This window comes from Polaromonas sp. P1_F1 (assembly GCF_056405795.1).
In genome coordinates this window covers 1-112,578 of sequence record NZ_JBFUBJ010000009.1, presented here as the reverse complement: position 1 = coordinate 112,578, position 112,578 = coordinate 1, and the positions used below count along the sequence as shown (strand labels likewise).

The following is a 112,578-nucleotide window of genomic DNA, read 5'->3' as shown; positions in this document are numbered from 1 at the left end:
ATGCAAACCACCCAGCCCAGCCAGGTGCTGATCAGTGAAGTCGGCCCGCGCGACGGCCTTCAAAGTGTTTCCCGCACCATGGCAACCGCCGACAAGCTGCGCTGGATCACCGCCCTGCATGCGGCCGGCCTTCGCGAGATTGAAGTGGGTTCGTTTGTTCCCGCCAGACTGCTGCCGCAAATGGCCGACGTGGCCGAGGTCGTGCGGCATGCGCTCACCCTGCCCGGCCTCACCGTGATGGCCCTGGTACCCAACCGCCGCGGCGCTGAAGCAGCACTGCAGGCCGGCGTGCACAAGCTGACCATGCCGGTGTCGGCCAGCGCGGCGCATTCGCTGGCCAATGTGCGCAAGACGCGCGAAGAGATGGTCGAAGAAGTGCGGGCCATTGCCGGCCTGCGCCGTGAGCTTGCACCGCAGGTCAAGCTGGAGGCCGCCATCTCGACAGCGTTCGGCTGCACGCTGCAGGGCGTAGTGCCTGAAGACGATGTGATCCGGCTGGCCGCCCAATGCGTCGCTGCCGGTGCTGATGAGTCGGGTTTGTCGGACACGGTCGGTTATGCCAACCCCGCGCAGGTGCGCCGCCTCTTCAGGCGCCTGCGCGCCGAGCTTGGCAACAAGGCAGGCGCTGCGCATATGCACAACACGCGTGGCCTGGGCCTGGCCAACTGCCTGGCTGCGTATGAAGAGGGCGTGCGCACCTTCGATGCTTCGCTGGGCGGCCTGGGCGGCTGCCCCTATGCACCGGGCGCGTCGGGCAATGTGGTCACTGAAGACCTGGTTTTCATGTTTGAAGCCATGGGCATTTCCACGGGTGTGGACCTTGCAAAACTGATGGCTGCGCGCGAGCCGCTCAAGGCCGGATTGCCGGGCGAACCGCTTTATGGCATGACGCCCGAAGCGGGCCTCCCCAAAGACTTTGTACAAGGACGTTTGCATGGCTGAAGCCAGCGTATCCGGCGAACAAGGCCTGCCCTATGCAGGCCTGCGAGTCGTCGAATTCACCCATATGGTCATGGGCCCGACCTGCGGCATGCTGCTGGCCGACCTGGGAGCCGAAGTCATCAAGGTCGAGCCGATCATGGGAGACAACACCCGCAAGCTGCTCGGCTCCGGTGCGGGATTTTTCCCCCTGTTCAACCGCAACAAAAAAAGCATCGCCGTCGACCTGCAGACACCCGAGGGCCGCGAGCTGGTGCTCAAGCTGGTTGCCACGGCCGACATCGTCAGCGAGAACTTCAAGCCCGGCACCATGAAGAAGCTTGGCCTGGATTACGCCAGTCTTTCGCAGCTCAACGAGCGCTTGATCTATGTCAGCCATAAAGGCTTTCTGCCGGGGCCCTACGACCACCGCACCGCCCTCGACGAAGTGGTGCAGATGATGGGTGGCCTGGCCTACATGACGGGCCGCGCTGGCGACCCGCTGCGTGCCGGCAGCAGCGTCAACGACATCATGGGTGGCATGTTCGGCGCCATAGGTGCCATGGCCGCACTGGCCGCACGCGAGAAGACGGGCAAGGGCCAAGAGGTGCAGGCCGCGCTGTTTGAAAACAATGTCTTTCTGGTGGCCCAGCACATGATGCAGTTTGCCGTGACCGGCCAGCCTGCCGCACCCATGCCCAGTCGCATTTCGGCCTGGGCGATCTACGACGTGTTCACGGTCAGGGACGGCGAGCAGATTTTCCTGGCCGTGGTCAGCGACACGCAGTGGGCCGTTTTCTGTGAGGCCTTTGGGCTGCAAGAGCTGCGGGCCGACCCGCGGCTGCTGACCAACAACGAGCGCGTACTTGCGCGCGAGTGGCTGATGCCCCTGCTGCGCTCGCACCTGGCCGGGCACAGCGCCTCCGAACTGGGCGCTGTGTTTGAAAAGCATGCGTTGCCCTTTGCGCCCATCACCCGGCCGCAGGATTTGTTTGACGATCCGCACCTCAAGGCCACGGGCGGGCTGGCGCCCATCACCTTGACTGACGGCGCCCGCGCGGGACAGGAAAGCGCCACCGTGCTGCTGCCGCTGACCCTGGGCGGCAAACGTCCCGGGGTGCGCCTGAACCCGCCCAGGCTGGGCGAGCACACGCGCGAACTGCTGCAGGAGCTCGGTTATGACGAGGACGCCATCCAGGCTCTGCAAGCCAACCGGGTGACGCGCTGAGTTTTGTTGCTATAAAAAATGTAGCTACTCGCGCACAGCTATAAAGGGCTGGTGGCACTTTTCATAAACAACTCGGCACACACGCTGCGCAGCCAGCGGGAGGCCGGGTCGTGGTGGTAGCGGGCATGCCAGTGTTGCTTCACGGTAAATCCGGGAATCGCCAGCGGGCAGGGCAGCACCTGGAGGCCGGCGGCGCGGGCCAGGGTTTCGCCGATGTGGCGCGGCAGCGTGGCGATCAGGTCGGTGGTGGACAAAATGGCCGAGAGGCCCAGAAAGCCCGGCAGCTCCAGCAGCACCCGGCGTGAGATGTTTTGTGACGCCAGGGCACTGTCCAGCAGCTGGTAGCCCGTGCCTGAGCTGATGCCGATATGTGCCTCAGCCTGGTAGACCGACAGGCTCCAGTCGGCGCCCAATTCGCTGCCCACCCGCGGATGCCGGGCATTGGCCAGGCAAATCCAGTCCTGACCGTACAGCGTCTGCTGGTAGAAGCCGGTGTCGAGCCAGGGCAGAAAGCCGACAGCCAGATCGGCCTCGCCTGCTTGCAGGGCATGCGCCAGGCCGGCATCGATACGCGCGGCTTCCAGCGCCACGCCCGGCGCCACCGCCCGCACGTGGGACAGCAGCCGGGGCAACAGCGTGACGTGGCTGGCGTCGGTCATGCAGATGCGAAAGCGCCGCTGCGCCGTAGACGGTTCAAAGGCAGCCTCTGACTGGGCCAGCCGCTGCAACCCGCCCAGCACTTCGCGCACCGTGGCAATCAGCATATCGGTGCGCGGCGTGGGCAGCATCCCCTCGGCCGTGCGCACAAACAGCGGGTCGCCAAGCTGCTTGCGCAGGCGCGCCAGCCAGATGCTGACCGTGGGCTGGCTTTGCCCCAGGGCCTCGGCCGACCGGGTGACGCTGCGGGTGGTGTAGAGCTGGTCCAGCAGCCGCAGCAGCTTGATGTCCAGCAGATCCAGGTCTTTTTCCATACTTCTATTGTTATACGCAATGATTAGTATTGCCTTCATTGCATGGACGACATGGGTGGGTCCACCCAGAATTCGCTCCTGAATCACGAAGGAGTTGTGCAGTGAAGATTTGTGTTCTGGGGGCCGGCGCGCTGGGCAGTGCACTGGGCGGCGTGCTGACGGAGGCGGGCCACGAGGTCTGGCTCATCAACCGCAATGCTGCGCAGGTCGAGGCCCTGAACAGCCGCGGGCTGATCCTGCGCGATGGCGGCATAGACCGTTGCGTGCAGGTGCATGCCGCGATCTCCGCCACGGGCGTGGCCATGGACACCGGTGCGGTGGACCTGGTGATCGTGCTGGTCAAGTCCTTCGACACCCGCCCGGCCATGGAGGCAGCCTTGTCGCTGCTTGGGCCGGACACGGTCGTTCTGTCGCTGCAAAACGGGCTGGGACACGAAGACATCCTGGGCAGCATCGTGGGCCGCGAGCGTGTGCTGGCCGGCAAAACTTATGCGGGCGGCACGCAGCTCGGCGCCGGGCATGTGCTGATTGGAACGCGCGGCAAGGACACCCACCTGGGCGAACTGGACGGCCGCATCACGGAGCGCGTGCAGCGCATTGCCGCCGCCTTCAACGCCGCCGGGCTCGACACCACCGTCAGCCGCAACATCATCGGCACCATCTGGGACAAGCTGCTGGTCAATGTGGCCACCGGCGCTGTCAGCGCCGCCACGCGCCTGCCCTATGGCGAGATGTACCAGGTGCCCGAGCTTGAGGCCTGCGGCATTGCGGCCGTGGCCGAAGCAATGGCGGTGGCGAAAGCCAGCGGCATCACGCTGGCCACCACCGACCCGCGCCAGCCGTGGGTCAAGGCGGGCGAGGGCCTGCCCTACGCCTTCAAGACCTCGATGCTGCAAAGCCTGGAGAAGGGCTCAATCACCGAGATCGACTTTGTGAACGGTGCGGTGGTGCACCAGGGCGCGAAATGCGGCGTACCCACGCCCGTCAACCAGGCCCTGGTGGCCTGCATCAAGGGTATTGAGCGCGCACAGCCTCGTCAACGCGATTCAAAAGAGCACACCATGGCCCCTCACAAACAAAAATCCTATGTAGAACACGTTGCGGTACGCGTCAAAGACATCCGGTGGCACATCAACTTCTTCCTGGAGGTGCTGGGCATGGATGCGCGCGAGGTCGACGGACCCGCCGACGCACCGCACCAATACTGGACGATCGGTGGCCTGCAGCTCATGAGTACGCCCGGCTTTGCCGCGCCGCCGTCCAACGACGCTGGCTGGCTGGCGCATCTGGGCATCATGGTTGACGACCTGGAGGCCGCCTTGACCGAGGCGAAGGCATGGGGCGTCAAGCAACTGCCCCAGGACCGCAACTGGCTGCAGCTGCCCGATGGCCTGGCCGTCGAGCTGATCCAGGCCAGCACCGGCAGCGTGTCTGCTGTATTGGCCGTCAATCCCAGAGCCACCACAGTCTGAAAGGCACCTCATGCCCAACCCCAACATCCAGTTCGCCACGCCGGAAAAATACTGGGACGACGCCAAGGTCGGCGACGAGTGCACCAGCCCGTCCTACACCTTCACCGCCGCGCGCATTGATGCCTACGCCGAACTCACGGGCGACTTCACGCCGGTGCATGTGGATGAGGACTACGCCAATGCCTCGCACTTCGGTTGCCGCGTTGCGCACGGCCTGATGGGGCTGTCGGTTGCCGACGGTCTGAAAACCCAGAGCGAATACCGCTTCCTGCCCGGCATGTCGCTGGGTTGGACCTGGGACTTCCTGCTACCCATCAAAGTCAATGACACGCTGCACGTGAAGTTTCGTGTGGCCAGCATGCGGCCTTCCAAAAGCAAGCCGGGCTGGGGCATCGTGGTGCTGCCGGCCGAGCTGATCAACCAGGCCGGGCAGGTGGTGCAAAAGGGCGAGCACCGCCTGATGGTGCCGCGCCGGTCATCGTCTGAAGAATGACTTGCTATTAAAAACATAGCTGCTTGCGCCCGATATACAAGGACGAACTCAGGTTTTTATGGATAAAACTACACAGGCGCTGCCGCTGGCGGGCATCCGCGTCGTCGATTACAGCCATTTCCTGGCCGGGCCCTATTTGTCGCGCTGCCTGGCAGCCATGGGCGCAGACGTCATCAAGGTCGAGCGGCCCAAGGAGGGGGATGCGGGACGCGCCCACGCTTACTTCATCAAGGGACAAAGCGGCTACTTTTTGCAGCAGAACATGGGCAAGAAGGGTTTGTGCATCAACCTCAAGGACCCGCGCGGCCTGGAAATGATGCACAAGCTCACCGACGCAGCTGATGTGTTCGTCGAGAACTACCGCCCAGGCGCATTGAAAAAACTCGGCCTGGGCTACGAAGAGCTGTCCGGGCGCAACCCTGGCCTGGTGTACTGCTCGATTTCCGCCTATGGCCATACCGGCCCCGACGCGCACCGTGCTGGCTTCGGCCTGATTGCCGAGGCCAAGAGCGGCATCATGGCGATGGTCGGCGAGCCCGGCGGCGTGCCGCCGCTGCTGCGCGTTTCACTGGGTGACATGTACACCGGCATCCACGGCGTGGCGGCGGTATGTGCCGCACTGCTGGGCCGCATCAAGTCGGGCAGGGGCCAGCATATTGACTTGTCCCTGTACGACTGCCTGGTGTCCATGCACGACTATGCGGTGCAGTGCTACACCCTCTCGGGCGGCAAGGAAATTCCGCAGCAAACCGGCCACGACATGCCGCAAAGCACGCTGTACGGCGTGTTTGCCGCCAGCGACGGCTACCTCGTGATTGCCGCGCAGGTCGACGACGCCTGGAAGCGTTTTGCCCTGCTGATCGGCGGTGAAGCACTGGCGCTTGATGCGCGCTTTCACAGCGCTGCGGGGCGCAATGAGAACCGTGCAGAAATACTCGCCCTGGCGAAAGGCTGGGTAGCGGGCCGCACTGTGGCCGAATGCCTGGCCGCGCTGGACGCGATTGATGTACCCAGCGCCAAAGTGCAGAACATCGAGGAAGTGCTGAACGACCCGCAAATTCAGGCACGCAACATGGTGATTGAGCAAGACCACCCGGTGCTGGGAAAAATACGCCTGCCCAACCTGCCTTTCAGGTTTTCGGAGTGCGACACCTCGCCTGCCTGCGTTGCACCCGGCATGGGCCAACATAACCGCGAGATCGCCGCGAGCGTCGGTTATAGCGCTGCCGACATTGACGCGATGGAGCGCGACGGCGTGCTGTATGCAGAGGTGCAGCCATGACCGACCGCTATGCCGTCATCGGTAACCCGATAGGGTTCAGCAAATCGCCGCTGATCCACGGCATGTTCGCGCAGGCTAGCAGGCAGGACATGGAATACACGGCTATCGAAGGGCCGCCAGGCGGGTTCAACGGCGCCGTGGATGCCTTCCGCGCTCTGGGCGGCAAAGGCATGAACATTACCGCGCCCTTCAAGCTCGACGCCTTTGCCTATGCCACCGAACGCTCGGAGCGGGCGCAGCTCGCGGGGGCAGCCAATGCCATGAAGTTTGAAGGCACACGCGTGATTGCCGAAAACTTCGACGGCGTTGGCCTGGTGCGCGACGTCACGCACAACCTGGGCTGCCAGCTGCAAGGCAAACGCGTGCTGCTGCTGGGCGCCGGCGGAGCGGCCCGGGGCGCGTTGCTGCCGTTTCTCGCGCAGGCCCCGGTCGAACTGGTGATTGCCAACCGCACGGTTGCCAGGGCACATGAACTACAGGCCATGGGCGCGGCCCAGGCAAACGTCCGCGGCTGCGGCTATCCGGATCTGGCGGGGCAGACCTTTGACGTGGTGTTCAATGCCACCTCAGCAAGCCTGCGCGCCGAACTGCCGCCGGTGCCGGCGAGCGTGTTCGCTCCCGATTGCCTGGCCTACGAACTGGCGTACGGCAAAGGGCTCACGCCGTTTTTGCGCCTGGCGCAAAACGCGGGAACCCGGCGGCTGGCCGATGGCGTGGGCATGCTGGTGGAGCAGGCAGCCGAAGCCTTTGCATGGTGGCGCGGCGTGCGGCCCGACACACGCGCCGCGATTGAACGCATCACCATTGCGCTGGTATGACATGAGCTCAGCCTGCCCCCTATACTGCGCGAATGGACGAAACAGTACATTCGCAGGCAGCTTCGGCCAAGGTGCGTGCGCGCAAAAGGAAGGCCCCGGTTGTGCAGACGGCCACGCGCACCAACGACCCGGCACGCACGATGGCCGGGATCCTCGAAGTGGCTACAGCCGAATTCGCCGAGAAGGGCCTGAGCGGCGCACGCATCGACGAGATCGCGGCGGCCACCCGGACCAGCAAGCGCATGATCTATTACTACTTCGGCAGCAAGGAGGGGCTGTACCTCGCCGTGCTGGAGGAGTCGTACCGGCGCATGCGCAGCATCGAGGCGGAACTGCACCTGGAAGACCTGCTGCCGGAAGATGCGCTGCGCCGCCTGGTGGGATTTACCTTCGACCATCACCACAGCAACCCGGGCTATATCCGGCTGGTGATGTCCGAGAACATGGAGCGCGGCAGCTACCTGGCGCAAAGCAAAATCATCCAGCAACTCAATGTGCCGGCCATCGATGCCATCCGCAAGCTTTACGAGCGCGGCGTGGCGGCGGGCATATTTCGCACCGGCCTGGACCCGATCGACATCCATGCGTCGATTTCTGCGCTGACATTTTTCAATGTGTCCAACCAGCACACCTTCGGGCTGATCTTCAAGAGCGACACGCAGTCGGGACGCGCCATGACGGCGCGGCGCGACAGCATCATCGAAATGATCGTGCGCTTCGTGCGCAAATAAGTTCCGGATCGCCGCCGGCCAGGGGCGGGGCATGTCGGGTTTCTACCGATTCGTTTAAAACTAACTAGTTCGTACATTATGGGTTAAGGCAATCCTCAACAGGCTTGGCGCTGGACGGCCGCGCGCGCGGCCACGCATAAAAAGGAGACAACATGGACAAATGGATAAACCGGTTTTGCCGGGTACTGGATGGCGTGATTGCGCTGTTCCTGGCACTGATGGTGGTGCTGGTGTTCGGCAACGTGGTGTTGCGCTATGGCTTCAACTCGGGCATCAATCTGTCAGAGGAGCTGTCTCGCTGGCTGTTCGTCTGGCTGACCTTTCTCGGTGCCGTGGTGGCAATCAACGAGCGCGGGCATCTGGGCACCGACATGCTGGTGGGGCGGCTGGGGCCCAGGGGCAAAAAAATATGCCTCGGCATCAGCTATCTGCTCATGCTTTTTGCCTGCTGGTTGATGTTCCGCGGTGCGTGGGAGCAGGTCAAGATCAACTGGACCACCACCAGTGCCGTGATGGAGGTTTCCATGAGCTGGTTCTATGGCTCGGGCATGGTGTTCGCCGTGCTCGGCGGCCTGTTGCTGCTGCGCGACCTGGTCCGGCTGCTCAGCGGCAAGACCGGGGACGGCGAGCTGATGATGATCAGGGAATCCGAAGACCAACCGCACGAAGGAGGTCCGGCATGACCATCGCTATATTCCTCGGATCGCTGCTTGCCGCCATGGCGCTGGGCATCCCGATCGCGTTCTCCCTGCTGCTGTGTGGTGCTGCATTGATGTGGCATCTCGACATGTTCGACGCGCAGATCCTGGCACAGAACGTCGTGAACGGCGCCGACAGCTTTCCGCTGCTGGCCGTGCCCTTTTTCATGCTCGCCGGAGAAGTCATGAACGCGGGCGGCCTGTCGCGCCGCATCGTCAACCTCGCCATGGCCCTGGTCGGCCACATCAAGGGCGGTCTGGGCTATGTCACGATCGTGGCGGCAGTCATCATGGCGGCGCTGTCGGGCTCTGCAGTGGCCGATGCGGCTGCGCTGGCGTCGCTTTTACTGCCCATGATGGTGGCCGCCGGCCATGACAAGGCGCGCTCTGCAGGGCTGATTGCATCGGCGGGCATCATCGCGCCGGTCATCCCGCCTTCGATTGCCTTTGTCATCTTCGGTGTGGCAGCCAATGTGTCAATTTCCAAATTGTTCCTGGCCGGCATCTTTCCAGGTCTCTTGCTGGGGTTGTCGCTGTGGCTCACCTGGTGGTGGCTGGTGCGCAAGGAAGTGGTGAAGGCCCCGCCGCGCAAGAGCCGTGCAGAAGTCCTGGTGGCGTTGAAGGAGTCGACCTGGGCGCTGGTGCTGCCGCTGATTGTGGTGTTCGGCCTGAAGTTCGGCATCTTCACGCCGACCGAGGCCGCCGTGGTTGCCGCGGTGTACGCAACGCTGGTTTCCGTACTCGTCTACAAGGAACTCACGCTCAGGAAGCTCTACCCGCTGTTCGTGGGCGCCGCCAAGACCAGCGCGATCGTGATGTTCCTGGTGGCTGCGGCCATGGTGTCGGCCTGGCTGATCACGGTGGCGCAGATACCGGGCCAGGTGGTTGCCCTGTTGCAGCCGCTTCTGGACAGCCCGAAGTTGCTGATGCTGGCCATCATGGTGCTGGTGATGGTGGTGGGAACCGCGCTGGACATGACACCCACCATCTTGCTGCTGACGCCGGTGCTCATGCCGGTCGTCAAGGCCGCCGGCATCGACCCGGTGTACTTTGGCGTGCTGTTCATCATCAACAACGCCATCGGGCTGATCACCCCGCCGGTGGGCACGGTGCTGAACACGGTGGCCGGGGTGGGCAAGGTGAGCATGGACGAAGTCACCAAGGGCGTGTTGCCCTTCATGTGGGCCCAGTTCGCCATCATGTTCCTGATGGTGGCTTTTCCGCAAATCGTCATCATCCCGGCGCGCTGGTTCTACGGCGGCTGACAACTTTCCGTGCTGCCGGGCGTGCTGGGTACGCCACGGCCGGCAGCCACGTCAAAGCGTACCGTGACACCTCATCCCCTCAAAAAACCGGAGACAACCATGAAACGCCTCTTTATCAAATCCGTCCTCGCCACCGTCGCCCTGGCGGCCTTCGGCATGGCCTCGGCCCAGGACATCAAGGAACGCACCGTCAAGTTTGCTACGCAAAACCCGGACGGCCACCCGATTGTGATGGGCATGAAAAAATTCGCTGAAACCGTGGCAGCGAAATCGGGCGGCAAGATCAAGGTCAACCTCTTCCCCGGCGGTGTGCTGGGCGGTGACGCGCCGAACATCTCCGCGCTGCAAGGCGGCACGCTGGAAATGGTGGTGATGAATTCCGGCATCCTGGCCAGCCAGGCCAAGGAATTTGCCGTTTTTGATTTTCCGTTCATGTTTGCCAGCTCGCAGGAAGCCGATGCCGTGGTGGACGGGCCCTTCGGGAAAATGATGCTCTCCAGGCTCGATGCCAAAAACATCCATGGGCTGGCCTACTGGGAACTCGGTTTTCGCAACATCACCAACAGCAAGCGCCCCATCACCAAGGTGGACGACATTGCCGGCCTGAAACTGCGCGTGATTCCCAATGCCATCAACATCGATTGGGTGACCGCCCTGGGCGCCAACCCGACGCCCATGGCTTTTCCCGAGGTCTATGCCGCGATGGAACAGAAAGCCATTGACGGCCATGAAAACCCGTTCACGGTCATCAACGCGAACAAGTTCTACGAAGTGCAAAAGTACCTGGCGGTGACCAACCACCAGTACAACCCGCAAACCGTGATCGTCAGCAAAAAGCTGTGGGACATCCTGAGCAATGATGAGAAAAAAATCTTCTCGGATGCGGCCGCCGAAGCTGCTGTGTACCAGCGCAAGGCCTCGCGTGAACAGTCCGGCACTGCGCTCGAAAACCTGAAGAAGAACGGCATGCAGGTCAGCGAGTTCAGCCCCGCAGAAATGGCCAAATTCCGCGAGAAGATGAAGCCCGTGATCGAGAAGCACTCGGCCATCGTGGGTGCCGATGTGGTCGGCGCACTGCAGGCAGAGCTTGCCAAACTGCGCAAATAGGATTTCACGCCCGGCCGGCCTGGCGCGCCGGCCGGCCTGTTCTTTCATTCCGGTTCCGGGTATCTTTCCTTCATGAGCAAAATCCGCATTGCTGTCGCAGGGGCCGGTTACATCGGCCTGGCCCACATGGGTGTGGCTCAAGAGAGCCCTACCTGCATTCTTTCGGCCATTGTCGATCCCGCGCCGGCAGCAAAGGCCATCGCCGCCAAGGCGGGTGTGCCCCTCTACCAATCGCTGGACGAGCTGTTCACCAGAGACCGGCCCGACGGCGTGATCCTTGCGACGCCGAACCAGCTGCACGTGCCGCAGGCCCTGCAGTGCATCAAGGCGGGCGTTCCCATCCTGCTGGAAAAACCCATCGCACCCACGCTGGCCGAAGGCGAACAGCTGGTCAAGGCGGTCGCTGAAACGGGCGCCAAGGTACTGATCGGCCACCATCGCGCGCACAGCCCCATCATGGCCAAGGCGAAAGAAATCGTGGACTCGGGCCAGCTCGGCAAGCTGGTCGCGGTGATGGGCAGTGCCACATTCTTCAAGCCTGACCGCTACTACGACGATGCACCCTGGCGCCGCGAAGTCGGCGGCGGCCCCATTTTGCTGAACATGATCCATGAGGTGCATAACCTGCGCATGCTGTGCGGTGACATTGTGGCGGTGCAGGCTTTCTCCTCGAACGCGACGCGCGGCTTTCCAGTGGAAGATACGGTGGCCATCAATCTGCGTTTTGCCAGCGGCGCGCTGGGCAGCTTCATGTTGTCGGACACCGCCGCCTGCGCGCGCAGCTGGGAGCAAACCTCCCAGGAAAACAAGGCCTACCCAAGCTATGGCGACGAAGACTGTTACGTCATTTCCGGCACCAACGGAAGCCTGTCGGTTCCGACCATGCGCCTGAAAACCTACCCCAGGCCGGAAGATCGTTCCTGGTGGAAGCCATTTGACGAGAGCGTGGCCGACATGGTGCGCGACGATCCACTCAAGCACCAGCTGGAGCACTTCGGCGCCGTCATTCGTGGTGCAGCACCGCCGCTGGTCAGTGCCCGCGACGGCCTGCTGAACCTGCGCGTCACCGAGGCCATCGCCCAGGCCGCCCAAACCGGCCAGGTGATCGAGTTGCCCGTTGTTTAAGCAGCTCGACCCTCCCACATACAAATCAAATCACCACAAACAACGTCAACCACCAGGAAAGAAATCACCATGAAAGTGCTCATGCTTCACGGCATCAACCACAACATGTTCGGCAAACGCGACCCGGCGCAGTACGGCACCATCACGCTGGACGAAATCAACACCAGCCTGCAGGCTTTGGGCCGGGAGCTCGGCGCCGAGGTGGAACATTTCCAGACCAACAGCGAATGCGACATGTGCGAACGGATTCACCAGGCATTCACCGACAAGGTCGACGCCGTGCTGATCAACGCCGGCGCCTGGACGCATTACAGCTACGGCATCCGCGACGCGCTGGCCATCCTCACCGTGCCGGTTGTCGAGCTTCACATGTCGAACATCCACGCCCGTGAGCCTTTCCGCCATGTGTCGGTGTTCGCCGAAATCGTCAAGGGGCAGATCTGCGGCTTTGGCGCTGACAGCTACCTGCTGGCTTTGCGCGCCGCTGTTTCGGCGATCAATGCCGCAAGGGTTTCGTAAATCATCAGAAAGAGAGCGGCCATGTCACAGGAGTTCGCTGGAAAAGTCATCGTCATAAGTGGCGCCAGCCGGGGCATTGGCCATGGCATCGCCGCTGCGTTTGCTGCACGCGGTGCGCAGACCGTTTTGGCCGCATCGTCCATTGAGAACCTGAAGACTGCCGCGGATGCGATTGCCAGTACCGGAGCAATCCGCCCTGAGATATGCGCTGCGGATCTTCGAGGCGAAGAAGGTTGCAAAGCGGTATTCACCCTGGTGTCCGAAAGATTTGGGCGCTGTGACGTGTTGGTCAATTCCGCGGGTGCCACGCGCGCCGGTGCGTTTCTGGACCTTCCGGAGGACGCATGGCATGACGGCTTTGCATTGAAGTTCTTCGGCTGTGTGAACCTGTGCCGCCTGTTCTGGCCGATGCTGAAAACTGCGGGTGGGCACGTTGTCAACATCATTGGCGGCGCTGCCCGTACGCCCGACCCGGGCTTCCTGATCGGTGGGTCGGTCAACGCTGCGATGCACAACTTCACCAAGGGCCTGTCCGGTCTTGGAAAGCGGGACGGCGTCAATGTCAACGCCATTCTTCCGGGCTTGACTGAAACAGGCCGTGTAGCGCAGCTGTTTCAGCAGCGTGCAGCCGCAAGTGGAAAACCCGTCGAAGAAGAACGACAAGCGCAAATCGCACGCGAGGGACTCAGCCGGTTGGGTACGCCCGAGGATGTCGCCGCACTTGCGATATTCCTGTGTTCGGAGAGTGCCCGCCACATTCAAGGCACGGCCATCGCTGTGGACGGCGGTGGCACCCCTGGCCTGTATTGATCGTCAAAAGCGTCTTTGTTGCCGGCGAATGACCGTCAGCACTGATTATTCGGCGTTATTTTCAACAGCGGTTTTAACTGCAAATTTCTGGAATCTCCATGATCAACGGCCATACCGAACTCATCGCCCACATCGGCTACCCGACGCATTCCTTCAAGGCGCCGATGATCTACAACCCCTACTTTGAACAGGCGGGAGTGAACGCGGTGGTCGTGCCCATGGGTTGCAAGGCCGAAGACTACCCGGCCTTTCTGCGGTCGGTATCTTGCCTGGAGAATTTCCGCGGCGCGCTGATCACCATGCCGCACAAGGTCACGACAGTCGATTTGCTGGACGAAGCCACACCCACGGTACGCATCGCCGGCGCCTGCAATGCCGTCAAGCGCGACGCGAACGGCAAGCTCGTGGGCGACATGTTCGATGGGGAGGGCTTTGTGCGCGGTGTGCAGCGCAAGGGCTTTGATCCGCGCGGCAAACGTGCCCTGGTCGTCGGCAGCGGCGGCGTGGGCTCGGCAATCGCGGCTTCCCTGGCCAAGGCCGGCGCGCGCGCGCTGGGGCTGTGCGACGTCAATGCGGACTCTGCGCAGGCCCTGGCAGGGCGGCTACGCCAGCACTACACGGCACTGGAACTTTCCACTGGCTCCAGCGACCCGGCGGGTTACGACCTGGTGGTCAATGCCACGCCCATGGGCATGAATGAAGGCGATCCCTTGCCCATGGACGTTTCACGTATCGCAGCCAGCAGTTTTGTGGGCGAAGTGGTCATGAAGTCGGAAATGACCGCGTTTCTGGCGGCGGCCAAGGCGCGAGGTTGCACCGTGCAGGTGGGTTCGGACATGCTGTTCGAGCAGATCCCGGCCTACCTGGAATTTTTTGGCCTGCCGACCACCACACCGGACGTCTTGCGGTCGGTGGCACGGCTGAGTTATTAAAAAAGTGTAAGAGGACGCACGCACCGTGCTTCCTGGGTGGGAAGTGCTGGAATCAATGCTAAAAACGTCTGATTTCAGACGTTCATAGACATAATCCAGCATGGACAAACTCAAGCAGCTTGAATCGTTCGTGTCGGTTGCGACGCGCGGCAGCCTGACTGCCGCCGCGAACGCCGAAGGCGTGGCGCCGGCCATCATGGGTCGGCGGCTTGATGCACTGGAAGGCCGCCTGGGCGTCAAGTTGCTGGTGCGTACCACCCGGCGCATCACGCTCACACACGAAGGCAGCGCCTTTCTTGAAGACTGCCAGCGTCTGCTGATTGATTTTGCCAACGCCGAAGCCAGCGTATCGGCCGGCGGCGTCAAGGCCAGCGGGCATCTGCGCATCACCGCGCCGGCCGGCTTTGGCCGCCGCCATGTGGCGCCCCTGGTGACGCGCTTTCGCGAAGTGCATGCCGATGTCACGATCTCGCTGAACCTGAGCGACCGGGTGGTTGACCTGGCCGGCGAGGGTTTTGACTGCGCAGTGCGCGTCGGCGACATGCCGGACTCTTCGCTGGTGAGTGTGCGCATGGCTGACAACCGCCGGCTGTGCGTGGCCACGCCGGTCTACCTGGCCCGCCACGGCACGCCCCAGCACCCCAGCGAGCTGGCGAAATTTGACTGCCTGACGCTGTCCAGCGACGCCTCGCAAACGCGGGGCTGGGCGTTCCGGGTCCAGGACGAATTGATCCATCTCAAGCCGGGCGGGCCGCTCGACTGCTCGGACGGCCAGGTCCTGCATGACTGGTGCCTGGGAGGGTACGGCATTGCCTGGCGCAGCACCTGGGAGGTCGAGGCGGAAATTGCCGCCGGCCAGCTGGTGGCGGTGCTGGAGGATTTTGCCGCGCCGCCCAACGGTATTTACGCCGTATTTCCGCAACGCAAACACTTGCCCCTGCGGGTTCGCCTTTGGCTGGATTTTCTGAAACACCATTACAGCCAACCGGAGTTCTGGTGCTCGTCGCCAGCCGCCACCACCACAAAACCCTGACTGGAAAGGATCCCGACGATGGTTCTCGAATCTCTTTTGGCCTATGCCCACCTGCTGGCGATTCTCACCATGGTGGTTTTTCTGGCGAGCGAGGCGGCGCTGTGCCGCACCGAGTGGCTGAACGCCGCCGTGATCGAGAGGCTCGGCAAGATCGACATGGTCTACGGCATCTCGGCCGGCGCGGTGTTCCTGACCGGCCTGGCGCGCGTGTTTCTGGGCAGCAAGGGCGCGGCCTGGTACGCCCATAACCCCTTGCTGTACGTCAAGCTCGTCATGTTCCTGGTGATCGGGCTGATTTCCATCAAACCCACCATGATGTTTTCGCGCTGGCGCCGGGAGTTGCGCGCCAACGGTGCCCTGCCCGATTCGCTGGAAGTCAAACAAGCGCGGCGGCTGGTGATGGTGCAGGCGCACATCCTGCCGTTCATTCCGCTGGCTGCCGTCTTTCTGGCCCGTGGCTTTGGTTAGGCGCACGCCAGTGCTGCAGCCGGCGTCAGGCTGAAAACAGGCCGTGCACCAGCCAGAAGGCGGTGCCCCACATCATCAGCGCCACCAGCAGGTCCATGGCGCGCCATATGGCCGGCGTGTTGAGCCTGCGCCCCACGCACCACAGCGCCACCCCCAGGCCGGTAAACCACAGCAATGAACCCGTGATGGCGCCCAGGCCGAACACGGCGTTGTCCGGCCGGGCGTAAGCCAGTGATGCGGTGCCGATGACCACGGCTGTGTCCAGCCAGGCATGGGGGTTGAGCCATGACAGCGCCAGTGCCAGCCCGATGGCCTTGCGGCGCGGCATGGCCTCTGCGCCGGCCATATCGGGGTTCCGGGCAGACGCGTGCGCAGGCTGCAGAAAGCGCCGCATGGCCTGGGCGCCATACACCAGCAGCACCAGCGCGCCCGCGCCGGTCATGGCGCCCAGCAGCTTGTCGGAAAGACCGCCCAGTTGCGCGAGACCGGCAACGCCTGCGGCGATCAGGGCCACATCGGTCAGCACACAGACGGCGACGGTGAGCCAGAGATGCTGGCGCAGCAGGCCCATGCGGATCACGTGGGCGTTCTGCGGGCCTATGGCCATGATGAGCGAGAGGCTGAGGACCATGCCGGTCAGGAAGGCGGGGGCGGTGAGCGGGTTCATGGCCGCAAGTGTGTGCCAGGGCTCATAATAGTTAAATAGAATTAACTAAAACTAGCTTTAGTCAATTATTAATTAATTTAGTAGGTGCCTAACAACATGCTCGATGCCCGACAACTTGAAGCATTGGCCGCCGTGATTGAGCACGGCAGTTTCGGCGAAGCCGCCAAGGCCCTGAGCCTGACGCTGGCTGCCGTGTCCCTGCGCATCAAGTCACTAGAAAACGCACTGGGGCAGCGGCTGCTGGTGCGCGGCAAACAGGTACGCGCCACGTCGGCCGGTCAGGCTTTGCTCGGGCACACCCGGCAGGTTCGCCTCATGGAAGGCGACCTGCTGGCCGGGCTGCAGGGCGGGGGAAAGCCCGCGCGCCTGCAAAGCCTGAGTGTGGCGGTGAACGCCGACTCCCTGAGCACGTGGTTCTTGCCGGGCGTGGCCACAGCCCTGCACACTCACGGCCTGCTGCTCGATGTCGTGGTGGACGATCAGGATCACACCCACGAAGCCCTGAAAAGCGGAGATGTCACGGGCTGCGTTACTGCATTGGCGCAGGCTATGCGGGGCTGCGTGGCTGAACCGCTGGGCGTGATGCGTTACCGCTGCATGGCCTCGCCCGCACTGGTGGCACAGTGGAACGAGCCCGCGGCGGGCGGCAAGGCCGCACCGAACCGGCTGGCCCATCGCCTGCTGGCCAGCCCTGCCGTGATCTTCAACCGCAAGGACGCGCTGCAGGATACTTTTCTTGAACAGCATTTCGGGCTGCGCGACGCGCTGTACCCGCGCCACTTTGTGCCGGCGGTGGATGCGTTCGAGCTTGCGCTGGAGCTTGGCATGGGCTGGGGCATGGTGCCCGACCTGTTGCTGGCCGCGCGCACCCGCAAGCCGCCGCTGCAGGAAGTGCTGCCGGACAGCACGGTCGACGTGCGGCTGTACTGGCAGCACTGGGCACGTGAATCCGTTGCGGCGCAACGATTGACACAGGCGGTCAAGCAGGCGGCGCAAGGGGAGTTGCTACAGATGTGACGGTGTATTTGTAAGCAAAAAGTGCCGCTTGCGCTTTGCAGATGGGCGCAAGCAGCTATCAAATTAATAGCACTCATCAAGAAATCACTGACACAAAAAAAGCCCGCCATAACATCCATGGCGGGCTGGTTCTGTTTGATGCGGCCGGCTTACTTGCTGAGGCACTCTTTCATGAAGGCTTTGCGTTCGTCGCCTTTTTTGCCCTTGGCGTCGACGTTGCAGGTTTTCATTTTGGTTTGCTGCGTTGGTGCTTCTTTCTTGGCGCTCAGGCACTCTTTCATGAATGCCTTGCGTTCGTCGCCCTTCTTGCCTTCAGCGTCCTTGTTGCAGGTACCCATTTTGGTTTGCTGTGCGGTTTTGGCTGGAGCGTCCGCGGCGTGCGCCACCGGAGACAAGGCCATCGAGACGGCAAAAACGGCGGCGATCAGGGATAACGGCTTTTTCATGGTGGCTCCATTGGGTTGGGGAATCAGGTTTGAGTTCCGGCTGGAATTCCAACACATAACGCCGCGCCGGGCAAATTCGATGACCGGGCATTTACCGGCCCCGGACGGCGCATGGCTTAACCGTAAAATCAGACCATGCTCTCGATTAAAAAAGACCTGCTCGCGGCCCTGGCTGCGGGGCTGGAAGAACTTTCCCCCGGCGCAGGCGACAAAGCTGCCTTTGAATCCCCCAAGGTGGCGACCCATGGCGATTTCGCCTGCACGGCCGCCATGCAGCTGGCCAAGCCGCTCAAGCTCAACCCGCGCCAGGTGGCGGAAAACTTGCGTGCCATTTTGCTGAAGGCTCCGGCCTTCGAGCGCTGGGTAGACGCTATCGAAATCGCCGGCCCCGGTTTCATCAACATCCGCCTCAAGCCCGCCGCCAAGCAGGAGACCGTGCGCGAAGTGCTGGCCGCCGGCGCGCAGTTCGGCGTGCAGCCGGCCGACCCGGCACGCAAAATGATCGTCGAGTTCGTCTCGGCCAACCCGACTGGCCCTCTGCATGTGGGCCACGGCCGGCAGGCCGCGCTGGGCGATGCCATCTGCAACCTTTTTGCCACGCAAGGCGCCAAGGTCTGGCGCGAGTTCTATTACAACGACGCGGGCGTGCAGATCCAGACCCTGGCCACCAGCACGCAGGCGCGCGCCAAAGGCATCAAGCCCGGCGACGCCGGATGGCCCGAATCGGCCTACAACGGCGATTACATCGCCGACATCGCGGCCGACTTTCTGGCCAAAAAGACCGTCAAGTCGGACGACCGCGAATACACCGCCTCGGGCGATGTCGACGACATCGATTCGATCCGCCAGTTCGCCGTGGCCTACCTGCGCCACGAGCAGGACCTGGATCTCAAGGCTTTCTCGGTCAGGTTCGACAACTACTACCTTGAGTCCAGCCTGTACAGCTCGGGCCGTGTCGATAGCGCCGTGGCCAGACTGAAAGACGCCGGCAAGACCTACGAGCAGGACGGCGCGCTGTGGCTGAAGTCGACCGACTACGGCGACGACAAAGACCGCGTGATGAAAAAGAGCGACGGCAGCTACACCTACTTTGTGCCGGACGTGGCCTACCACCTGGCCAAGTGGGAGCGCGGCTTTAGCAAGGCCATCAACATCCAGGGCATGGACCACCACGGCACCATTGCCCGCGTGCGCGCCGGGCTGCAGGCCGCCGGCGAAGGCATTCCCCAGGGCTACCCCGATTACGTCCTGCACACCATGGTGCGCGTGGTGCGCAACGGCGAAGAGGTCAAAATTTCCAAGCGCGCCGGCAGCTACGTCACCCTGCGCGACCTGATCGAATGGACCAGCGCGGACGCCGTGCGCTTCTTTTTGCTCAGTCGCAAGCCGGACACGGAGTTCCTGTTCGATATTGACCTGGCGCTGGCACAGAGCAATGACAATCCGGTGTATTACGTGCAGATGGCGCACGCGCGCATCTGCTCCATCCTCACCATCTGGGCCGGCCAGGGCGGCGACGAAGCGAAGCTGAAATCCGTGGACCTGTCGGCACTCGACAGCCCGCAGGCCCAGGCACTCATGCTGCTGCTCGCCAAGTACCCTGACATGCTTGCCAATGCGGCCGCCGGCCTGGCACCGCACGATGTAGCTTTTTACCTGCGCGAGCTGGCGGCGAGCTATCACAGCTATTACGATGCCGAGCGCATCCTGGTAGACGACGAGGCCGTCAAGCAGGCACGCCTGGCGCTGGTCGCCGCGACTGCGCAGGTGTTGCACAATGGCCTCGCAGTGCTGGGCGTGAGCGCCCCGCGCAAGATGTAACCAGTAGCGAAAACCATGCGAATTTCAGGACAAGGCAATGAACGTGGGCAAGGTATGAATACACAACGAGGCGGAACCCTGCTGGGGTTGATCATTGGCGCGCTGATCGGCCTGGGCGCGGCGCTGGCGGTGGCGGTTTACATCACCAAGGTGCCGGTTCCTTTCATGAACAAGAGCCAGGCACGCAACCCCGACAGCGACGCTGTTGAAGCCAAGAAAAACAAGGACTGGAACCCGAACGCCCCGCTGGCCGGCAAGAACCAACCCAAGCCGCCGCCTCCGGCAGCGGTTGAAGTGCCTGGTGTTCCGGTACCCGACCCCTCCGCCGGGCCCGCCCCCAGGGCCGCCGCTTCGGCGCCGGCCAAGGTGGCCAAGCCGGCACCTGCCGATCCGCTGGGCGATCTGGCAAAAGCAAAGGTCGAAGGCCTGTCGTCCGGTCCGGGAGCGGATCCCTTCAGCTATTTCATTCAGGCCGGTGCCTTTCGCACGCCGGAAGATGCGGAACAGCAACGCGCCAAGCTGTTGCTGCTGGGCATGCAGGCCAAAGTGTCGGAACGCGAGCAGGCGGGCCGCACCGTGTACCGCGTGCGCCTTGGCCCTTTCGACAAGAAGGAAGATGCCGACAAGGCCAAGGAGCGCCTGGACAACAATTCCATTGAAACCGCGCTGGTCCGGGTCCAGCGCTGAAGCCCTCGTCCAACGATAGGCTGAACTTTTCACGAGGCTGGTGTACAAACCCCTATACCCCGCGCCACGAGGCATCCGCCAGAGGGGCGGTTTCCGGGCTATTTCTGTCATTCCAGGAGAAAAATCTGATGCAACGCCGTGAGTTTTCGTTTTCAGCCGCCTCGGCAGCAGCCGCCCTGGGCGGCGTCGCCGCCCTGCCCACCCTGGCGCAAGCCCAGGCCAAGGCCTTCAAGGACGGCGAGGATTACCTGACGCTGGACAAGCCAGCGCCGACCGAGACCGCCGCCGGCCGGGTCGAGGTGGTGGAATTCTTCTGGTACAACTGCCCCCATTGCAACGCCTTCGAGCCGCAATTCGAAGCCTGGATGAAGCAGATCCCCAAGGACGTGTCCGTGCGGCGTGTTCCAGTGTCCTTCCGCCCCGATTTCGAACCTCAGCAGCGCCTGTATTACGTGCTTGAGGCCATGGGCAAAATTGAGGAACTTCACAAGAAGGTGTTTGCTACGATCCACGTGGAAAAACAACCGCTCAACACGCCCGAATTGATAGCTGCATGGGCTGAAAAGCAGGGCCTCAACAAGGCCAAATTCGTTGAGTTCTACAACTCCTTTTCGGTCGCCTCCAAGGCGCGCAAGGCCACACAGCTGCAGGATAGCTACAAAGTGGCCGGCGTGCCGTCGCTGGGTATCGCGGGGCGTTATTACACCTCGTCGGACCAGACCCAAACCATGACCCGCGCGCTGCAGGTCACAGATCACCTGATCGCCCAATCCCGCAAGGCCAAATAAAGAAAGCGCCTGCGGCCGTGCGCCGCGCCAAACACTGGCTCACAAAACCCGCCCGATTTCCGGCGGGTTTTTTTATGCCCCTAATATTCCCCGTGCAAGCCATTCCCGGAGCTGGCATGGCTACAATGGCCCAACACCAAGCAGCAAGATTCGTGCCTTATGAAACACCCCATTTTTTCTTTCATCCTGCCGGTCATTCTGGTGCTGGGGGTGGCTTTCCCGGCCAGCGCCGAAAAAGCCGACCGGGACAAGCCCATGAACGCGGAGGCAGATGCCCTGCGTTATGACGACCTGAAGCAAACCAGTGTTTTTACCGGCAATGTGGTGATCACCAAGGGCACGACCATCGTGCGCGGCGAGCGCGTTGACGTCATGCAGGATCCCGAAGGCTACCAGCAGGCGGTGTCCATCGCGGCGCCCGGCAAGCTGGCGTTTTACCGGAAAAAGCGTGACGGCGTAGACGAATACATCGAAGGCGAAGGCGAACGCATTGAATATGACAGCCGTGCAGACCTGGTGAAGTTCATCAAGCGGGCGGTGGTGCGCCGCTACAACGGCGCCACCCTGGTGGACGAAACCACCGGCAGCCTGATTGTTTACGACAACAACACCGACGTCTTCACCGTGGATGGGGGCGCGCAAAATCGTACGGCCAGCAACCCCACAGGACGGGTTCGCGCCATGCTGTCACCCCGCGCGACAGCCTCGGCCCCCGTCGCGGCGCCGCCCGCAGGCCCCGCCCCGGTTCTGCGCCCCAGCACGACGCTGGGCAATGAAAAGAACTAGAAAGACCTGCACAGATGGATGTGGTGACTGACACTTCAGCGGCCCCGGCCGCTCCTGCCCTGACCCCCAGCCGCCTTGTTGCGCAAGGTCTGCAAAAATCGTACGGCAGCCGCAAGGTGGTGCAGGACGTTTCGCTGTCCGTGCAAAAAGGCGAAGTCGTGGGCCYGCTGGGCCCCAACGGCGCGGGCAAAACGACCTCGTTCTACATGATCGTGGGCCTGGTGCGCGCCGATGCAGGCGAAATTTCCATCGACGGCGAGTCGGTCGAGCACATGCCGATTCACCTGCGTGCCCGCCTGGGCCTGAGCTACCTGCCGCAGGAAGCGTCGATTTTCCGCAAGCTCACGGTCGAAGAAAACGTGCGTGCCGTGCTGGAGCTGCAGCTCGACAAAACCGGAAAGCCGCTGGGGCGCGCAGACATCGAGTCGCGGCTCGACGCGCTGCTGCAGGATTTGCGGGTAGATCATTTGCGCAACTCACCGGCACCGGCGCTCTCGGGCGGCGAGCGCCGCCGGGTCGAAATCGCGCGGGCGCTGGCAACCCAGCCGCGCTTCATCCTGCTGGATGAGCCCTTTGCCGGTATCGACCCCATTGCCGTGATCGAAATCCAGCGCATCATCGGTTTCCTCAAATCGCGCGGCATCGGCGTGCTGATCACCGACCACAACGTGCGTGAAACACTGGGCATTTGCGACCACGCCTACATCATCAGCGACGGCCATGTGCTGGCGCAAGGCACACCGTCCGAGATCGTGAACAACGCCGATGTACGAAGAGTCTATCTCGGCGAACACTTCAAGATGTGAAGATGGTTCCCCCCTGTTGTCGCTCACTTCGTGTAGCTCCCTCTCCCCCTCTGGGGACGGCGCCTGCGGCCTGGCGAAGCCAGTTCCGCGGCCCCTGCTGGCCGAAGACATGTCGTTTTATCTTTCCGCACATTTGAAAATCCAGTGAAACAAGGCCTGTCACTCCGCGTCTCGCAGCATCTTGCGCTGACGCCCCAGCTGCAGCAGTCGATCCGGCTGTTGCAGCTGTCGACGCTTGAGTTGAGCCAGGAGGTCGAGCAGATGCTCGACGAAAACCCGTTTCTGGAAGTGTCGGAAGAGACGGCGGTGCGCGAAGAGTTTGGGCTGGAGCACATCAACACGCCGGTAAGCCAGGACAGCCGCGAGTTTGAATCTGCTACGGATTCGATAGCTGGCGGCGCAGACGAGACTGGCGCTACAGCCCCGAATGACGCAGAAGTCAGTGCGGAGCCCAAGCTCGAGGAAAGCTGGGAAGGCGATGGCACGGTAGAAACCACGCCCGACGACAGCGAGTGGGGAAGCGACGCACCGGCGCGCAAGAACAACAATGAAGAGAGCGAAGCCGAGGCCTCCGACCTCACGGGCAGCCATGAGTCGCTGCAGGACCACCTGCACCGGCAATCGCTGAGCTTGCGCCTGTCGGAGGAAGATCGCGCCGCGCTGCACTTCCTCATTGAATCGCTCAACGACGACGGCTACCTTGAAGACAGCCTGGCGTCGCTCGCGGCCGGTCTTGCAAGAGATGACATGGCGCAGGCGGAAGAGCTGGAGCAGCGTTTTGCGATGGCGCTCAAGCTGCTGCACCACATGGAGCCTGCCGGTGTCGGTGCGCGCAACCTGGCGGAATGCCTGAGCCTGCAACTGCTGGACTGCAAGGACTGCGAAGAAACCCGCGCAGCCATTGCCATGTGCAAGCAGCCCATGGAGCTGCTGGCCAAGCGCGATGTCAAGCGCCTGTCGCACCTGTGTGGGTTCACCGAAGCCGCCATCAAGGGCGCCATCACGGTGATTGGCCGGCTCGACCCCAAGCCCGGGCGCCGCTTTGTGAACGTGGAGCGCAACCTGATCGTGCCCGACGTCATCGTCATCAAATCGGGCCGGGGCTTCAAGGTTTCGCTCAATGGCGACGTCATGCCGCGCCTTCGCGTGCACGACATTTATGCCAATGCCCTCAAGCAGCACAAAGGCCAGGGCGGCCAGGCGCTGCAGCAGCGCCTGCAGGAGGCCCGCTGGTTCATCAAGAACATCCAGCAGCGCTTTGACACCATCCTGCGCGTAAGCAGCGCGATTGTGGAACGGCAGAAAAACTTCTTCACGCACGGCGAACTCGCCATGCGGCCGCTGGTGCTGCGCGAAATCGCCGATGAACTGGGCCTGCATGAGTCCACCATCTCCCGCGTGACCACGGCCAAGTACATGGGCACCCCTTTCGGTACTTTCGAGCTCAAGTATTTCTTCGGTTCCGCACTCGGCACCGAAACCGGCGGCAATGCTTCCAGCACAGCGGTGCGCGCGCTCATCAAACAATTTGTCTCGTCAGAAAGCCTCAAGAAGCCGCTCAGCGACAACCAGATTTCCGAAATGCTCAAGGAGCAGGGCATTGAATGCGCCCGCCGCACCGTGGCCAAGTACCGCGAGGCGCTCCGCATCGCGCCCGCCAACCTGCGCAAATCACTCTAGCCGCCCAATCAGGCCGCGCTGCCCCGCCCCTCAAAGTCAGTCATGAATCAACTCCAACTCTTTTTACCGTGCGCCGCAGGCGTCGAAACCCTGCTGGCCACCGAGGTCAAGCGTGTCACCGGGATCGACGGCAAAGCCTGGCGCGCCGGCGTGCAGCTGCAGGCTTCGTGGCGCGACGCGTTGCAGCTCAACCTGCACAGCCGGCTGGCGCAGCGCGTGCTGATCGAGCTGCAGCACAACCAGTACCGCAGCGAACAAGACCTCTACAACGCAGCTGCCAACGTGGCCTGGGAAATCTGGTTCACGCCCAAGCAGACCTTCAAGGTCGAGATCACGGCCCAGCACAGCCCGCTGCAAAGCCTGAACTTCGCGGCGCTGAAGATCAAGGACGCGATCGCCGACCGCTTTCGCGCCAAGTTCGACGACGTGCGGCCCAGCGTCGACACGCGCTGGCCCGACGTGCGCGTCTACGTGCACCTGACGACGGACACCGTCACGGTCTACATCGACACCTCGGGCGAGCCGCTCTTCAAGCGCGGCTGGCGCGAAGACAAGGGTGATGCCCCGCTGAAGGAAACCCTGGCCGCCGCCATGATTGCCGCCAGCGGATGGGATCAGCTCTGTAAAGAAGGCGTGCCGCTCTATGACCCCTGCTGCGGCTCGGGCACCATCGCGATTGAAGCCGCGCAAATCGCCTGCAACATTGCGCCCGGCATCAACCGCCGTTTTGCCTTTCAGAAATACCTGCCCTTCCAGGGCCATGTCTGGGACGGCCTGCTCGACCAGGCCGAAGCCGCCATCACCGAACCTACAGCGCCGGTGTTCGGCAGCGACGTGTCTTTCCGCATGGTCGACTTTGCCGAACGCAATGCCGAGCGTGCCGGTGTGGCCAATGCGGTGGAATTCCGCGGCGGCGACGCCCTGCAGCGCATGCCGCCCGCGCCTTCGGGCGTGATGCTGGTGAATCCGCCTTACGGCGAGCGTATTGATGTGGCAGGTGTGGCCGGCATCACCGGCGTGCAGGGGCGCGACCAGCGCCGCCAGCAAGGACAGGCCGAAGGACGCGTGCAGCAGGACCACCGCAACCAGCCCATCGACGAATTTGGCCAGCCGCTGAACCGGGACAGCGGTGATCGGGGTGACACACGTGAAGAACCCGCCTTCGAGACATCGCGCGACCGCTCGGCGAACCCCGGCCGCGAGCAGGCACAAAACGCCTGGGGCGAAGAAGCGACGGAGTTTTTTCCACAACTGGCCGCGCACTGGAAGAAAAATTACGCCGGCTGGACCGCTCACGTGCTCACACCCGACCTCAAACTGCCCGGCAAGATGCGCCTGAAAGAATCGCGGCGCGTGCCGATGTGGAACGGTCCCATCGAATGCCGCCTGTTCCGCTTTGACATGGTGGCGGGCTCCGCACGCGGCAAGCCCGGCGCAGCCGCCCCCACCCCACCGAACGAGCCGGCGGCGTGACGGCCTCAGTGCGCCAGCCTGTCGTGCTGGACACCAACATCGTCCTCGACGTGTTTGTCTTCAATGACGCGGCAGCGCAGCCACTGAAAAAAGCGCTGGAGGCCGGCGAGCTCGACTGGCTGGCCACGCAGGCCATGCGCGACGAACTTGAGCGCGTGCTGGCCTATCCGCAAATCATTCCCCGCCTGGCGTTTTACGAATTAAGCGCCGGTGACGTGCTCGCCGCCTTTGACCGGCATGCTCGCCTGACGGAGGTGGCAGCCAAGGCCGGTGTCACTTGCAGCGACCCCGACGACCAGAAGTTCATCGACCTGGCGGTGACCGGCAAGGCCTTGCTGCTCAGCAAGGACCGGCATGTGCTTTCAATGAAGAAAAGGCTCCTGACCCAGGGTGTACGTGCGCAAGCAGCTATTTAATTAATAGCGACCCGTTCATGACCCGGAATGCCGTGAGAGGCGTTTAACCCGCAGCGCGCTCTGCGGAGGCGCCGGAGGGAACTGCCCCCGATACCGCCGCGGCATCACCCGTCACCGGCACACGGATGCCGTTGGCTTGCGCAGGCATGTGCCCACCCGGCCCCACGCCATTGGCGCGAAAACTGTGCGCGCTGGCCAGCGGCCAGTAGTAGCTGAACACCGTGTTCTGTTTTTCCAGCGAGCCCAGCAGCGCACCGGGCTCGACTTGCATGATGAGGTTGCTCAGCAGCCGCACCTCGGTATCGGTCAGGCGCCGCACGATGTGATGCGCGTTGACTTCGCGCGGGTGGCACAGGCCCGCGGCCTGCACCAGCTCCTGCAGCGCATGCAGCGTGCTGCGGTGGAAATTGCGCACGCGTTCGGCCTTGTCGGGCACCACCAGTGCCTGCTGGCGCACCGGGTCTTGCGTGGTGACGCCCGTCGGGCATTTGCCGGTGTGGCAGCTTTGCGCCTGGATACAGCCCAGCGCCATCATGAAACCGCGCCCGGCATTGCACCAGTCGGCGCCCAGCGCCATCAGCCGCACCATGTCAAACGCGCTCACCACCTTGCCGGCGGCACCGATGGAAACGCGGCTGCGCAGATTGACACCGATCAGCGTGTTGTGCACCAGCAGCAGGCCCTCCTGCAGCGGCGCGCCCACGTGGTCGGTGAACTCGACGGGCGCCGCGCCCGTGCCGCCCTCGGCGCCGTCCACCACGATGAAGTCCGGCGTGATGCCGGTCTCCAGCATGGCTTTCACAATCGCAAACCATTCCCACGGGTGTCCGATGCAGAACTTGAAGCCGGTCGGCTTGCCGCCCGACAGCTTTCGCAGTTTGGCGATGAAATGCATCATCTCGACCGGCGTGGAAAATGCACTGTGGCTGGAGGGCGAAATGCAATCCTTGCCCTGCGGTACACCGCGCGCCGCCGAGATTTCCTCGGTGACCTTCGGCCCCGGCAGGATGCCGCCGTGGCCGGGCTTGGCGCCCTGGCTCATCTTGAGCTCGATCAGCTTGACCTGTGGGTCGCGTGCGTTGGCGGCGAAACGCTCTTCGCTGAACGTGCCGTCCTCGTTGCGGCAACCAAAGTAACCCGAGCCGATTTCCCAGATCAGGTCACCGCCATGCAGCCGGTGGTGCTGCGAGATCGAGCCCTCGCCCGTATCGTGCGCGAAGCCGCCGAGTTTGGCGCCCTTGTTCAGCGCCATGATGGCATTGGCCGAGAGCGATCCGAAGCTCAGCGCCGAGATGTTGAACACGCTGGCGTGGTAAGGCTGTGTGCAGGGCTCCACCGAGGGCGAAGGATGATCGGGCGTGCCGCCTATCCAGACACGAAAGTCATGCGACGGCAGTTTGGTCGGCGACATCGAATGGTTGACCCATTCATAACCCTGCGCGCCAACGTCGAGCTGCGTACCGAACGGCCGGTTATCGGGTTCGCCCTTGGCGCGCTGGTACACCAGCGAGCGCTGGGCACGGGAAAACGGCGTGGCCTCGCTGTCGCTTTCGATGAAGTACTGGCGCATTTCGGGCCGGATGTACTCAAACAGGAAACGCATGTGGCCGATGACCGGGTAGTTGCGCAGCACGGCATGGCGCGTTTGCCGCAGATCGCGCACGCCCACGCACACCAGCACCACGCCGGCCACCAGCGATACCAGGGCCAGCTTCCCCACGCCAAAAACCATCAGGCCGAGCAGCCCCAGCAGCGCGGCAAGCCCGCACAGGGCCATAAAGGTGTAACGGACGGGGAACCAGGCATCCAGGCGCTGAAGAAACATGGTGGAGCTTCCGGGGGGAGGGGTCACAAAAGGGCACAAAACACAGGCATGCAGCCGCGATGCGCCAGATACACTTTGCATCATAAGAGCCTCATGTGACGCTCAGAACTGTTTTTTTCATGAAGCCCACCCCCAAATCCGTCATCCCTTCAAAGCCCTCGCCGGAGCCGGTTTTCCTGGAAGTCGAGGCGTTCGACGAACTCGATGCCATCCTCGACGACCTGCGCACCCGCTATGACGAAACGCCGCAGTGGGAATTCTGCGAAGGCTTCATGGCCGCCGTGATCTGCTCGCGCCGGCCCATCGAGGCAGCCGAATACCTGCCCGTGCTGCTCGCCGTCCCCGCTGAGGGCGAGGCACCGGATCCGGAAGGCGGCTCGTTCGCCAGCGACGCGCAACGTGAGCGCTTCCTCATGCTCTGGAACCAGCGCTGGCAGGAAGTCGAAACGGCGCTGGACGCCGAAGTGGACTCGCTCGAAGACGACAACTGCTACCACCCCGAGGTCATGGACATACGCGGCGCCGTGGCCGACATGCCGCCCGACGAACGTGCCGCTTTCAAGGGCGAAGACCTGCCCGCATTCGCGCAGGTCTGGGCGCTGGGCTTCATGTTTGCGGTGGAAAGCTGGCCCGACGAGTGGATGGCGCCGCGTGACAAAGACGCCGCCAAATGGCTCGACGGCGCCCTGCAGGCCGTGGTCGCCATGACCGAAGACGATAGCGCCCCGCCCGAGGTGTCACCCCTGAGCGAAGACGGCACGCCCAGCACCAGCATTGCCAGGCTCAACGCTTTTGGCGAGGCCATCTGGGCGGTGTATGACTTGCGTGAGTTGTGGAAGACCATGGGCCCCAAGGTCGAGACGGTGCGGGTGGAGGCCACGCCCGGGCGCAACGACCTGTGTTATTGCGGTAGCGGGAAGAAATACAAGAAGTGTCACGGGGCGGGGTAAAGGCCGGTGATCTGACGGCAGGTGTCCTTTGCCGGGTCCGGACGCACCGAGCGATCGCTATCAATTTCATAGCTTGTCGCGCCCTATTTAATTGACCTCGAGCCACTTTTGGACCTCAAGAACAAGGCTTGCGAGGCCTCCTGAACGCGCCAGAAGAAGGGATTTGCCCCGAAACTGAAACCAGACCCGGTTCAGGCTGTTTTCAGGGGAAGTTTTGGCCTTAAGTCCAATATGGATGGGCGCCAGCAGCTATGTTTTTAATAGCAACAACAAACACCGGTAAAACCCGCAGAGTTCAGCCGGTTGTCCACCAGGATATTCCGCCGAGCAGCAGGTCGTAACGCTTCACCCTGGAAGGCGGCGTCTGGACACTTTTTTGGGGCAACGGTGTTGGCTACGTGGGCGACGGCCAGGCGGTCCGCCGCCGGACCGCCGGTTTTCATGAAGTCAGCAATCGCGGAAAACCCGGGTCTTGACGCGCGCGGTCGGCGGCGCAGAATGCATCAGTCGCCCTGGACCGTTAACAGGTCCCTGACTTGTATGTACAAGTTACCGGCGGCAACCACCAGCGGCATGGGCATGATTCCTGCTCACCCCTGAGACCCCCGGGCGCGGCCGCCACAAGCGGTCAGGCGCAATGTTTGTTTGACTGTCCAACCGAAGGAAATCATCTTGAACCACATGCTTCCCCACCTCAGCCGCCGCGTTCTTTGCGCCACTGCCGCAGCCGCCATGCTGGCCTGCAGCGCCGGCGCAGTGCTGGCCGCCACGCCGAAGGACACACTGGTGCTGGCCTTCGGTTTCGATGACATCATCACCATGGATCCGGCCGAAGCCTTTGAGCTGTCCGCCGGCGAAATCATGGGCAACACCTATGACCGTCTGCTGCGCCTGGACGTCAACGACCCGTCCAAACTGGTGGGCGACGTGGCCAAATCCTGGACCGTCTCGGCCGACGGCAAAACCTATACCTTCGAGCTCAAGCCCGGGATCAAATTCGCCTCCGGCAACCCGCTCACGGCCGAAGAAGTGGCGTATTCGCTGCAGCGCGCCGTGATGCTGGACAAATCCCCCGCCTTCATCCTGACCCAGTTCGGTTTCTCCAAGACCAACGTCAAGGACAAGATCAAGGCCACCAGCCCGACCGTGGTGACCCTGGAAACCGACAAGGCCTATGCGCCCACCTTTGTCTTCAACTGCCTGACGGCCAACGTTGCCGGCATTGTCGACATGAAGCTGGTGCAGTCGAAAGAGGTCAACGGCGACTGGGGTTATGCCTGGCTCAAGACCAACTATGCCGGCTCCGGCCCGCTCAAGCTGCGCGAATGGCGAGCCAATGAAATCGTGGCGCTGGAACGCAACGACAACTACTACGGCGCCAAGCCCAAGCTGGCCCGCGTGATCTACCGCCACGTCAAGGAATCGGCCACGCAGCGCCTGCTGCTCGAAAAAGGCGACATCGACATCGCCCGCAACCTGAGCCCGCAGGACATCGCGGCGCTCTCGGCCAACAAGGACGTGAAGATGACTTCCACGCCCAAGGGCACGGTCTACTACATCAGCCTGAACCAGAAGAACCCCAATCTGGCCAAGCCCGAAGTGCGCGAAGCCCTGAAATACCTGGTCGACTACGATGCCATCGGCGACACACTGGTCAAGAACATCGGCGTGATCAACCAGAACTTTCTGCCGCAGGGCCTGCTGGGCGCCAGCACCGTCAAGCCCTACAAGCTCGACGTGGCCAAGGCCAAGGCGCTGCTGGCCAAAGCGGGCCTTGCCAACGGCTTCAAGGTCACCATCGACATGCGCACCATCCAGCCGGTGCAGGGCATCACCGAGGCCTTCCAGCAGACGGCCAAGCAGGCCGGCGTCGACATCGAGATCATTCCCGGCGACGGCAAGCAAACATTGACCAAGTACCGTGCCCGCACCCACGACATGTACATCGGCCAGTGGGGCGCCGACTACTGGGACCCGCATTCGAACGCCGATACCTTCACGCGCAATCCCGACAATGCCGATGACGCGAAGGCCAAACCGCTGGCCTGGCGCAATGCCTGGGCGATTCCCGAGCTGACGAAGCAGTCGGACGCGGCTGTGCTGGAGCGTGACGCCGGCAAGCGCAAGAAGATGTATGAGGACCTGCAGGCCGAGTTCCGCAAAACCAGCCCCTTCATCATGCTGTACCAGCAAACCGAGGTGGCGGCTTTCCGGAGCAACGTGGACGGCCTGAAGCTGGGCCCCACCTTCGACAGCAACTACATGTTCAACGCCTCCAAGCGCTGATAAGCCACCGACTTTGGCCATTCCCGACCCCACAGCCGCCGGCGTGGCGCCGCTCAGTGCGGTGACCACGCGCACGGCGGGCCAGCGCTTCACGCCGCACGCCAGGAGCTTCGGCAACTTCCTGGTGGTGATTCTGCTCACCTACCTGGGCCTGCTTGCGGTCACGTTCTTCATCGGCCGCGTGATTCCCATTGACCCGGTGCTGGCCATCGTGGGCGATCGCGCACCGCCGCATGTGATCGAGCGGGTGCGCCAGGAGCTGGGGCTGGACAAGCCGCTGTATGAGCAGTTCTACATCTACATCGGCAAGGTGCTCAAGGGCGACTTCGGCATCTCGGTGCTGACAGCCAACCCGGTGATGACGGACATCAAGCGCGCCTTTCCGGCCACGCTGGAGCTGGCGAGCCTGGGCATCCTGATAGGTGCGGGCCTGGGCGTGCCGCTGGGGGTATGGGCCGCGGTGCGGCGCGGCAAGCTGGTGGACCAGGTGGTGCGCGTGATCGGCCTGGTGGGCTATTCGGTGCCCATCTTCTGGCTGGGGCTGATGGCGCTGGTGGTGTTTTATGCGCGGCTGGGCTGGGTCTCCGGGCCGGGCCGGATCGACGTGAGTTATGAATACACACTCAAGCCCATCACGGGGCTGTTGCTGCTCGACACCGCCATGACCGGCGAGTGGGAGGCTTTTCGCAATGTGTTTTCGCACCTCATCCTGCCGGCTTCGCTGCTCGGCTATTTCGCGTTGGCCTACATCAGCCGCATGACGCGTTCCTTCATGCTCAATGAACTCGCGCAGGAATACGTGATCGCCGCGCGCGCCAAGGGCCTGTCGGAGTCGCGCATCATCTGGCGCCATGCACTGCGCAACGCCATGGTGCCGCTGGTCACGGTGATCGCCCTGTCGTACGCCGGCCTGCTCGAGGGCTCGGTGCTGACGGAAACCGTTTTTGCCTGGCCGGGACTGGGCCTGTACATCACCAACTCGCTGCAGAACGCCGACATGAATGCGGTGCTGGGCGGCACGATTGTGGTGGGCTCGATCTTTGTCGGCTTGAATTTATTGTCAGACGTCTTGTACAAGCTGCTCGACCCAAGGACGCGTATCCGATGACTTCAAAGGTTGCATCCCTGCGCGACTGGCTGAGCACCGACCGCCCTGCCTCGCGCCGCCAGGCCTTCATGGGCCGCATGTACCACGGCTGCCGCGATTTTTCGCGCAACCGGCTGGCGATGCTGGGCCTCTTCATCGTGCTGGGCCTGGTTCTCGTGGCGATTTTTGCCGACCTGCTCGCGCCTTACTCGGCATACACCGGCGACCTGCGCACCACGCGGCTGCTGCCGCCTTCGTGGGCACACTGGTTCGGCACCGATGACCAGGGACGGGACATCCTCTCACGCATCATCATCGGCTCGCGCATCACGCTGATGGTGGTGATTCTGGTGGCGGTGCTGGCCGCGCCGCTGGGCCTCATCGTCGGCACCGTGGCGGGTTATGCCGGCGGCTGGGTCGATGCGGTGCTGATGCGCATCACCGATATTTTTCTGGCGTTTCCGCGTCTCATTCTGGCGCTGGCGTTTGTCGCGGCGCTGGGCCCCGGCATCCAGAACGCGGTGATCGCGATTGCCATCACCTCCTGGCCGCCCTATGCGCGCATGGCGCGGGCCGAGACGCTGACGATACGCCAGACCGACTACATCGCCGCCGTGCGGCTGCTGGGCGCATCGCCCTGGCGCATCGTGCTCGGCCACATCATGCCGCTGTGCGTGTCGTCGGTGATCGTGCGCGTCACGCTGGACATGGCCGGCATCATCCTGACCGCCGCCGGGCTGGGTTTTCTGGGCCTGGGGGCGCAGCCGCCCATGCCGGAGTGGGGCGCGATGATCGCCAATGGGCGTCTTTATGTGCTGGACCAGTGGTGGGTGGCCGCCGCGCCCGGCGCGGCGATTTTTGTCGTGAGCCTGGCCTTCAACCTGCTGGGCGACGGCCTGCGCGATGCGCTGGACCCGAAGGCCGCCAAATGACGGGCGCCAACATGCCCCTGCTGGTGGTCGACGACTTGCGCGTGAGCTTTCCGCGCCGTGACGGCGGCATGACCGAGGCGGTGCGCGGCGTGTCCTTCACGCTGGGCCGTGAGCGCCTGGGCATCGTGGGCGAGTCGGGTTCGGGCAAGTCACAAACCGGCCGCGCCATCATGGGGCTGACCGCACCGGAAGGCCGCATCAGCGCCAGGCGTCTTGAGTTCGCCGGCATGGACTTGCTCAACTGCCCGCCCGCCCAACGCCGCGAATTGCGCGGCGGCCGCATCGCCATGGTGTTGCAGGATCCGAAGTTTTCGCTGAACCCCGTCATGACCATAGGCGCACAGATCGTGGAGACGCTGCAAGCCCATACCCGTGTTTCGTCGGCGGAAGCAAAAAAGCGCGCACTCGCCGCGCTGGAATCCGTGCGCATCGACGACCCGGCGCGCGTCTACAAACTCTACCCGCATGAGGTGTCCGGCGGCATGGGCCAGCGCGCGATGATCGCGATGATGCTGATCGCCGACCCGGACCTTCTGATCGCCGACGAGCCGACTTCGGCGCTGGACGTGACGGTGCAACTGCAGGTGCTGTCCATCCTCGACACGCTGGTGGCTGAGCGCGGCATGGGCCTGATTTTGGTCTCGCACGACCTGCGGCTGGTGTCGACCTTCTGCGACCGCATCCTCGTGATGTACGCGGGCCGGGTGGTGGAAGAGCTGGCTGCCGGCGGCCTGGCGAATGCGCAGCACCCCTACACACGCGGCCTGATGGCCTGCCTGCCGCAGCTGGGCGCGTCCACGCATCCGCTGGCCACGCTGGACCGTCAACCGGAGTGGGCGCTGTGAATGCCGTGGTTTCATCTGCATCGCTGGGCCTGGAAGTCAGCGGCCTGCGCGTGGTGTACGACAGCTTTGTCGCCGTCGCCGATACCTCCTTCATCGTGAACCCCGGCGAAAGCTTCGGCATCGTCGGCGAATCGGGTTCCGGCAAATCCACCGTGCTACGCGCCATCTGCGGGCTCGCGCCGCACACGGCCGGCACGGTCAAGTTGCTGGGCCAGGACAGCGCGCCCGGCAGCAAGGCCTTCAGGCGGCAGGTGCAGATGGTGTTTCAGGACCCGTACGGGTCACTGCATCCACGCCACACCGTAGACCGCATCCTCGCCGAGCCGCTGGCCATTCACGGCATCGACGACGCAGAGGCGCGCATCGAACGTGCGCTGGAAGAAGTCGGGCTGGGCACGGGCTTTCGCTTTCGTTACCCGCACCAGCTCTCGGGTGGGCAGCGCCAGCGCATCGCGATTGCGCGCGCCTTGATTCTCGAGCCGCAAATCCTGCTGCTGGACGAGCCCACTTCGGCACTGGACGCCTCGGTGCAGGCCGAGGTGCTCAACCTGCTCGAAGAACTGCGCCGCAGGCGCGGCCTGACTTTCGTCATGGTGAGCCACGACCTGGCCGTCGTCACGCACCTGTGTGAACGGCTGATGGTGATGCAGCGCGGCCAGACGGTGGAGATGCTGCCTGCGGCCGACCTGGCGGCACACAAAGTCACGAATGCCTATACGCTGAGCCTGATGGAGGCTTCCACCGGGTTCAAACGCCGCGCAGCGGCCGACGTATCCGCCACGGCGTAAATCGTTACCAGGCAGGTCTGGCGCGCCGCAGCGCCGCATGCTTTAATTTCTCTTCAACACCACACGCCACGCCATGATCCACTGGGAAGCCCACGCCTGCCTGCCATTGCACCCGGCAGCCGATTTTTCGCCGATGGACGCGTTGCGCACTGCGGGCGTGAACTATGTGTCCGTCAATGTCGGCATGGACATGAACCCGGTGGCGCAAATCATGGCGGTCATTGCGGCCTTCCGCGCGAAGATTGCCGCGAACCCCGAACGCTTGCGGCTGGTGTCCAGTGTGGACGAGATCCGCGAGGCCGCGGCGGCGGGCCAGCTTGCCATCGGCTTTGACCTGGAAGGCGCGATGCCCCTGCAGGAGCGGCCCGATATGGTGACCTTGTACCGCGAACTCGGCGTGCGGCAAATCCATTTCGCCTACAACCGTAACAACAGCGTGGCCGACGGCTGCCACGACGAAGCACGCGGCCTCACGCCGCTGGGTGTGCGCATGGTGCAGGCCGTCAATGAGGCCGGCCTCTTGATGGACTGCTCCCATACCGGCCGCCGCTGTAGCCTGGACATCATGGCTGCCTCGGCCAGGCCGGTGATCTTCAGCCACGCCAACCCGCTTGCGCTGGTGGAGCACGGGCGCAACATCACCGACGAGCAGATACGCGCCTGCGCCGCAACCGGCGGCGTGGTGTGCGTCTCGGGCGTCTCTGCCTTCCTGGGCACACGCACCCCCACAGCCGATGACATGGCGCGGCATGTGGCCTATGTGGCGGGCCTGGTCGGCGCGCAGCATGCGGGCATCGGCCTGGACATCAGCTTCCGGCAGGATGAGCTCAATGACAACCCTCCCGGCGACTACGATCCCACCTACTGGTGGCCCAAATCGGCTGGCTATGACCGCGCCGTACAGCGCATGACATACACGCCGGTTGAAACCTGGCAACTGCTGCCCGAAGCGCTGCGCCAGGTGGGCCTGAGCGCAACCGAGATCGAAGGTGTGATGGGCGACAATATGATGCGTGTCGCCGGCATCGCCTGGCAGCACGCATAAGAACCTCATAAAACTACCGGCAGCCCCCATGTCCTCCATTACCCTCCGCTTCCTGGCCGAACCCAGCACCGTCAACTTCGGCGGAAAAGTGCACGGCGGCACCGTCATGAAATGGATTGACGAAGCCGGCTACGCCTGCGCCACCAGCTGGGCGAAACGTTATTGCGTCACCGTGTCGGTGGGCAGCATACGTTTTCAGCGCCCCATCATGATCGGCGACCTGGTCGAAGTCGAAGCCCGCCTGGCCTATACCGGCACGACCAGCCTGAACATCTCGGTGGAAGTGCGCGCCGGCGACATGAAAGTCGGGCAGATGCAGGTCATCACCGAATGCCTGGTGGTGTTTGTTGCGGTAGACCTGGACGGCAAGGCCTTGCCCGCCCAGGAATGGCGGCCAGAGACCCCCGGCGACGTCGCGCTGGCCCAGCGCGTCAAAGCGCACCTGGATGCAGCCCGCTCCATGCAGCTGGGCTGACTTCACGTCTTGCGCGGATGCAGCCCAATGCTCTGACGGGCCGCGATCTGGCGGCCGCCCTCACGGTCGTCGTGCTGTGGGGCGTTAACTTCGTGGTGATGAAATTCGCGCTGCGCGATTTCACGCCTTTTCAGTTGGGCACGGCCCGTTATGTGTTTGCCGTGTTGCCGCTGGCGCTGCTGATCCGCCCGCCCAAAATCGCGTGGAAGTGGATCGTGTTCTACGGCCTTTTTCAGGGTGTGGGCCAGTTCGGCATCTTGTTTCTGGCGCTCAAGGTCGGCATGACCGCGGCGTTGGCCTCGGTGCTGCAGCAGACCCAGGTGTTCTGGACGGCGCTCTTTGGCTTTGTGCTGCTGCATGAGCGCGCCAGCCGGCCGCTGCAGGCGGGCCTGGTGCTGGCGGCGCTGGGCTTGGCCTGCTTTGCGCTCAACTACGTGGGCGCCAATGGCGCGGGCGCCACCACGCCGCTGGGCTTTGTGCTTACGCTGTGCGCGGCGGCCATGTGGGCCATGTCCAACATCGTGGCGCGTCGCGTTCAGCAGACCTACAGCGATTATTCGCCGCTGGCCTTTGTGGTCTGGAGCAGCCTGGTGGCGATACTGCCCTTTGCCGCTCTGTCCTGGGCCTTCGACCCCGAGGCCGCGCGCTGGCACTGGATGGAAGCGCGTGCCTCCAGCTGGGCCGCTGTAGCCTACCTTGGCTGGGCGGCCACCATTTTGGGCTACAGCCTGTGGACCAACCTGCTCAAGCGCCACCCGGCCAATCGCGTCGCGCCTTTCAGCCTGGGCGTGCCGGTGGTGGGCCTGGCCACCGGCATGCTGGTACTGGGCGAGGTTGTCACGCCCTGGCAATGGGCCGGCGTCGCGTTTGTAGTGGCCGCGCTGGCTTGTGTGATGCTGGGCGGGCTGGTGCTCAGGCCGCGTCCGCAACAGGCCTGACGCCCAGGAACCAGGCCGCCAGCAGCTCCAACGCGTAGCGCACCTTGGCCGGCTGCTCACCACGCCGCGGCGTGACGGCGTAGACCGGAACATCCGCCATGCGCCAGCCCGGCAATATCGGCAGCAAGCGGCCTTCGGTCATCGCTTTGCGGTCGTCCTCGCTCACACCCATGCTGATGCCCCAGCCGGCTATGGCCAGCGCATGCAGCGCCGTGACCTGCGAAGCCTGCACCCGGCCTTCCAGCCTCAGGGTTGCGCGTTCGCCAGACGGGCCCAGCAGCTCCAGCATGTCCGCGCTGTTGCTGCTGTTGGGTTTGCTGGCCAGCCAGTCGTGGCGCAGTAAATCCTGCGGCGTGGCGGGCCAGCCCCGTTCGGCCAGGTAGGCCGGCGAGGCGCATAGCTGGCGCGTCATATTGCCCAGCTTGCGTGCCACCAGGCTGGAGTCGGCCAGCTCGCCCACGCGCACCGCGATGTCCACGCGTTCGCTGATCAGGTCAACCAGCTTGTCGTCCAGCAACAGGCGCAGCGTGAGCCGGGGGTAGCCGCGCAGCGGCGCCAGCGCCGCTGCCAGCAGGCCGCCAAAGCCGGCCGGCGCGGCCAGGCGCAGCTCGCCTTCGGGTTCGTCGCGCAGCCGCACCAGCGCCTGTTCCGCCGAGCGCGCAGCCGCCACCATGGCGGCGCAACCAGCGTGGTAGCGCTCACCCGCTTCTGTCAGTGTCAGGCGCCGCGTGGACCGGTGCAGCAGGGCCAGGCCGAGCGACTGCTCAAGCTGCCGCAAATGCTGGCTCACGGCCGAAGGCGTCATGCCCAGCTGCCGCGCCGCCGCAGTCAAGGACCCCTTGGCAACCACCTCGGCAAAAATGGCCATGCGCTTGAGCTGGTCCATGGATTTATCGCTCATTAGTTAGCTCTACTTCACAGTGTTAGCGAATTTTGCCGTCTATTCAGAGCGTTGTGAAGTAATGACACTAGAGGCTCTTTTAACCCGCAGGAGTTTTTATGAACATCGCACTGATCGGCGCCACAGGTTTTATCGGCGCACCTATTCTTTCCGAACTGCTAAGCCGCGGCCACAAAGTCACCGTGCTGGCCCGCAACCCCGGCAAGGTCACCCCGCAAACCGGCCTGACCGTGGTCGCCGCCGACGCACTGAATGCCGGCCAGGTGGCCAAAGCCGCGGCGGGCCACGATGCCGTCATCAGCGCCTACAACCCGGGCTGGAGCGAGCCGAAAATCCACGACCTGCACCTGGAGGCCAGCAAAGCCATCGTGAATGGCGTCAAGCAGGCGGGTGTCAAACGCCTGCTAGTGGTCGGCGGTGCCGGCAGCCTGTATGTGGCGCCGGGCCTGCAGCTGGTGGACACGCCTGAGTTTCCCGCGCAATACAAGCAGGGCGCGCTCGCCGCACGCGAGGCGCTGAACCAGCTCAAGCTCGAAACCTCGCTGGACTGGAGCTTTGTCTCGCCCCCTATCGGCCTGGCACCCGGCGAGCGCACCGGCAAATACCGGCTGGGTGCGGACGATCTGCTGCCCGGCCAGGGTGACAAGCCGGCCGGTATTTCGGTGCCTGACCTGGCTGTGGCCATCGTGGACGAAATTGAAAACGCGCGGCATATTCGGCGCCGGTTTACGGTTGCCAATTAATAGTCTTATCGATCCCCGGACCAATAGACATGGGCGCAAGCAGCTATCCAATTAATAGCAATTTCTTTTGAGGTTGTGGCTGATTTTCAGGACGTGCTCTTTGTTGAGGGCGGCTAGCCGGGGGTAGCCCGGCAGCTACTCACTTTTCTTTTGCTTCGCCAAAAGAAAGTTACCTGCATGCCGGGCTACCCCCGGCCAGCAACTCTCAGTAAAGAGTACAACGCCGGGTAAGAAACCAGCCTACTTCAAAGCCTCACCCCGAGCCGCCTCCAGCACATCCCGAGTCTTCACCGCCTCGCGCCGCGCAGCCTCCGCAAAATCATCCGCCGAAGAGGCATACAAAATCGCGCGCGACGAGTTCACGATGATGGGAGCGCCGGACCGCCATCCCGCCTTCACGGTCGCCACCGCATCGCCGCCTTGCGCGCCCACACCCGGAATCAGCAAAGGCAAGGTAGGCGCCACGGCCCGCACACGCTCAATCTCCGCCGGGTACGTCGCCCCCACCACCAGCCCCAGCTGGCCATTGAGGTTCCACAGACCTTGCGCCAGACGCGCCACATGCTCGTACAGCAGCGGCTGGCCTTCAATCGAGGCGAATCGCTGGTTCTGCAGGTCGTCGCCGCCGGGGTTGGAGGTGCGGCACAACAGGAAAGCGCCCTTGCCTTCGTACTTCAAATACGGCGCGACCGAATCAAACCCCATGAAGGGCGAGAGCGTCACCGCGTCGGCACCGTAGCGCTCAAAGGCTTCCTTGGCATATTGCTCCGCCGTGCTGCCGATGTCGCCGCGCTTGGCATCCAGGATGATGGGCACTTGCGGCGCCACGCGGCGCATGTGTTCCATCAGGCGTTCGAGCTGGCCTTCGGCGCGGTGCGCGGCGAAGTAGGCGATTTGCGGCTTGAAGGAAATCACCAGGTCGGCAGTGGCGTCAACAATCGCCGCGCAGAAATCGTAGATCTTGTTGGCGTCGCCCTTGAGCTTGCCGGGAAATTTCGTGGGTTCAGGGTCCAGGCCAACGCAGAGCATGGAGCGGTTCTGGCGTTCTGCGGCGCCCAGCATGTCGAGAAAAGTCATGTCCCATTTTAAGCTCCCACGATCTCGGCAGCTTGCACTGTGCCCCTGATGGAGAACCCCCTGTATGCCAAACGCGCGATTGTCGCCAGTAGCTACCTGTCTGGCGTTTTACACGACGCAACAAAAAACCAGAGCCAGCGTCATGAGGATTTCACAGTGAATTTTTACGATCACCGCATTGCAAGTGCAGGAGGTCGTTGTGAATTTGCGGATCAGTCAAGGCGAATGCCCGCTGGAGATACCTCGTTCCAGGCTCGGGGCCGTGCCGGAGATGGGGTCTCCCCAGGGGCATGAGTGGATAGGTCATGGCCCTGTTGTTTTGCGGGGCATGGGGCGCAACTGGGCAGCGCTGGAGCGCTGGACATTTCAGCACCTTGCCCATCTGGGCGGGGCCAGGCCCGTGACTTTGGTGGTGGGTAATCGGGAGAGGTCCAGCACCCGGTTTGTGACGTCCACACTTGATCGCTATGTGGCACAGCTGGCGTTGCAGACAGCCGCGCAGGAAGAGGGCTCCCATATCGGATACCTCAAAGAGTTCGATCTGCTCAAGGAGATACCCTCATTGCGCCAGGACGTGGAACAAGATGCATGGTTCCCGCCGGGCAACATCGTCTCCAGCAGCGCGTGGATTGGCCCGCAAGGGGCACACACAGGCTTGCATTACGACCTGCTGGACAACCTGGCGGTGCTCACGCGCGGAGTCAAACGCTTTTATCTGGCCCGCCCCGGCACCGTGGAGCACCTGGGTGCGTTGTCAAAGAAGTATGACCGCTGGGCCAAGCTGGCATCGGTGGGCATGCGCGATCTGGCGCAAAGCGATGTGCCGGCAGACGCACTGTTTGCTGTCGATCTCTATCCGGGTGATGCCATCTACGTGCCTCATGGTTGGTGGCATGAGGTGGTGAATTTGCAGGCCAGCATTTTTCTGAGCGGATTTTTCGGCAGCAAGGCCCGGGTCGTTGGATTGTGGGTGGCCACAGGTGCCGTGCAGCTGATGCACGACTTTCAACTTTTGGGCACTCGCAATTGCTCCTGCCACTCAGGCGCCGCACGCCCGCCACCAGCCCCCGAAGTTCCGGGCCATCAACTCCTTTAACACCAACGCATACCGTTACCCATGACAACCAAACCGACCATCAAAAAGCACCGCTACATCACCCGCAATCTGCGTATCGGCGATATTCCAGCCTTGCTGGATCTGGAGCGCAAGCAATGGACGCAAGAGCAGCAAGCCACCGCAGAAGACTTTCGATCACGCATTGCCGCGCATCCCGATTGGAGCGGCGGTGCATTTTGCGCAGAAACGGGTGAATTGCTGGCGTCGCTCTTTTGCAAGCCCACCACGGAGACAGAGTGGGTCAACCCGGGCGACTGGCAAAAGAGTGCCGCCCTGGACGGCAAGGTGCCGAGGAACAAGCACGCCTCCCGCTGCCTGTTCGGCATCAGCCTGACCAGCGTGGATGCCGGCGCTGCCTTGCAGCTGATCGCATTCAACTATCTGTATGCGGTGAAATGCGGCACTCGTGAAGTGTTTCTGGGATCTCCCATGCCCGGGCTCAAGCGTCATTTGCAACGAAAACCAGGCGCATCGGTAGAGGCTTATGCACGGACTACGCGGGCCGGTTTGCCGGTTGATCCACAGCTGCGCTACTACCACGGCAAGGGGTTTTGTGAGCTTGTGGCCGTGCGTGAGAACTACTTCCCCCACGAAGCCTCGTGTGATTACGGCGCCATTCTGAAATCCAGGGTGCCGTATCCATGGCTCACACCGCTATTTCGCTGGACACCCGTCCCGGTGTTGAGGTCGCTTGCCGCACTGGCGCCGCGCTACGCCATTCCAGAAGACGACAGGGTGCCAGCACGAACAGAGTCTGCCGCTGAGCCAGAGGCGGCGTAGCCGTTCAACCCGTGTTGCGCAGCCATGCCAGAACCAGCTCACTGCGCGTAGCGTGTAGCCTGTTCCCCCTCAAGGGGCGGCGCCTGGGGCCGGCGAAGCCGGACCCGCGGCCCCCGCTGGCGAAATACCCCCAGTGGTAGTGCCCAAAGAATTCTTCAAGCCAGCATGAGCCGCGGGACTGGCTTTGCCAGACCGCAGGCGGGCGGCCCCCTCGGGGGGCAGGAAGCTACACGAAGTGAGCGATCGTGGGGGCACAATAACTCGATGCAACTCTCCCAACGCCAACTCATCCTGCTGGTTCTGCTCACCCTCGTCTGGGGCCTGAACTGGCCGGTGATGAAACTGGGGATTGCGGACTTTCCGCCGCTGACGTTCCGGGCGATGTCGATCTGGCTGGGCATTCCGGTGCTGGGCATCGCCATGGTGGTGCTAAAGGTGCCGTTTGGGGTGCCGCGGGGCAAGTGGCGTGAGCTCTTCTGGCTGGCGGCGGCGAACATGTTTGTCTGGCATGCGCTGATCATCCTGGCAGTGAAGAACCTCAGCAGCGGGCGCGCAGCGATTCTGGGCTACACCATGCCGATTTTTTCGGCACTGCTGGGTGCCTGGTTTTTTGGCGCCAGGCTCAAGCCCCGCAACTGGCTGGGGGTGGCAGCTGCCGCGCTGGGCGTGGCGCTGCTGCTGTGGAATGAAATGACCAACCTGTCGGGCAGCCCCCTGGGTGTGCTGTGCGCGCTGGTGGCAGCTGCGGTGTGGGCGCTGGGCACGCAGCTGCTGCGCAAGACCACGATACCGGCCGCGACGCTGACGCTGTCGTTCTGGATGACGGTGATGACCGCCGTGATGCTGACCGTGTTGGGTGTCGTGTTTGAGATGCCGCAGTGGAAGGCACCTTCGCCCACGACCTGGGGCGCGATTCTTTACAACGCGGTGCTGATCTTCGGTTTTGCGCACGCGGCGTGGTTCACGCTGGCGCGCGCGCTCCCGCCGGTGGCTTCCACGCTGAGCGTGATGATGATTCCCATCCTCGGGGTGTTTTCAGGCGCGCTGGGCCTGGGCGAAGTGCTGCACTGGCAGGACTGGGCTGCCGTGGTGCTGATGGTGGTGGCGATTGCCTCGGTGCTGGCGCCCAGCCGTGGCGCAGTTAAGGCCTGATAAAAATCAGCCCGGGTTCGTGACCAAATTCATGGCCAGGCACAGGTCGTCCCAGGCCTTGCCCTTGTCGGCCGGGTTGCGCAGCAAATAGGTGGCGTCGTAGGTCACTACCATGCGGGCTCCATGCAGGCTGTGCAATTGGCCGCGCTGTTTGCCGAAAGGCTCTGTCGATTGCAACACCGCCTGCGCGGCCAGACGGCCCATGACGAGCACGACGTCGGGCTGCGCGCTGGCCACCAGGGCGGGCAGCGCTTCGGGCAGGCCGGCGCCCGCACCGGATGCCGCCTGCCGGACCAGCGGCGCCAGCAGCACCATGCCAGCCTTGTGCAGGCGCGTAGCGCGCAGCATGTTGTCGAGCAGCTTGCCGGCATCGCCTTCAAAGGGGTTGAAAGACTCCCGCTGCAGCGCAGCCGCCGGCGTTTCGGCCAGCACCAGCCAGCGTGCGCCTTCGGCATGGGCGGCGTCAGCGTACAGGGCTTGCGCGTTGCCCATGCGCCACGCTGCCGTCGTGCCGGGTGCAGCGGTTTCGCGCGCTTCGGCCAGCGGGCGAACCGGCGCCTGCACGGGCCGCACGGGCGGCGCAACCTCACGCGGCGTAGCGGACGTGGAAGGTGCACTGACTTTTTGATCAAATTCACTTGCAGGCGTTACTGACTGTGCGCCAGCAGCTACCAAATCAGTAGCAACGGCAGCTTCAGCAGGCGCAGCAGCGACCGGCAACCACACGCGTACACCCATTTCGCGCAGCATGGCGCGCTGGCGTTTGTCGAGGTCCAGGCTCATAGCGCCAGGCTCATGACGACCGCATCTTCGCGCGTGGAAGCGCCGTCCGGGTAGTAGTTGCGGCGCGTGCCGACATGGCGAAAGCCGTAGCGTTCATAGATGGCCTTGGCCCGCACATTGCTCACGCGCACTTCCAGCCACAGCCACTGCGCGCCCTCTCCGCGCGACCAGAGGGCCAGCGCATCCAGCATGATGCGGGCCCAGCCCTGGCGCTGGTGTTCGGGGGCCACGGTGATGTTGAGCAGGTGTACTTCGTCAACGCCCTTCATGGCCACAAAATAGCCCAGCAGCACGGCGGCGGGCGCATTGCCGGCGGTGAGCAGTTGCGCCTGGTAGCCGGCGTTGAGCGAATCGTTGAAATTGCCGTGCGTCCAGGGGTGGTCGTACGCGGTTTTTTCCACGCGCACCACCTCATCCAGCCATGCAGTTGTCATGGCTTCGAACTGGGCTTCGAGGGGCTTGAGGATGGCGTTCATGAAAGGGGTGGAGCGGCGGCCAGCTTGGCGGCCTTGACCTGGTCGCGCTCTTCGGTGGTCAGCGCTACTTTATCGCGAACGTAGAGCGGCAGGGCGAGGTCGGCGCTGACGCACAGCCCGGCAGCAGCCAGCTGCGGCGCCAGGCGCAGCATGGCGGTGGCGGTGGGCAGGGCCTCGGCCTGCGCAAATGCCGCAAGGCTGTCCGGCAACCGCCCGGCGTATACCGCAAAAACATTGCCCGCGAACAAACCGGCCGCAGTGTCAGGCACCAGGTTTTCAGGCCGGACCAGCCCGCATTCGCCGAGCGCCCGGCAGTGCCCGCCGCTGAACTCAAAACCCTGCACATACATTTCGTCCATGCGCGCATCCAGCAGCGCGGTGACGCGCAGGGTCGCATCGCCATCACCCTGCTGCTGAAAGCGCGCTTCTTCGGCCACAGCCATCAGCGTGTCGACAGGCAGCACGGGAATGCCGGCGCCCTGGTTGGCGCCCAGCGCCAGGCCTTGCGCCACCGCGCAGGCCGTGCGCAGGCCGGTAAAGGAGCCGGGGCCGCGCCCGAAGGCGATGGCATCCAGCTCGCCCAGCGCCAGGCCAGCCTCGGCCAGCAGCGCCAGGATGGCGGGGATCAGCGTGGTGGAAGCCTGCGCGCCGCCCGGGCCGTTGTGCTGCCAGACACGCGCACCGTCGGTCAGCGCCACGGACATGCGGTCGGTGCTGGTGTCAAAAGCGAGGAATTTCACAAGTTCAGGCATTAAATCGGGCTCCGGCCTTTATATATCGGGCGCAAGCAGCTATTAAATTCATAGCAATCTGCGGGTACCCGGAGGCTGCGGCGGATGGGTAGGCACTGATTATCCGCGCCAATGGCCGGCCACCCCGGCGCCCACCGGCAATGCCTTGCAGAACGCTCAACCGCGATAATCCCCGCATGACCCACGACTTGCTGCGCCCGCGCACGACACACACTGTTGCGCTGGCTGCCCTGGCGGCCATGGCAGCCCTGGCCGCAAGCCCCGGCCTGGCACAAACCGCACGCCTGCCGGCCCCGATTGAAAAAGCCCTGTCGCGCGCCAGGGTACCGCGCGATGCGGTGTCCATGCTGGTGGTGGAAGCCAGCAGCGGCAAACCGGTGCCGCGCCTGAGCTGGCGCGCCGATGTGCCGATGAACCCTGCCTCCGTCATGAAACTGGTGACCACGTATTCGGCGCTCGACGCGCTGGGCCGCGACTTCACCTGGAAGACGAAGGTGATACTGGACGGCAGCACCTCGGGCGGCCTGCTCAACGGCAACATGGTGGTGCAGGGCGGCGGCGACCCCAAGCTGGTCGTTGAACGCCTGCAGGCCCTGCTGGCCGAGGTGCAGGCCGGCGGGGCGCGGGCGATCCGCGGCGACATCGTGCTGGACCGCAGCGCCTTCAGCGTGCCGCCCACCGATCCGGGCGAATTTGACGGCGAGCCGCTGCGCCCCTACAACGCCCGGCCCGATGCGCTGCTGATCAATTTCAAAACCATCGTGATGACCTTCACGCCGGACCTGCCCAACGGCCGCGCGCTGGTGCGCTATGAGCCGCCGCTGGCAGGTGTGCAGGTGGGCGCGAGCGTGCCGATCGTACGTGTGGCGCGCTGTGGCGACTGGCGCAGCGAGCTGCGCGCCAGTGTTGAAAATCCCGTCAACATCGAATTCCTGGGTACCTATTCTTCGGCCTGCGGCGAAAAGGTGTGGCCCAGCGCCTATGCCGACCCCGTGAGCTTTGCGGCACGCGCCATCGAAGGGTCGTGGCGCCAGCTGGGCGGCCTGCTGACGGGAACGGTGCGCGACGCCACGCCGGCCGAGCTGGCCATGCTGCGCAGGACCGGCACCCTCTCGGGCGAAAAGGCCGCAGTGCGGTTTGAATACCAGTCGCCGCCACTGCTGGAAATGGTGCGCGACGTCAACAAATACTCCAACAACATCATGGCCCAGCACCTCTTTTTGACACTCGGGCTTTGGGCCGGCCTGGGCCAGCCCAAGGCCGGCACGCTTGAATCTGCGCGCGCAGCGCTCACCGCCTGGTGGCGCAAAAGCCTGCCCGGCAGCACGCCCCCGGTGATGGACAACGGCTCGGGCCTGAGCCGCGATGAACGCATCAGCGCCGCCAGCCTGTCGGCCCTGCTGCAGCACGCCGCAAAAAGCCCTTTTGCCGCTGATCTCGCCGATTCGCTGCCGGTGGCCGGCACCGACGCCACCATGCGCGAACGCGCCAGGCCGGTGGCCGGACTGGCTTTCGTCAAGACCGGCTCGCTGCGGGACGTGACCGCGGTTGCCGGTTATGCCAATGGCGACAGCGGCGCACGCTACATCGTGGTGGGGCTGATCAACCACCCGAACGCGCCCGCTGCGCGCCCGGCACTGGACGCCATGCTGGAATGGGCCGTCAAGGAGGGCAAGCGATGAACGCCACAGACATCGTGGGCTTTCTGGCAGCCGTGCTGACCACGGCGAGCTTTGCGCCGCAGGCCTGGCTGACCTTTCGCAGCCGCGATGTCAGCGGCATTTCACTGGCGATGTACAGCGCCTTTACCGTTGGCGTGGCACTCTGGCTGGCCTACGGCGTGCTGGCGGGCGCCTGGCCCATCGTGCTGGCGAACGCCGTCACGCTGGGGCTGGCGCTGGCCATTCTGGTGATGAAGCTGGTGTACGGGCGCGGTGACTGAATAGCCCGATGCCATACACGCCCCGCGCGGCAGGCACGGATGCTTCGTCGAAGTGCCTGCAAGTTATCCCTGCCGCCTGTGGACAAGGCTGTTGATGGCGGCGGGACTTGTGGACGAAAACACCGCTTGGCGCGGCATTGCGCCACAATGCCCGAAATTTGGGCAAACACCTTAGCGGCCTCCCGGGAAGGGCGCCTCAGCTCGCGGCAGCCCGCTGCAGCCGGTCGCGCACACCGTCCCACCCGGCATCGGCCGGCGGGTTTTCAATCCAGATCAGCTTGACGCCTTTGGTATCAAAGTCGCGCAACACGGCAAACAGTTGCTGTGCGGTGGCCAGTGCATCGTCGGGCATGCGGCGGTACAACACCTTGTCGGACTTGATGCGCACGATGCTGCGCGCGAAGACGGCGATGTGGGCCGCGTCGGCGCCCAGCAAATCGAGTGCGGTTTGTATGGGGCCGGCGTCCATCAGGCGCACCTTGGCGTCGGGCGCGTAGTGCGCTTCCAGCGTGCCGGAAGCACGTGGCGCATCGCCTGCGCCCAGGGCTTGCTGCTCAAATTCGTCCTTGCCCAGTACGGCTTCGCCGCATGCTGCTTCCAGTTGTGCGCGCGTGAGGATGCCGGGGCGCAGCAGCACGGGGCGCCCGCGCGTGCAGTCGACGATGCTGGACTCGATGCCGACATCACAGGGCCCGCCATCGAGCACCAGCAGGCTGTCGCCAAACTCTTGCTGCACGTGCTGCGCGGTGGTGGGGCTGACGCGGCCGAAACGGTTGGCGCTGGGGCCGGCCACGCCGGTGTCGCAAGCCTTCAGAAAAGCCAGCGCGACAGGGTGTGAGGGGCAGCGCAGGCCGATGGAATCCTGGCCGCCGGCCGCGGCCGCCGCCACGCCTTCCTTGCGCGGCAGGATCACGGTGAGCGGCCCGGGCCAGAAGGCTTTCATCAGGCGCGCGGCAAACGGCGGCACGCTGCTGGCGTAAGCGTCTACGTGTGCCGCATCGGCCACGTGCACGATGAGCGGATGGTCGGACGGTCGGCCCTTGGCTTCAAAAATTCCGGCGACGGCTTGATCGCTGGAAGCGTCGGCGCCCAGGCCGTACACCGTCTCCGTCGGGAAGCCCACCAGCCCGCCGGCCCGGATGCGGCGTGCGGCTTCAAGAATGGCCTCAGGGTCCGTACCGGGAAGAATCATCAGAGGGCGTCCAGGCCGGGCAGGCCCAGGATGGACGCAACCTGGCGTGCCGTGGCCTTGACTGAAGCGACGTCGGGGCCTGTGATGTTGAGATGGCCCATCTTGCGGCCGGTGCGGGCTTCGGTTTTGCCGTAGAGATGCAGGTGCGTGCCGGGCAGTGCCAGCACGGCCTGCCAGTCGGGCGTGCGCATCTTTCCGTGAGCGTCAAACCACACATCTCCCAGCAGGTTGAGCATGATGGCCGGTGAATGCTGGCGCGGCTGCGGCAGCGGCAGGCCGGCCATGGCATGCACCTGCAGGTCGAACTGCGACACGTCACAGGCGTCCATCGTGTAGTGGCCGCTGTTGTGCGGGCGTGGCGCCATTTCATTGACGATGAGCGCGCCATCGGCGCTGCCGTCGTCCACCAGGAAGAACTCGACGCAGAGCACGCCGACATAGTCAATGTGTTTTGCTATGGTTTTGGTAGCTGCTTGCGCACGACCAGCAAGCGCTGCAGGCATATTTCCTTCATAAGCTTGCGTCACCGCGAGGATGCCGTCGACATGCACATTCAGCTGGGGCGCAAAACTCACGACGCTGCCGTCCCAGCCGCGCGCCACGATGACCGAGCACTCGGCCTTGAGCGGCAGCATTTTTTCGAGCACACAGGGCACCTGCTTCAGGCCAGCCCAGGCGGTGGCCAGTTCGTCCGCATTCTTGACGCGGACCTGGCCCTTGCCGTCGTAGCCCATGCGCGCGGTCTTGAGGATGCCGGGCAGCAAGCCGGCCGGCACGGCCTTCAGCTGCCCGGCTGTTTCAATCACGGCGTAGGGTGCGCAGGTAACGCCGGCCAGCACGCCGGATTCAGCAGCGCTGGCGGTGAAGTGGGATTTTTCCTCGATGCGGTTTTGCGCGATGGCCACGGCGGCAGCGCCGGGTGCCACGGGCCGGCTGGCGGCCAGCGCCTGCAGCGCGCCGGCGGGCACGTTTTCAAATTCGGTGGTGACGGCGGCGCACAGTGCGGCCAGTTGGGTCAGCCCTTTTTCATCGCTGTAGCCGGCCTGGATGTGGTGATGGCTCACCAGGCCCGCGGGGCTTTGCGGATCGGGGTCCAGCACCGCCGTGAAATAACCCAGGCGCTGCGCGGCATGCACAAACATGCGGCCCAGCTGGCCGCCGCCCATCACGCCGAGGGTAGCGGGCTGGCTGGAGGCCGAGGCCGTGCCGGGAAAAATAGGCAACTCCGGCAGGCTGGAGGCGGCCCGGGAAGAGGTGGAGGCGGTCATGCGGGCGGCAACGTCATGGCGTGCGCGGCAGCGGTTTGCTCTGCACGGAAAGCCTGCAATTGGGCGGCCAGCGCCGGGTTGTGCAGGGCCAGCATGGCCACCGCGAACAGGGCTGCATTGGCTGCGCCGGCGTTGCCGATGGCAAAGGTGGCGACCGGAATGCCCTTGGGCATCTGCACGATGCTGTGCAGCGAGTCCACGCCCTGCAAATGCTTGCTGGCCACGGGAACGCCCAGCACCGGCACAGTGGTTTTGGCGGCCAGCATGCCGGGCAGGTGCGCTGCGCCGCCAGCGCCGGCAATGATGGCCTGCAAGCCGCGACCGCCGGCACCTTCGGCATAGGCAAACAGCTCGTCGGGCATACGGTGGGCCGACACCACCCGGGCTTCGTGCGCAATGCCGAATTGCGTCAGGATCTGCACGGCGTGCTGCATGGTCTCCCAGTCGCTGCTGGAGCCCATCACCACACCCACCAGGGGTTTTGCCGAATTGTTGCTTGTTGTCATGCGGGGACCTTCAAGGCCGGGTTGCAGGTTCTAACCCCATGATTTTAAGGGCAGGCCACCGCAAGGGCCGGGCCGTGCGTGCTACGCTCTTGCCTCTCAGGCGTCCAGCTGCGCCGACCCGGTTGAAAACCGGCCCCGATACCCCAACTCTGCCAGACCATGATCGACGTCACCATTGCCAACTTTGAAGCGGAAGTCGTTGCCGCATCCATGACCACGCCTGTGCTGATCGACTTCTGGGCGCCCTGGTGCGGCCCCTGCAAGTCGCTCGGGCCCATCCTTGAAAAAGTGGAAGTGGAATATGCCGGGCGCTTCAAGCTGGTCAAGATCGACTCCGACCAGGAGCAGCAACTGGGTGCCGCTTTCGGCATCCGGAGCATCCCCACCTGCATATTGATGATGAACGGCCAGCCGGTGGACGGTTTTGCCGGCGCCCTGCCCGAAGGCAAGGTCAAGGAATTTCTCGACAAGCATTTGCCGCCGGCTGAAGAGCAGCCCGAAGAGCAGGAACTCGCGCTCGAAGAAGAAAGCACGGACCCCACTGCCGTGCTGGAAAAACTCCAGCATGCCGTCGCCGCCAACCCGGCCGACGACAACGCCCGCTTTGACTATGTGAAGCTGCTGCTGCAGCTGGGCCGCGAAGACGACGCCAAGGTGGCGTTTGCGCCGGTGATCGCCCAGACCACGGTGGTGCGGCGTTTTGACTCGCTCAAGCGCTGGATGGATGCTATGGATTTTGTAGCTGCCGGCGCTTATGGAGTGGGCGCCGCAGCCGGTTTTGATGCAAAGATTACGGCCAACAAACGCGACTTCGAAGCACGTTTTGACAAAGCCCGCTGGCTCATGGCACAGCAGCGCTGGACCGAGGCGCTGGACGAGTTGCTGGAAATCCTGATGCGCGACAAGGCCTGGAGCGAAGACCTGGCCCGCAAGACCTACATCGCCGTGCTCGACGTCATGGAAGCGCCCAAGCCCAAGGTGGCTGATGGGCAAATCCCGCCGGAAGATGCGACCGTGGCGACGTACCGTCGGCGCCTCAGCAGCGTCGTCTTGAGCTAGGGCTTATTGGCCAAACAGCCAGCGCGTCAAGGCAAAAGCAAACCCGAACAGCGCGGCATAGCCTGCCACCTCAACGCTGAATTCACGGCGCGATTCGCGCCACGCACGAGCCCTTTCGACCAGCAGCCCCGCCAGCAAAGGGGCAAGCAGCAGATTGAGAATTTGCAGCCAGTGCAGGCGAATCGCCAGATGAGGCACCACCAGCACGGTGAGGAGGCCGGCGCCAACACCTGTAGCCACAGACCAGGCAGCTTCCTGCACGGGAGTGAGCTCATGGTCGCGTCCGTGCAGCTTGTACCAGGCCGCCTTGAAAACACCGCCAAAAAACTCACCGAAGAGCTGCAAAAACAGTTCACCGAAAAATTCGAACAGCAACTCGAGCAGGAACTCCATGGAGAGCGCCGGCGACTGCTGCCGTGCCTCAGGCCGTCAGGCGGGCCAAGGCTTCCTGGTACTTGGCAGCGGTCTTGGCAACCACATCGGCCGGCAGGTGCGGCGCAGGCGGGGTTTTGTCCCAGGGCTTGCCGTTGATGCGTACGCTTTCAAGCCAGTCGCGCACAAACTGCTTGTCGTAGCTGGGCGGGTTCTGGCCAGCCGCGTAGGCCGCTTCATAGCCTTCAATCGGCCAGTAGCGTGACGAATCCGGTGTCAGTACCTCGTCCATCAGCGTAAGCACGCCATTCTCATCAAGGCCGAATTCGAATTTGGTGTCGGCAATGATGATGCCCTTGGTCAAGGCGAAGGCGGCGGCGGTGCTATAGATCTCGATGCTGATCTTTTTAATCTGCGCGGCGAGTTCGGGGCCCACAACCTTGACGACCTGCTCGTAACTGATGTTTTCGTCGTGCTCGCCGGCTTCGGCTTTGGCGGCCGGTGTGAAGATGGGCTCGGGCAGTTTGCCGGCGTTCTTCAGGCCCGCGGGTAGCGGTACGCCGCAGACGGCCTGGCTCTCCTGGTATTCCTTCCAGCCGCTGCCGGCCAGGTAGCCGCGCACCACGGCTTCGACCGGGATGGGCTTGAGGCGCTTGACCAGCATGGAGCGGTTCACGACCTGCGGCACCTCGGCCGGCGTGACCACGCTTTCGGGCGTCTCGCCGGTCAAGTGGTTGGGGCAGATGTGGCCGAGCTTGCCAAACCAGAACAGCGCCATCTGCGTGAGCAGCGCGCCCTTGCCGGGAATCGGCTCACCCAGGATGACATCGAATGCACTCAGCCGGTCGCTGGCCACCATCAGCAGCCTGTCTTTACCCACGGCGTAGTTGTCGCGCACCTTGCCACGCGCGAGCAGGGGCAGGGAGGTCAGGGCGGAAGTATGGAGAGCAGGAACTGTCATCAATGGATCCATGTCAATTGAACCGGTGGCTCAGGAACGGCTTGGAGAATTGTGAGCCGTACTTGATGGAAGAAACGCTGGCAAGTGCCGGGTGCGAGAGCACGATGTCCGAGGGCGCCGCAGACCATTCGCCGGCGCGCTTGAATTCGGTCCAGTAGCTCAGGCTCGAAGGCGAGGAAGAAGCCGGCTCGATCCAGTATTTGCTGAGCTGCGCATTGCCATTGCTGAATTTGTAGATCACGCTGGCCGTGCCGGTGCGCGCGATGGCGGCTGCAATTTGCAGGTACCAGCCTTCGGAAACATCAGGCGGAACACCTGAAGGATTGATGGTCTTGTAGAAAGCTTCACCGGCCAGGATAGGGTGCTTACCCTCCGACTGTGCGATGCAGACGGCAGTGGATCCCGTCACGACAAGGTAGCCGGCATCGCGCTCATGGCCGTGGATCACTGTGGTTCCCCGCGGCAACGGAAGCTTCCAGTTACCCAGCACCGCCGTAGTGCTGCGCTCGGTCCAGGACGGCATGCAACGTTTCGCGGTGGCTCCAAAATTCTCGCGCGTCAGGGTCACGGTTTCGAACTGCCCGGACAACTGCATCTGGGCGTACGGCACGAAACCTGTTTTTTCGACGATCGGCCGCTGTGGCGCCGCACACGATGTGAGCAGCATGACAAACGGCACCAAAGCAGCCGCCCTAAGCGACACGAAGGAAAGTGGGAACACAGGCGCCCTCAAGTAAATGCCGCTTTTGCAGCCGGCCAACGCCGGCACTCGTTACGGATGCCTGTCGCGATAGCGTTGAAGTTTAATGCACGACCTGGGCGAGCTCGCCCTTGGCGTACTTGGCGGCCACGACCTGCAGGGCGTCACCCTTGATCTTGGCGCCCTGGCCTTCACAGCCGAATTCGATGTAGCGCTGCTTGCACAGGGCCTTGGCGGCTTCGCGGGCGGGCTTGAGCCACTCGCGGGCGTCGAATTTCTCGGGGTTTTCAGCCAGGAACTTGCGCACCGCGCCGGTCATGGCCAGGCGGATGTCGGTGTCGATGTTGATCTTGCGCACGCCGTGCTTGATGGCTTCCTGGATTTCCTCGACGGGCACGCCGTAGGTTTCCTTCATCTGGCCGCCGTACTGGCGAATGACAGTCAGCATTTCCTGCGGCACCGAGGACGAGCCGTGCATCACCAGGTGGGTGCTCGGGATGCGCTTGTGGATTTCCTTGATGCGGTCGATCGCCAGGATGTCGCCGGTGGGCTTGCGGGTGAATTTATAGGCGCCGTGGCTGGTGCCGATGGCAATCGCCAGCGCGTCAATTTGCGTGCGCTTGACGAAGTCGGCGGCCTGCTCGGGGTCGGTCAACAGCTGCTCGCGCGTCATGGTGGCGTCGGTGCCGTGGCCGTCTTCCTTGTCGCCCTTCATGGTCTCCAGCGAACCCAGGCAGCCGAGCTCACCTTCGACGGTAACTCCGTATTTGTGGGCCAGCTGCGAGACCTTCTTCGTCACCTCGACGTTGTATTCATAGCTGGCGATGGTCTTGCCGTCGGCTTCGAGCGAGCCGTCCATCATCACGGACGAAAAACCAAGGTCGATGGCGCCCTGGCAAACGGCAGGGTTCTGGCCGTGGTCCTGGTGCATGACCAGCGGGATGTTGGGATACATCTCGATAGCCGCCTCGATCAGGTGTTTGATGAAGGGTTCACCGGCGTACTTGCGGGCGCCTGCGCTGGCCTGCAGGATGACGGGCGCGCCGGTCTCTTTGGCCGCTTCCATCACGGCTTGCACCTGCTCAAGGTTGTTGACGTTAAAAGCCGGAATGCCGTAGCCGTTGACTGCCGCATGGTCCAGCAGCTCGCGCATAGAAACGAGTGCCATGTGTGATATCCCCAGAAGTTAGAAAAACACTGCCAAAAGGCGGGTTCCTCGCGAGGGCCGTGCGGCGTAAAAGCCGCCTGGAAACGCCCGTAACCACGAAGTAACCGAAGCCTTGATTCTAACGTTTACCCGAATAGGGTGGGATAACCGAACTTGTGTCTGAATGCATGCCGTAACTGCTTGTAAGCGTTGCCCACCCCCGTCCAGGCTCACTGCGTGTAGCCTGTTCCCCCTCAAGGGGGCGGCGCCTTGGGCCGGCGAAGCCGGACCCTTGGCCCCTGCTGGTGGAATACCCCGCTGGTTGCGCTCAAAGAACTCTTCAAGCCAGCATGAGCCGCGGGACTGGCTTTGCCAGACCGCAGGCGGGCGGCCCCCTCGGGGGGCAGGGAGCTACACGAAGTGAGCGACCGTGGGGGCCATATCTTTAAGCTACCCTGCAGATCTTCAGCATATTGGTGCCGCCCGGTGCGCCCATGGGTTCGCCGCAGGTGATGGCATAAATGTCACCGCTTTCGACGATGCCGCGTTTTTTCAGGTGCGCCTCGGCATCGCCGAGCGCGGTGTCGCGCTCGACACTCTGGTCCATCAGCAGCGGCCTGACATTGCGGTACAGCGCCATCTTGCGCTGGGTCGCCAGTTTGGGCGTCAGCGCGTAGATGGGGATATGGATACGGTGGCGGCTCATCCACAGCGCCGTAGAGCCCGAGTCGGTCAGCGCCACAATGGCTTTGCAACCCAGGTGGTGGGCCGTGAACAAGGCGCCCATGGCGATGGACTGGTCAATGCGGTCAAAGGTCATGCCGGTAAAGTCGGCGTCCAGTTTCACGTCCTCGGCTTTTTCGGCTTCGGCGCAGATGTTGGCCATCTCGACAATGGTCTCCAGCGGATAACGGCCGGCGGCGGTCTCGGCCGATGTCATGACGGCATCGGTGCCGTCGAGCACCGCGTTGGCCACGTCGCTGACCTCAGCGCGCGTGGGCACCGGGTTGGTGATCATGGACTCCATCATGTGGGTCGCGGTGATGACCACCTTGTCCAGCTCACGGGCCATGCGGATCATGCGTTTTTGCAGCGCCGGCACGGCCGCATTGCCGACCTCGATGGCCAGGTCGCCACGCGCGACCATGATGCCGTCGCTGGCCCTGCAGATGGCTTCCAGGTTCGGGATCGCTTCGGCACGCTCGATCTTGGCAATCAAGCCCGGCTTGTGGCGGTGCTCAGCACCGGCCACATTGCACAGCTGGCGCGCCATTTCCATGTCGCTGGCGTTCTGCGGAAAGCTCACCGCGACATAGTCGGCCTGGAAACTCATTGCGGTGCGAATGTCTTCCATGTCTTTGGCCGTCAGCGCCGGCGCCGTCAGACCGCCGCCCTGCTTATTGATGCCCTTGTTGTTGGACAACACGCCGCCGATTTTGACCGTCGCATGGACCTGCTCGCCCAAGACCCTGTCGACCGTCATGACGATCAGGCCGTCGTTGAGCAGCAGTGTGTCACCGGCCTTGACGTCGCGCGGCAGTTCCTTGTAGTCCAGGCCTACGCCGTTGATGTCACCAAGCTCGGTGCGGGACGCGTCGAGCACAAACTTCATGCCTTGCTCAAGCTGCACCTTGCCCTCGGCAAATTTGCCGACACGGATTTTCGGGCCCTGCAGGTCGGCCATGATGGCGACCTCGCGCCCGGCGCGGGTGGCGGCCTCTCGCACCAGCCTTGCACGATCGATGTGGTCTTGCGCCGTGCCGTGGCTGAAATTCAGCCGCACGCAGTTGACGCCAGCGCGAATCATCTGCTCCAGCAAGGCCGGATCGCTGGAGGCGGGGCCAAGGGTGGCAACGATTTTGGTGCCGCGGCGCTGCATCTTCATGTCTGTCTCCTGTAATTTAGTTTCTTATTTTTACACGAATGAGTTACGTGGCGGTTACCAAGCCATCGCCGCATCCGGGGTATTGGTCAGAAGCCGGAGGGGTGGCCCGCTGCATGCAACGTGTCGCGCCTTGAACCTGCAAACCGCGGTTTGCCGCATTTTGCAGGTAGCGCCTCAATGGCCCGCGCGCTTTTGCAGGATTTCAAAGGCCGGAAGCGTCTTGCCTTCCAGCACTTCCAGAAAAGCGCCGCCGCCGGTCGAGATGTAGTCGACCTGCTTTTCAATGCCGTATTTGGCAATGGCGGCCAGCGTGTCCCCGCCTCCGGCGATAGAGAACCCGCTGCTGTCCGCAACGGCGCGCGCAATGCCTTCGGTGCCTTTAGCGAACGCGTCAAACTCAAACACGCCGACCGGGCCGTTCCATACGATGGTGCCGGCCGCCTTGAGCTGCGCCGCAAGTCTCGCGGTGGTTTGCGGGCCGATATCAAGAATCAGGTCGTCATCGGCGACGTCAGTGGCCGCCTTGACGGTGGCCGGCGCGTCAGCGGCAAAGGTTTTGGCGGTGACAACGTCCGTCGGAATCGGCACCTCGGCGCCACGCGCCTTCATGGCGTCAATCACGGCTTTGGCTTCGGCCAGCAGGTCGGCTTCGGCCAGGCTTTTGCCGATTTTCAAACCGGCGGCCAGCATGAAGGTGTTGGCAATACCGCCGCCCACGATGAGCTGGTCAACATTGGCGGCGAGTGATTTGAGGATGGTGAGCTTGGTCGAGACCTTGCTGCCGGCCACGATGGCCACCAGCGGCCTGCGCGGGCTGGAAAGGGCTTTGGAGATGGCGTCCATCTCGGCGGCCAGCAGTGGGCCGGCGCTTGCCACGGGCGCGTACTGCGCAATGCCATAGGTGGAGGCTTCAGCGCGGTGCGCCGTGCCGAACGCATCGTGCACAAAAATATCGCAGAGCGCAGCCATCTTGCGCGCCAGCTCTTCGCTGTTTTTCTTCTCGCCCTTGTTGAGCCGGCAGTTCTCCAGCATCACCAGCTGGCCGGGTTTGACATCCACACCGTCCACCCAGCCGGAGGCCAGGGGAATGTCGCGCTTCATCAACTCGCCCATTCGTTTGGCCACAGGCGCCAGCGAATCGGCCGGCTTGAACTCACCCTCCACTGGCCGCCCGAGATGAGATGTCACCATGACCGCCGCGCCTGCGTCCAGGGCCATCTGGACGCAGGGAATCGAGGCGCGGATGCGCGTGTCTTCCGTGATGTTGCCGCTGTCATCCTGCGGCACGTTGAGGTCGGCACGGATGAACACGCGCTTGCCGGCAACTTTGCCGCTGGCGCACAGGTCGGAGAAACGGATGAAGTTCATAAATCGCTCGCACAATAAAAAAGGCTTTGGGCCACAGCGCCCAAAGCCCTAAATTGTAGGTGCCTGTATGTGCCTGGGCCCGTCAGACAAAGCCGGGAAAGCGTAAATTTAGGCATCAAATCGGCCTCCAGCCCACGCAGAACGAGCGCAAGCAGCTACTGATTTGATAGCAGTCGACACCAAACACGATGCGAAGCGAGTAACACCAAGGCCAGCAGGGGCCGCGGAACCGGCTTTGCCGGGCCGCAGGCGCCGTCCCCTGCAAGGGGAAAAGGGCTACACGCAGTGAGCCCGATAGGGGTGTGCTAATTTTTACCGTGGGGGCTCACCATCCAAACCCCATATGCAGCGGCAAATACACCGCCATGCCGGCCAGGATGGTGCCCAGCACGCCGTGACGCCAGTAATACCAGGCGGTGCCGGCGACTACCGCAAACAGCCGCGCGTCTTTCCAGGTTGCGATGAAATGGCCCTGCGTCATCACCATTTCCGGCACGATCACTGCGGCCAGCGCAGCAATGGGCGCGTAGTGCAGGCCGCGCTGCGCCCAGCCTGGCAGCGTCCAGGGCTTGCTGGAGAGAAAAAAGAAGGAGCGCGTGAGGACGGTCATCAGCGTCATGCCGATGATGGTCACCACCGTCCAGAGATCGGTCTGGTTCATGCTGCGTCTCCGGTTCCGGGAGTGGATACCGCAGGCTTGGCCGGCGCTGATTTTTCCAGCGCCAGGCAGACGATGACGGCTACGGCAATGCCCACCAGGATATTGAGCTTGAGCGGCAAGGCGAAGGTGGCGACAGCGGCGGCACCCGCGATGGCTGCAGACACCGCTCGCAGGCGGGTGGTGGCCAGCGACCACATGATGCCCAGCAGCGCCAGGATGCCGGCAAAGCCCAAGCCCCAGGACAGCGGAATGGAATTGGCCAGCGCAATGCCCACCAGCGTGGCACCCACCCAGCTGACCCAGCTCATGCCGCAGCTGCCGACCCAGTAGGCGTCCTGGGCTTCAATGCCGGCAGCATCGGCGGCCGGGTGCGGGAAGCGTTTGGTAAAAAGCACATAGTTCAGGTCGGCCATGCCGTAGCCAAAAGCCATGCGGCGCCACAGGCTCTGGTGCATCACATAGGGGCGCAGGTGAGCGCTGAAGACCATGAAGCGCAGGTTGACGCAAAACGAGGTAGCCAGAATCACCCACATGGGTGCGCCCGCCACGATGAGAGGCAAGGCTGCCAGTTGGGAACTGCCGGCAAAAACCAGCACCGCCATCAGCAGCACCTCGATAAGACTCATGCCCGACTTCACCATTGCCACGCCCGTCATCAGGCCCCAGGCGGCGATGCCAGGTGCAACGCTAGCGAGCTCACTCACCCCGAGCCGGAAGTCCGGATGCTTGAAGAATGTCTTCACAAAAACCCCGCCCTTTTCTGTTCCGTCATTTTTTTCACCCCTGTTTGGCGATATCCGGTTGAATGAAGACCATGCCGGGACGGATCTCAAACCCCCGCAAAAACTCGGACGCATCCAGCGCCTTGCCGCCGGCTTTTTGAAGGCGGCTCACACGTAGAACGCCGTCGGCGGCACAAATGTCCACACCTTGTGGCCCTGCGGCAAGGACTTCACCGGCCTGGGCATCCCCCGGCCGACGCGCATTCGCCAGAACTTCGGCACGCCAGAACTTGAGGGTTTGCCCGTCTACAACACCGGCCGCGCCGGGAAACGGGTTGAACGCCCGGATCCGCCGCTCGAGTACGGAAGCGCCTTGCGACCAGTCCAGTAATGCCTCATGTTTTTCAATTTTGTGTGCGTAAGTGATGCCGTCCGCGGGCTGAGAGACCGCGTGCAGGCCTCCGCACGCAGCGATCTCGAGGGCCTCCACGATGAGCCGCCCGCCCAGATTGGCCAGCTTGTCGTGCAGCGAAGCCGTGGTGTCGCCGGGTGCGATGCGCAGCTTTTCCGTCAGGAGCATGTCGCCCGTGTCCAGCCCGGCATCCATTTGCATGATGGTGACGCCGGTTTCCGGATCACCGGCTTCGATGGCCCGGTGAATCGGCGCGGCACCGCGCCATCTCGGCAACAGCGACGCGTGGATATTGAGGCAGCCCGACCGCGGTACATCCAGAACCCACTGCGGAAGAATGAGTCCATAGGCCGCCACCACCATGACGTCCGCGCGCGCTGCGGTGATGGCTTCGTGCGCCGCGGCTGCATCGCCAGGGAATTTGCCGTCCAGCCGCAAGCTTCTGGGTTGGGCGATGGGTGTGTGTGAGGTTTCGGCCCATTGCTTGACGGGCGAAGCCTGCAGTTTCATGCCGCGGCCTGCGGGGCGGTCAGGCTGGCTCAGTACGAGGGGAATCTCAAAACCGGCCGCATGCAGTTTTTCAAGGGCCACACGGGCGAACTCAGGGGTACCGGCAAAAATGACACGCATGGAGTCCGATTCTAAAGACTCCTAGGGAAATCCCGTGGTTCCGGCACGCGGTACAACGGCCGACGTCCGTACGTACGGACAGGTTAACGGGGCGAGTCGCGCTCCTCGTCCTTTTTCTGCTTGATCATCTTGGTTTTGATGCGGTTGCGTTTAAGCGGGGACAGGTACTCCACAAACACCTTGCCCATCAGATGGTCCATTTCATGCTGGATGCAAACCGCCAGCATGCCTTCGGCTGCGTGCACCTGCAGCTTCCCGTCTAGATCCAGCGCCTGTACCTTGATGGCGGTAGAGCGTTCCACGCCGTCATAAATACCAGGCACCGACAGGCAGCCTTCGTCGCCCACGCGTGTTTCTTCGCTGGCCCAGACAATCTCGGGATTGATCAGCACCAGGGGCTGTGTCCGGTCTTCGCTGACATCAATCACGACCAGGCGCTCATGCACATCCACCTGGGTTGCCGCCAGGCCGATGCCCGCCGCTTCGTGCATGGTTTCGAGCATGTCGTCGACCAGCTTGCGCAGGCGCGCATCAACGGCCGCCACAGGCTTGGCAACGGTGTGGAGGCGGGGGTCGGGGTAACGAAGAATGGTTAACTGGCTCATGGAGGAAGGCTGGGCAATGGGTGAGATGTCGCTATTTTCGCCACTTTTCCCGGTTTTTCAGCATCCCGATATTCCCAGAATCGCGTAATCGTTGCTTAATCAAGGGCTTAGGTACAAAATCGTTAGTAATTTATCAAGATATAGAAGCGGCTTTTTCTGCCCGGTTCAGCCCGGATAGTGTCTGCCAGCCTCATAAAAGCACCGAGGGCCTACAGAGATGCAAACAATTTTTGGTCGTTTCAGTCAAATTTCAATGGCAACCGCAGCCCTTTTGGGCACTACTGTCGGCTTGCATGCCCAGAATTTTCCCATTACCCCGGCACAGAAGGCCACGGCCACCCAAGTGGCTCAAACCGGGGTTCCCCTCAGTGAACTGGCGCCCAATGCGCCTGACAACTACACCGTCAAGCGGGGCGACACGCTCTGGGCCATTTCCGGCATGTTCCTCAAGAGCCCATGGCGCTGGCCCGAACTGTGGGGCATGAACCTGGACGACATCAAGAATCCTCACCGCATCTACCCGGGACAGCAGCTCTACCTCGACAAGACCGGCGGCCGCGCCGTCTTGCGCACACGGCAGGCCTCCAGCGACGGCCCGCCGACAGACACCGTACGCGTTTCTCCGCGCACCCGCTTTGAAACCCTGGCAGACGCCTCCATTCCCACGATCGCGCCCAACCTGATCGAGCCCTTCCTGAATGAGGCCTTGATCGTCGACGAGGCCATGCTTTCCAATGCGCCCCGCATTGTGGCGGCCCAGGAAGGCCGCGTTCTGCTTAGCCGCGGAGATCGCGCCTATGCGCGCAGCCAATACGGCACCGGCAGCACCACCGGCAAACCCCTGAGCATTGAAAAAGGCGAACCGGTCAATTACCGGGTGTTTCGCAACGCAACGCCGCTGAAAGATCCGACGACCCAGGCGATTCTGGGCTACGAGGCGCAATACGTCGGCAAGGCGGAAATAGCACGCGGCGAATCGGTTGCGGAAATAGCCGGTAAAGACGGCAAGCCGCAATCCGAAATCGTGCCGGCGACGATCGACATCGTTGCTACCAAAGAAGAGATGCGGGTGGGGGACCGGCTGTTGGTTGAACCGCCACGCGAGTTGCTGAATTACATACCGCACGCGCCTTCTTCTGCCGTTGCCGGACAGATTGTGTCTATCTATGGAAGTGCCGTGACCAATGCTGCGGAGAACCAGGTCGTGGTCATCAATCGTGGCGCCAGGGATGGTCTGGAACGTGGCCATATCATGGCCATTCTCAAGGACGGCGCAAGATTGCAAGACAAGACCGACAGCAGCCGCCAGCAGATTAAACTGCCCAACGAGCGAAATGGCTTGTTGATGGTATTTCGCACTTTTGATGCCGTTTCCTATGCCCTCGTCCTGCAGATTACCGATGGCGTGAAGGTGGGGGATCGCTTCGTCAATCCCAATTAAACCGGCGGACAAGCAACGCACGAACTTGGGCAATCCGGGTCCATCGACATTCGAGACAAATACTCGAACTCGTTGACCCTGTCATTCTTTCAGCCCTGGCTATCACGTGGAAAAACATGAGCTCCAGGCCTGGTTGCGCCTGACCCTCTCAACGGGCATAGGAAATGAGAATTCCCGCAAGCTGCTAGCCGCTTTTGGATCCGTGCAGGCGATTTTTGACCAGAGTTCAGCCGCTCTGGAACAGTTGGGTTCGGAGAAATTGGCGCGCGCGCTCAGGGCAGAGCCTCCAAATCTGGCAGCCCAGCTGCAAATGACGCTGGACTGGTTGCAGGCCGGCGAGCACCGGCGGGTGGTCGCGATTGGAGATGCGGCCTACCCTGCGGCCTTGCTCGACATCGCCGATCCCCCGCTGATGCTCTACATGCTCGGCAAGCGTGCATCCCAGCCTCAGGCGTTATCGCCATCCCACGTGGCCCATATAGCCATCGTAGGCAGCCGCAACCCGACGCCGCAGGGCGAAGCTAATGCGCGCCAATTCGCCAAGGCCCTGGCCGGTGCCAAACTCTGCGTTGTGTCAGGCTTGGCCTTGGGTATCGACGGTGCGGCGCACGACGGCGCCATGCAAGCCGGCGGAGATACCATTGCCGTGGTGGGTACCGGACTAGACCGCGTCTATCCCAAAAAACATCTCGAGCTGGCGCACCGTATTGCCCAGCAAGGCATGATCATCAGCGAATTCCCGCTCGGCACGCCACCGCTGACCGCGAACTTCCCGAGACGCAACCGCATCATTTCCGGCCTGTCGCTGGGCACTCTTGTCATCGAGGCAGCGCTGCAGTCCGGCTCACTGATCACCGCGCGGCTGGCGGCCGAACAGGGCAAAGAAGTGTTTGCCATACCCGGCTCCATCCATTCGCCCCAGTCACGCGGCTGCCACGCACTGATCAAGCAGGGGGCCAAGCTGGTGGAAACTGCGCAGGACGTATTGGAGGAATTAAGTCTCCCTGCGCGGGGTGTGGCGCCGGCTGCAGCGGCATATACGCCAACAGAGAAAGAAACCGGTCTCCTGGTCGAGTCCCCCTCATCTACCGCCCTGATCGCCGCACTGGGATTCGACGTGGTGAGCCTGGACACACTACAGGCGCGAACCGGGATCGAAACAGCCATGCTGCAGGCGCAGCTACTTGAGCTGGAACTCGACGGACAGGTGTTCAGGCTTCCCGGCGGCCTGTTCCAGCGACGCGCTGACGCATAAACACCGCACTCTTTTCACCGGCTTGACAATGCTGCCGCCAACTGCGTTATATTGGACGCATGTTCGAAGTACTCGTGTACGTCTACGAAAATTACTGGCAAGGTGACGCTTGCCCCGAACTTCAGCGGCTCGGCCGCAAACTGACAGCGGCGGGTTTTGAGGCGGAAGAAATCCAGGCGGCCCTCGTCTGGCTCGACGGCTTGAATATCGCCGCCCAAGGCACGCAAATCAGTCTGCCGGCCAGTGCCCCGTCAGAGCTCACCGAGCCCGGTGCGCATCCGGTCATTCAGCCCCAATCCCCCGACAGCCTTCGCGTTTATTCGGTTGCCGAGCAAACACAACTCGGCGCACAGAGCCTGGGATTTGTGAGCTTCCTTGAGTCGTCCGGCGTATTGCCTCCGCACATGCGCGAGATTGTGATTGACCGTGCCATGGCGGCACCGGGCGACCCCGTCACGCTCGATGACCTGAAAATCATCGTATTGATGGTCTATTGGAGCTTCGGCGAAGAACCCGATGCGCTGGTTCTGGACGAATTGTGCGACGACGCGGAAGGTCGCCTTGCTCACTGAATAGCACTGCGGCACAAAAACGACATTTTTGAACCGGTTGCCCGGGCACGCCGGACAACGAGGCCCTTAGCCGAGCAACCGCTCGGGATTTGCATCCAGCTTGGCAAGCGCGTCGCGCGTGGCACGTACCGTGAGCGCCTCCTCTTCCGTAGGCACCAGCAAACCCGACTGCAGGTAGGCCGCGAGCCGACGAGCCTGGATCAGGAAGTTCCGGCCATCGGCAGAAGCAAACAGGTGCAACTGCTTGCGATCACTGCACCAGGCAAACTGCACATGACTGATCTTGCCGTTGTGGTCCAGGCTGAACCATGTACCTACCTGGAGCTCCCGGGCCCATGCGCGCATGGCTTCCGTGGGCTGGCTGCCGCCATCGGCGATCACTTCAATGTCGGTAGCATCGATCCCGATCATGGTGACCAGGCTGTCAGTATCCAGCGGCAGGTCTCCGACGTCCTCGTCGGAAAGATAGTCTTCCAGGTTCATCAGCCGTTTGGCCATGATCTCCACCCGCTCCTGGGAAATGGTGTCGGTTTTGGACATGAATGCATCGGCCAGCGTATCGCTGATGGTCTTCAGGTGCCCGTCCTGGTCAGACACACCCAAGCCCAGCATGGACATGCCCAGGCGCAGCAGCTGCAGCAATTTCGGCAGGTCTGCAATCACGCGGGCGCGATCATTGCGGTTCGGTTTGGCGCTCGCGGCCCACACCAGATCAGCGGCAGCCCGCTTGAGCGTGATGGTTTCCTCGTGCTGCGGCCCGTTCTTCATCGCGGCGATTGCCAATACCTCGGCCCATACCTTGAAGAGGAATTCGCGGATCTCGTCTCGAACCGGCATGTCATTGAGCATGTTCCGCATCTCAATGGTGTACTGGATCGTCATGGTCTCTTTTTGTTCGACCTGTTGCGCGACGCTCACAACACGGGCGGCGCTGCCATGCTCGGAAAGGAATTTGGATAAAAACTTTTCGAACTCGTCGTAAACCAGCTGAAACACCCGACGCCCTGTTTCGGGATACTGCTCTATCACTTGCACAATGCGCTTGACTTCAGATTCCATGGCGCCGCCGGCCACCGTGACGTCAAAGCCCAATACGCAGGAACCCATGCGGTCGATCAACCGGCGTGCAGGATGCTGCAGCGACTCAAAGAACTCTGGCTCGGAAATCGCCACACGCAATACCGGCATCTGCAAACGGGCAAACCAGACCCGGATCACAGGCGGAATGCGGTCTTCGGCAAGAATGCTCTGGAACATCAGGGCCACGATTTCAATCGTCGCCTTCTCGGATGAGGTGGACGCCGCCTGCTTGAGGGTATTGGTTCGTTCCCGCAAGGCAGTTGCAGCATTGTCGACATGCACCTGGCCATAGATCTGCCCTTGCGCATCTGCGAGCAAGGTACGCTCTGCACCGGTTTCTTCCTGCTTCTGCACGCTCACCATGGCCTGCGCGAGCTGAGGCGACGCCTGTGTGGGGTGGGTATCGTCGAAGCCTGCGACCTGGTTCGACAGCAAACGCTTGAGGTGCCCCATCACACCCTGGGCCCTCATGCGTGCCCTGGCGAGCGGCGTCGTCGCCGTTTGCATGCGGGTTTCATCGTAGACTGCGCCGCCTTGCCTGGATACGCCTGGCTGCGACCCTGCTCCTTCGGACGCCGTACCTGGAGAAGCTGCACCCTGACGGCCGCCAAAGGCTGAAGATCGCCCGCCACCCACACCCTGAACCCGGCTATCAGGCCCATCGCCCTGGCCTCCGCCAAAACCACGTGCGCCACCGCCTTCAGACCCGCCGGTCCTGGAGCCGGTTTCGCTGCCGAATTTGCCGCGTTCCTTCTCAGAAGTAGAGGCTTTCCTGGCAGACGCTCCGGCATCCGCAGCGGAGGGAGTGCGTTTGACCAGCGGCCGTAAGTCGATTTCCGCCATCACCCCCTGCTGCACCAAAAACTCGTTGGTGGCATGGTAAGTCTCCAGCAGGTGTGTGCCCATGTCCTTCTGGATGACATCCTGGACAACGAGCCAGACATCCCGTGGCAGCGATGCAAGACTCCATTGCTCAACCATGTGCTGGGCAAGCACCTCGGGGCGAAGAATGTCCTGCTTGTGCAATTCCGTGACGGCCTCCAGGTTTTGGATGCGCAACCGGAGGTCGTTCAACTCCCAGCTTGCGAAGTCCAGCAACCGAAGCGCGAGCCGCGAAGCAAGGATTTTGTCCTCCATCACGTCGTTACCCATCAATTCAAATTTGCCGCTGTCGGCAAACCTCGAGGGCGAGTTTGGCGCAGGAATCGTCTGGGCAGTGGTCCATGCGGCGGTTGTGCCACGGACCCAGGTGGCACCACTTTTCTGGAAAGCCATCCAGGCATCACGCCGGTCCTGCATTTCCCGGACACTGCCGGGCTGATCAACTGCGGCAGTGAGCCTGTCTTGAATGGTTTTCGCCAGTGCAGGCAGTACGCGTACAGCACGCTCCGCAAACAGCGCACGTGCCTGCTCGACCAGAACCCTGCTATTTTTGTTACTTGGAGCCACAGCCGCCCTAGGATGATTAAGTCATAGCTTACACCGTGGCTCCGGCGTTGGGGTCATTGGGATCCTCGTCTTTTTTGGCCGGCCCTTTCATCAGGTCTTCACGCCGAATGCCTAGCCACATGGCGATTGCAGCGGCAACAAACACCGACGAATAGATCCCGAACAGAATGCCGATGGTCAGCGCCAGGGCAAAGTAAAACAGGGTCGGCCCGCCAAAGAGAAGCATGGACAGCACCATGATCTGGGTGGAACCGTGGGTAATGATGGTACGGCTGATGGTGGACGTGATCGCGTTGTCGATGATCTCGGTGGTATTCATCTTGCGATAGCGTCGAAAATTCTCGCGGATCCGGTCAAAGATCACCACCGACTCATTGACCGAGTAGCCCAGCACCGCCAGCACAGCAGCAAGCACAGCCAGTGAAAACTCCCATTGGAAGAAAGCGAAGAATCCCAAAATGATCACGACGTCGTGCAAATTGGCGATGATGGCCGCCACGGCATATTTCCATTCAAAGCGGAAAGCCAGATAGACCATGATGCCGAAAACCACCATGGCGAGCGCCTTCAGCCCGTCGTGGGCGAGTTCCTCGCCCACCTGCGGGCCGACGAATTCGGTGCGCCGCAGCGTCACATCCGGGCTGGCAGCCTTCAGGGCCGCAAGCACCTTGTCGCTTTGCTGCGCAGTGCTTACGCCCTTTTGTGCCGGCAGGCGGATCATCACGTCGCGTGAGGTGCCGAAATTCTGGACCTGCACATCGGCGAAGCCCAACCCCGCCACCGTATCGCGGATTTTTCCGACATCGGCAGCCTGGGTGTAATTCACCTCCATCAAGGTGCCGCCGGTGAATTCGACGGACAGGTGCAAGCCGCGCGAGAACAGGAAAAATACTGCCAAAGCGAACGTGGCAAAGCTGATGGCATTGAAGATCAGGGCGTGCCGCATAAACGGAATGTCACGCCGGATTTTGAAAAATTCCATCTGGAGTCCTTGGGAAATTCAGGAAAAAAGGGCCGGGCGTGGGCTTACTTCGCCACCGCACCCGAAGTGGTGGGCCGCCACACTGTGCCAATGGAAACCGTCTTGAGCTTCTTCTGGCGGCCATACCAGAGGTTGACCAGGCCGCGCGAGAAAAACACCGCTGAGAACATGCTGGTCAGGATACCGATGCAATGCACAACGGCAAAGCCGCGGACCGGGCCGGACCCAAAAGCCAGCAACGCAAGACCTACGATCAATGTCGAGGTGTTGGAGTCCAGAATGGTTGCCCAGGCCCGCTCATAACCTGCATGAATCGCCGCTTGCGCGGAGGCACCGTTTCGCAATTCTTCCCGCACACGCTCATTGATCAGCACATTGGAATCGATGGCCATACCCAGCGCGAGCGCCATCGCCGCCATGCCAGGCAAGGTCAGGGTAGCCTGCAGCATGGACAGCACCGCGACCAGCAACAGCAGGTTGACGGCAAGCGCCAGGCCGGAAAACAGGCCAAAAAGCATGTAATAGATCGCCATAAACGCCACGATCACGACGAAGCCCCACGACACACTGTGAAAGCCCTTGGCAATGTTGTCGGCGCCCAGCGTCGGGCCAATGGTGCGCTCTTCAATGACCTCCATGGGAGCGGCAAGCGAGCCTGCGCGCAGCAACAGGGCGAGATCGTTGGCGGCATTGATATTCATGGCGCCCGAGATGCTGAATCGTGTACCCAGTTCACCGCGAATGGTTGCCACCGAAATAGCCTGCCCTTTGCCCTTTTCGAACAGCAGGATGGCCATCGGCTTGTCCATGTTCTCGCGGCTTGTTTCGCGCATCACCCTCCCACCCTTGGCATCCAGCGTCAGGGATACATTGGGTTCCTGCTTTTGCGAATCGAAGCCGGCCTGGGCGTCCGTCAGGCTCTCACCGGTAACAAGGACCTGCTTCTTCACAATCACCGGATTGCCGCTGATATCGGGGAATTTTTCCGACCCAAAGGGCACCATGCCCCCCCCGGTCATGGCAGCACGGGCTTCAGCGCTGTCTTCCACCAGACGCATTTCCAGGGTGGCGGTACGGCCAATAATGCGCCGGACCCGGGCAGGATCCTGAATACCTGGTAGTTGCACAACAATGCGGTCTATACCCTGCTGCTGTATTACCGGCTCTGCGACGCCCAGTTCGTTGACCCGGTTGTGAAGGGTCACCATGTTCTGTTTGAGAGCCTGGTCCTGAATGCGGCGCGCCGCCTCAGGCTTGATCGTAGCCGTAAGCTTGTATTCCGTGCCTTCGGGGACCTCAGCAGTCTGGAGGTCGGGAAACTGGTCTTGAATCAGGGCTTTGGCCGATGCCAGTGTGGCAGAGTCACGCACCTTGATGTCAATGGTCTGTCCATTACGAGCGATGCCGCCGTGCCGGATATTTTTCTCACGCAGCGACGTCCGTAGGTCGCCAACCAGGGACTCGGCGCGCTTGGTTAGCGCGGCCTGCATGTCCACCTGCAGCATCAAATGCACGCCGCCTCGTAAGTCAAGCCCGAGGTACATTGGGAAAGCATGAAGCCGGGCTAGCCAGGGAGGTGAAAGCGATAGCAAATTGAGCGCAACGACATACGGAGGATCTTCGGAATCCGGCGCCAGTACTTTCTGGATCGCGTCCCTGGCCTTGAGTTGCGTATCGGTATCGCCAAACCGCGCCCTGACAGAAGTTTCGTCCAGGGCGACGGCATCCGCCGCAATACCGGCTTCCTTCAGTATTTGCTCCACTTTCGCCATCGTCGTACTGTCGATCTTGACGGTGGACTTGGCGCTGGAGACCTGGACCGCAGGCGCTTCGCCGAAAAAGTTGGGCAGCGTGTACAGGGCTGCGACGATGAACGCAATCACAATGATGGCGTACTTCCAGGCCGGATAACGATTCATGAGAGGGCTGTTCCTGGTGGACGGATGAACAAAGTCAGGCCTGCCGGCCGTTGCGGCCGGCGAAAGCCTTATTTGGCTGGATTGATAGCGCCTTTGGGCAGCACCTGGATGATCGCGCTGCGCTGCAGCTGGACTTCGACGCCTGGCGCCAGTTCGAGGGTCAGGTACACATCGCCCAGCTTGGTCACCTTGCCCAGCAGGCCGCCTGCGGTGGCGACTTCATCGCCCTTGGCCAGCGCCTCAATCATGGCGCGATGCTCTTTCTGCTTTTTCATCTGCGGGCGGATCATGACGAAGTACAGGACCACGAACATCAGCACCAGAGGCAGCATGCCCGTCAGCGAGGACATCATGTCACCGCCGGCAGCGGCAGCGGGAGCGGTTTGGGCAAAGGCGGAAGAAATGAACACGGCTAACTCCACAACGATTTAAAAGACACACTGGCGCGCGCCATCCGGCACGGACAGCGCACAGAGTTCACGATTGTATGCGGCGGGGCATCCGCAGAAGGGGGTAACTGGCGCGCACCAGGGGCTTTTCAAGCCGGGGTTGCGCGCAAAGGGCTGCTGCAAGCTCCGCAGCAAAGCCGCTCCATGAAGGAAACACCGGACCGGCGGCGAGGCCGGCGCCGGTCCAGGCTTTAAGCCGCTTCCCGCTGAACGGTAGATCCGGGGGTACGAAAGGATTCCATCAACGCGGCCCACTGGGGCCGCGCTGCTGCCAGGTGGCGTGCCTTGACATGGCCATAACCCTTGATCATTTCTGGAATCCGGGCGATTTCCAACGCCGTGGCGTGGTTTTCGGCCGTCAGGCCAGCCATCACGTCCTGCAGGCTCGCCTTGTATTCCTCAATCAGGGCCCGCTCGGTGCGCCGCTCCTCCGTGCGGCCAAAGACATCCAGCGGCGTGCCGCGCAGACCTTTCAGGCGAGCCAACACCTTGAATGCGCCCAGCATCCAGGGGCCGAACTGCTTCTTCTGCAGCTCGCCCTTGTCGTTTTTGGACGCAATCATGGGCGGCGCCAGGTGGTAATTGAGCTTGAAGTCGCCTTCAAACATGCCGTTGACTTTGTCCAGGAAGCCCGTGTCGGTGTGCAGGCGCGCCACTTCGTACTCGTCTTTGTAAGCCATGAGTTTGAAAAGGTACCGGGCCACCGCCTCGGTCAGCAGCGTCTTGCCCAGCGGCGCTTCCACAGCGCGCACCTTCTCCACAAAAGCCTGGTAGGTCTGCGCATATGCCGCGTTCTGATAAGCCGTCAGGAAGTCAACCCGCTTGGCCAGCATGTTGTCCAGCGAAGGGCGCTTCACGAACTCGATCACCTGGGCGGCCTTGAACAGGGCCTGCACCGCAGCCAGGTCGTGCGCGCAACGCCGGCCCCACTCAAAAGCCGCCTTGTTGTTGTCAACCTGCACACCGTTGAGCTCGATCGCGCGCATCAACGCGGCGTGCGACAGCGGCACCCGGCCTTTTTGCCAGGCAAAGCCGAGCATGAGCGGGTTGGTGTAGATCGAATCCCCCACCAGCTGCACCGCGACCTGCTCAGCATCAAAGCTACCGAGCAAGTCAGCGCCCACTGCGGAGGTCACGGCCGTCTCGCAATTGCCGCCAGGGAACTGCCAGGCGGGGTTGGTCACAAAGGCCGCTGTCGGCGTGCCGTGTGAATTCATGGCCACGTAGGTACGGCCCGGCTGCATGACGGTCAGCGTGTACTTGCTGGCCGCCACGATCGGATCGCAGCCGATCACCAGGTCCGCCTTGGCGGTGTCGACTTTGGTCGTGTAAATGGCTTCCGGCCGGTTGGCGATCTGAATATGGCTCCAGGTGGCGCCGCCTTTTTGCGCCAGGCCACCCGCATCCTGCGTGACCACACCCTTGCCCTCAATATGGGCTGCCATGCCCAGCAATTGGCCGATGGTGATGACACCGGTGCCGCCGACACCACCCACCACAATGCCCCAGGCGTTTTCCGCCACAGGCAGCACGGGCTCGGGAACTGCGAACAGGCTGCTGGGCGCGCCCTTCTTGTCTTTTTTGGGCTTCTTCAGCTGCCCGCCCTCGACGGTCACAAAGCTGGGGCAAAAGCCCTTCACGCAGGAGTAATCCTTGTTGCAGGTGTTCTGGTTGATGCGGCGCTTGCGGCCGAATTCGGTCTCCAGCGGCTCCACCGACAGGCAGTTGGATTGCACCGAACAATCGCCGCAGCCTTCGCACACCAGCTCGTTGATCACCACGCGCTTTTCAGGATCCACCAGGGTGCCGCGTTTACGGCGGCGGCGCTTTTCAGTCGCGCAGGTCTGGTCGTAAATGATCGCGGTCGTGCCCTTGATCTCGCGGAACTCGCGCTGGATGCGATCCAGCTCGTCGCGGTGGTGCACCGTCACACCGTCGAGCAGCGGCGCGCCGTCGTATTTCTGCGGCTCGTCGGTCACGATGACCAGCTTGGCCACGCCCTCGGCGCGCAGGCTTTGCATGATCTGCAGCACCGAATGGCCTTCAGGCCGTTCGCCGACTTGCTGGCCGCCCGTCATGGCGACCGCGTCGTTGTAGAGGATTTTGTAGGTGATGTTCACACCCGAGGCGATGGCCTGGCGGATCGCCAGCAGCCCGCTGTGAAAGTAGGTGCCGTCGCCCAGGTTGGCAAAAATGTGTTCGTCGGTCGTAAACGCCGCCTGGCCCACCCATGTCACGCCCTCGCCGCCCATCTGGGTGAAGGTGGAAGTGGAGCGGTCCATCCAGGTCGCCATGTAGTGGCAGCCGATACCGGCCACGGCGCGCGAGCCTTCGGGCACGCGGGTGCTGGTGTTGTGCGGGCAGCCGCTGCAAAACCAGGGTGCGCGCTCGCCGGTGTCGGCCTTGCCTGCGGTCAGGGCGCGCTCACGCCCTTCAATGATGGCCAGGCGCTCGTCCATGCGCGAGATGATGTCGGCGGGTACGCCCAGCTTCTTCAGGCGCTTGGCAATCGCCTTGGCGATGATGGCCGGCGTCAGGTCGGCCTTGGCGCGCAGCAGCCAGTTGTCGCTCGGGTTGGAACGGCCCCATTCGCCGCCCGACTGGTCGCCTTCGGGCTCGTCGAACTTGCCCAGCACATTGGGGCGCACATCGGCACGCCAGTTGTAGAGCTCTTCCTTGATCTGGTATTCGATGACCTGGCGTTTTTCCTCGACCACCAGAATCTCTTGCAGGCCTTCAGCGAAGTCGCGCGTGATGGTGGCCTCCAGCGGCCAGACCACGTTGACCTTGTGCAGGCGGATGCCCAACTGGTGGCAAGTGTCTTCGTCCAGGCCCAGGTCGGCCAGCGCCTGGCGCGTGTCGTTGAAGGCCTTGCCGCTGGCGATCAGGCCGAAGCGGTCTTTGGGGCCGGCGATGACGTTGTAGTTGAGCTTGTTGGCGCGGATGTACGCGAGCGCCGCATACCATTTGTAGTCCATCAGCCGGGCTTCCTGCTCCAGCGGAGCATCCGGCCAGCGGATGTGCAGTCCGCCAGGCGGCATCTCGAAATCTTCGGGGATGATGATCTTCACGCGATCGGGGTCGACCAGGATGGAGCTCGAAGACTCGACCACTTCCTGGATGGTTTTCATGCCCGACCAGACGCCGGAAAACCGGCTCATGGCAAACGCGTGCAAGCCCATGTCCAGGATGTCCTGCACATTGGACGGAAAGAACACCGGCAGGCCGCAGGCCTTGAAGATGTGGTCACTCTGGTGCGCGGCGGTGGAGCTCTTGGACACATGGTCATCGCCGGCGATGGCGATCACGCCGCCGTGTTTGGCCGTGCCGGCCATGTTGGCGTGTTTGAAAACGTCGGAGCAGCGGTCCACGCCCGGGCCCTTGCCGTACCAGATGCCGAATACGCCGTCGAATTTTTTGCTTTGCGGGTACAGGTCGAGTTGCTGGGTGCCCCAGACTGCCGTAGCGCCCAGTTCTTCATTGACGCCGGGCTGGAACACGATGTTTTGCGCAGCCAGGTGCTTTTTGGCAGCCCACAGGGCCTGGTCATAACCGCCCAGCGGCGAGCCGCGGTAGCCGCTGATAAAACCCGCCGTGTTCAGCCCCTCGATCGCATCGCGCGTGCGCTGCAGCATGGGCAGGCGAACCAGCGCCTGGACGCCGCTCATGAAGGCGCGGCCGTGGCCTAAAGAATATTTATCGTCAAGCGTGACGGTCTCTAGCGCTTTGCGGATGTGTTCAGGTAGGGGCGCGTTCATGTTCGTGGGTCTCCAGGACTGTTTGTTAGTACCGCTTTGTGGGCAGGCTGGCAGAAGGGCCACACCCGGATAGGGGGCGCCCTCTAGTTGCATGCAAAGTGTATGCCGCCAGCCGTGATATGTCTTTGCTTTGTTTGCCCAATTTAGGGCACTTCCAGAAAGAATCTTGCTGTAAAGTTGTGAATATGGAAACATTAGATAAGTTTGATATCGCCATCCTGAATGAGTTGCAACTCGACGCCCGGTTGACGAACACGGAACTCGCCTCCCGCGTGGGCCTGTCGGCCGCGCCCTGCTGGCGGCGCGTGCGGGCGCTGGAAGAAAGCGGCTTCATCACCGGCTACCGGGCCGAGATCAACCGTCACAAGATCGGGCTGGGCGTGCTGGCTTTTGTCCGGCTGGACGCTGACCGCAACAGTGGCGACGCAACGCGCCAGCTGGAAGAGGCCATCAAGAAGCTGCCGGAGATCGTCTCTTGCCACTACATCAGCGGCACCGGCACCTTTGAGCTGCAGGTGGTGGCGCAAGACCTGGAAGCCTTCAGCAAGTTTGCGCTGCAAAACCTGATCAACCTGCCCAATGTGAAAGACTTGCACACCAGTTTTTCGCTGGGCGAAGTCAAAGCCAGCAGCGCGCTGCCGTTGGGGCATCTGACGCGAGCTACAGCCTAAAATTCAAGAAAATAGTGCTTGCAACCCTTTTCCGACGGGCGCAATCAGCTATTGATTTAATAGCATCAAGCTCTCCCACTGTGCACAATGGCCAGCGCATGAAACACCTGCAAGACAACGCTTCAAGGAGCCCCGCATGAAACCATTTTCCAGCCCCGCCTCTTTGGCCTTTATGCTTTTTATGGCTCTGGCGCCCGTCCTGCAAGCGCAACCCGCTATCAATTCAGGAGCAAATCCAGAGCCACTACCCATGCGCAACCTGCAGATCGAAGTGCGGCAGGCCGGCAGCAGCCTGCGCTCCCAGAGCGCCCTCGGCGCACAAGGCGGTGTTGTGCTGCAACCGGGCCGTTCGGGCCTCAATGCGCAGATCACAGCCCAGGACAGCCAGCGCAGCGATTCACGCGACCTGGTGCAGCGCGTGCTGGTGCTCAATGGCCGCAACGCCAACATCAACCTGGGCAACAGCCAGCCGCTGCGGCTGGTACAGGCGCGCCAGGCCGGCACCGTGTTCATCGAGGCCAACAGCGGCTTTTCAGCCAGGCCCACCTGGTACGGCGGCGACAGCGTGGAGCTGGAACTGGCCGCGGGGCAGGCCAGCCGCACAGGCTCGTCGCCGCAGGCTCCCCTGTCCTCATCGTCCACCAGCACCTCGCTAACCGTTCGCCTCGGGGAATGGGTCACCGTGGCCGAATCGGACGATGCGAGCGCCGGCAGCAGCAGCGGCATCGCCGACAGCCGGCAATCGACCCGTCGGGACGGCATGAGGGTAGAAGTCCGCCTCTCCGTGCGCTAGAAGAAGCCGCCCACAAATCGCGGTGAAACGATTGTGGCACGGCAGGTCCGCACAACAACGCAAAGAGGTTTTCCAGGGAATCAGTCGCGCACGCAGCGTGACGTCAGCGGCAGCAAGGAATAACGCAGCACCGCCTCACGGCCGCTGGCGCCCAGGCCAAACTCGGCGCGCATCCGCGGATTGCTGTACACCGTCTGCTGCGCACCCTGGCCGCCTGCGTCACGAAACAGCAGGTCCGAGCCGCCGGCGCTATCCAGCACGGCGGTGTCGTCCACAAATTTCACCTTGAAGTCAGCGCCGTGTTCGCAGCGGTACTGCGCGGTAGACGAAGGCCCGCCACCCGCCGCGCAGGCTGCCAGCACAAGCGCTCCGGTCACCCCCACCAAGGCCATCCCGGTTCGGGCCGACAGTTGTTTCATGGAATCTCCTTCAGGCTTGCCCAACGTTTCGAGCACTCACTTCGGCCAGAGCACCCAGAGCCGCAGCGGCTGGTTGACACGTGCCGCCAGCAGGCCGGCTTCGGGGCCGGTTCCGGCAAAGTAATCGGCCCTGACCGCACCCACGATGGCGCTGCCGGTGTCCTGCGCCAGCACCAGCTTCTGCAGGTTGGCCGCACCGCCACGGGACGCCAGCCACACCGGCGTGCCGTAGGGAATGCTTCCCGGGTCAACTGCAATGGAACGGCCCGGTGTCAGCGCCACGCCCTGCGCACCTTTGGGTCCAAAGGCGGTATCCAGTTCACTCAGCGGCTGCTCCTGGAAAAAAGTGTAGCGCGGGTTGCTCCAGAGCATTTGCTGCGCGCGCTGCGGATTTTTTGCAACCCATGCCTTGGTGGACTCCACCCAGGGCGCCGTCATGYGGCCTTCGCCCTGCTCCAGCAGCCACTGGGTCACGCTGCGAAACGGCTGCTCGTTCGAGCCGGCATAGGCCACACGCACGACACGCTGTGAGCCATCGGCTTCGGTGATGTTCAGGCGGCCCGAGCCTTGTATGTGCAGCGACATCGCCTCAACCGGGTCGGCCAGCCAGGCGATCTCGCGGCCGCGCAGCGCCGCTTTGGCTTCAGCAAGGGTGTCGATTTCCTGCCGGGAGAACCACGGTTTGCGGCTGCCCAGCGATGCGGGAGGACGGTACAGCGGCACCTCGTAACCCGCAACGGGCTGCCGGCTGGCCCTGAGCACAGGCTCGTAGTAACTGGTCAACAGCCCCTCGGTTACGCCTTGCAGGCTCTCCACCCGATAGGGCTGCAGCCGCCTGACCATCCAGTTGCGCTGCTCATCGGCAGACGCAATGCTAAGGCGCCGGATCTCGCCGCATAGCGGCGCAAAACCCGGGCCGGGACGCTCGCAGCTTTTGAGCCAGGCGTTCCAGGCCTCAAACAGCGCGTCTTCCTCGAAGCCGGGCAACTCGGCCCAGCGGACCGCGACCCAGCGGCTTTTCCCCTGCACCATGGGCGCAGGCAATGGGCCGGTATCGCCGGCGCGCACGCCCGGGGCTGTGGGCTCGCCCGCCGGGACGGTCGAAGGCGGCCGGGGCGGGCTTGCGCAGGAAGCAAGCAGCGCCGCCATGGCGATAATTGGGACAAGCCGCATGGAACGCATTGACGGCAGCACAGGCATCGAAGCCTCTTTTGAAATCCAAGGAAATGTCATGGCCCTACTTTTGCTCGAAGCCCTGGGGGCATTGCTGCTGCTGGTGTTCATTGTGTGGTGGACGATGTTTTCGGGCCGTAAAAATGGCGAATTGAAGGAATCGGTCCACTCAGAGATCCCGGCAGAGCCCGAAAAAAAATAAGCCCGGCACAGCGCTGCAATTACAGGTTACGCAGCAGGTTGGCCAGCTCCACCGCCGACTTGACACCCATTTTGTCAAAAACCCTGGCACGGTGGACCTCCACCGTGCGCACACTGATGTCAAGCTGGTCCGCCACCAGCTTGTTGGGCAACCCACCCACCACCAGCTTCATCACATCACGCTCACGGTCTGTCAGGCCGTCGAGACGGGCCTGCAGGCCCGTCGACTCGCTGTGCTGCGCCAGTGCCCCGGCAGAATGGTTCAGCGCCTGTTCAATGCGGTCTACCAATGCGTTGTCTGAAAAGGGTTTTTCGCAAAAATCAAAAGCGCCGCGCTTGACCGCGTCGACCGCCGTGGGAACGTCCGCATGGCCCGTCAAAAAGATCACCGGCAACGTGGGCAGCAAGCCGTAGGCAATCAGCTTCTCGAACATGGCCAGACCGCTCAGGCCCGCCATGCGTACATCCAGCAACACACATGAAGGCGACTTGACCGCGAATTGCTGGGATACGCGCGCATCAAACGCCTCTGCACTGTCGAAGGTTTCGCTCAGCAGGCGGCGCGAGCGCAGCAGCCAGGCCAGCGCGTCGCGCACGCTGGCATCGTCGTCGACGATATAAACCGTGGCATTTTGAATGGGTTCCATGCTGTGTCCTTCAGGCTGTATGCGCCCCTGCATCATGCGGCAGGGCCGCCGGCAAGGTGAAACTGAAAATCGTACCCCGCGGCTGGCCGGGCTCAAACCCCAGGAAGCCGCCGTGCTGCTCAATCACCGTGCGGCACAGGCTCAGGCCCAGCCCCATACCCTCTTCCTTGGTAGTGAAAAAAGGCGTGAAGAGCTGCTCGGCCACTTCACTGGAAATGCCTTCACCGCAATCCGTCACCGAAAATTCCACCCAGCGGCTCTGTGCGTTCGATGCGGCCGGACGGATACGCAGCGTCAGCACCTTTTCCCGCGGGGCCGCCTCCGCCGCCCCTCCTTCGTGGGCCGCAGCCTGCATGGCCTGCATGCCGTTGCGCGAGAGGTTGAGAAGCACTTGCTCAACCATGGTGCGGTCACACAGCACGGGCGTGCAGGTCTCGTCGACCTCGATCACCACGCGCACGCCGAGCTTGCGTGCCTGAAGGGTCACCAGCGGCATGATGGCGTCCAGCAGGGCGCGAGGCTGCACGGCTTCGCGCACCTGATCGCGCCGCCTCACAAAATCATGCACGCTCTTGATGACCTTTCCCGCGCGTTCGGCCTGCTCGGCAATGCGGCGCATGGCCAGCTGCAAATCTTCCGACAACGGTGCCATGGCTGAGCTGGCGTTCGCTGCCAGCGGCTTGTCATGGTCCATGCCATCCTGCAGCAGGTTGAGTGAGCCGGTGGCGTAGCTTGAAATGGCGGCCAGCGGCTGGTTGAGTTCGTGGCTGAGCAGCGAGGCCATCTCGCCAACCATCGCCAATCGTGCGGTGGCCTGCAGACGGTCCTGGCTGGCACGGGAAAGCTCTTCCACCCGTCGCTGTTCACTGACGTCCAGAATCGCACTCATCCAGCCGGTGTGCTTGCCCACGGCATTGATCAGCGGAGCTTCCATGATCAACACGGGGAACCGCGTGCCATCGCGCCGCATGAACACCGATTCGTGACCCTCCCTGGGCAGGCTGTTGCCCGCCAGCCGGATTTCCTGGCGCTGCTGATAAACGCCGGCCAGTTCGGGTGGCCAGTAGGGCGAGGGAAAGCTCTGGTTGAGCAGGTCCTTGGCGTCCACGCCAACCATCTTGCAAAACGCCGGATTCACGTAAGTGATGCGCCCGTGCAGGTCGCGCGCGCGCAGGCCGGTCAGCACGGAGTCCTCCATGGCCTTGCGGAAAGCCAGGGCCTCGCCGAGGTCATGCTCGACTTTCAGCCTGCGGCGCATATCCCTTGCGAGGAGGTACAACACGGCAAGCAGCGCCAGTGACATGGCGGTTACCAGTGCGGTGAGCACGTTGGGAAAAAGGGCCGGCGTGCCCAGCCGGCTTTCCATCCTGACCACCAGCGTATTGCCGGGCAGGTCCAGCAGCTGTTGCGCAATATAAATCCGGCTGCCGCGCGAAGGCACGCCTTGCAGGGCCAGGCGCGTGCCGTCCGCTTCGGTAAAAGACAGGCCGATGCCCCGTGCGAGCTGGCGGCCGACCAGTTCCCCCAGAATGTCCTGCAGCGAATAGGTGACCACGCTATACCCCGTGAGGCGCCCCGACACCGTGATGGGCAGGCACATGTCGAGCACCTCCAGACCCAGGCCATCGCGCTGCGGCATGAAATAACTGGTGGAGTAGGCCGCGCCGCTCAGGCGCCGGGCCGTGGTGCAGGTCAGGCCCACGTCGGTTTGCAAACTGCCCCGCCCGAGCCGCTCGAACACCGAAGTGCGATAGGGCGTCTCCACAAACCCGAGCACATCGAGCGCTTCGCTGCGCCATTCAAGCCGCATGATTTCACGGCGCTCGCGAAGCAGCTCGGCGGCGGACGAATGCCACGACTCCGGCGTGCGGTCGCTGGACTGAAGTGCCTGCAAGGTCTGGATATTGCGCGTCAGTCCCGAGCGGATGTCGGTCACGGCTTCCGCTGCGTCATGCTCCAGCCGGCTTTGCACCATGCTGGACTCGTACCGTCCCGCCAGCCACACCAGAATGCCCAGCAACGCCACCAGCAGCGCCACCAGCAGCGCCCACAGGGACCAGCGCTTGCTGGCGCGGCTGACGCCGTTGGCAAACGGAAACCTCACGCGGCCGGCCTCATAGGAAACGATGGTTCAATGCAGGCAAACGGCTTCGCACACCTTCCGTGTGAGTGCTGGAGATTTCACCCAGAACAACGCCTGCGCCTTCGGCCTGCTGGGCCAGCACCTCACCCCAGGGATCCACCAGCATGCTGTGGCCCCAGGTACGACGGCCGTTTTCATGCGTGCCGCCCTGCGCCGCCGCAATGACATAGGCCTGGTTTTCAATGGCGCGTGCACGCAGCAGCACTTCCCAATGCGCCTGCCCGGTGGTGTAGGTAAACGCGCTGGGCACCAGCAGCACATCGGCCTTCAACGCGCGGTAAAGCTCCGGGAAGCGCAGGTCATAACAAATGCTCATGCCGACAGCGTAGACATGGCCATCGCGGGAAACCAGATCAAACCCGACGGGCTGCGCGCCGGGCTCCAGCACACGCGTTTCGTCATAGTCTTCCTTTCCCTGCGCAAAGCGAAAAAGATGGATCTTGTCGTACCGCGCGATGCATTGGCCCGTCGGCGCATAGGCCAGCGAACAGTTGCGCGCGCGCGCCGGATCAGACGTGGCCATGGGCAGCGTGCCGCCCACGATCCACAAGCCGAGCTCACGCGCCGACCGGCTCAGGAAGTCCTGTATCAAGCCCGTTCCGACGCTCTCCTGGACTTTCAGCTTGTCGGTGTCCTTGAAGCCCATGATGCAGAAATATTCCGGCAGCACGGCCAGTTCGGCGCCCTGCGCCGCAGCCTGCTCAAGCAGGCTGCGGGCTGCGGCAAGGTTGTCCTGCACGCGCGTACCTGAGACCATCTGGATGGCAGCTATCTTCATGGTTAACGAACCTCCTGAACAGGCTCTGCTGCAGCCTGTGCCTTGCGATCCACCTTGATGATTTTCGGGTCAGACCAGGTTCCTTCAATGTGGAATTCCTGGGTCGCCGCCTGCATCAAAGGCCGGCGCAGGAACATCTGGGCAAGGAAGCTGCCCAGGCCGATGGCCGGATTGATGACTGTGGCGATCAGGGAAGCCGTACCGGCATTGATTTCCGGCACCACGACCGCCTTGATGTTCTGCGTCTCCTTGGCAATATCGGCACTACCCTCCATCAGCACGGCCGCATTCACGCCCTTCATCTGCAGGTTGTTGGTATAGGCGACGCCCTGGTTGATATTGATGTCGCCGCGGACAAAGTCAAAGGCAAAGCCTTCGGAAAAAACGTCCCGGAAATCCAGGGTCAGCCGCCTGGGCAAAGACTGCAGGCTCAGCACACCCAGCAGTTTTGTGATGCCCGGGTCAGCCTTGACAAACTGCCCCGACTCCACATTGACGTTGAACTGTCCGCTCATGCTGGGATAGTCCAGGCTGAGAGGTGACCCCATCCACGCGACCTGCCCCTCCAGTTTGCCCTTGCCACGGCGAATGACCTCACCCATGCCAAAGCGCTTGAGCAGCTCACCCGAATCGGCGATGTCCAGCTTGAAATTCATCACGGTGCGGCGGCGCTCGGCAGCCGCGCGCGCGGCACGCGGCGCATTTGTCGCAACGCTCTGGGCATTGATCGCCACCCAGTTGCCCGTTGCCGTCAGCACCGCCTCGGGAAGGATCACATTGAACTTGTTCAGGCGCCATTCGCGCACGCCCTCGCGGGCCGCGGCAGACGCTCCGCGGTTGACGGCGTCGATCTCGACCCGCCCCAGCTTTTTTCCGCGCAGCTCCAGGTCTTCCACCACGATGTCCAGGGCAGGGATGCTGGCGGGCTGCTCGTTCAGGATCGCTTCCACGTCACTGGCCGTACCTGGCGCCAGGCTCAAACGGGAAAGCCGCGCATAGACCCGCCCGGCCCCTATGCCGCCAGGCTGCCGGAATTCGACATATCCATTGAGCTCCGACGCGTCGATATTTGCACGCCATGTCAGGCCTTCACGGGAGCCTCCCACCACCACGTTGTTCAGCTTGCGCCCTTCAATCACCAGCTCCTTTGCGCGAATGGCCATGGAGGTCGGCAGATAAGTCAGGGACGCGTTCGCGGCGGCCCGGTTGGTCGCCGCAGTGGCAGCCACCGGCGGAGGTGTCTGGAGCGCGCTGCCGGAAGAAGAATCTGCCAGTATTTTTTGCCAGGCATCGAGGTCCACGTGGGCCAGGTTGATATTGGCCGCCACACCGGCTTCCTGCACGGGCACTGTCTCCCCCGGCTCCAGCCCGACGCCGATTCCGCCCCGCATCACACGAGGTTCGCTGCCGCTGACGTCGCGCACATACATGACGGACGCCACACGGCCAATGGTTACCGAAAGCTGGTCCTCCAGCTTTTGCCCCGGCCCCATGGAGGTCGGCACAAGCGAATTCTCAAACCGCAGCGGCAATGCCGCTTCTGCGGTCTTGCTCAGGGGCGCGGGCAGGTTGAGCGCCATGCCTTGCAGGCTGCTGGCGACAACCAGCTCAGGCACGCCACGGCGAAAACCCAACGAGGCGGTGTAAGCCGTGCTGCCCGTGGCATTTTGGGCCATGCGCGAAAGCGCGCCGAGCTCCCTGGCCTGACGCAACCCTTCAGCGGTGACAACGCCTTGCGCCTTGAATGCCACCAGGCTTTCCGGCTCTGCATTGCCGGGCGATCGCGCCTGCACCCGCGTGCCACCGTCAAAACGGACGTCGCCGCCAAGCAGCCGTGCCTGGGCGCCTGTCACGGTGAAACCGCGTTCGCTCACGGTCACAACGCCCTTGAGTTTTGTCAGCGCTGGGGTATCCAGGCCAAATTGCAGGTCATTGCCGGGCAGAGTGACGGTTCCTTCCACCCGGGATTTATCGATCGTGTGGATAGGCAAGTCCAGCCGGAACCGGTATTCGCCCGTTCCGGCCGCAACCGCCTTGGCCAGCACATGATTGGTCATGCCGGCAACCGGGGACTGGTTGACGAACCCCAGCGCATCAGCAAGCGGCCCCTTGAGGTGTGTGTTCACCTCGACAGTGGTGTCATGGGTCAGGTCAGGGATACGTGCATTACCCTTGACCAGCTGCAAACCCGGCAGGCCATTGACCTTGCCGGTGACGTCGTTGACCTCAAGTGCCGCATGGTTAAACACCAGTTCGCCGTTGAGTTCAGTCAAGGCCGGCCACCCCGCCGCTCCGGCCGGCTGTATGGATTTGGGCACATAGGCATAGTGCCCATTCCGCACCTTGGCGGTCACCCGGAAGTCCCCTTGCGCCGGGTTGGTGAAAGGCAATTGCGCCAGCGGTCCCTTGACCTTGAACTTCACGTCGCTGACCTGGCCTTGCACGACCGCGTCACGCACATAGTGGCGCACCCGGTCCGGCAATACCAGCGGCAAATAACGGTGTACCCGCTCGCCATCACCGCGGCTCAAAACGCCCTGCAGATCCAGCACACCCGGGAATCGGGGATCTGCTGCATCTCCGGCAGGCGGCTTGCCGGAAACCACATCGTCGGTATGCCATGCGGCTTGCGCTTCTCCCTGCGCGTCGGCATTGGCAAATCGCAGGTTGTTCAGCTGCGCTTCGATTTTCCGGCCCGCAAACTTCCATTGCGTCTCGGCGGAAAGCTGGTCAAACGGCACCAGCGAATCCTCAAACACGCCCGGCAGGTCGAGCGAGCCGTTGAGTATCTTGACCCCGGCCCGTCCACCCGCTTGCGTCAGGTCAAAGTCAATGGTGGCGCCGCTGATTCCCGGCCTGCCAGGCTTGGGATGCACTGACGCTGGGCTGGGCGGTGCGGGCAGGGCAGCAATACTCAGCCCGGCGACGCGTCCTTTTGCGGCGTAGGCGGCAGGGGCATCCAGCGGTCCCTGCCAGCGAGCCTCAACGCTTTCGACCAGTCCCTTCGGGGCAAATGAAGCGATCAGCCCATGGACGGGAGCATCAAGCGGCAGGCGATTGGCAATCTGTGCGAGCGCTGCAAGATCGAGCTTGTCTGCCTTGAGTTCGGTGTGCTGCGCAACGCCGGCCTCGTCCCCTGTGTGCACCAGCGCCACGTTGCCGCCTGGCCACTGCAGGCCGTCGCGGGTACGAAAGCGCAGGCCTTCGGTATTGAAATCAAAACCATTGGTACGCTGACCGCCACCCACACGCCCGGCGACAAAATCAAAGGCCAAAGGCTGCAGCTTGGCACCCAGACGGGCGTCTACATCCTGCAACGCCACATCGGCCGTGCCGCCAGTCACCCGGCCCTGGGAAATATCTGCCCAAGCGCGAAGCGCGCCATTCCCGCGTGTCAGCTCAATGCCCAGTGCGTCCAGGTTGAGGTACGGTTTGATGCGGGACGCATCCACCCGGTCGAACCCGGCAAATAGCTGGCCTGTCCAGGCATCAAAATCACCGGCGCTGCTTGACAGCAGCGATTGGCGGAATATGCCCCTGACAGTGAAACGGTCACCCCATTCTGCAGGGGGTGTGGCATCCAGGCGCATGAGGTGGCGCCGCCGCGTATTGCGCATCACCCAGTCAACCTGCGTCAACGCCAGGGGTGGTGCCGGATTCATTTCATCTGTCCAGCGCACGGTGCCGCCTCGCATGACAAACTCGGTCTGCGAGAAGAACCAGTCGGCAGCGGCGCTCTCGCCGGCCGCCCGGTCCTGCGAAACATCGAGGCCGCCGACATAGATCTTTCCGTCAGCGGTTCGCCGTATGTCCAGCTCGGGCTTGTCGATGTAAAGCTGCTCGAAGCCCAACCCCCAGATCGAAGAGGCGGACAGGGCGCCGAGAATCACCGGCAGCCGCAGGGCCTCGCGCCCCTGGGCGTCGAGCAGGGTCACGTCGCGCAACTCGAACGACGGAATCATCCCTTGGGAATGTGCGGTGATTCCACCAATGCGAACAGGCACCCCCAAAGCCTTGCTGGCCTCTATTTCCAGGCGCGGACGAAACTCCCCGATTCGCGGCACAATCCAGCCATGCAGCACGAACCAGGTCAGGCCAAAGAGCACCCAGGCCGTGGCAACAAGCCACAGCAACACGCGCAGGGTAAGAGCAAGCCATCGCAGTCGTTGCGGCGGCGGGGTAGGCAGGCTGGGGATCGTTGGCTCCATTGACATGAGAATTATGACCGCCGGGGCCAGCGTTCGCCCGGCAGTGAACCATGAAGTTTTGTGAAGTAGTGTGATGACCGTCGCTCAAACCGCCTGCCCTGATACCTTACTCGCCGCTGGGCCGGCCGCGTCGGACTATTCACGGTTCGTTCAGCGCATCCGCCGCCGCTACGCTGATCAACTCCTCCTCCTGCCTGCGGGCGCCCCCGTGCGCGCCGCCATGCAGGTCGCGCTGGACGCGCTGCTGGCGCAGGGCATGGCGACAGGCGCGGCGCTTCGGGTGCTTCGCCAGCTGGTCATGGAAAGGCTGGTGGTGCTCGACTGTGACGGCGCCCTCGAAAGCCAGGCCCCGCTTGCCGTAGTGACCTGCGCCATGACCGAGCTGGCCGAGCTGGCCCTGGATGTCGCCATGCGCGAGTCGGGAGCCGAACTTGACGGGCTGCATGGCGCACCGCAAGGCCCCGACGGGGAGCGTGCCCGGATGTGGGTTGTGGGCATGGGCAAGCTGGGTGCGCGTGAACTCAACGTTTCCAGCGACATCGACCTCATCTATGTCTACGACCACGACGGCGAAACCCGGGGGCGCAGCGATGGCCGCGGGCAGATATCCAACCACGAGTACTTCGCGCACCAGGTCAAAGCCGTCTTCAGCCTGATTGGTGATGCCACGGAGCATGGTTTTGTGTTTCGGGTGGACCTGGCGCTCCGGCCCAACGGAAGCTCCGGGCCGGCGGCCACTTCACTGAGCGCGCTTGAGGAGTATTTCCAGGCACAGGGTCGTGAATGGGAACGCTTTGCCTGGCTCAAGAGCCGGGTGGTGGCGCCGCTTGAATGCGTGCAGGACGGCTCGGCGCAGGCCCTGCGCGGCTCCGTGCTGCCCTTCGTGTTCAGGCGCTACCTTGACTACAACGTCTTCGATGCGCTGCGCACCTTGCACCGGCAAATCCGCGAGCATGCCGCCAAGCGCTGCGCCGGCCACCCGGAGCGGGCCAACGACGTGAAGATGTCGCGCGGCGGCATTCGCGAAATTGAATTCACCGTGCAATTGCTCCAGGTGGTGCGCGGCGGACAGTTTCCCGAGCTGCGTACCCGTCCCACGGTCGACGCCTTGCAGCGCGTGGCACGCGCGGGCCTGATGCTGCAGGAAACCGCCGATGCGCTGGCACGCGCCTATGATTTTCTTCGCCGCGTGGAGCATCGCATCCAGTACCTCGATGACCAGCAGACCCATGTCCTGCCCACGCGTGATGACGACCTGGCGTGGATCGCAGAAACGCTGGGCTACAGCAATTGCTGCTTCTTCCTCAGCGAACTCGACACCCACCGGGAGCTGGTGGCCGGGGAATTCGACAAACTGCTGGGCGGCAAGCCCGACTGCAAAGGCTGCGGCAAAACGGCCAAGGCGGCGCCGCAGCAGCTCGAAGACGTGCTGGAGCAATTGTCGGAACAATGGCCGGAACAGTTTCGCGCCCGCCTGGCGCTGTGGCGCCAGCACCCCAGGGTGCTGGCCCTGCGCGAAGATTCCCGCGCCCGCCTGGCGCGGCTGGTGCAGCGCACCGCCGCCTGGCTGGCGGAAGGCACGGTCACCGAGGAAGCGGCTGTGCGCATCATCGACTGGATAGAGCCGCTCCTGAGGCGGGAGAGCTACCTGGCGCTGCTGCTGGAACGGCCCGCGGTGCATGAGCGCCTGCTGCGCCTGCTGGGGGCCGCCAAATGGCCCGCGCGCTACCTGCTACAGCACCCCGGCGTCATTGATGAACTGGCCAGCGACGAGCTGCTCAAGGAACGCTTTGACGGCACGGCCTTCGCGCGGGACCTGCAACAGCGCCTGGCCGCGCTCAGGAGCACCGGCGAGGACGACGAGGAAACCTGCCTGAACCTGCTGCGCCGCGCCCATCATGCGGAAGTGTTCCGCACCCTGGCGCGCGATCTGGAAGACGTACTCACCGTCGAGCAGGTGGCCGATGATCTGACGGCTCTCGCCGAAGCGGTGCTGAGCATCACCACCGACTGGTGCTGGCAGCGCCTGAAGAACCGGCACCGTGAAACACCGCAGTTCGCCATCATTGCCTACGGCAAACTGGGCGGCAAAGAACTGGGTTACGGCAGCGATCTCGACATCGTGTTCGTCTATGAGGACGATGACGAGCGGGCCCCCGAAGTCTATGCGGCATTTGTGCGCAAGCTGATCAACTGGTTGACCATCAAGACCGGCGAAGGCGACCTGTTTGAAATCGATACCGCTTTGCGCCCCAACGGCAATTCAGGCTTGCTGGTCACCAGTTTTGAGGCCTATACCCGCTACCAGCAGCAGCGCGGCAGCAATACCGCCTGGACCTGGGAACACCAGGCCATGACACGTGCGCGCTTCGTGTTGGGTGACGAGTCGCTGCGCCTGCGGTTTGACGAAGTCCGGCAGACCGTCATCACCGCTCCGCGCGACATCGTTGCGCTGCGCAACGAAATTGTGGCCATGCGCGAAAAGGTTCGCGACGCCCATCCGATCAAGAGCCTCCACGCAACGCCAAGCCCCACAGGCGGATCCGTCTCAGGCCCGCCTCCGCTCAAGGCTGAAAAATTTGACGTCAAGCACAGTGCGGGCGGCATGGTGGACGCCGAGTTCGCCGTGCAGTTCCTGGTGCTTTCCCAATCAGCCCGGCACCCGGAATTGAGGGACAACGTCGGCAACATCTCGCTCCTGCAACGCGCAGAAACGGCCGGCCTGCTGCCGGCCGGCGTCGGCCAGCGGGCGGCAAGCGCCTACCGCGAACTGCGGCGTGTCCAGCACCGCGCACGCCTCAACGAAGAACCCACCCAGGTCAACCCGCCTGCGCTTGAGGCAGAGCGCGGCGCGATCCAGCAACTGTGGGTCGCCACTTTCAAATCAAACAATTGATTTAATTCAATCGATTGTTTGATTAGTGTGCTCTAATCCGGGCACATGACACCCGACCTGCCCTCTCAAACACCGTCGCGCTCAGCCAAGCCTGAAGGCGAAAGCCGAAAACAGCGCTCCGACGGCGCCCACGCAAGGGCGCACCTGTTGCTCGCGGCACTCAGGCTGTTTTCCGAAAAAGGGTTTGCCAAAACCTCGATTCGCGATATCGCCCATGCTGCGGGAGCCAACGTGGCGGCGATCAGCTATTACTTTGGCGACAAGGCCGGCTTGTACCGGGCCGTTTTCACCGAACCGCTGGGCAGCGCGCGCGATGACATTGCGCTGTACAACCAGCCCCATTTCACCTTGCGGCAGTCCCTTGAAGGCTTTTTTTCGAGCTTCCTCGAACCTTTACGCCAAGGTGAACTGGTGCAGTTGTGCATGAAGCTCCACTTTCGCGAGATGCTGGAACCCACAGGCCTGTGGGCCGAAGAAATCGACCAGGGGATCAAGCCGGCGCATACCGCGCTGGTTATTGTGCTTTGCCGCCATTTAGACGTCACCAAAGCCGACGACGAGGTGCACAGGCTGGCGTTTTCCATCACCGGGCTGGCACTTCAGATGTTCCTCAGCCGCGAAGTCGTGGAGGCGATCCGGCCCCAGCTGTTCGGAACACCTGAAGCCCTGGAACAGTGGGCCGTCAGCCTGGTGGCGTATGCCGAAGCCATGGTAGGCGTCGAAATGGCACGCCGAAATCACCTTTCCGATTACCCCGTGGCCGCGGCGCCGCGATTGAACACAGCACACCATGAAAAAAACTGACTCCGGACGCGATCGCTTGCGCTTGCTGACAGCGGCGCCGCTGTTCGGCGCATGCGCGCTGTTGCTGGGCGGCTGCGCTTCCGACAATCCGCACACACCACCTTCCGTCTCGATTCCCGCGCAATGGCAAACGCCTTTGCCGGCGGCGGGCACCACAGCAGCATTGCCTCACGGCGGCAGCCTGAAAGGGCTGTCGCAATGGTGGCAGCAACAAAATGACCCCTTGCTGGTGGAACTGATCATGGCGGCGGAATCGGTCAGCCCGACCGTTTCCACCGCGCGCTCCAACATTGAGCAGGCGCGGGCTTCACGCGTGGCCTCGGGCGCAGCCATGCTGCCTACCCTTGATGGCACCGCCAGCGTCAGCCGCGGACGCTCGGCACCCGTGAACCGTACAGCGCCACCGATTGCCACAACCGCCCAGGTGGGTTTGCAGACCTCCTGGGAGATCGACCTCTTCGGTCAGTACGCCGCGAGCCGGGATGCCGATCAGCAGCGGCTGGAGGGCTCCCAGGCGCTGTGGCATTCGGCGCGGGTATCGATTGCCGCCGAGGTGGCCACCCAGTACTACAGCCTGCGCGCTTGCGAAAAGCTGCTCGAGGTTGCGCGCTCCGATGCCGCATCCCGGGGTGAAACTGCACGTTTGGCGGAACTCAGCACCAGGGCAGGTTTTCAGGCGCCCGCCACCGCTGCATTGGCCAGGGCCAGCGCGGCCGAAGGCAACAGCAATGCCATCCAGCAGCGCGCACTGTGCGACCTGGATGTCAAGGCACTGGTGGCCCTGACTGCCATCGATGAGCCCGCACTGCGGCAAAAACTGGCCAGCACACCGGCCGACCTGACACAGGAATCGGTAGCGCCTGTCATCAGCGTGCCGGCGGAAGTGCTGGCCCAGCGGCCCGATATCTTCAATGCGGCACGCGAAGTGGACGCCGCCCACCTGGAAGTCGGCAGCGCACGCGCTCAGCGCTTTCCAAGACTCAACCTGAGCGGCTCGGTTGCGACCTCCAAGTCGTACACCGCCAGTACCACGCAGCGCTTTGACACCTGGACCGTCGGGCCGCTGCAGCTGACCATCCCGATCTTTGACGGCGGCGCCAGCGAAGCCAATGTAGAAGCCGCCAAGGCGCGCTACGAAGATGCCGCAGCCCAATACCGCGGCAGCGTGCGAAAAGCCGTACGGGAAGTCGAAGAAGCGCTGGTGAACCTGCAAAGCACGGCTGAACGCAGCCAGGATGCATTGATCGCCACACAAGGCTACCGCGCGTCGTTCGTCGGCACCGAAGCCCGCTACAAGAGCGGGCTGGCGAGCCTGGTCGAACTTGAAGACGCCCGTCGCACACTGCTGGCCGCACAAAGCGCCCTGGTCACGCTGCAACGTGACCGGCGCAGCGCCTGGGTTGCGCTGTACCGGGCGCTCGGCGGAGGCTGGACTACCGCCGAACCGCCTGTGCCGCCGCTGGTCTCCGATGTGCCGGCACCTTTCACCCCTGCTGCCCTCACCGCCCCCTGAGGCGCGGTTTGCCGACCCTGCCACACCTTATGACAGATCCTTTGAACACCATGCCAAACTTCAAACTAAAACCCGTCGCTCTCGCTGTGATCGCCGGGGCCGTGCTCGTTGCCGGGGCCGCAGCTTTTTTTCTTCTGAAGGCCAACGCAAAAGAAGACAAGGCAGTCACCGCAAAGCCGGCACTGACTGTCGCCACCGCGCTGCCGTCTCAAGTGACTTTGCCGGTGAAACTGAGCGCCAACGGCAATATCACCGCCTGGCAGGAGGCCGTGATCGGCTCCGAATCGAACGGCTTGCGGCTGGTGCAGGTGCAGGCCAATGTGGGCGACCAGGTCAAGGCCGGGCAGGTGCTGGCGGTGTTCTCGGGTGACAGCGTGCAGGCGGACACGGCCCAGGCCAAAGCCAGCCTGATCGAAGCCCAGGCCAACGCGGCCGACGCGGCAGACAACGCTGCGCGCGCGCGCACGCTGGCGAATTCGGGCGCTTTAAGCGAGCAGCAGATCAACCAGTACAACACCGCCGAGCAAACGGCCAGGGCGCGTGTCGAGGCGGCCAGGGCTCTCCTTGAGGTGCAGCAGGTACGCGGTAAAAACACGCAGGTGCTGGCGCCCGACAACGGCGTGATCTCCGCACGCACCGCAACGGTAGGCTCGGTAGTGCCGGCAGGCACCGAGCTGTTCCGCCTGATCCGGGGCGGCCGCCTCGAATGGCGCGCGGAAGTCACCTCGGCCGAGCTGGGCCGGATCAAGGCCGGCACGGTCGCCAGCGTGGTGGCGGCCAGCGGCGCCGAACTCAAGGGCCGGGTGCGCATGATCGCCCCGAGCGTGGACCCGCAGACCCGCGCGGCGCTGGTCTATGTGGACCTTCCCGTTTCGGCCGGCATGGCTTCCCCGGCCAAGGCCGGCATGTTTGCCCGCGGCGAATTCGATCTGGGCAGCACGTCCGCGCTGACCGTCCCGCAACCTGCGCTGGTCGTGCGCGACGGGTTCAACTACGTCTTTCGCCTCAACCCGGACAACCGCATCAGCCAGCTCAAGGTGCAGACCGGCCGGCTCGCCGGCGACCGGGTCGAAATTACCTCCGGCCTTGCTGCCGATACACGGGTGATCGTCAGCGGGGCGGGCTTCCTCAACGACGGCGACCTGGTCCGGGTCAGCGACGCCACCCCTGGAATTACGGCAAATCCGGCTATAGCGCCCGCCAGTCGTGCGCAAGCAGCTATCAAATAAGGAGCGACTCGATGAACGTCTCCTCCTGGTCAATCAAGAACCCGATCCCTGCCGTCATGCTGTTTGTGCTGCTGACGTTCGCCGGCATGCTGTCGTTCAAGGCGATGAAGGTGCAAAACTTTCCCGACATCGACCTGCCGACCGTGACGGTCTCGGCATCGCTGCCGGGCGCCGCGCCCGCCCAGCTTGAGACGGAAGTAGCCCGCAAGCTTGAAAACTCCATTGCCACCGTACAGGGCCTCAAGCACATCTACACCAAGGTGCAGGACGGCGGTGTGAGCGTGACCGCCGAATTCCGGCTGGAAAAGCCGGTACAGGAAGCCGTGGACGATGTGCGCGCGGCCGTGTCGAAAGTGCGCAGCGAATTGCCCGGCGATGTGCGCGATCCGGTGGTCAGCAAGATGGACCTGGCCAGCCAGCCGGTGCTGGCCTTCACCATCCGCTCGCCGCGCATGGACGAGGAAGCGCTGTCCTGGTTTGTCGACAACGACATCTCCCGCAAGCTGCTGGCCGTACGCGGCGTCGGTGCGGTGAACCGCGTGGGCGGCGTCTCGCGAGAAGTCCGCATCGCGCTGGATCCCTCGAAGCTGCAGGCCCTGGGCGCGACAGCTTCCGACATTTCCCGCCAGTTGCGGCAGGTGCAAACCGAAAGCGCGGGTGGACGCGCCGACCTGGGCGGCAGCGAGCAGCCCATGCGGACGCTGGCGACGGTGAAGTCCGCACAGGAGCTGGCGCAGCTTGAGCTGGCGCTCAGCGACGGACGGCGTATCCGCCTCAGCGAGGTCGCCGCCGTGAGCGACACGACCGCAGAACCGCGCGCCGCCGCGCTGCTCGACGGCAAGCCTGTCGTCGGCTTTGAGGTGTCCCGCAGCCGGGGCGAAAGCGAAGTGGCGGTCGGCGCCGCCGTGCAGGCGGCGCTGGCCGAGCTGAAGCAGCAATACCCCGAAGTGGAAGTCCACGAAGCCTTCAACTTCGTCACGCCGGTGCAGGAAGAGTACGACGGCTCCATGCACCTGCTGTACGAAGGCGGCATCCTGGCGGTGCTGGTGGTGTGGCTGTTCCTGCGCGACTGGCGCGCCACCTTTGTGTCGGCCGTGGCGTTGCCGCTGTCGGTGATCCCGGCTTTCATCGGCATGCACCTGCTCGGCTTTTCGATCAACGTCATCACCCTGCTCGCGCTGTCGCTGGTGATCGGTATCCTGGTCGACGATGCCATCGTCGAGGTCGAAAACATCGTGCGGCACCTGCGCATGGGCAAGTCGCCGTACGAAGCCGCCATGGAGGCAGCCGACGAAATCGGCCTGGCCGTGGTGGCCACCACGTTCACGTTGATCGCCGTGTTCCTTCCCACCGCCTTCATGAGCGGCGTGGCGGGAAAATTCTTCAAGCAATTCGGCTGGACGGCCTCCCTGGCGGTGTTTGCCTCGCTGGTGGTGGCGCGCGTGCTGACTCCCATGATGGCGGCCTACATCCTCAAGCCCGTGGTGGGCACGCACTCCGACCCAGGCTGGATGAAGTGGTACATGCGTGCCACGACCTGGTGCCTGCATCACCGCCTGAAGACCATGATCCTGGCCACGCTGTTCTTCTTTGGCTCGGTGGCCTTGATCCCGCTGTTGTCCACGGGTTTCATTCCGCCCGACGACAACTCGCAGACACAGGTCTACCTGGAACTGCCGCCCGGCGCAACACTGGCGCAAACCCGGGCCTCGGCCGAACATGCGCGATTGCTGATCAGCAAGGTCAAGCACGTCAAGAGCGTGTACACCACCATCGGCGGCGGGTCGGCCGGCACCGACCCGTTCGCGATGCAGGGCGCAGCGGAAACCCGCAAGGCCACACTCACCGTGCTGCTGGACGAGCGCAGCGAACGGCCGCGCAAGCAGGGGATTGAAAGCAAGATGCGCACAGCGCTGGAAGCCCTGCCGGGCGTGCGCAGCAAGGTGGGGCTGGGCGGCTCGGGAGAGGCTTACATCCTCATGCTGACTGCTGAAGATGCCAATGCCCTGCAAACCGCGGCGCTGGCGATTGAAAAAGACCTGCGAACCATTCCCGGTCTGGGCAATATCTCGTCCAGCGCCAGCCTGGTGCGCCCCGAGATTGCCATCAAGCCGGATTTCGCCCGGGCAGCAGACCTGGGCGTGACCAGTTCAGCCATGGGTGAAACCCTGCGTATCGCCACGGTTGGCGACTACGAAGAGTCGCTGCCCAAGCTCAACCTTTCGCAGAGGCAGGTGCCCATCGTCGTCAAGCTGGATGAAGCGGCGCGCAAGGACCTCAGCGTGCTGGAGCGTCTTGCAGTTCCCAGCGTCAAGCCGGGCGTCGGCCCCGTCATGTTGGGACAAGTGGCGAGCCTGGAGATCACGGCCGGCCCGGCCGTGATTGACCGCTACGACCGCTCCCGCAACGTCAAGTTCGAGATTGAACTGTCGGGCCGGGCGCTGGGGGACATCACCGAAGCCGTGAAACTGCTGCCGTCCGTCAAGAATCTGCCGGCCGGCGTCAAGGTGGTGGAAGTCGGCGATGCCGAGGTCATGGGCGAACTGTTTGGCAGCTTCATCCTGGCCATGGCGACCGGCGTTCTGTGCATCTATATCGTGCTGGTGCTTCTGTTCAAGGATTTCCTGCACCCGGTGACCATCCTGGCCGCCCTGCCGCTGTCGCTAGGCGGCGCCTTTGTCGGCCTGTTGATCGCACAGAAGAGCTTTTCCATGCCCTCGCTGATCGGTCTCGTCATGCTGATGGGAATCGCGACCAAGAACTCCATCTTGTTGGTCGAATACGCCATCGTCGCGCGGCGCGACCACAATATGTCGCGCTGGGATGCGCTGCTGGACGCCTGCCACAAGCGGGCACGGCCCATCATCATGACCACGCTGGCCATGGGTGCGGGCATGATGCCGATTGCCCTGGGCTTCGGCGCGGCCGACTCCAGCTTTCGCTCACCGATGTCGATCGCGGTGATCGGCGGCCTGATCACCTCCACCGTGCTCAGCCTGCTGGTGGTGCCTGCCGTGTTTACCTACATCGATGACCTGGAGCGGCTGATCAAGCGCATGGCGGCAAGATTGCGCGGCCACGGCAGTGAAAAGCCTGAAAACGGCCAGCCCGCCGCTGAATCAGGCGCCCCATAAGCTGCAAAATAATGCACATACAGCCGCGTACCGCTTTGTAAAAGGCGGATCAGACGTGTAATTTTGCTGATTTGGACAGGTCCGTCCGAGTGAATTAGGGCTGACCGTCCAATACCCCTCGCTTATACTTGCAGGTTCAGCTTTACATTTCTTAACATGTCAAAACGCGTACTGCTTTCGGGCGCAACAGGCCTGATTGGCGGCGAATTAATGCTTCTTTTGGCTGCGCGCGGCGTTTACAGCACTGCTGTGGTGCGCGCTGCCGATTCGAACCAGGCCCGTGACCGTCTGCTGGATCGCCTGAAAAAGAGCGTCCTCTGGAAGCCCGAATTTGCCGACATGGTGTCTGCCGAGGCCGGCGATGTGGTCGAGCCCGGTTTTGGCCTCAGCGCTGCAGTTCTCCAATCGGCCGACGTCATCCTGCATTCGGCGGCCAGTACCTCGTTCAAGCCCGGTGCCGGGGTCTATCCCATCAATCTCAAGGCCGCCGAGCATTTTTCCGGCATCCTGAAAGACCTGCGGCCCTCACAACGCGGTTTTTTTGTTGGAACGGCGGCAGTGACCACCGAGCCGCGCGGCGTGATTACCGAAGACATGCCGTTTGCCGGCTATGCCAACGACTACATCAGGTCCAAACGCGATGCCGAAACACTGCTGCGCGGCAAAGGCCATCCTTTTGTGAGTTTGCGCCCGGGCATTGTGCTGTCGCGCGGGATTGACGACGCCAAACTGGCCCGCAACATGTTGTGGTCCATCCCGGTCATGGCCGAACTTGGTGATGTGCCGCTGGATCCCTTGGGCAAACTCGATTTCGCGCCGGTGGATTTCATCGCGGGCGCCTTTGCCGAAATGCTGCTCAAGGACGAGCTCCGGCACGATTGCTACCACGTGTCTACGGGCGAAGACTCCATGACCTTCGCAGCGCTGGCCGAAGAATTGAAAGCCAGCATGCCCGGCATCGGCAAGATGGTGATGCGCGGCAGGGACTTCGTGCCCACGCCGAAGTTTGCCCGCCAACGCTGGATGTTTGAAGCATTGCAGCCATATTTGCCTTTCCTGACGGCAGATGCGGTGTTCAGCAATGCGCGCCTGCGGGCGGAAATTGGCGCGGCAGCTGTCGCGCCTGCGCCCATTAGTTATCTGGGTGAATTATTGGGGACCTTCAGCCTGTCGGACGCCGTCAGGCAGATGTACACGCCCTGAGGTACGAAAACAACGCGGCTGCTTTTGTAAAATGCCCCTACAGGCCCGAAGAGGCCGGCCGTCATATCGATGGTGGGACAATGGCGGTTCGCATTACATATTTACTGGTTCGTGATGAATTCTGATTTGATTAATCTTTTTGCCGAGACATTTGGCATCAGCGAAGAAAAACTGCTGCCGGATGCCACGCTGGAGAGCCTGGGCCTCGACTCCCTCGCCGTCATCGAATTTCTGTTCCAGATTGAAGACCAGTTTGGCATTCAGATTCCGGACCAGGCCAGCCCGCCGCGCACCCTCGCCGAAATGGTCCAGCTGATTGAACCCCTGCTGCCATCAGGCAAGCCCGCCGCCTGAGCCCTGCCGGGCCCGCCAGACCGCCCATGCGTCGCGTAGCCATCACGGGTCTTGGCGTTGTTTCCGCCGTTGGAACCGGCACTCCCGCATTCTTCGAGTCCCTGCTTTCCGCCCGCTCCGGCATCCGGGGCATTGACATTGGCTTTCCCACCGGCAGCGAAAGCGTGCTGGCCGGCGCCGTCCAGTTCGACCCGGACCAGCATTTCCCCCGCGCCCGTCTCCTGACCATGGACCGGGTCAGCCAGCTCGCGGTGGTGGCTGGCCGCGAAGCCATGGCGCAGGCTGGATGGGGCCCTGAGGGTGGCTTCGCACCCGAGCGTTTCGGCGTCTCGCTGGGCACAGGCAGCGGCGGCGCAGGATCCACGGATGTGGCTTACACGGCATTGCTGGAGCAAAAAGTGGCGCGGCTGCGCCCCATGACGGTCGTGCTGGCCATGCACAACGCCATTGCCGCCCATGTGTCCATGGAGTTCGGGCTGAAGGGCCCCAGCAGCACGGTTTCCAATGCCTGCGCATCGTCGGCCACCTCCATTGGAGAAGCTTTCCGGCAGATCCGCCACGGTTATGCAGACGCCATGCTGGCCGGGGGTTCCGAGGCATTGCTGAACCGCGGCACCATCAAGGCCTGGCAAGCCATGCACACGCTGGCCAAGCCCCATGCCGACGGCGCCGAAACCTCGTGCCGTCCATTTTCGGTTGACCGCTCCGGTCTGGTGCTGGCCGAAGGCGCCGCCATGTTGGTCCTGGAAGAATGGGAAAGCGCCAAACGGCGCGGCGCCAATATCCTGGCCGAACTTTGCGGCTACGCATCCACCACCGACGCCCATCACCTGACGCAGCCCGACGCCCAGGGGCAATCACTCGCCATGACGCTGGCGCTGAAAGACGCGGGACTGCAGGCCGCCGACATCGGTTACCTCAATGCCCACGGAACCGCCACCGATGTCGGTGATGTCATCGAAACCAGCGCCATCAAGCTGGCCTTCAAGGACCTGGCCGGGCGCCTGCCCATCAGCTCCAGCAAAGGGGTGCACGGGCACGCCATGGGCGCTGCGGGGGCGATGGAATTCATTGCGAGTGTGATGGCACTGCGCGCGGGGCAACTGCCGCCAACGGCCTTCCTGGTGAACCCAGACCCGCGTTGTGACCTGGACTACATACCGCTGGCGGCACGCGATGCCAAGGGCCTGCGCGCGGTGATGTCCAACTCGTTTGCCTTTGGCGGCTCCAACGCCGTGCTGGTGGCGAAGTCCGCCTGAGGGCGACCACCCTCCGAAGAAAAGCCGGCCGGGCTCCCCCAATACCCAATACCCAATACCCAATACCCAATACCCAATACCCAATACCCAATACCCAATACCGGCGGATATCAGTGGATCAACTCGCAGCGCGGATTTTTTTCACCAGGGCCGTCGTCGAATAGCCATCCACAAACGGGATCGCCCGGGCGCTGCCGCCATACGCCTTGACCACCGCGGTCTCTGCCAGCTTGTCCATGTCGTAGTCTCCGCCCTTCACCAGCAGATCCGGCTGGAGCTCACGGATCAGCTCCAGCGGCGTGTCTTCGTCAAACCAGGTGACCAGGCTCACCGACTCCAGCGCAGCCATCATGGCGGCGCGGTCGTGTTCGTTGTTGAGCGGCCGGTCAGGGCCCTTGCCCAGCCGCCGTGCCGAGGCATCGGTGTTCAGCGCCACCACCAGGCTTGCGCCCAGCGCGCGTGCGTCGGCCAGGTAGGTGGCATGCCCGCGGTGCAAGACATCAAACACCCCATTGGTAAAGACAATGGGATGTGGCATTGAAGCAAGCCGCTGCCGCGCTTCTTCGCGGGGGACTATTTTTTGCAGGAAGTGGGTAGAGGAGGGGGTAGGGGGCTCGCTGGGCATCCCGCCACTTTAACGGAAGGCCCGGGTTACCACCCGGCTTCTGCCGCCCGAGGCACCCGGCCAGCGGACGTCGTGCATCAGGCGCCGGCAGGTGCCGGCTTGGCGGCGATGGACTCCGCCAGTTCCTTGGCAATTTCCTTGCGGTAGCGGTTCAGTTCCTGCACGGTCTTGAAGCTCTGGTTCAACAGCAGACTCAGGTTGTGCAGGATGCGTTCGACCACCTTGCCCTCCCACACCGCGTCAAACTTGATCTGCGTGTCGAGCCAGTGCTCCAGCCACTCGGGGTTGGGCAGGCGGCTCTGGATGGTGTCGCGCGGAAAAAGGCTTTTGTTCACATGCAGGTTGGTCGGGTGCAGCGCCTGGGCGGTACGGCGTGCGCTGGCCATCAGCACGCCCACCTTGGTGAAGGCGGACTTGGCTTCATTGCCGAAGTTGTTGATGGCGCGCTTCATGTAGCGCAGGTAAGCGCCACCATGGCGGGCTTCGTCCTGGCTCAGCTGGGTATAAATCTGCTTGATGACAGGTTCGGTATGCCATTCGCTGGCGCGGCGGTACCAGTGGTTCAGGCGGATCTCGCCGCAGAAATGCAGCATCAGCGTTTCCAGCGCGGGTGCGGGTTCGAACTCGAAACGCACTTCGTGCAATTCTTTTTCCGTGGGAGCGAGGTCCGGGCGGAAGCGCTTGAGGTATTCCATCAACACCAGCGAGTGTTTTTGCTCTTCAAAAAACCAGATGGACATGAAGGCCGAGAAATCGCTGTCGTCCTTGTTGTCGCGCAGGAACATTTCCGTGGCGGGCAGCGCAGACCATTCCGTGATGGCATTCATCTTGATGGTCTGGGCCTGCTCGTCGGTCAGCTTGGACGCGTCAAAACTTGCCCATGGAATGTCCTTGTCCATGTCCCAGCGGACGGATTCAAGTTGTTTGAACAGTTCGGGATAAAGCATGAGAACTCCTTCGCAAGGGATATGCAGATATATCTGCCTCGGATGTCCTGCGGGAGCATCCTGGGTACTTGTAACGATTTTAGGCGGCTAATGTGACAACGGGCGACTTATGCGCTATTTACCGGCAAATCAGGGTAATTCGGACCCCATTCCGGCGTGTTGGACCACACAAGTGCTCTTTTTCGGACTGCATTGTGCCAAATAAAGCCATGCAGACCCTGGATAGTCCGGGGCTGAATTCCCGCTGAATCCATTCACCGCGATACGGGCGTATCGTCAGGGCATGTTGTGAAACATGTATGACAGCGCCAGAATAAACCTGAATCAGCCCGATCACCAGCCCGCGAGTTTAGCCAATGACCGCCACTGCCATCTCTTGCGCCCCCCGCCGGGCGGCCCAGTTCCTTTTGCTGATCATGCTGGCTGCCCCTGCGCTGCTGGCCTCCGGCGGCGCGCTGGCAGCGCCACCGGCACCTGCCGTAGCGTCCGCCGGCCCCGCACCGGCAACCTGCCCCGCGCTGCTGCAGCAGACGTTTTTACGGTTGCAAGACGAAAGGCCGCAGACGCTCTGCCAATACAGCGGACAAGTGGTGGTCGTGGTCAACACTGCCAGCTTCTGCGGCTTTACCCCGCAGTACCAGGGGCTTGAAGCGCTCTACGCCAAATACAAAGACCGGGGCCTGGTGGTGCTGGGTTTTCCATCCAATGATTTTTCGCAGGAAACAGGCAGCAACAAGGAGATCGCGGACTTCTGCGAAAACACCTTCGGCGTGAAGTTCCCCATGTTCACCAAAACCAGCGTGACCGGAAAAGACGCCAATCCCCTGTTCCAGAAGCTGGCGGCCACAACAGGCACCACGCCGCGCTGGAATTTTTACAAATACGTCATTGCACGCGATGGTGTCGGCGTCACCAGCTTCAACTCCATGGCCGACCCGGCCGGCGGCGCGCTGGTCAAAGAAATCGAAAAACAGCTGGCCATCAAGCCCGCGACCCGTTAACAAAAATTTACCTGAGGGATCTTTTATTTGCGGGAACTACCCCGCACTTGTGCTCTCATACTTCTGCAAGCGCGATTTGCCTTCACCGGTAGCGCTGGCAAGAGAACAGTTTCATTGTTGCGAAGCCTTCTGAGCCGTCCAGGTTCAGCTGCAATCCCGGGGCGCTCCTCCTCCTCCCTCCCTCCCTCGTTCGCGCCGGGGCGCTTCGCAGCATTTTTATATTCCGGCCCTTTGCCGGGCCAGGGCCAGCAGATGCGTTGTGCCCGCCTGAAGTTCACCGCCGATGGCCTGGTGAACTTCCATCGTGATGACCGGGAAACCCGTAAAGCCCCGCAACCGCTATTATTTTGATAGCCGCTTGCGCTCGCTCTGATTAGGTCGGAGGCCATTTTGACGCCTGAAATCAGGCTGTCTCGACCTCAAAACACCTGAAAAGGGCTGCCCAAGAGGCGTTGAAAGAGGCCTTGAGCCTGTTTTTGAACCAATTTCAAACGCGAATAGTAGCCAGGGCCCAATAAAGACGGGCGCAAGCAGCTACCAAATGCATAGCAAATAGCCGGCGGCGTCTTGAGTTTGTATGCGATTTGGTGATTTGGCATCAGCGAGAACATCGGCGAGAAGAGCCGCCTCCTCCACCATTCAGTACCCGCATCAGCCCGGCGGAATGCTTTCCGCAAAGCTGGGCCGCTGCATCAGCTTGTCCTGCAGCTTGGTCAGGTTCGGATACATCTCACGCCAGTTGATTTGCGCAAAACGCAGGTCGAGGTAGCCGAGCGCGCAGCCGACCGCGACGTCGGACAGGCTGAAGTGGATGCCGCTGCAGAACGACTTGTCGCCCAGGCCGGTGCTCATGGCCTTGAGGGTGGCTTCGATCTTGCCCATCTGGCGGTCGATCCAGGCGTCGCTGCGCTGCTTGACGCTGCGGCCGGCCCAGGTGGCTTCGAGGCGCGCCAGGATGGCGGCGTCGATCAGGCCGTCGGCCAGGGCCTCCCAGGTTTTGACTTCAGCGCGCTCACGGCCCTGGCTGGGGATAAGCTTGCCGACAGGTGACAGGGTGTCGAGGTATTCGACGATGACACGGGAATCAAATACGGCTTCGCCGCCTTCCATGACCAGGCAGGGCACCTTGCCGAGCGGGTTGGAAGCCTGGATGGTGGTGTTGGCTGCCCAGACATCTTCCAGGACGAACTGGTAGTCGAGCTTTTTCTCGGCCATCACTATGCGCACTTTACGCACATAGGGGCTGGTAGCGGATCCGATGAGTTTCATGATGGTGTGAGATCGTGGTCCGGGGGAAGAGCATTCTATCGAGTAAGCCGGCAGCCAGGCTGACGGGGGTGTAACGTGCCGGGCAAGAAGATTCGCAAATATGCACATCTTTTCGGGCTTGCGGCAGCGGCTTCCGGCGCGGCGGGCGCGGCAGGCACCCGGCCTACAATTGGGCCATGAGCTCCTCTCCCCCTTTTTCCACGATCAACGCCCTGTCCCCACTGGACGGCCGCTACGCGAACAAACTGAACCAGTTACGTCCCCTGATGTCCGAGCAGGGCTATATGCACCGCCGCGTTCAGGTCGAAGTGGCGTGGTTCATCGCGCTGTCCGATGCCAAATTCGCCGAATTCAAGCCGCTGAGCCCGGGCGCCCGCACTTATTTGCTGGGTCTGGTCAAAAACTTCTCGGAGGCCGATGCGTCGGCCATCAAGGAAATCGAAAAGACCACCAACCACGACGTGAAAGCCGTCGAATACTGGATCAAGTCGAAATTCGAGGCCCGGCCGGAGCTGCAGGGCGCCAGCGAATTTGTGCACTTTGCCTGCACCAGCGAAGACATCAACAACACCAGCCACGCGCTGCAGCTTAAAAGCAGCCGCGACCTGGTGGTGCTGCCGGCGCTGGACAAGGTCATTGCGCAGCTGCGCGAAATGGCCCACATCTATGCCGAAGAACCCATGCTGAGCCGCACGCACGGCCAGACAGCCAGCCCGACCACGGTCGGCAAGGAAATCGCCAACGTGGTGGTGCGCCTGGCCAATGCGCGTGACAAGATCGCGGGCGTCAAGCTGATGGCCAAGATGAACGGCGCGGTGGGCAACTACAACGCGCATCTCTCGGCCTGGCCCGACTTCGACTGGGAGGCCTTCAGCCGCAACGTGATCGAAACGCCGGAACCGCTGGGCCTGGGCCTGACCTTCCAGCCCTACAGCATCCAGATCGAACCGCACGACTACATGGCCGAGCTGTTTGACGCGGTAGCCCGCACCAACACCATCCTGATCGACCTGGCGCGCGACATCTGGGGCTACGTGAGCGTGGGCTACTTCAAGCAGCGCCTGAAAGACGGCGAGATCGGTTCCTCGACCATGCCGCACAAAGTCAACCCGATTGACTTCGAAAACGCCGAAGGCAACCTGGGCCTGGCCAATGCGCTGCTGCGCCACCTGAGCGAAAAGCTGCCGATTTCCCGCTGGCAGCGCGACCTGACCGACTCGACCGTGCTGCGCAACATGGGCGTGGCGCTCGGCTACGCCGTGCTCGCCTATAACTCGATGGGCGTGGGTCTGAACAAGCTCGAACTCAACCGCGAAGCGCTGGGCGACGACCTGAATGCCTCCTGGGAAGTGCTGGCCGAACCGATCCAGACGGTGATGCGCCGTTACGGTGTGCAGGGCGCTTACGAAAAGCTGAAGGAAGTCACGCGCGGCAAAACCGTGAAGGCCGAAGACCTGCACGCGCTGATCCGTTCGCTGGAAATTCCCGACACGGAAAAAGAGCGTCTGCTGAAGATGACGCCTGGCAGCTATGTCGGCATGGCGGCCGAACTGGCGAAGAGGGTCTAACCCCCGTCCAGGCTCACTGCGTGTAGCCTGTTCCCCCCTTGCAAGGGGGCGGCGCCTGCGGTCTGGCAAAGCCAGTCCCGCGGCACCCTTGGTTGTGCCCCACTGAACTCCTCAATCCAACATGAGCCCCCGAACCGGCTTTGCCGGGTCGGAGGGCGGACGGCCCCTCGGGCACGGGGAGCTTCAAGCAATGAGCGGCAGTGGGCTCTACCCCACTGCGGGGGCTAGTCCACAACTCCAACACTGCTCAAACCCGCCCTCGACGACTTCGCCGCAGACGCACAGCCATCGCCGCTGCGGCATGTTCTGCAGGTTGTCGAGCAACTCCCGTGCGCGGGGTTCTTCTTCATGGTGGGTGAGCCAGACTTCGGGCTGGCATTGGTCGGGCGGGAGTTCCCCGGCGACGCTGCCCAGAAAATAGCGTTGCACGCTGGCGGCAATGCCGGCTTGTTGCAGCACATCGACCCACAGCGCCGCGATGGCGATATTGGGGGCACGCGTCAGTCTGAGCATGCCGTCAGTGTAGCGGGATCACTATCAAATTCATAGCTGCCTGCGCTTTCCATATATGGGCCGCAAGCCCAAAAGGCCTAGATTTTTGGCGTGGCAACAGGGGCGGGCGCCGCGTCATTCTGCACATCCTTGTCCCGGTTCTCAAGGGCGCGGTCAGCGTAGCGGCCAAACCGCCATGCAGTTGCTTCCTGCGTAATGCGCCGCCAGGTACCACGCTTCTCGGCGGGCGTCATCTCGGGCCAGTGCTGCACTTCGTCAAACGTGCGGCCGCAGCCCTTGCACAAGGCGTCCCCCTGGCTGGTTGAGCAAATGGCAATGCAGGGCGTATCGGCGGTCGTGTCGTACCAGGTCCGCCACGCCGCCAGCGCCTTGGGCGGAAAGCTTTTTTCGTCGGCCTCGTCCTCGTGGTAGAAAACCAGGAGCGCGTAGACCTCGGCGAGCGCACGCAACTCGGGCGCCAGCGTCACGCCGTCAGGCGAAGGTTTTTTGTCGCGCCAGTAATTGATGGCGGCTTCAATATCGGTGATGTGGATGCCGGGCATGGAACGGTGGGTCTAAGGGCTGCCGCTGAGCGGATGAAGCGAGCGCAAGGAGGCGAAGAAAGGCGAGGAAGCGAAGTGGCAGCGCCGGGCCGTTCATTATCAGCCAGATGGGCGGGCCAGCCGTCTATGGGGGAAATGGGGCAATGTCCCCGCATCGCGCCGCTGCGCGGCAAGGCCGGGTTGCAAAAAATCTTTTTTTATTGTCAAATACCCAGACGAAGGGGAGTAACTCCCTCGTTTTGCTGCAATATACGAAAACAGACACCACAGCAAAATCGCTAACAACAAGTCGTCATTACGAAGTTGACACTTCCGGCTTGTTGGGCATGCAGCGACACTGCATGTCGAGCCAGACCTTCGATTGAAACCTGAACAGGTTTGATCGAGGTATCTGCGGCGTCCACGGCGCCGACTCCAGCCACCCATCACACCCGTTCCGGTTTCACGAAGCCGGAAATCCGTCGTGCGCCGTCACGCGGATTTCCAAGTCGAAACTTGACATGGAGTGTGACGTGGAACTATTTACTGCCCCCTGGTGGTCCGCCCTGCTGGCGATCATCCTCATCGACCTGGTGCTCGCCGGCGACAACGCCATCGTGATTGCACTGGCCGCGCGCAACCTGCCGTCCCACCTGCAGAAAAAAGCCATCGTCTGGGGTACGGTCGGCGCCATTGTGGTCCGCTCTGCCATGACGGTTGGCGTGGTGTGGCTGCTGAAAATTCCCGGCCTGATGCTGGTGGGCGGCCTGGGGCTGCTGTGGATTGCCTACAAGCTGCTGGCCGACCAGGGTGACAAGGAGCACGACGGCCCGGTTGCCCACACCTTTTGGGGCGCCATGAAAACCATCGTGGTGGCCGACGCCCTGATGGGCATCGACAACGTGCTGGGTGTGGCCGGCGCCGCGCACGGCTCGTTTGACCTCGTGGTCATCGGCCTGCTGGTCAGCATCCCGATCGTGGTGTTTGGCAGCACCATGGTGCTCAAGCTGGTGGAACGTTTCCCCATCATCATCAATGTCGGCGCTGCTGTTCTGGCCTTTACCGCCGCGAAGATGATTGTGAGCGAGCAGCTGCTCGACCCGATCTACGGCGGCCCGGGCACCATGCCTTCGGCTGAAACCCTGCACCTTGCCGCGCAGTGGGCAACCTACGCCCTTGCAGTGGCAGGCGTTCTGGGCGCTGGGTGGTGGACCACACGACGCTCACGCTCCGCGCAGGATGCCGACCTGATCCCACATTGAAACCAGCAACCCGTGGGGGGCGTATGCCCCTCTTTCAGCCAGCAAGCTTCTAAAACGACGACAACTCAAGGAGAACTTTATGGACAACATCATTGTGTACATTGACGATGCCGCATATGCCCTGCAGATGCTGCAACCCATGCTGCCTGCCGGCGAGGCCGACAGCCCTACTCGCTGGATCGTGGTCGGCTGCGCACCCCGCGTGACGCACCGCGTCAGCAAATGGGTGACACACAGTGCGCGCGAAAGCTGGCGCGGCAAATGGGCCGAGAAGGTATTCGCGCAGCTGACGCCCCTTCTTCAGAAAGAGGGCAACACCGTGTTGACCCAGCTGGCGCAGGCCACCTTGGTCACCCAGACCGAGGGCCTCATCAAGCAGTATGGCGTCGCACGCGTGCTGGATGCCCGGCGCCCGAAATTCGGCCAGGACATGCAACCGGTCACGGCAACGCAGGCCCAGGAAAGCCACGGCATCCTGGGTTATGCCACGGCACTGGCAGGTGCCGGGCTGCTGGTCGCAAGCGACTGACGGCTTTCACCTCGTGCTGGAATCCCGGGATGGTGCCTCCCCGGATCGGTTCGCTGAATTCGGGTTGCACACGGACTGAAAAGGCCGGTGCCACCTTGGGGTGCCGCCTCTACTCGCCTGAGGGATAAGGGGGCCGAATCGGGCAGGCCGGTGGTATTCTTTGCCCATGAAACTTATCCTCAAATGGCTTTTAAGCGCAGCGGCCTTGCTGGCCGTTGCCTATCTCTACCCCGGGGTCGTGGTGACCAGCTTCACCGGCGCGCTAATTGCCGCGGCGGTGCTCGGTGCGCTCAACATGGTGGTGCGCCCGATCCTGGTTCTGCTGACGCTGCCCGTCACGCTGGTGACGCTGGGCTTGTTCCTGTTTGTCATCAACGCGCTGATGTTCTGGGCCGCGGCCAGCCTGATCAGCAGTCTGAACGTCACGGGTTTTGCCGCAGCGCTGATAGGCTCACTGATTTATTCGGTGCTGCAGCTAGCGATCGACTTTGTCCTGGAGCGCCTGCTCTTTAACAAGTAGTTCCGTCTGGCGGGTTCGTGTGTCGATGATCGAACCCTCCACATAGTCTGCGCTGCCGGGGCTGCTGCGCATCAAGCCCTGCGCCGCCTTGAAGCGGTCCAGCGCTGCCGGGTAGTCCAGCTGGGCGGCACGGCTTTCCGCATCAGCGCGAATCGCCTGAACCTGCTTGTTTTGCTTGCCGTACGCGACCGCAAGCAGCTGCCAGGCCATCGCGTCCTTGGGATGCAGCGTCACCCAGCTTTGTAGCCGGCCCGAAACGTCCTGCGCACGGTTCGCGGCCATCAACGACTGGGACTGCAGCAGTACCTCAGCGCGAGATGTCGCCCTGGAAATGTCGGCAGATGCCGCTGTGGGGGGAACCAAGCCGGCCATCAGGTCGATTTCAACGGCCAGCAGATCCACCGCATTGGCGGCATGCGGCGCACCCGCAGAAAGCGGTTTCAACCGTTCCAGCAATCCCTTCGCCGTGGTGAAGTCGCGCAGCCGGGCCGCCGCAAAAGCGCCACCATACAAAACTCCAGCATCACGCACATTGTCGGCCGTGGGAAGCGGTTGCAGTGCGGCAACAGGGCCGGTCTGGCGCTGGGCCTCCGCCACCATGGAGCGCAGCGCATCAACCCCCGGGGCTGCCAGGATGCGTGCCCGCGATGCCATCATGGCGTGTAACACGCGGGCCCTGCCGGCCTCGGCTTCTTTTTCGCGCGAGGGTTTTGCCGCGTCCGCTGAAGACAGTTGCACGCGCGCCCGCGCTTCGGCAATTCGCTCGGTCGTCAGCGGATGGGATCTCAAATAGGGAAAGGAGCCGTTGTCGTTCAGGCGCGAGGCCTGCTGCAGCTTTTCGAACATGGCCGAAACACCCCGGCTTTCAAAACCCGCATCGGTCATGACCCCGAAACCCACGCGATCTGCCTCCCGCTCCATGTCCCTGGAAAAGTTGAGCTGGTTCTGCATCGCGACTGCCTGCCCGCCGACCACGGCGGCGCTGCCGGCATTGCTGCTCTTCCCGGCAGCCAGCACGCCAAGAATCATGGCGGCAATCATCCAGGGGGTCTGGCGCGACTGCTGCGTCAGCATGCGCGCAATGTGCCGCTGGGTCACATGGCTGAGTTCATGGCCCATCACTGCGGCCACCTCATCGGAACTGCTTACCGCGGCCAGCAGGCCCAAGTGCACGCCAAAGTAGCCCCCGGGCAATGCAAAGGCATTGATGCTGCGGTCCCGGATCAGGAAAACCTGCCAGGCAAAACGCTCCTCAAGTTCGGCATTGAGCTCACCCCGGGCCCTTGCGGCGGCAACCAGCGGCAACCAGATACTCTGGAGGTAATCGCCGAGCACCGGATCATCAATGTAGTCAGGGTCGCGGTAGATGCTGACGGCGATGCGGTCTCCGATACGGCGCTCTGCTGCCGCTGCGAGGTCGGAAGTTTCACCCAGCGATGGCAATGAACCCGTCGAGCCTCCTGTCGTACCGACGGGAGCCTGGGCCAGCGAGGAACCGCCCAAAGCCATGAACACAATGCAGGCTAGGGCAAGGCGGTTCAGGGCCGGACGCGGCTTCACGTACACAGTTCGCCTAGAAGGAGTCAATGGGTACAAATGCAATTACCTCTGCCGTTTTGGTGTCAATGAGAACAGTCCAGAAAGTCTTGCGCCCGATCATCGGGATATAGCCAATATCGCTGCTCTTGCGACCCGATGCCAACGCTGATGCCAATGCGTTATCGATATTAACAACGTCCGCCGGAAAACGGGTTTTGAGTTCAGCAAGAGGCTTGGCCTGTTTCAGGACCTGGGGCTTGGCTGCTTCATAGCTTTGCCATAAATCGGGACGGGCYCCAAGAGGGGCGCCGTCAAGTGCCGCCATGGTCGCGTCAAAACTTTCCTTGGCGTCCTTGAACTCCCGCACTGACAATAGCGTAGGCCCAGTCAGCGGCAGTTGCCGCAGCCCCACAGGCGCAAGCGAGAGACGCTCCGGCTCAATTTCAATGGCATGAACCACGCGGAAACGGTCAATTTCAAAAACCAGATGAACGGGCCGGGCCGCAGCCACCGTCCAAATGCCATAAGTAAGTGCTACAAGCTGCAACACTCCAATCACACACAAGTCGAGCCGTAACACCTTACGCGGCTTCGCGACGTCAAATACAGCAAAGGTCAGGAGCGGCCCCATGATCACATCTACCGCAATAATTAGTATGAATAGCTCGCGCCCCCCAGATATCTCGCGATAGGGATAGGGATACCAAATGATAAAAACCAGCAAAGCCGCGCACAAGGCTATTGCCAGGCTAATGCCTAAATGAATGCCGGAAGCCTTAAATCGGCTCCTCCAAAACTCTGGGTTTCTGAACATGGTCTTATGATGATGGATACATGTAAAGGTTCTTGCTGCATGATGTCCGACTCAACACTCACTCATTTTGACGCCCAAGGCCAAGCCCACATGGTGGATGTATCCGGCAAGACTGCCACACACCGTGTGGCCATCGCGCAGGGCCGTATAGTAATGAATTTCACGACCCTGTCCATCATCCTTGCCGGTAGTGCAAAAAAGGGGGATGTACTGGGCATTGCACGCGTTGCCGGGATCATGGCTGCAAAAAAAACCAGCGATTTGATCCCGCTGTGCCATCCTTTAGCTTTGACACGGGTAGCCATTGAGTTCACACCGGATGAGAAAAGCTCCTGCATCGCCTGTTCCGCAACAGTAGAAACCGTTGGCCCAACGGGCGTCGAAATGGAAGCATTGACTGCAGTGCAAATCTCGCTGTTGACCATCTATGACATGTGCAAGGCAGTAGATCGAAGCATGACCATCACCGATATACACGTGCTTGAAAAACACGGCGGCAAATCAGGCAGTTTCGTCCACGAAACCTTGTAGTACCGTCTTCATCTGGCTGCCGCTCCCGTCGAAGGAGCCTGTCCCGGTACAAATTTGCTGTTTTGCCGCGTCCATTGTGCATATTCCGTCGGGAAAGCGGCCCTGTAGCGCGCCAGATGCTCGACAGCCACATCATCAGAGCCGAGCATCACTGCACTTTCGATGAGCTTTTCGATGACTCGCGGTTCCGGCGAGTAGTGCAGCAATGCGCTCGCGGTATTAAATGTCCACCGGGCGTTTGCAGGGGTCAGCGGGGTAAGAGAGATTTCGGCAAATCGCACTTGATCGGTGAATAGCCACGAGCCTTCAATTTTGGCAAGCGTGTCGCTGCGATAGGTGGCAGCTCGCTCATCTACAGGAAGATAGATCTGGCTGACGCGGCGGTAGTCCCATGCAGCATAGATAACAGCTATTGCAAGGACGCCCCCGAGCAGGGTCATGCCTATGGCTGATATGCGGTCAATTAATAGTGATTTCGACGGGTTCGTCACAATCGGGACCGCATTCTCCCGCCTCCAGAGCATTGCGATGCAAAGGCAGAAGGCCATCTGAAATGGACCATACCAAAGCGGATATTCGAGCATGCTGTGGAGCAGAATCACAAGAAGGACTGTCCATGCGAGCTGACGCGTCGGTTGAGTCTCGCGCCATGGCGCACGCCGAAACACCCAGTATAGAAACGCGCCACAGGCAAACAGCGAAGCAGGTAACCCTAGCTCTACGGCAAGTTGCAAAGGCAAATTGTGGGCGTTGTCGAGTATTTGGCAGAACCGCGGACCCCTGTAGAGGGTAATGTAATGTGCGTAATCCAGCTCACCCCAGCCCCAGCCAAGCCAAGGCTTTTGGGCAATAAGGCTCAACACATTTGACCAGAGCGTCAAACGGCTAACGCAGAGTTCATCGCCAGCCAGAAACCGGGCTGCGGCACCATACAGCGACGGATCCAATCCAGCAAGCCATGGCAGGAGGAGTGTGCCGAGTGCATAGACAACGGCAGATACCCATAACAACCGGCGAGCAGAAGACAGACGTGATGCCCCCCAATACCACCACAATCCGGCGACAAAAATCAACTGCACCATACCCGTACGGGAGGAGGAAGCAGCATTACCCAGCGCGAGCACACAAGCACACGCCACGAATGCAAATGCCCGCCCACCGCCAGCCTTCACCGTCGAACGCTCAGAGTCCTTCACCGCACACCAGATCACCGCGGCCAAGGCAATGTTGATAAGGGTGGCAAATTGATTGCGCTGGCGCAGATTTGCGAAGGCCTCCCCCAAGCCCGCCTTGGCCACCCAGGGAGTGAGAGCATCCGCATGACCGGAATATTGCAACAACGCAAAAATACTGCTGATCGTTCCCGCCAAAATCCATGCCCAGGAAACCGGGGTGACCCAGTATCGGCCGAACGGGGCGCCGCTTGCCGCTTTGTCGATACTCGGCAAGATGGCTTGAAGAAGAATAAGGCCAACGACGGCGGCGAGACTTATCAATAACGGAACAACATTGGGCGATGGGCCGAAGGCGAATGGATTCAGCCAAGGCAACAGGACAAGCAAGGTGACCGGCACCGCCCAGGTATCAGCAGAAAATTTCATTCTTTGGATTGCATGTACACCGCACGGAGATATCAACAATAAACCGGTGCTTAGCGATGCAGCAAGTGTATGGGCTTACGGCTCGCGCAGCTCCGCCGACCGGCCAGCTGTAGAGAGGCGTCCACTCTATTTCCGGGTTAACGCTGTATTGTTACTGGCTGGCATACCGGGAAATGGGATTTTGGACAGTTCCGGCCATTTTTTTCTGGACAGTTCTGCCCACGCCTCCCTGGCCTCTACACACTTCCGCGGCTCATGCAAACTGCAGAGGAGACGCAGGGCTTGAACGGCATCGCTGTCTGCGCCATTCAGACCAGCCGCGGTGGCATAGCGAAAAAGAGCGGAAGAGTAAGGGTATCGCGTGGATACCAAACGCATCCAGTGAAGTTGCTCTGCCGTCATATTTGGGCTGGCCTCGGTACGGGTGAACAGAAGCAGCGCTTCGAGCTGGTCTAGCAAAAATGCACGCGGAGGTACGTGTTTTGTATCAATACCGATGCGCCGCTCTTCGAAGCGCATTGCCTGCCAATCTTCTTCAAATGCAGGATATTCCTTCGACACGAGAATAAAGAGCAGGACTGTGATGGCGGTGACAACGGGCACAACAGATCGGAGCAAAAAACCCTCTCGGGAAATTCGCCATAAACCCAAGAATGCCCCCGGTTTGGCGCTTAAAGCGCCCATCCAAAGCCCCACGGGCAGCAGGAAATAGGCGTAATGCAGAGGGAACTCAACCATGGCATGGCTGAACACGAAACCCGTGCCGAGCAGCAGACACCAGGATAAAGAATCGCGAACAATACGGTATTGCCACAAGAACCATGCGGAAACCAGTAAAGTGGCCGCAAGCCCGACTGGCAAACCGTTCCACAACATCAGGTCAAGAAAGAGATTGTGGGCACTTTCAAAGAATGTGTAGGTAGGGGGATAGGCAAGTGCAGTGGCTTGTTGTGCCGCTGCTATCTGCGTCCATCCGTAACCCTGCCACGGGGCCAGCGAAATCGCCTCCATCATTGATTGCCAATAAATGGTTCTAATTCCGGGAGTCATACGGCCAACAATGCTTCCCGCTTCGGCTCCAAGCAATAGCCATTGATTAATCAAAGGCCACGCGAGCGTGACGGCGAAGTAGAAGGCACCGATGGCGGCAATTGCGCTCCCACTCACACGCAGCTGGCACCGTTTGCGCAGCGGGACATATAAAACCAGGAGCCAACACCATGCCAACAGGACGGAGCGGGAGCCTGTCATGACAAGCCCGAATACCAACCAAAGAGCCGCGCTTAGCCCTACCCAAACATGTATTTTTCTTGTCTCAAATAGAAATAAAAGCCCGGTCAGGCCGAGTAGCAGTAGTGTGGCAAATTGATTCGGCTGAGCCAGATTGGCGAAGACTCGTCCACCCGGCTCAAGGTCAATCACAAAAATCGCCAGCTTCCCTAAATCCAGCCACTGATGGAACGCAACGCCCATGGAGACAATTGACGCCATCGAAATGGCGAGCCACAAACCAGTGATACGCGTCAGATCCGCCGGCAGATTGTCGTCGGGCTTCACATAGCGGGCCCCCAAGAAAACGGCGAGTCCAAAGCCCGCCGGGTACAAAAACGCCATCAAGGCATCACCCCTGAAAACGATCAACCCAAAGCCCAGCTGCAACATGGGCACTATCGCCAAAGCCCAAGCAGCCCACGCCAATAACGGCACACTTGGCACGCCATGAATAGCAGCCCACAAGCCCAAAGGCAGGAATGCCAAGGCCATCGCCCATTCCTGATGGGCGGTAACCCATGGGGAATAGTGGTTTGGCAATAGATACGCAAGAAACGCCAAAACTGACAACCAGGTAAATGCCCTCTGCCGCATCAAAGTTTCCGAAATCAAGTTATGGACTCCGACGATTTATTTATCTTCATACCCAAAAATAAAAGCGGCGCGTCGAATGACGCGCCGCTTTACATGCAATACCGAACTGCTGTTTCAGGCAGCAGCGCAGCAATTAACCCCTGCAAGAACCTGGCAGGTATTTAGTAGGTGTTGGAGTTGACGTGGTAGGACCACAAATCCATTTGAAGATGGTTGAACCGACATCGGTGTTGACAAGTGCCGTGGTTGAATCCTTGAAAGGAACCAGCTGGATCGATGTGGCGGCTGCATCCTTCAAGTCAG

103 protein-coding genes and 1 pseudogene are annotated in these 112,578 nt (G+C 62.4%); 62 read left to right on the top strand and 42 right to left on the bottom strand.

Going from position 1 to position 112,578, the window contains the following annotated elements; all coding sequences use genetic code 11:
• Together AC1DZE_RS20440 and AC1DZE_RS20435 are read left to right on the top strand one after the other, a co-directional pair.
• Entirely contained in the window at window positions 1-942 is a 942-nt protein-coding gene (locus AC1DZE_RS20440; protein ID WP_477700484.1) for a hydroxymethylglutaryl-CoA lyase, read from the top strand.
• Complete coding sequence (locus AC1DZE_RS20435; RefSeq protein WP_477700483.1) at window positions 935-2,146, top strand: CaiB/BaiF CoA transferase family protein; 1,212 nt, start codon at window positions 935-937, stop codon at window positions 2,144-2,146. Before AC1DZE_RS20440 ends, AC1DZE_RS20435 begins: the two co-directional genes overlap by 8 nt.
• A gap of 38 nt (window positions 2,147-2,184) precedes the next feature.
• Here AC1DZE_RS20435 and AC1DZE_RS20430 read toward each other — a convergent pair whose 3' ends face one another.
• The gene (locus tag AC1DZE_RS20430; RefSeq protein WP_477671872.1) at window positions 2,185-3,117 is read right to left on the bottom strand and encodes a LysR family transcriptional regulator; all 933 of its coding nucleotides are present in this window, start codon (window positions 3,115-3,117) and stop codon (window positions 2,185-2,187) included.
• A gap of 101 nt (window positions 3,118-3,218) precedes the next feature.
• Here AC1DZE_RS20430 and AC1DZE_RS20425 point away from each other — a divergent pair.
• The 15 genes and pseudogenes from AC1DZE_RS20425 to AC1DZE_RS20355 all read left to right on the top strand — a co-directional run.
• Window positions 3,219-4,160: pseudogene (locus AC1DZE_RS20425) on the top strand (ketopantoate reductase family protein); the annotation flags it as partial.
• A gap of 18 nt (window positions 4,161-4,178) precedes the next feature.
• Window positions 4,179-4,589 carry a VOC family protein gene (locus AC1DZE_RS20420; RefSeq protein WP_477671878.1) on the top strand — a complete coding sequence of 137 codons (411 nt, stop codon included), beginning with the start codon at window positions 4,179-4,181 and terminating at the stop codon, window positions 4,587-4,589.
• A gap of 10 nt (window positions 4,590-4,599) precedes the next feature.
• A complete protein-coding gene (locus AC1DZE_RS20415; RefSeq protein WP_477671871.1) occupies window positions 4,600-5,082 on the top strand; it encodes a MaoC family dehydratase in 483 nt (160 codons plus the stop codon).
• Window positions 5,083-5,140: 58 nt separating this feature from the next.
• On the top strand, window positions 5,141-6,364 hold the full coding sequence (locus AC1DZE_RS20410; RefSeq protein WP_477671870.1) for a CaiB/BaiF CoA transferase family protein: 1,224 nt from the start codon (window positions 5,141-5,143) through the stop codon (window positions 6,362-6,364).
• Window positions 6,361-7,182, top strand: coding sequence for a shikimate dehydrogenase (gene aroE, locus AC1DZE_RS20405; protein WP_477671869.1), 822 nt, complete (start codon window positions 6,361-6,363; stop codon window positions 7,180-7,182). The genes AC1DZE_RS20410 and aroE overlap by 4 nt, the downstream gene beginning before the upstream one ends.
• Window positions 7,183-7,214: 32 nt before the next feature.
• Window positions 7,215-7,913: a TetR/AcrR family transcriptional regulator gene (locus AC1DZE_RS20400; RefSeq protein WP_477670673.1), complete on the top strand. Its 699-nt coding sequence runs from the start codon at window positions 7,215-7,217 to the stop codon at window positions 7,911-7,913.
• Window positions 7,914-8,065: 152 nt separating this feature from the next.
• Window positions 8,066-8,596: a TRAP transporter small permease gene (locus AC1DZE_RS20395; protein ID WP_477647175.1), complete on the top strand. Its 531-nt coding sequence runs from the start codon at window positions 8,066-8,068 to the stop codon at window positions 8,594-8,596.
• The gene (locus AC1DZE_RS20390) at window positions 8,593-9,876 is read left to right on the top strand and encodes a TRAP transporter large permease subunit (RefSeq protein ID WP_457282361.1); all 1,284 of its coding nucleotides are present in this window, start codon (window positions 8,593-8,595) and stop codon (window positions 9,874-9,876) included. Before AC1DZE_RS20395 ends, AC1DZE_RS20390 begins: the two co-directional genes overlap by 4 nt.
• Before the next feature lie 99 nt (window positions 9,877-9,975).
• On the top strand, window positions 9,976-10,983 hold the full coding sequence (locus AC1DZE_RS20385; RefSeq protein WP_477671867.1) for a TRAP transporter substrate-binding protein: 1,008 nt from the start codon (window positions 9,976-9,978) through the stop codon (window positions 10,981-10,983).
• A gap of 72 nt (window positions 10,984-11,055) precedes the next feature.
• Complete coding sequence (locus AC1DZE_RS20380; RefSeq protein WP_477671866.1) at window positions 11,056-12,108, top strand: Gfo/Idh/MocA family protein; 1,053 nt, start codon at window positions 11,056-11,058, stop codon at window positions 12,106-12,108.
• Window positions 12,109-12,177: 69 nt separating this feature from the next.
• The gene (aroQ, locus tag AC1DZE_RS20375) at window positions 12,178-12,627 is read left to right on the top strand and encodes a type II 3-dehydroquinate dehydratase (protein WP_477647179.1); all 450 of its coding nucleotides are present in this window, start codon (window positions 12,178-12,180) and stop codon (window positions 12,625-12,627) included.
• A gap of 21 nt (window positions 12,628-12,648) precedes the next feature.
• Window positions 12,649-13,437 carry an SDR family oxidoreductase gene (locus AC1DZE_RS20370; protein WP_477670668.1) on the top strand — a complete coding sequence of 263 codons (789 nt, stop codon included), beginning with the start codon at window positions 12,649-12,651 and terminating at the stop codon, window positions 13,435-13,437.
• A 98-nt stretch (window positions 13,438-13,535) separates the two neighbouring features.
• Window positions 13,536-14,369 carry a shikimate dehydrogenase family protein gene (locus tag AC1DZE_RS20365; RefSeq protein WP_477700482.1) on the top strand — a complete coding sequence of 278 codons (834 nt, stop codon included), beginning with the start codon at window positions 13,536-13,538 and terminating at the stop codon, window positions 14,367-14,369.
• Window positions 14,370-14,469: 100 nt separating this feature from the next.
• Window positions 14,470-15,402 carry a LysR family transcriptional regulator gene (locus AC1DZE_RS20360; RefSeq protein ID WP_457282367.1) on the top strand — a complete coding sequence of 311 codons (933 nt, stop codon included), beginning with the start codon at window positions 14,470-14,472 and terminating at the stop codon, window positions 15,400-15,402.
• 18 nt (window positions 15,403-15,420) lie between these two features.
• Entirely contained in the window at window positions 15,421-15,870 is a 450-nt protein-coding gene (locus AC1DZE_RS20355; protein ID WP_477672940.1) for a DUF2214 family protein, read from the top strand.
• Between the two features lie 25 nt (window positions 15,871-15,895).
• On the opposite strand, the gene AC1DZE_RS20350 is transcribed toward AC1DZE_RS20355, so the two are convergent.
• Window positions 15,896-16,537, bottom strand: coding sequence for a LysE/ArgO family amino acid transporter (locus tag AC1DZE_RS20350; RefSeq protein WP_477687475.1), 642 nt, complete (start codon window positions 16,535-16,537; stop codon window positions 15,896-15,898).
• A gap of 96 nt (window positions 16,538-16,633) precedes the next feature.
• On the opposite strand from AC1DZE_RS20350, the gene AC1DZE_RS20345 reads away from it, so the two are divergent.
• Window positions 16,634-17,554 carry an HTH-type transcriptional regulator ArgP gene (locus AC1DZE_RS20345; RefSeq protein ID WP_477672938.1) on the top strand — a complete coding sequence of 307 codons (921 nt, stop codon included), beginning with the start codon at window positions 16,634-16,636 and terminating at the stop codon, window positions 17,552-17,554.
• A 149-nt stretch (window positions 17,555-17,703) separates the two neighbouring features.
• On the opposite strand, the gene AC1DZE_RS20340 is transcribed toward AC1DZE_RS20345, so the two are convergent.
• Window positions 17,704-18,000: a PsiF family protein gene (locus AC1DZE_RS20340; protein ID WP_477672937.1), complete on the bottom strand. Its 297-nt coding sequence runs from the start codon at window positions 17,998-18,000 to the stop codon at window positions 17,704-17,706.
• Between the two features lie 135 nt (window positions 18,001-18,135).
• Between AC1DZE_RS20340 and argS the strand changes: the two genes are divergently transcribed.
• The 8 genes from argS to AC1DZE_RS20300 all read left to right on the top strand — a co-directional run bounded on the left by argS (window position 18,136) and on the right by AC1DZE_RS20300 (window position 26,457).
• Window positions 18,136-19,821 (top strand): arginine--tRNA ligase, encoded by a 1,686-nt coding sequence (gene argS, locus AC1DZE_RS20335; RefSeq protein ID WP_477700481.1) that lies wholly within the window; start codon window positions 18,136-18,138, stop codon window positions 19,819-19,821.
• Window positions 19,822-19,875: 54 nt separating this feature from the next.
• On the top strand, window positions 19,876-20,508 hold the full coding sequence (locus AC1DZE_RS20330) for an SPOR domain-containing protein (protein WP_477672935.1): 633 nt from the start codon (window positions 19,876-19,878) through the stop codon (window positions 20,506-20,508).
• Window positions 20,509-20,636: 128 nt separating this feature from the next.
• Window positions 20,637-21,296, top strand: coding sequence for a thiol:disulfide interchange protein DsbA/DsbL (locus AC1DZE_RS20325; RefSeq protein ID WP_477670660.1), 660 nt, complete (start codon window positions 20,637-20,639; stop codon window positions 21,294-21,296).
• Window positions 21,297-21,455: 159 nt separating this feature from the next.
• Window positions 21,456-22,082: a lipopolysaccharide transport periplasmic protein LptA gene (lptA, locus tag AC1DZE_RS20320; protein WP_477670659.1), complete on the top strand. Its 627-nt coding sequence runs from the start codon at window positions 21,456-21,458 to the stop codon at window positions 22,080-22,082.
• Window positions 22,083-22,096: 14 nt separating this feature from the next.
• On the top strand, window positions 22,097-22,888 hold the full coding sequence (gene lptB, locus AC1DZE_RS20315) for an LPS export ABC transporter ATP-binding protein (protein ID WP_477700480.1): 792 nt from the start codon (window positions 22,097-22,099) through the stop codon (window positions 22,886-22,888).
• Between the two features lie 144 nt (window positions 22,889-23,032).
• Entirely contained in the window at window positions 23,033-24,568 is a 1,536-nt protein-coding gene (locus AC1DZE_RS20310; RefSeq protein ID WP_477670658.1) for an RNA polymerase factor sigma-54, read from the top strand.
• A 42-nt stretch (window positions 24,569-24,610) separates the two neighbouring features.
• Window positions 24,611-26,041: a THUMP domain-containing class I SAM-dependent RNA methyltransferase gene (locus AC1DZE_RS20305; RefSeq protein WP_477670657.1), complete on the top strand. Its 1,431-nt coding sequence runs from the start codon at window positions 24,611-24,613 to the stop codon at window positions 26,039-26,041.
• Window positions 26,038-26,457 carry a putative toxin-antitoxin system toxin component, PIN family gene (locus AC1DZE_RS20300; protein WP_477672521.1) on the top strand — a complete coding sequence of 140 codons (420 nt, stop codon included), beginning with the start codon at window positions 26,038-26,040 and terminating at the stop codon, window positions 26,455-26,457. The genes AC1DZE_RS20305 and AC1DZE_RS20300 overlap by 4 nt, the downstream gene beginning before the upstream one ends.
• 43 nt (window positions 26,458-26,500) lie before the next feature.
• On the opposite strand, the gene AC1DZE_RS20295 is transcribed toward AC1DZE_RS20300, so the two are convergent.
• Complete coding sequence (locus AC1DZE_RS20295) at window positions 26,501-28,282, bottom strand: FMN-binding glutamate synthase family protein (protein ID WP_477672520.1); 1,782 nt, start codon at window positions 28,280-28,282, stop codon at window positions 26,501-26,503.
• A 119-nt stretch (window positions 28,283-28,401) separates the two neighbouring features.
• Here AC1DZE_RS20295 and AC1DZE_RS20290 point away from each other — a divergent pair, with 119 nt between their 5' ends.
• The 9 genes from AC1DZE_RS20290 (at window position 28,402) to AC1DZE_RS20250 (ending at window position 37,628) form a co-directional block, all read left to right on the top strand.
• A complete protein-coding gene (locus AC1DZE_RS20290) occupies window positions 28,402-29,232 on the top strand; it encodes a YecA/YgfB family protein (RefSeq protein ID WP_477670654.1) in 831 nt (276 codons plus the stop codon).
• 681 nt (window positions 29,233-29,913) lie between these two features.
• Window positions 29,914-31,518 (top strand): ABC transporter substrate-binding protein, encoded by a 1,605-nt coding sequence (locus AC1DZE_RS20285; RefSeq protein ID WP_477672523.1) that lies wholly within the window; start codon window positions 29,914-29,916, stop codon window positions 31,516-31,518.
• 13 nt (window positions 31,519-31,531) lie between these two features.
• Window positions 31,532-32,626 (top strand): ABC transporter permease, encoded by a 1,095-nt coding sequence (locus AC1DZE_RS20280; protein WP_477672519.1) that lies wholly within the window; start codon window positions 31,532-31,534, stop codon window positions 32,624-32,626.
• Window positions 32,623-33,537 (top strand): nickel transporter permease, encoded by a 915-nt coding sequence (nikC, locus tag AC1DZE_RS20275; RefSeq protein ID WP_477700479.1) that lies wholly within the window; start codon window positions 32,623-32,625, stop codon window positions 33,535-33,537. The genes AC1DZE_RS20280 and nikC overlap by 4 nt, the downstream gene beginning before the upstream one ends.
• Window positions 33,534-34,382 (top strand): ABC transporter ATP-binding protein, encoded by an 849-nt coding sequence (locus AC1DZE_RS20270; RefSeq protein ID WP_477700478.1) that lies wholly within the window; start codon window positions 33,534-33,536, stop codon window positions 34,380-34,382. Before nikC ends, AC1DZE_RS20270 begins: the two co-directional genes overlap by 4 nt.
• Window positions 34,383-34,405: 23 nt before the next feature.
• The gene (locus AC1DZE_RS20265; protein ID WP_477672405.1) at window positions 34,406-35,170 is read left to right on the top strand and encodes an ABC transporter ATP-binding protein; all 765 of its coding nucleotides are present in this window, start codon (window positions 34,406-34,408) and stop codon (window positions 35,168-35,170) included.
• Between the two features lie 73 nt (window positions 35,171-35,243).
• Window positions 35,244-36,215, top strand: coding sequence for a dipeptidase (locus AC1DZE_RS20260; RefSeq protein ID WP_477700477.1), 972 nt, complete (start codon window positions 35,244-35,246; stop codon window positions 36,213-36,215).
• A gap of 28 nt (window positions 36,216-36,243) precedes the next feature.
• Entirely contained in the window at window positions 36,244-36,690 is a 447-nt protein-coding gene (locus AC1DZE_RS20255) for an acyl-CoA thioesterase (RefSeq protein WP_477647199.1), read from the top strand.
• Between the two features lie 17 nt (window positions 36,691-36,707).
• On the top strand, window positions 36,708-37,628 hold the full coding sequence (locus tag AC1DZE_RS20250) for an EamA family transporter (protein WP_477670649.1): 921 nt from the start codon (window positions 36,708-36,710) through the stop codon (window positions 37,626-37,628).
• Here AC1DZE_RS20250 and AC1DZE_RS20245 read toward each other — a convergent pair.
• Window positions 37,603-38,529, bottom strand: a complete 927-nt coding sequence (locus AC1DZE_RS20245; RefSeq protein WP_477670648.1) for a LysR family transcriptional regulator — start codon at window positions 38,527-38,529, stop codon at window positions 37,603-37,605. The genes AC1DZE_RS20250 and AC1DZE_RS20245 overlap by 26 nt on opposite strands.
• Before the next feature lie 98 nt (window positions 38,530-38,627).
• Here AC1DZE_RS20245 and AC1DZE_RS20240 point away from each other — a divergent pair, with 98 nt between their 5' ends.
• Window positions 38,628-39,272 carry an NAD(P)-dependent oxidoreductase gene (locus tag AC1DZE_RS20240; protein WP_477670647.1) on the top strand — a complete coding sequence of 215 codons (645 nt, stop codon included), beginning with the start codon at window positions 38,628-38,630 and terminating at the stop codon, window positions 39,270-39,272.
• 240 nt (window positions 39,273-39,512) lie between these two features.
• On the opposite strand, the gene pyrF is transcribed toward AC1DZE_RS20240, so the two are convergent.
• A complete protein-coding gene (pyrF, locus tag AC1DZE_RS20235) occupies window positions 39,513-40,349 on the bottom strand; it encodes an orotidine-5'-phosphate decarboxylase (RefSeq protein WP_477672401.1) in 837 nt (278 codons plus the stop codon).
• A 199-nt stretch (window positions 40,350-40,548) separates the two neighbouring features.
• Here pyrF and AC1DZE_RS20230 point away from each other — a divergent pair, with 199 nt between their 5' ends.
• The 3 genes from AC1DZE_RS20230 (at window position 40,549) to AC1DZE_RS20220 (ending at window position 43,398) form a co-directional block, all read left to right on the top strand.
• Window positions 40,549-41,445, top strand: a complete 897-nt coding sequence (locus AC1DZE_RS20230; protein WP_477672400.1) for a cupin-like domain-containing protein — start codon at window positions 40,549-40,551, stop codon at window positions 41,443-41,445.
• Window positions 41,446-41,466: 21 nt separating this feature from the next.
• The gene (locus AC1DZE_RS20225) at window positions 41,467-42,246 is read left to right on the top strand and encodes a hypothetical protein (protein WP_477672399.1); all 780 of its coding nucleotides are present in this window, start codon (window positions 41,467-41,469) and stop codon (window positions 42,244-42,246) included.
• A gap of 264 nt (window positions 42,247-42,510) precedes the next feature.
• The gene (locus AC1DZE_RS20220) at window positions 42,511-43,398 is read left to right on the top strand and encodes a DMT family transporter (protein ID WP_477672398.1); all 888 of its coding nucleotides are present in this window, start codon (window positions 42,511-42,513) and stop codon (window positions 43,396-43,398) included.
• Between the two features lie 6 nt (window positions 43,399-43,404).
• Here AC1DZE_RS20220 and AC1DZE_RS20215 read toward each other — a convergent pair whose 3' ends face one another.
• Genes AC1DZE_RS20215 through tsaB form a run of 3 tightly spaced genes read right to left on the bottom strand, consistent with a single transcriptional unit; the run spans window position 43,405 to window position 45,409 of the window.
• Window positions 43,405-44,181, bottom strand: a complete 777-nt coding sequence (locus AC1DZE_RS20215) for a uracil-DNA glycosylase family protein (RefSeq protein ID WP_477670642.1) — start codon at window positions 44,179-44,181, stop codon at window positions 43,405-43,407.
• Complete coding sequence (gene rimI, locus AC1DZE_RS20210; RefSeq protein ID WP_477700476.1) at window positions 44,178-44,657, bottom strand: ribosomal protein S18-alanine N-acetyltransferase; 480 nt, start codon at window positions 44,655-44,657, stop codon at window positions 44,178-44,180. The genes AC1DZE_RS20215 and rimI overlap by 4 nt, the downstream gene beginning before the upstream one ends.
• A complete protein-coding gene (gene tsaB, locus AC1DZE_RS20205) occupies window positions 44,654-45,409 on the bottom strand; it encodes a tRNA (adenosine(37)-N6)-threonylcarbamoyltransferase complex dimerization subunit type 1 TsaB (protein ID WP_477672209.1) in 756 nt (251 codons plus the stop codon). Before tsaB ends, rimI begins: the two co-directional genes overlap by 4 nt.
• Before the next feature lie 176 nt (window positions 45,410-45,585).
• Here tsaB and dacB point away from each other — a divergent pair, with 176 nt between their 5' ends.
• Window positions 45,586-47,091, top strand: coding sequence for a D-alanyl-D-alanine carboxypeptidase/D-alanyl-D-alanine endopeptidase (dacB, locus tag AC1DZE_RS20200; RefSeq protein WP_477672208.1), 1,506 nt, complete (start codon window positions 45,586-45,588; stop codon window positions 47,089-47,091).
• Complete coding sequence (locus AC1DZE_RS20195) at window positions 47,088-47,351, top strand: SemiSWEET transporter (RefSeq protein WP_457282398.1); 264 nt, start codon at window positions 47,088-47,090, stop codon at window positions 47,349-47,351. The genes dacB and AC1DZE_RS20195 overlap by 4 nt, the downstream gene beginning before the upstream one ends.
• A 196-nt stretch (window positions 47,352-47,547) precedes the next feature.
• On the opposite strand, the gene AC1DZE_RS20190 is transcribed toward AC1DZE_RS20195, so the two are convergent.
• Genes AC1DZE_RS20190 through purE form a run of 3 tightly spaced genes read right to left on the bottom strand, consistent with a single transcriptional unit; the run spans window position 47,548 to window position 50,317 of the window.
• Window positions 47,548-48,543, bottom strand: coding sequence for an L-threonylcarbamoyladenylate synthase (locus AC1DZE_RS20190; protein WP_477670638.1), 996 nt, complete (start codon window positions 48,541-48,543; stop codon window positions 47,548-47,550).
• Entirely contained in the window at window positions 48,543-49,811 is a 1,269-nt protein-coding gene (locus tag AC1DZE_RS20185; protein WP_477672207.1) for a 5-(carboxyamino)imidazole ribonucleotide synthase, read from the bottom strand. Before AC1DZE_RS20185 ends, AC1DZE_RS20190 begins: the two co-directional genes overlap by 1 nt.
• Window positions 49,808-50,317 (bottom strand): 5-(carboxyamino)imidazole ribonucleotide mutase, encoded by a 510-nt coding sequence (purE, locus tag AC1DZE_RS20180; RefSeq protein WP_457282402.1) that lies wholly within the window; start codon window positions 50,315-50,317, stop codon window positions 49,808-49,810. Before purE ends, AC1DZE_RS20185 begins: the two co-directional genes overlap by 4 nt.
• 159 nt (window positions 50,318-50,476) lie before the next feature.
• On the opposite strand from purE, the gene trxA reads away from it, so the two are divergent.
• Window positions 50,477-51,376 carry a thioredoxin gene (gene trxA / locus AC1DZE_RS20175; protein ID WP_477700475.1) on the top strand — a complete coding sequence of 300 codons (900 nt, stop codon included), beginning with the start codon at window positions 50,477-50,479 and terminating at the stop codon, window positions 51,374-51,376.
• A gap of 3 nt (window positions 51,377-51,379) precedes the next feature.
• Here trxA and AC1DZE_RS20170 read toward each other — a convergent pair whose 3' ends face one another.
• The 10 genes from AC1DZE_RS20170 to def form a co-directional block, all read right to left on the bottom strand.
• Window positions 51,380-51,769, bottom strand: coding sequence for a hypothetical protein (locus AC1DZE_RS20170; protein ID WP_457282404.1), 390 nt, complete (start codon window positions 51,767-51,769; stop codon window positions 51,380-51,382).
• A gap of 28 nt (window positions 51,770-51,797) precedes the next feature.
• Window positions 51,798-52,709: a phosphoribosylaminoimidazolesuccinocarboxamide synthase gene (locus AC1DZE_RS20165; protein ID WP_477670635.1), complete on the bottom strand. Its 912-nt coding sequence runs from the start codon at window positions 52,707-52,709 to the stop codon at window positions 51,798-51,800.
• A gap of 13 nt (window positions 52,710-52,722) precedes the next feature.
• Window positions 52,723-53,376, bottom strand: a complete 654-nt coding sequence (locus AC1DZE_RS20160) for a hypothetical protein (protein ID WP_477670634.1) — start codon at window positions 53,374-53,376, stop codon at window positions 52,723-52,725.
• Window positions 53,377-53,512: 136 nt separating this feature from the next.
• Window positions 53,513-54,577, bottom strand: a complete 1,065-nt coding sequence (gene fba, locus AC1DZE_RS20155; protein ID WP_477670633.1) for a class II fructose-bisphosphate aldolase — start codon at window positions 54,575-54,577, stop codon at window positions 53,513-53,515.
• A 424-nt stretch (window positions 54,578-55,001) separates the two neighbouring features.
• Window positions 55,002-56,435 (bottom strand): pyruvate kinase, encoded by a 1,434-nt coding sequence (gene pyk / locus AC1DZE_RS20150; RefSeq protein WP_477670751.1) that lies wholly within the window; start codon window positions 56,433-56,435, stop codon window positions 55,002-55,004.
• 180 nt (window positions 56,436-56,615) lie between these two features.
• Window positions 56,616-57,809 (bottom strand): phosphoglycerate kinase, encoded by a 1,194-nt coding sequence (locus AC1DZE_RS20145; protein ID WP_477672211.1) that lies wholly within the window; start codon window positions 57,807-57,809, stop codon window positions 56,616-56,618.
• A gap of 325 nt (window positions 57,810-58,134) precedes the next feature.
• Complete coding sequence (locus tag AC1DZE_RS20140; RefSeq protein WP_477670632.1) at window positions 58,135-58,470, bottom strand: AzlD domain-containing protein; 336 nt, start codon at window positions 58,468-58,470, stop codon at window positions 58,135-58,137.
• On the bottom strand, window positions 58,467-59,213 hold the full coding sequence (locus AC1DZE_RS20135; RefSeq protein ID WP_477670631.1) for an AzlC family ABC transporter permease: 747 nt from the start codon (window positions 59,211-59,213) through the stop codon (window positions 58,467-58,469). The genes AC1DZE_RS20140 and AC1DZE_RS20135 overlap by 4 nt, the downstream gene beginning before the upstream one ends.
• 34 nt (window positions 59,214-59,247) lie before the next feature.
• Window positions 59,248-60,234: a methionyl-tRNA formyltransferase gene (fmt, locus tag AC1DZE_RS20130; RefSeq protein ID WP_477700474.1), complete on the bottom strand. Its 987-nt coding sequence runs from the start codon at window positions 60,232-60,234 to the stop codon at window positions 59,248-59,250.
• An 83-nt stretch (window positions 60,235-60,317) separates the two neighbouring features.
• On the bottom strand, window positions 60,318-60,839 hold the full coding sequence (gene def, locus AC1DZE_RS20125) for a peptide deformylase (RefSeq protein WP_477666950.1): 522 nt from the start codon (window positions 60,837-60,839) through the stop codon (window positions 60,318-60,320).
• A 217-nt stretch (window positions 60,840-61,056) separates the two neighbouring features.
• On the opposite strand from def, the gene AC1DZE_RS20120 reads away from it, so the two are divergent.
• From AC1DZE_RS20120 to AC1DZE_RS20110, 3 genes are all read left to right on the top strand, one after another.
• A complete protein-coding gene (locus AC1DZE_RS20120) occupies window positions 61,057-62,280 on the top strand; it encodes a LysM peptidoglycan-binding domain-containing protein (protein ID WP_477670629.1) in 1,224 nt (407 codons plus the stop codon).
• Between the two features lie 106 nt (window positions 62,281-62,386).
• Entirely contained in the window at window positions 62,387-63,535 is a 1,149-nt protein-coding gene (gene dprA, locus AC1DZE_RS20115) for a DNA-processing protein DprA (protein WP_477670628.1), read from the top strand.
• A 59-nt stretch (window positions 63,536-63,594) separates the two neighbouring features.
• Complete coding sequence (locus AC1DZE_RS20110) at window positions 63,595-64,107, top strand: Smg family protein (RefSeq protein WP_457282413.1); 513 nt, start codon at window positions 63,595-63,597, stop codon at window positions 64,105-64,107.
• Window positions 64,108-64,173: 66 nt separating this feature from the next.
• On the opposite strand, the gene AC1DZE_RS20105 is transcribed toward AC1DZE_RS20110, so the two are convergent.
• The 5 genes from AC1DZE_RS20105 to AC1DZE_RS20085 form a co-directional block, all read right to left on the bottom strand.
• Window positions 64,174-66,636 (bottom strand): DUF1631 family protein, encoded by a 2,463-nt coding sequence (locus tag AC1DZE_RS20105; protein ID WP_477670627.1) that lies wholly within the window; start codon window positions 66,634-66,636, stop codon window positions 64,174-64,176.
• 28 nt (window positions 66,637-66,664) lie between these two features.
• On the bottom strand, window positions 66,665-67,618 hold the full coding sequence (gene secF / locus AC1DZE_RS20100; protein ID WP_477670626.1) for a protein translocase subunit SecF: 954 nt from the start codon (window positions 67,616-67,618) through the stop codon (window positions 66,665-66,667).
• 44 nt (window positions 67,619-67,662) lie between these two features.
• The gene (secD, locus tag AC1DZE_RS20095) at window positions 67,663-69,537 is read right to left on the bottom strand and encodes a protein translocase subunit SecD (protein WP_477670625.1); all 1,875 of its coding nucleotides are present in this window, start codon (window positions 69,535-69,537) and stop codon (window positions 67,663-67,665) included.
• Window positions 69,538-69,605: 68 nt separating this feature from the next.
• Window positions 69,606-69,947: a preprotein translocase subunit YajC gene (yajC, locus tag AC1DZE_RS20090; protein WP_477656808.1), complete on the bottom strand. Its 342-nt coding sequence runs from the start codon at window positions 69,945-69,947 to the stop codon at window positions 69,606-69,608.
• Between the two features lie 230 nt (window positions 69,948-70,177).
• Window positions 70,178-73,744, bottom strand: a complete 3,567-nt coding sequence (locus AC1DZE_RS20085) for an indolepyruvate ferredoxin oxidoreductase family protein (RefSeq protein WP_477670624.1) — start codon at window positions 73,742-73,744, stop codon at window positions 70,178-70,180.
• Window positions 73,745-73,929: 185 nt separating this feature from the next.
• Here AC1DZE_RS20085 and AC1DZE_RS20080 point away from each other — a divergent pair, with 185 nt between their 5' ends.
• Window positions 73,930-74,415 carry an Lrp/AsnC family transcriptional regulator gene (locus AC1DZE_RS20080; RefSeq protein WP_477670623.1) on the top strand — a complete coding sequence of 162 codons (486 nt, stop codon included), beginning with the start codon at window positions 73,930-73,932 and terminating at the stop codon, window positions 74,413-74,415.
• 136 nt (window positions 74,416-74,551) lie between these two features.
• Window positions 74,552-75,208 carry a hypothetical protein gene (locus AC1DZE_RS20075; RefSeq protein WP_477673467.1) on the top strand — a complete coding sequence of 219 codons (657 nt, stop codon included), beginning with the start codon at window positions 74,552-74,554 and terminating at the stop codon, window positions 75,206-75,208.
• An 80-nt stretch (window positions 75,209-75,288) separates the two neighbouring features.
• Here AC1DZE_RS20075 and AC1DZE_RS20070 read toward each other — a convergent pair whose 3' ends face one another.
• The 6 genes from AC1DZE_RS20070 to AC1DZE_RS20045 form a co-directional block, all read right to left on the bottom strand.
• Window positions 75,289-75,627 carry a hypothetical protein gene (locus AC1DZE_RS20070; protein WP_477670621.1) on the bottom strand — a complete coding sequence of 113 codons (339 nt, stop codon included), beginning with the start codon at window positions 75,625-75,627 and terminating at the stop codon, window positions 75,289-75,291.
• A 36-nt stretch (window positions 75,628-75,663) separates the two neighbouring features.
• On the bottom strand, window positions 75,664-76,911 hold the full coding sequence (gene mltA / locus AC1DZE_RS20065) for a murein transglycosylase A (RefSeq protein WP_477700473.1): 1,248 nt from the start codon (window positions 76,909-76,911) through the stop codon (window positions 75,664-75,666).
• 110 nt (window positions 76,912-77,021) lie between these two features.
• The gene (locus AC1DZE_RS20060; RefSeq protein WP_457282424.1) at window positions 77,022-77,648 is read right to left on the bottom strand and encodes a response regulator transcription factor; all 627 of its coding nucleotides are present in this window, start codon (window positions 77,646-77,648) and stop codon (window positions 77,022-77,024) included.
• 10 nt (window positions 77,649-77,658) lie between these two features.
• Window positions 77,659-79,752 carry a two-component system sensor histidine kinase NtrB gene (locus tag AC1DZE_RS20055; protein ID WP_477670619.1) on the bottom strand — a complete coding sequence of 698 codons (2,094 nt, stop codon included), beginning with the start codon at window positions 79,750-79,752 and terminating at the stop codon, window positions 77,659-77,661.
• Between the two features lie 10 nt (window positions 79,753-79,762).
• Window positions 79,763-80,569, bottom strand: a complete 807-nt coding sequence (locus AC1DZE_RS20050; RefSeq protein WP_477670618.1) for a carbon-nitrogen hydrolase family protein — start codon at window positions 80,567-80,569, stop codon at window positions 79,763-79,765.
• Between the two features lie 2 nt (window positions 80,570-80,571).
• The gene (locus AC1DZE_RS20045; RefSeq protein ID WP_477670750.1) at window positions 80,572-84,777 is read right to left on the bottom strand and encodes a YhdP family protein; all 4,206 of its coding nucleotides are present in this window, start codon (window positions 84,775-84,777) and stop codon (window positions 80,572-80,574) included.
• Window positions 84,778-84,850: 73 nt separating this feature from the next.
• On the opposite strand from AC1DZE_RS20045, the gene glnE reads away from it, so the two are divergent.
• The 8 genes from glnE to AC1DZE_RS20005 all read left to right on the top strand — a co-directional run bounded on the left by glnE (window position 84,851) and on the right by AC1DZE_RS20005 (window position 97,169).
• Complete coding sequence (glnE, locus tag AC1DZE_RS20040; RefSeq protein ID WP_477700472.1) at window positions 84,851-87,673, top strand: bifunctional [glutamate--ammonia ligase]-adenylyl-L-tyrosine phosphorylase/[glutamate--ammonia-ligase] adenylyltransferase; 2,823 nt, start codon at window positions 84,851-84,853, stop codon at window positions 87,671-87,673.
• Between the two features lie 45 nt (window positions 87,674-87,718).
• A complete protein-coding gene (locus AC1DZE_RS20035) occupies window positions 87,719-88,477 on the top strand; it encodes a CerR family C-terminal domain-containing protein (protein WP_477670616.1) in 759 nt (252 codons plus the stop codon).
• Entirely contained in the window at window positions 88,464-89,990 is a 1,527-nt protein-coding gene (locus tag AC1DZE_RS20030; protein ID WP_477670615.1) for an efflux transporter outer membrane subunit, read from the top strand. The genes AC1DZE_RS20035 and AC1DZE_RS20030 overlap by 14 nt, the downstream gene beginning before the upstream one ends.
• 29 nt (window positions 89,991-90,019) lie before the next feature.
• The gene (locus AC1DZE_RS20025) at window positions 90,020-91,219 is read left to right on the top strand and encodes an efflux RND transporter periplasmic adaptor subunit (RefSeq protein WP_477700471.1); all 1,200 of its coding nucleotides are present in this window, start codon (window positions 90,020-90,022) and stop codon (window positions 91,217-91,219) included.
• An 11-nt stretch (window positions 91,220-91,230) separates the two neighbouring features.
• Complete coding sequence (locus AC1DZE_RS20020) at window positions 91,231-94,353, top strand: efflux RND transporter permease subunit (protein WP_477670613.1); 3,123 nt, start codon at window positions 91,231-91,233, stop codon at window positions 94,351-94,353.
• Window positions 94,354-94,509: 156 nt separating this feature from the next.
• Window positions 94,510-95,556 carry an SDR family oxidoreductase gene (locus tag AC1DZE_RS20015; protein ID WP_477672810.1) on the top strand — a complete coding sequence of 349 codons (1,047 nt, stop codon included), beginning with the start codon at window positions 94,510-94,512 and terminating at the stop codon, window positions 95,554-95,556.
• Between the two features lie 126 nt (window positions 95,557-95,682).
• The gene (locus AC1DZE_RS20010; protein ID WP_477700470.1) at window positions 95,683-95,910 is read left to right on the top strand and encodes an acyl carrier protein; all 228 of its coding nucleotides are present in this window, start codon (window positions 95,683-95,685) and stop codon (window positions 95,908-95,910) included.
• Window positions 95,911-95,936: 26 nt separating this feature from the next.
• On the top strand, window positions 95,937-97,169 hold the full coding sequence (locus tag AC1DZE_RS20005; protein ID WP_477672812.1) for a beta-ketoacyl-[acyl-carrier-protein] synthase family protein: 1,233 nt from the start codon (window positions 95,937-95,939) through the stop codon (window positions 97,167-97,169).
• A gap of 118 nt (window positions 97,170-97,287) precedes the next feature.
• Here AC1DZE_RS20005 and rfaE2 read toward each other — a convergent pair whose 3' ends face one another.
• Both rfaE2 and AC1DZE_RS19995 read right to left on the bottom strand, forming a co-directional pair.
• On the bottom strand, window positions 97,288-97,794 hold the full coding sequence (gene rfaE2 / locus AC1DZE_RS20000; protein ID WP_477670610.1) for a D-glycero-beta-D-manno-heptose 1-phosphate adenylyltransferase: 507 nt from the start codon (window positions 97,792-97,794) through the stop codon (window positions 97,288-97,290).
• A gap of 77 nt (window positions 97,795-97,871) precedes the next feature.
• Window positions 97,872-98,741, bottom strand: coding sequence for a ferritin family protein (locus AC1DZE_RS19995; protein ID WP_477670609.1), 870 nt, complete (start codon window positions 98,739-98,741; stop codon window positions 97,872-97,874).
• A 416-nt stretch (window positions 98,742-99,157) separates the two neighbouring features.
• Here AC1DZE_RS19995 and AC1DZE_RS19990 point away from each other — a divergent pair, with 416 nt between their 5' ends.
• On the top strand, window positions 99,158-99,742 hold the full coding sequence (locus tag AC1DZE_RS19990; RefSeq protein WP_477700501.1) for a glutathione peroxidase: 585 nt from the start codon (window positions 99,158-99,160) through the stop codon (window positions 99,740-99,742).
• 651 nt (window positions 99,743-100,393) lie between these two features.
• Here AC1DZE_RS19990 and AC1DZE_RS19985 read toward each other — a convergent pair.
• Window positions 100,394-101,011: a glutathione S-transferase family protein gene (locus AC1DZE_RS19985; RefSeq protein WP_457282438.1), complete on the bottom strand. Its 618-nt coding sequence runs from the start codon at window positions 101,009-101,011 to the stop codon at window positions 100,394-100,396.
• Window positions 101,012-101,187: 176 nt separating this feature from the next.
• Between AC1DZE_RS19985 and purB the strand changes: the two genes are divergently transcribed.
• On the top strand, window positions 101,188-102,579 hold the full coding sequence (gene purB, locus AC1DZE_RS19980) for an adenylosuccinate lyase (protein ID WP_477674221.1): 1,392 nt from the start codon (window positions 101,188-101,190) through the stop codon (window positions 102,577-102,579).
• A 207-nt stretch (window positions 102,580-102,786) separates the two neighbouring features.
• On the opposite strand, the gene AC1DZE_RS19975 is transcribed toward purB, so the two are convergent.
• Both AC1DZE_RS19975 and AC1DZE_RS19970 read right to left on the bottom strand, forming a co-directional pair.
• Window positions 102,787-103,092: a DUF2007 domain-containing protein gene (locus AC1DZE_RS19975; protein ID WP_477700469.1), complete on the bottom strand. Its 306-nt coding sequence runs from the start codon at window positions 103,090-103,092 to the stop codon at window positions 102,787-102,789.
• A 77-nt stretch (window positions 103,093-103,169) separates the two neighbouring features.
• Window positions 103,170-103,634: a DUF3717 domain-containing protein gene (locus tag AC1DZE_RS19970; protein WP_477700468.1), complete on the bottom strand. Its 465-nt coding sequence runs from the start codon at window positions 103,632-103,634 to the stop codon at window positions 103,170-103,172.
• Window positions 103,635-104,146: 512 nt separating this feature from the next.
• On the opposite strand from AC1DZE_RS19970, the gene AC1DZE_RS19965 reads away from it, so the two are divergent.
• The 3 genes from AC1DZE_RS19965 to AC1DZE_RS19955 all read left to right on the top strand — a co-directional run bounded on the left by AC1DZE_RS19965 (window position 104,147) and on the right by AC1DZE_RS19955 (window position 105,924).
• Window positions 104,147-104,875, top strand: a complete 729-nt coding sequence (locus tag AC1DZE_RS19965) for a TerC family protein (RefSeq protein WP_477674390.1) — start codon at window positions 104,147-104,149, stop codon at window positions 104,873-104,875.
• Between the two features lie 79 nt (window positions 104,876-104,954).
• Window positions 104,955-105,404, top strand: a complete 450-nt coding sequence (locus tag AC1DZE_RS19960) for a hypothetical protein (RefSeq protein WP_477700467.1) — start codon at window positions 104,955-104,957, stop codon at window positions 105,402-105,404.
• Between the two features lie 166 nt (window positions 105,405-105,570).
• Window positions 105,571-105,924 carry a phage holin family protein gene (locus AC1DZE_RS19955; protein ID WP_457282444.1) on the top strand — a complete coding sequence of 118 codons (354 nt, stop codon included), beginning with the start codon at window positions 105,571-105,573 and terminating at the stop codon, window positions 105,922-105,924.
• Here AC1DZE_RS19955 and AC1DZE_RS19950 read toward each other — a convergent pair.
• Window positions 105,880-107,484 (bottom strand): M48 family metalloprotease, encoded by a 1,605-nt coding sequence (locus AC1DZE_RS19950; RefSeq protein ID WP_477700466.1) that lies wholly within the window; start codon window positions 107,482-107,484, stop codon window positions 105,880-105,882. The two genes, AC1DZE_RS19955 and AC1DZE_RS19950, sit on opposite strands and share 45 nt — an antisense overlap.
• Window positions 107,485-107,497: 13 nt before the next feature.
• Entirely contained in the window at window positions 107,498-108,277 is a 780-nt protein-coding gene (gene tfpZ / locus AC1DZE_RS19945; RefSeq protein WP_477673768.1) for a TfpX/TfpZ family type IV pilin accessory protein, read from the bottom strand.
• 39 nt (window positions 108,278-108,316) lie between these two features.
• On the opposite strand from tfpZ, the gene moaC reads away from it, so the two are divergent.
• Window positions 108,317-108,808 (top strand): cyclic pyranopterin monophosphate synthase MoaC, encoded by a 492-nt coding sequence (gene moaC / locus AC1DZE_RS19940; protein WP_477673767.1) that lies wholly within the window; start codon window positions 108,317-108,319, stop codon window positions 108,806-108,808.
• A gap of 8 nt (window positions 108,809-108,816) precedes the next feature.
• On the opposite strand, the gene AC1DZE_RS19935 is transcribed toward moaC, so the two are convergent.
• Window positions 108,817-110,409: a PglL family O-oligosaccharyltransferase gene (locus AC1DZE_RS19935; RefSeq protein WP_477700465.1), complete on the bottom strand. Its 1,593-nt coding sequence runs from the start codon at window positions 110,407-110,409 to the stop codon at window positions 108,817-108,819.
• A 126-nt stretch (window positions 110,410-110,535) separates the two neighbouring features.
• A complete protein-coding gene (locus AC1DZE_RS19930; protein WP_477700464.1) occupies window positions 110,536-112,293 on the bottom strand; it encodes a PglL family O-oligosaccharyltransferase in 1,758 nt (585 codons plus the stop codon).
• 3 nt (window positions 112,294-112,296) lie between these two features.
• On the opposite strand from AC1DZE_RS19930, the gene AC1DZE_RS19925 reads away from it, so the two are divergent.
• On the top strand, window positions 112,297-112,440 hold the full coding sequence (locus AC1DZE_RS19925; RefSeq protein WP_477700463.1) for a hypothetical protein: 144 nt from the start codon (window positions 112,297-112,299) through the stop codon (window positions 112,438-112,440).
• Window positions 112,441-112,578: the final 138 nt, after the last annotated feature.

What these genes read in the sequence shown, in the direction of transcription:
- AC1DZE_RS20440 (WP_477700484.1), top strand. Translation starts at nt 1, where the DNA reads ATGCAAACCACCCAGCCCAGCCAGGTGCTGATCAGTGAAGTCGGCCCG.
- AC1DZE_RS20435 (WP_477700483.1), top strand. Translation starts at nt 935, where the DNA reads ATGGCTGAAGCCAGCGTATCCGGCGAACAAGGCCTGCCCTATGCAGGC.
- AC1DZE_RS20430 (WP_477671872.1), bottom strand. Translation starts at nt 3,117, where the DNA reads ATGGAAAAAGACCTGGATCTGCTGGACATCAAGCTGCTGCGGCTGCTG.
- AC1DZE_RS20420 (WP_477671878.1), top strand. Translation starts at nt 4,179, where the DNA reads ATGGCCCCTCACAAACAAAAATCCTATGTAGAACACGTTGCGGTACGC.
- AC1DZE_RS20415 (WP_477671871.1), top strand. Translation starts at nt 4,600, where the DNA reads ATGCCCAACCCCAACATCCAGTTCGCCACGCCGGAAAAATACTGGGAC.
- AC1DZE_RS20410 (WP_477671870.1), top strand. Translation starts at nt 5,141, where the DNA reads ATGGATAAAACTACACAGGCGCTGCCGCTGGCGGGCATCCGCGTCGTC.
- aroE (WP_477671869.1), top strand. Translation starts at nt 6,361, where the DNA reads ATGACCGACCGCTATGCCGTCATCGGTAACCCGATAGGGTTCAGCAAA.
- AC1DZE_RS20400 (WP_477670673.1), top strand. Translation starts at nt 7,215, where the DNA reads ATGGACGAAACAGTACATTCGCAGGCAGCTTCGGCCAAGGTGCGTGCG.
- AC1DZE_RS20395 (WP_477647175.1), top strand. Translation starts at nt 8,066, where the DNA reads ATGGACAAATGGATAAACCGGTTTTGCCGGGTACTGGATGGCGTGATT.
- AC1DZE_RS20390 (WP_457282361.1), top strand. Translation starts at nt 8,593, where the DNA reads ATGACCATCGCTATATTCCTCGGATCGCTGCTTGCCGCCATGGCGCTG.
- AC1DZE_RS20385 (WP_477671867.1), top strand. Translation starts at nt 9,976, where the DNA reads ATGAAACGCCTCTTTATCAAATCCGTCCTCGCCACCGTCGCCCTGGCG.
- AC1DZE_RS20380 (WP_477671866.1), top strand. Translation starts at nt 11,056, where the DNA reads ATGAGCAAAATCCGCATTGCTGTCGCAGGGGCCGGTTACATCGGCCTG.
- aroQ (WP_477647179.1), top strand. Translation starts at nt 12,178, where the DNA reads ATGAAAGTGCTCATGCTTCACGGCATCAACCACAACATGTTCGGCAAA.
- AC1DZE_RS20370 (WP_477670668.1), top strand. Translation starts at nt 12,649, where the DNA reads ATGTCACAGGAGTTCGCTGGAAAAGTCATCGTCATAAGTGGCGCCAGC.
- AC1DZE_RS20365 (WP_477700482.1), top strand. Translation starts at nt 13,536, where the DNA reads ATGATCAACGGCCATACCGAACTCATCGCCCACATCGGCTACCCGACG.
- AC1DZE_RS20360 (WP_457282367.1), top strand. Translation starts at nt 14,470, where the DNA reads ATGGACAAACTCAAGCAGCTTGAATCGTTCGTGTCGGTTGCGACGCGC.
- AC1DZE_RS20355 (WP_477672940.1), top strand. Translation starts at nt 15,421, where the DNA reads ATGGTTCTCGAATCTCTTTTGGCCTATGCCCACCTGCTGGCGATTCTC.
- AC1DZE_RS20350 (WP_477687475.1), bottom strand. Translation starts at nt 16,537, where the DNA reads ATGAACCCGCTCACCGCCCCCGCCTTCCTGACCGGCATGGTCCTCAGC.
- AC1DZE_RS20345 (WP_477672938.1), top strand. Translation starts at nt 16,634, where the DNA reads ATGCTCGATGCCCGACAACTTGAAGCATTGGCCGCCGTGATTGAGCAC.
- AC1DZE_RS20340 (WP_477672937.1), bottom strand. Translation starts at nt 18,000, where the DNA reads ATGAAAAAGCCGTTATCCCTGATCGCCGCCGTTTTTGCCGTCTCGATG.
- argS (WP_477700481.1), top strand. Translation starts at nt 18,136, where the DNA reads ATGCTCTCGATTAAAAAAGACCTGCTCGCGGCCCTGGCTGCGGGGCTG.
- AC1DZE_RS20330 (WP_477672935.1), top strand. Translation starts at nt 19,876, where the DNA reads ATGAATACACAACGAGGCGGAACCCTGCTGGGGTTGATCATTGGCGCG.
- AC1DZE_RS20325 (WP_477670660.1), top strand. Translation starts at nt 20,637, where the DNA reads ATGCAACGCCGTGAGTTTTCGTTTTCAGCCGCCTCGGCAGCAGCCGCC.
- lptA (WP_477670659.1), top strand. Translation starts at nt 21,456, where the DNA reads ATGAAACACCCCATTTTTTCTTTCATCCTGCCGGTCATTCTGGTGCTG.
- AC1DZE_RS20305 (WP_477670657.1), top strand. Translation starts at nt 24,611, where the DNA reads ATGAATCAACTCCAACTCTTTTTACCGTGCGCCGCAGGCGTCGAAACC.
- AC1DZE_RS20295 (WP_477672520.1), bottom strand. Translation starts at nt 28,282, where the DNA reads ATGTTTCTTCAGCGCCTGGATGCCTGGTTCCCCGTCCGTTACACCTTT.
- AC1DZE_RS20290 (WP_477670654.1), top strand. Translation starts at nt 28,402, where the DNA reads ATGAAGCCCACCCCCAAATCCGTCATCCCTTCAAAGCCCTCGCCGGAG.
- AC1DZE_RS20285 (WP_477672523.1), top strand. Translation starts at nt 29,914, where the DNA reads ATGCTTCCCCACCTCAGCCGCCGCGTTCTTTGCGCCACTGCCGCAGCC.
- nikC (WP_477700479.1), top strand. Translation starts at nt 32,623, where the DNA reads ATGACTTCAAAGGTTGCATCCCTGCGCGACTGGCTGAGCACCGACCGC.
- AC1DZE_RS20270 (WP_477700478.1), top strand. Translation starts at nt 33,534, where the DNA reads ATGACGGGCGCCAACATGCCCCTGCTGGTGGTCGACGACTTGCGCGTG.
- AC1DZE_RS20260 (WP_477700477.1), top strand. Translation starts at nt 35,244, where the DNA reads ATGATCCACTGGGAAGCCCACGCCTGCCTGCCATTGCACCCGGCAGCC.
- AC1DZE_RS20255 (WP_477647199.1), top strand. Translation starts at nt 36,244, where the DNA reads ATGTCCTCCATTACCCTCCGCTTCCTGGCCGAACCCAGCACCGTCAAC.
- AC1DZE_RS20250 (WP_477670649.1), top strand. Translation starts at nt 36,708, where the DNA reads ATGCAGCCCAATGCTCTGACGGGCCGCGATCTGGCGGCCGCCCTCACG.
- AC1DZE_RS20245 (WP_477670648.1), bottom strand. Translation starts at nt 38,529, where the DNA reads ATGAGCGATAAATCCATGGACCAGCTCAAGCGCATGGCCATTTTTGCC.
- AC1DZE_RS20240 (WP_477670647.1), top strand. Translation starts at nt 38,628, where the DNA reads ATGAACATCGCACTGATCGGCGCCACAGGTTTTATCGGCGCACCTATT.
- pyrF (WP_477672401.1), bottom strand. Translation starts at nt 40,349, where the DNA reads ATGACTTTTCTCGACATGCTGGGCGCCGCAGAACGCCAGAACCGCTCC.
- AC1DZE_RS20225 (WP_477672399.1), top strand. Translation starts at nt 41,467, where the DNA reads ATGACAACCAAACCGACCATCAAAAAGCACCGCTACATCACCCGCAAT.
- AC1DZE_RS20220 (WP_477672398.1), top strand. Translation starts at nt 42,511, where the DNA reads ATGCAACTCTCCCAACGCCAACTCATCCTGCTGGTTCTGCTCACCCTC.
- AC1DZE_RS20215 (WP_477670642.1), bottom strand. Translation starts at nt 44,181, where the DNA reads ATGAGCCTGGACCTCGACAAACGCCAGCGCGCCATGCTGCGCGAAATG.
- rimI (WP_477700476.1), bottom strand. Translation starts at nt 44,657, where the DNA reads ATGAACGCCATCCTCAAGCCCCTCGAAGCCCAGTTCGAAGCCATGACA.
- tsaB (WP_477672209.1), bottom strand. Translation starts at nt 45,409, where the DNA reads ATGCCTGAACTTGTGAAATTCCTCGCTTTTGACACCAGCACCGACCGC.
- dacB (WP_477672208.1), top strand. Translation starts at nt 45,586, where the DNA reads ATGACCCACGACTTGCTGCGCCCGCGCACGACACACACTGTTGCGCTG.
- AC1DZE_RS20195 (WP_457282398.1), top strand. Translation starts at nt 47,088, where the DNA reads ATGAACGCCACAGACATCGTGGGCTTTCTGGCAGCCGTGCTGACCACG.
- AC1DZE_RS20190 (WP_477670638.1), bottom strand. Translation starts at nt 48,543, where the DNA reads ATGATTCTTCCCGGTACGGACCCTGAGGCCATTCTTGAAGCCGCACGC.
- AC1DZE_RS20185 (WP_477672207.1), bottom strand. Translation starts at nt 49,811, where the DNA reads ATGACCGCCTCCACCTCTTCCCGGGCCGCCTCCAGCCTGCCGGAGTTG.
- purE (WP_457282402.1), bottom strand. Translation starts at nt 50,317, where the DNA reads ATGACAACAAGCAACAATTCGGCAAAACCCCTGGTGGGTGTGGTGATG.
- trxA (WP_477700475.1), top strand. Translation starts at nt 50,477, where the DNA reads ATGATCGACGTCACCATTGCCAACTTTGAAGCGGAAGTCGTTGCCGCA.
- AC1DZE_RS20170 (WP_457282404.1), bottom strand. Translation starts at nt 51,769, where the DNA reads ATGGAGTTCCTGCTCGAGTTGCTGTTCGAATTTTTCGGTGAACTGTTT.
- AC1DZE_RS20165 (WP_477670635.1), bottom strand. Translation starts at nt 52,709, where the DNA reads ATGACAGTTCCTGCTCTCCATACTTCCGCCCTGACCTCCCTGCCCCTG.
- AC1DZE_RS20160 (WP_477670634.1), bottom strand. Translation starts at nt 53,376, where the DNA reads ATGCTGCTCACATCGTGTGCGGCGCCACAGCGGCCGATCGTCGAAAAA.
- fba (WP_477670633.1), bottom strand. Translation starts at nt 54,577, where the DNA reads ATGGCACTCGTTTCTATGCGCGAGCTGCTGGACCATGCGGCAGTCAAC.
- pyk (WP_477670751.1), bottom strand. Translation starts at nt 56,435, where the DNA reads ATGCAGCGCCGCGGCACCAAAATCGTTGCCACCCTTGGCCCCGCCTCC.
- AC1DZE_RS20145 (WP_477672211.1), bottom strand. Translation starts at nt 57,809, where the DNA reads ATGAACTTCATCCGTTTCTCCGACCTGTGCGCCAGCGGCAAAGTTGCC.
- AC1DZE_RS20140 (WP_477670632.1), bottom strand. Translation starts at nt 58,470, where the DNA reads ATGAACCAGACCGATCTCTGGACGGTGGTGACCATCATCGGCATGACG.
- fmt (WP_477700474.1), bottom strand. Translation starts at nt 60,234, where the DNA reads ATGCGTGTCATTTTTGCCGGTACCCCTGAGTTCGCCCGTGTGGCCCTT.
- def (WP_477666950.1), bottom strand. Translation starts at nt 60,839, where the DNA reads ATGAGCCAGTTAACCATTCTTCGTTACCCCGACCCCCGCCTCCACACC.
- AC1DZE_RS20120 (WP_477670629.1), top strand. Translation starts at nt 61,057, where the DNA reads ATGCAAACAATTTTTGGTCGTTTCAGTCAAATTTCAATGGCAACCGCA.
- AC1DZE_RS20110 (WP_457282413.1), top strand. Translation starts at nt 63,595, where the DNA reads ATGTTCGAAGTACTCGTGTACGTCTACGAAAATTACTGGCAAGGTGAC.
- secF (WP_477670626.1), bottom strand. Translation starts at nt 67,618, where the DNA reads ATGGAATTTTTCAAAATCCGGCGTGACATTCCGTTTATGCGGCACGCC.
- secD (WP_477670625.1), bottom strand. Translation starts at nt 69,537, where the DNA reads ATGAATCGTTATCCGGCCTGGAAGTACGCCATCATTGTGATTGCGTTC.
- AC1DZE_RS20085 (WP_477670624.1), bottom strand. Translation starts at nt 73,744, where the DNA reads ATGAACGCGCCCCTACCTGAACACATCCGCAAAGCGCTAGAGACCGTC.
- AC1DZE_RS20080 (WP_477670623.1), top strand. Translation starts at nt 73,930, where the DNA reads ATGGAAACATTAGATAAGTTTGATATCGCCATCCTGAATGAGTTGCAA.
- AC1DZE_RS20075 (WP_477673467.1), top strand. Translation starts at nt 74,552, where the DNA reads ATGAAACCATTTTCCAGCCCCGCCTCTTTGGCCTTTATGCTTTTTATG.
- AC1DZE_RS20070 (WP_477670621.1), bottom strand. Translation starts at nt 75,627, where the DNA reads ATGAAACAACTGTCGGCCCGAACCGGGATGGCCTTGGTGGGGGTGACC.
- AC1DZE_RS20060 (WP_457282424.1), bottom strand. Translation starts at nt 77,648, where the DNA reads ATGGAACCCATTCAAAATGCCACGGTTTATATCGTCGACGACGATGCC.
- AC1DZE_RS20050 (WP_477670618.1), bottom strand. Translation starts at nt 80,569, where the DNA reads ATGAAGATAGCTGCCATCCAGATGGTCTCAGGTACGCGCGTGCAGGAC.
- AC1DZE_RS20045 (WP_477670750.1), bottom strand. Translation starts at nt 84,777, where the DNA reads ATGGAGCCAACGATCCCCAGCCTGCCTACCCCGCCGCCGCAACGACTG.
- glnE (WP_477700472.1), top strand. Translation starts at nt 84,851, where the DNA reads ATGACCGTCGCTCAAACCGCCTGCCCTGATACCTTACTCGCCGCTGGG.
- AC1DZE_RS20035 (WP_477670616.1), top strand. Translation starts at nt 87,719, where the DNA reads ATGACACCCGACCTGCCCTCTCAAACACCGTCGCGCTCAGCCAAGCCT.
- AC1DZE_RS20030 (WP_477670615.1), top strand. Translation starts at nt 88,464, where the DNA reads ATGAAAAAAACTGACTCCGGACGCGATCGCTTGCGCTTGCTGACAGCG.
- AC1DZE_RS20025 (WP_477700471.1), top strand. Translation starts at nt 90,020, where the DNA reads ATGACAGATCCTTTGAACACCATGCCAAACTTCAAACTAAAACCCGTC.
- AC1DZE_RS20020 (WP_477670613.1), top strand. Translation starts at nt 91,231, where the DNA reads ATGAACGTCTCCTCCTGGTCAATCAAGAACCCGATCCCTGCCGTCATG.
- AC1DZE_RS20015 (WP_477672810.1), top strand. Translation starts at nt 94,510, where the DNA reads ATGTCAAAACGCGTACTGCTTTCGGGCGCAACAGGCCTGATTGGCGGC.
- AC1DZE_RS20005 (WP_477672812.1), top strand. Translation starts at nt 95,937, where the DNA reads ATGCGTCGCGTAGCCATCACGGGTCTTGGCGTTGTTTCCGCCGTTGGA.
- rfaE2 (WP_477670610.1), bottom strand. Translation starts at nt 97,794, where the DNA reads ATGCCCAGCGAGCCCCCTACCCCCTCCTCTACCCACTTCCTGCAAAAA.
- AC1DZE_RS19995 (WP_477670609.1), bottom strand. Translation starts at nt 98,741, where the DNA reads ATGCTTTATCCCGAACTGTTCAAACAACTTGAATCCGTCCGCTGGGAC.
- AC1DZE_RS19990 (WP_477700501.1), top strand. Translation starts at nt 99,158, where the DNA reads ATGCTGGCTGCCCCTGCGCTGCTGGCCTCCGGCGGCGCGCTGGCAGCG.
- AC1DZE_RS19985 (WP_457282438.1), bottom strand. Translation starts at nt 101,011, where the DNA reads ATGAAACTCATCGGATCCGCTACCAGCCCCTATGTGCGTAAAGTGCGC.
- purB (WP_477674221.1), top strand. Translation starts at nt 101,188, where the DNA reads ATGAGCTCCTCTCCCCCTTTTTCCACGATCAACGCCCTGTCCCCACTG.
- AC1DZE_RS19975 (WP_477700469.1), bottom strand. Translation starts at nt 103,092, where the DNA reads ATGCTCAGACTGACGCGTGCCCCCAATATCGCCATCGCGGCGCTGTGG.
- AC1DZE_RS19970 (WP_477700468.1), bottom strand. Translation starts at nt 103,634, where the DNA reads ATGCCCGGCATCCACATCACCGATATTGAAGCCGCCATCAATTACTGG.
- AC1DZE_RS19960 (WP_477700467.1), top strand. Translation starts at nt 104,955, where the DNA reads ATGGACAACATCATTGTGTACATTGACGATGCCGCATATGCCCTGCAG.
- AC1DZE_RS19955 (WP_457282444.1), top strand. Translation starts at nt 105,571, where the DNA reads ATGAAACTTATCCTCAAATGGCTTTTAAGCGCAGCGGCCTTGCTGGCC.
- moaC (WP_477673767.1), top strand. Translation starts at nt 108,317, where the DNA reads ATGATGTCCGACTCAACACTCACTCATTTTGACGCCCAAGGCCAAGCC.
- AC1DZE_RS19935 (WP_477700465.1), bottom strand. Translation starts at nt 110,409, where the DNA reads ATGAAATTTTCTGCTGATACCTGGGCGGTGCCGGTCACCTTGCTTGTC.
- AC1DZE_RS19925 (WP_477700463.1), top strand. Translation starts at nt 112,297, where the DNA reads ATGGACTCCGACGATTTATTTATCTTCATACCCAAAAATAAAAGCGGC.